This is a genomic window from Pseudarthrobacter sp. SORGH_AS 212 (assembly GCF_030818145.1).
Lineage (GTDB): Bacteria > Actinomycetota > Actinomycetes > Actinomycetales > Micrococcaceae > Arthrobacter.
In genome coordinates this window covers 4,123,833-4,239,175 of the sequence record NZ_JAUTAA010000001.1, presented here as the reverse complement: position 1 = coordinate 4,239,175, position 115,343 = coordinate 4,123,833, and the positions used below count along the sequence as shown (strand labels likewise).

Genomic DNA, 115,343 nt, shown 5'->3' with positions numbered 1-115,343 from the left:
GAAGGTGACGGCCAGTGCCTCGGGAATCAGCCCGGTGCCCGAACAGCGCCGGCAGGGACCTGACTCCATGAATGCCAGGACCCGGTCCCGCATGGAGGCGCTTTGCGAGTCGGCCAGCGTATGGAGCACGTAACTCCGTGCACTCCAGAACCGGCCTTTGTATGGCTTGGCAACCCGGTCACGCTGCGGGGTTACCTCCACCACCGGTTGTTCCTCCGTAAAGAGAATCCAATCGCGGTGCTTCCTGGGCAGTTTGCGCCACGGGACGTCGACGTCGTAACCCAGGTGGGTCAGGATGTCCCGCAGGTTCTTTCCCTGCCACGCTCCGGGCCAGGCGGCAATGGCCCCCTCCCGGATGGTGAGGGACGGATCGGGGACCAGTGACTGTTCGGACACCGTGTGGGCAACTCCGAGGCCCTGGCATTCCCTGCAGGCACCTGCGGCCGTGTTGGGGGAGAAGGAGTCCGAGTCGAGCTGGCTGCTTCCCTCGGGGTAGGTGCCTGCCCGGGAAAAGAGCATGCGCACCGAGTTGGAAAGGGTGGTGACGGTTCCTACCGTGGAGCGGCTGCTCGCTGTGCCCCGGCGCTGTTGAAGGGCGACGGCGGGCGGCAGCCCGCTGATCAGCTCCACCTTCGGATTGTGGCCCTGTTGGATGAGGCGCCTGGCGTAGGGGGCCACGGACTCGAAGTAGCGGCGTTGGGCCTCGGCATAGATCGTGCCGAAGGCCAAAGACGACTTACCGGAGCCCGAGACGCCGGTGAAAGCAACGATGGCATCCCGCGGAACGTCCACGCTGACGTTGCGGAGGTTGTTTTCCCGGGCACCGCGGACACGGACAAAGCCGTCGGACTGGTGCGCCGGGGTGGTCAACTGAGAATCATCAGTGTGCTGTTCGTTCGGCATTGTTTTGACTCTAGTGGTGAAGCTGCGTGCGGGACTATTTGTCAGTGGGAAGCTGATGGGGTCTGCAAGGTCCGCTCCTTGGCCGCAGAAGTGGTTGGTGACGTGCTGGTCTGGTTACCCTCGGTTGTTGCCCGGACGTAGTCCGTCACAGTCCCGGCCGGGGGATTCCACCGCGGGCGGGCCGGGCGCCTCTTGGAGAGCCAGGATTTAATATGACAGAACTCACAGCCAAAGCGGCAGCGTGAACTGGGTGCGCCAAAAATCCAGGGCACCAAAAAAGCCCCGGAAAATCACTGATTTTCCGGGGCTTTCCCTTGTGCGCGGAGGGGGACTTGAACCCCCACCCCCTTTCGAGGACTAGCACCTCAAGCTAGCGCGTCTGCCATTCCGCCACCCGCGCAGGTGGTAATCCGGGAAGCGTCTTCCGTCTTTCAACGTTTCGCGCCTCTCCGAAGCAGCGAGAAAAACTCTAACATGACTTTCCGGGAACAACGAATCGGGCCAACTGGGTAGGCTGAGGGCATCGCTATCGCGTGTGCAAACCAGCCGATTAACCCAGCGAGGAGCCCCTATGCCTGACGTCCTGCCCGAGGATGAAGTTGTCCGGATCTGCCAGGAACTCATCCGCATTGACACGTCCAACTACGGGGACGGCTCAGGCCCCGGCGAACGGGCGGCGGCAGAGTACGTTGCAGGGCTCATTGAAGAAGTCGGGCTGGATGCCGAACTCTTCGAATCCGAGCCGGGCCGGGCCAACGTGGTCACGCGGATGGCCGGTGAGGACCCGTCAGCCAGCGCCCTCGTGGTCCACGGCCACCTCGACGTGGTGCCCGCCCTGCGCGACCAGTGGTCCGTGGACCCGTTCGGCGCCGAACTGAAGGACGGATTGATCTGGGGCCGCGGCGCCGTCGACATGAAGGACATGGACGCCATGATCCTCTCCGTCCTGCGCAGTTTTGCCCGTACAGGCACGAAGCCCAAGCGGGACATTATCTTCGCCTTCTTTGCGGACGAGGAGGCCGGCGGCGCACTCGGCGCACGGTACGCCGTGGAGAACCGTCCTGAACTTTTCGAAGGTGCCACGGAGGCCATCTCCGAAGTGGGCGGGTTCTCGGCAACCATCGGCGGCCAGCGCACATACCTCCTGCAGACTGCCGAAAAGGGAATCTCCTGGCTCCGGCTCGTTGCCCACGGCCGGGCCGGGCACGGTTCGCAGATCAACACGGACAACGCGGTGACCCGCCTGGCCGCCGCGGTAACCCGCATCGGCGAATACAAGTGGCCCATCGAACTGACGCCCACCACCCGCCAGTTCCTCGACGGCGTCACCGAACTCACGGGCGTCGATTTCGACGCCGACAATCCGGACCGGCTCCTGGACCAGTTGGGCACTGTGGCCCGCTTCGTGGGGGCGACCCTCCAGAACACCACAAACCCCACGCTCCTCAAGGGCGGCTACAAGCACAACGTCATTCCCGAGTCCGCCGAGGCCCTCATTGACTGCCGGACCCTGCCGGGCCAGGAGCAGCAGGTCCTGGAGATCGTCCGGGAACTTGCGGGCAACGGCGTGGACGTCAGCTACGTCCACAACGACGTGTCCCTGGAAGTCCCGTTCGCGGGCAACCTCGTGGACTCCATGATCGATGCACTCCACTCGGAGGATCCAGGCGCCAAGGTGCTTCCCTACACGCTTTCCGGCGGCACCGACAACAAGTCCCTCAGCAGGCTCGGCATCACCGGCTACGGCTTCGCGCCCCTGATGCTTCCGGACGACCTCGACTTCACCGGCATGTTCCACGGCGTCGACGAACGCGTCCCGGCGGATTCGCTGAAGTTTGGTGCCCGCGTCCTGAACACCCTGCTCACCAATTACTGACAGGAAATCCCATGACCCCCGAGGACGTGCTGCCGGATCCGCTCCTGGAAAAGATCCGCGGGCGTGCCGCGGACTATGACAGGAACAACGGTTTCTTCCACGAGGACCTGCGGGACCTCGCGGACGCCGGGTACCTCAAGCTGTTCGTGCCGGCGGACGACGGCGGCCTGGGCCTTGGCCTCGCGGCTGCGGCGCAGTGCCAGCGCAGGCTGGCGACGGCAGCGCCGGCCACCGCCCTGGCCATAAATATGCACCTGGTGTGGACCGGCGTCGCGCACGTCCTGAAAGCCCGCGGTGACAACTCCCTGGATTTCGTCCTGGAAGAGGCAGCCCAGGGCGAGGTCTTCGCGTTCGGGAACTCCGAAGCCGGCAATGACTCGGTGCTGTTCGACTCCCGCACCGTGGCTGCTCCCTTGCCCGGCGGGGGCTACTCGTTCACCGGCACCAAGATCTTCACCAGCCTTTCGCCCGCCTGGACACGGCTGGGAATCTTCGGCAAGGACGCAGCTGCCCGGGACGGCGCGGGAGAGCTGGTCCACGGCTTCATCACCCGCCAGGCGGAGGGGTACCGCATCCTTGACGACTGGGACACGCTGGGCATGCGGGCCAGCCAGTCCGCCACCACCGTCCTGGAGGGTGTGGAAGCCCCGGCGGACCGAATCTTCCGGAAGCTGCCTGTTGGCCCCAACGCCGACCCGCTTATCTTCGCCATCTTCGCCTGCTTCGAGACACTGCTGGCAGCCGTCTACACCGGCCTGGGGGAGCGGGCGCTGATCCTCGGCGTGGAAAACGCCAAACGCCGCACGTCATTCAAGAACAGCGGCCGCAGCTACGCGCAGGATCCGGACATCCGCTGGAAGGTGGCGGACGCCGCCATGGCGATGGATAACCTGTATCCGCAGTTGGCATCCGTCGCGGAGGATGTTGATGCGCTGGCCGAGCACGGACCGCAGTGGTTCCCTAAGCTGGTGGGGCTGAAGGTGAACGCCACGGAAACCGCCCGGCGCGTCGTGGACCTGGCCATCAGGGTCAGTGGCGGGTCCAGCTACTTCCGCGGGTCCGAGCTGGAGCGCCTCTACCGCGACGTGCTGGCCGGGATGTTCCATCCGTCCGACGACGAATCCGCCCATAACACGGTGGCAAACGCCTGGTTGGGTCCGCTGGACGGCTAACCCGTGCGGAGCCGTGCCTTAGACGGTCCTCTGGACCTGCATGACCCGGCGGCGGAGCCAGAAACGACGGCCTCCGCCCATGTAGAGCTTGCTGCGCTCCAGTTCCCACTTGCCGTATTCGGAGTGTTCCACCAGGCGGCGGCGCGCCTCAGGCAGGGACTCGTTCGGACTTACCGTCAGCACGAGGTACTCGTACTGCCTCAAATAGTCCCGTTCCCGCTGGACCGAGCTGGTGAGAAATTGTTCCTTCATTGCTCTCCATTTTCGTCCTTTTCCCGCTAACGTGAAGTCATGAGCATCGATCCGCGTGTCGCGCTTTCGTCCCTGACCACCGCTTTGGAAGAACACCTTATAGCAGCATCGAACCGCCGCGGAGACGGTGACCCCTCCGTGGAGGCAGCCTTTTTTGCAGTGGCAGATGCATTCGAAGTTTATGAAGACGCCCTCTACGAGGCCTACAACGAAGTGACCCCGCTTCAGGTCTTCGACGACGAGGACGACGAAGACGAAGACAGCGACGTGGACGACGAGGATCTGGAGATCGTCGAAGAGTAGCCGGGGCCGCCGGCCCCAACTTATGCCGCGGCGGACACGTCTTCCAGCGCCCGCGCAATCTCGGGCGGCAGCGGAGACAGCTGGGCTTCGAGGATTTCCTTGAGCTGGACAGGCGTCCGGGGACCCACAACGGCGGTGGCAACCCCATGTTGCGCCAGCAGCCATCCCAGCGCCACGTCCTGTGGCGTCCGGCCAAGGCCCTTCGCTGCGGTGCACACTGCTTCCACGGTGCGGGACGGTTTTTCCGCCAGGAACGGCTCAACGGAAGCCGACCCCCTTGCGGACGCGCCGCGTGAACCCGACGGAATGCTGCCCCGGTATTTTCCGGTGAGTACGCCCCGGCCAAGGGGTGCGCAGGCCATCAGGCCCATCCCTGCATCCTCCACGGCCGGTATGAGTTCAGCCTCGGGACTGCGGTGCAGAAAGGAGTATTCAGCCTGCGCCGCCACGAGGGGGAAGCCCGCCAGGACTGCTGCCTTCGCCGCCTGCCATCCGGTGTAGTTCGAGATGCCGGCATACCGGGCGCGGCCGCTGCGGACAGCAAACTCCAGGGCGGAAAGGGTTTCGTCCAGCGGAACGTTGCCGTCCCAGGCCTCGGCGAACCAGATGTCCACGTAGTCGGTTCCCAACCGGGCAAGGCTCGCGTCAAGGCCGGTGAGCATCGCATTCCTGGACGTGTCGACGCCGCGCCGGCCATCCGGCGTCGTCATCCCCGCCTTCGTGGAGATGGTCAGCCCGGTGCGGGAGACGACGTCGCCCAGCAGCGAACCCAGCATCGCTTCGGACCGGCCATCGGCATATGACGCCGCCGTGTCCACGTGCCGGCCGCCGGAATTAAGGAAGGTCCTCAGCAGCTCCGAGGCGTCCTGTTCGTCGGTTTCCCCGCCCCACGTCATGGTGCCGAGCGATAAGGCTGAAACCCGCAATCCACTGTTGCCGACGTAACGCTGCTGCATAGCAGCAAGCTTACGGGCAGATGCACCCATGCCCATGCCGTAGGGTCTTAGCGTGAACTGGTTTGAGGTGGCCCTGCTGGGCCTTGTGCAGGGACTGACCGAATTTCTACCGATTTCATCAAGCGCGCACCTGCGGATCGTGGGGCAGTTCCTGCCCAACGCAGAGGACCCCGGAGCAGCCTTCACGGCCATCACCCAGCTGGGCACTGAAACGGCCGTCGTTGTCTACTTCTGGCGGGACATCGTCCGCATCGTCAAGGCGTGGGCGGGTTCCCTCGCCGGAAAGGTGTCCCGGCAGGACCCGGATGCCCGGATGGGCTGGCTGGTCATCCTGGGAAGCCTTCCCATCATCGTCCTCGGGCTGCTGTTCCAGGACCAGATCGAATCGGTGCTGCGCAGCATGTGGATCGTAGCCACCATGCTGATCGTCTTCGGCCTGATCCTCGCCGTCGCCGACGCCGTCGGAAAGCAGGAACGGGACCTCACCCAGCTGACCTACAAGCACGGCATCCTTTACGGCTTTGCCCAGGCAATGGCGCTTATTCCCGGCGTTTCCCGCTCCGGCGGCACCATCACAGCCGGCCTCCTGATGGGCTACACACGCGAAGCGGCCGCCCGGTACTCCTTCCTCCTGGCCATCCCTGCTGTCTTTGGCAGCGGCCTGTACCAGCTCTACAAGGTGGTATCCAAGGACGGCATCACGGGCCCTTACGGATTGCCCGAAACGGCGTTGGCCACAGTCATCGCGTTCGTGGTGGGTTACGTCATCATTGGCTGGTTCCTGAAGTTCGTGTCCACCCGCAGCTACCGGCTGTTCGTCTGGTACCGGATCTTCCTGGGCCTGGCCCTCTACCTGCTCCTCGGTTTCGGCGTCATCAGCGCCTAGCACTAGGCTTGGTCTGTGAAATCCTGGACTTCCCGCCCCGTTCCAACCCTGCCCGGCACCATGCCTGCCATCCGCTTGTTCGACACAGCAGCAGGCCATGAGGTGGTGCTGGAGTCCGGGGACCGGCCTTCCATGTACGTCTGCGGCATCACGCCGTATGACGCCACCCATATGGGCCATGCAGCCAGCTATGTCGCCTTCGACCTGCTGAACCGCGCCTGGCGGGACGCCGGCAAGGACGTGGACTATGTCCAGAATGTTACGGACGTCGATGATCCGCTCCTGGAGCGCGCAACGGCCACCAACGTGGACTGGCGTGAGCTTGCGCAAAGCCAGATCGACCTGTTCCAGACCGACATGGAAGCACTGAACGTCCTGTCACCGGACCACTATGTTGGCGCGGTGGAGTCCATCAGCCTCATCGTTCCCGAGGTGGAACGGCTGGTCAGCCAGGGCCTTGCGTACACAGTTCCGGGAACCAACGGCGAGCCTGACGGGGACGTCTATTACGACGTCGAAGCGGCCGGAAAGCAGTCAGTGGCCCCCGAAGCGTGGAGCCTTGGTTCCATCTCGGGACTGTCCGAAAGCGAGATGCTTGAACTCTTTGCCGAACGTGGCGGGGACCCCGGCCGGTCCGGCAAGCGGCAGGCGCTGGATCCCTTGCTGTGGCGGGTGGCGCGGGACGGCGAACCCAGTTGGCCCGGTGCCAGCCTGGGTGACGGCCGCCCCGGGTGGCACATTGAGTGCACCGTGATTGCGCAGAAATACCTGCCCGCACCTTTCACCGTCCAGGGAGGCGGCTCCGACCTGATCTTCCCGCACCATGAAATGGGTGCAGGGCACGCCTACTCGCTGGCCGGGGTACCCCTCGCGAGGCATTACGCGCACGCCGGCATGGTGGGGCTGGACGGCGAAAAGATGAGCAAGTCCAAGGGCAACCTGGTACTCGTCTCCAAGCTCCGTGCAGCGGGGGAGGAACCCGCGGCCATCCGCCTGGCGATCCTGGCCCATCATTACCGGTCGGACTGGTCCTGGACGGACGAGGGATTCGCCGCAGCCAAGGCAGACCTGGCCGCCTGGCGCCGGGCACTGGATCATGCCCCGCGCGGGTCCGCGGGCCCTTTGGTGGAAGAGATGCGCGCAGCGTTGGCAGCCGATCTGGACGCTCCGGCGGCCGTCGCGGCGGTGTCGCGCTGGGCACGGCAGGCGAACGACGGCGGCGCCCCGGCCAGCGCTTCGGACCAGGCCTTGGTGAGGGACGCCGTCGACGCCCTCCTGGGCGTTCAGCTGTAGGCTTCGCGCGCCACAATTAACGGCAAAGGGGCCCGGCCTGGAGTATTCCCGCCCGGGCCCCTTTGCCGTTAATGGTCAGGGTCTGTCCTGGCCCCGCCGCTTTAGGTAACGCTCGAATTCCCTGGCGATCGACTCGCCGGTGGCCTCCGGAAGGTCGGCCGTGTCCTTGGCCTCTTCCAGTTGGCGGACGTACGCCGCGATTTCCGGGTCCTCGGTGGCCAGCTCGTCCACCCCGCGTTCCCAGGCGTCCGCTTCCTCGGCCAGCTCGTGGGTGTCCAGCGGCACCTGGAGCAGCTCCTCGATGCGGTGCAGAAGTGCCAGCTGGGCTTTGGGGGACGGCGCCTGGGCCACATAGTGCGGAACGGCGGCCCACAGCGACACGGTGGGAAGCCCGGCCAGGAGGGCCACTTCAGACAGGACGCCGACGATGCCCACAGGGCCCTCGTACTGCGACGCTTCCAGGTTCATGCGCTCCCGCAGCGGAGCATCATCCGATGACGTGCTCACCGGTATGGGCCGGCTGTGCGGAACATCGGCCAGCAATGCACCCACCAGCACCACGTAGTCCACGTTCAGGGCTTCGGCATGCACCAGCAGTTCGGCCGTGTAGGCCCGCCACTTGTAGGAGGGCTCGGTGCCCTGGACAAAGATGACGTCCACATTGGAGTTGGGCGCACTGGCCTTGTAGATCCGGGTGGAAGGCCATTTGATTTTCCGTTCCCCCGCCGCGTTCCTGCGCACCGTGGGCCGGGTGAACTGGAAGTCGTAATATTCGTCGGCGTCGATTGAGGCAACCTTCTTGCCGCCCCACAGCTTGTTGAGGTAGCGCAACGAGTCGCTTGCGGCCTCGCCGGCGTCGTTCCAGCCTTCAAAGGCGGCCAGCATCACCGTGACTCGCTGCCCCCCGGCAACTGGCTGCAGGAACCGTTCCCGCTCGGGTCCGGCACCCGTATCGGCGGTGTCTTCCTCGAAGCTATTCATTTCATCACCCTACGTCCAAGGAGTGCGGGCGTGCAGGGAATGAAGCGCCGCAACATCGGCAAACACCGGCCACAACGGGCCTTATCAGCCGGGTATTCGCCAAGGGCGTAGCCTCAGGGACCGTCCAGCATGTCCCCGTAGACTTGGGGCATGCAACTTCATGGCTCCGAATCACCGCTCAAAGCCGTCCTCTGGGACATGGACGGAACCATCGTGGACACGGAGCCATACTGGATTGCCGCCGAGCATGCGCTGGTGGAAGCCCACGGCGGCACCTGGTCCCATGAACAGGCCATGCAGTTGGTGGGGCAGTCCCTGACATTTTCCGCCGGCCTCCTGCAGAAGGCGGGGGTTGCCCTCAGCATCCGGGACATCATCGACCACCTCACCGCCGAGGTCGTCAGCAGCGTACGGCAGGAAGTGCCGTGGCGGCCCGGGGCGCGTGAACTGCTCGAAGACCTTCACCTCGCCGGCATCCGGTGCGCCCTGGTCACCATGTCCGAGGGGCCGCTGGCCCGCCAGGTGGTGGACAGCCTTCCCCGCCCATATTTCGAGGTCCTCGTAACCGGCGATACCGTCAGCCGTGGCAAGCCACACCCGGAGGCGTACCTGACCGCCGTCGAACGGCTTCGGGAAACCGACCCGCACCTGCATCCCGGACACTGCGTAGCGCTGGAGGACTCGGCACCAGGCGTGGCCGCGGCGGTTGCGTCCGGGGTCACCACAGTGGCCATTCCACACATTGTCCCGTTGCCCGAGCACTCCCATTACACGCTGTGGGACACGCTGGCCGGTCGTTCCCGCACAGACCTCGAGGAACTCCTCGCCGCCGCGGGCAAGGCAAGCCCTGCTGCCGGGTCCGCCACCGCCGTCGGGACAACGCCGTGACGGCGCCGGCGCCCGGAGAACCCGGCATGCGGGAACCGGCAACCCCTGGGGCTGCTGTACCGGGGCGCCGTGAAGGGATCCCCCTGGGCCGGATCGCCGGCGTGCCGGTGGTCCTCGCGTACTCCTGGTTCATCATCGCGGCGTTTACTGTCATCGTGTACGGGCCGGTGCTGCACCGCAACAATCCGGCCCTGGGTACGAGCGCTTACATCGTCGCATTCGCTTACGCAGTTCTCCTGCTCATATCCGTACTTGTGCATGAACTCGCTCACGCCCTGACCGCAAAGGTCTACGGCTGGCCCACACAGAAGATAGTCCTGAACCTGTGGGGTGGCCATACGCAGTTTGAGAGTTTCACCGCATCCCCGGGCCGATCGGTCCTGGTGGCACTGGCGGGACCGGCCGCCAACTTCATTCTTGCTGCCGGGGCCTGGCTGGTACTCACTGCCATGCCCATGGGCAGTGTTGCGGAAATCCTGACCAATATCTTCATGTGGGCGAACTTCCTCATCGGCGTTTTCAACGTCCTTCCGGGCCTCCCTCTGGACGGCGGCCGCCTGGTCGAGTCGGCCGTTTGGAAAGCAACCGGCAGCCAAGCGAAGGGCACGGTGGCGGCCGGTTGGGCCGGGCGAATCATCGTGGTGGCGCTGGTGGGATGGTTCATCCTCCTGCCGTTCCTTTCCGGGAGCGATCCGGATTTCAGCCTCGTGATGATCACTGTCCTTGTTTGTGGATTCCTGTGGATGGGAGCCTCGGCCTCGATCCAGCAAGGCACCCTCCGGGCGCGGCTGCCGCTGGTGACGGCCGCGGGACTTTCCACGCCGGCCATCGCGGTGCCCGCCACGGCTTCAGTCCGGGACCTCCTGGGCTACGGTGCGGCCGCCCATAAGTCGGTGGTTGTCTGCGGCCCCGACGGCCGGCCGCAGGGGGTTGTTGACCCGGCCGCCCTGGCATCCGTTCCCGAAGCAGCGGCAGGATCCACTCCGGTCACCGCCGTGTCCTTCGCACTGGCCCCTGGCGCCTACGTCCCGGAATGGTCGAAGGGGCAGGAACTTATCCAGTTCCTCGCCCAGGTTGAGGGCAAACACTACGCCGTCGTTGACCACAACGGGGCGGTGACCGGACTGCTGTCGCAGGACGCGGTCCTCGCCGCCATTACCGGGAAGAACCGCCGCACCCGCCAGGCATAAGAACCCCGGGCAGCCCTCCCGGGAGCAGCGGAGGGGCCGGAACCGGTAGAGTTACCTGCCGGTGTGCCATGCCGCCGACGCAATCACCCGGCAGCCATGCGCAGGCACCACAGGTTTACAGGAGTGAGGAACATCATGAGCAGCGAAACTGCCGTCAACGACGCCACAGCAGCAGCCGGGGCCGGTGGCGCAGCCAGCGGTTCTCAGCCCGTCGGAGCCGCGCGGCGCCGCGGACCCTTCCGTGAAGGCGAACGCGTCCAGCTGACCGACGAGCGGGGCCGGATGAACACCGTAACCCTTGAACGCGGCGGGGCCTTCCACACCCACCGGGGCTTCCTGAACCACGACGAAATCATTGGCAAGGTGGACGGTTCAGTTGTGGTGAACAACGTGGGCCAGCAGTACCAGACGCTGCGCCCCCTGCTCTCAGACTTCGTCCTGTCGATGCCGCGCGGCGCCGCCGTCGTCTACCCCAAGGACGCGGGGCAGATCGTCACCATGGCGGATATCTTCCCCGGGGCACGCGTCGTTGAGGCCGGCGTCGGCTCGGGTGCCCTCTCCATCTCCCTGCTGCGCGCCGTGGGGGACCAGGGCTACCTGCACTCCTTCGAACGCCGGGAAGAGTTTGCGGACATCGCCCGCGGCAACGTGGAGACAATCTTCGGCGGCCCGCACCCGGCCTGGCAGATCTCCCTCGGCGACTTCCAGGAAGAGGTGGTCCGCAGCGAAGCCCCCGGCTCCGTGGACCGTGTTGTCCTGGACATGCTTGCACCCTGGGAATGCCTCGACGCCGTCGCTACCGTGCTTGCCCCCGGCGGCGTCTGGATCAATTACGTCGCCACCGTCACCCAGCTCTCCCGCACGGCTGAAGCCATCCGCGCAGACGGCCGGTTCACCGAACCGGACGCCTGGGAATCAATGGTCCGCGGCTGGCACCTCGAAGGCCTTGCCGTCCGCCCGGACCACCGCATGGTGGCCCACACCGGGTTCCTGCTGGTCACCCGGCGGCTCGCCGACGGCGTGACCGGCATCTCCGTCAAACGCCGGCCGTCGAAGACTGAATTCAACGAAGAAGACGTCAACGCCTGGACCCCCGGGGCCGTGGGGGAGCGGGCCGTGTCGGACAAGAAACTCCGCCGCGCCGCCCGCGATGCGATTGCCGGGACCAACGTCAAGGACACGCCCGAGGTCACGAACTAGTCCACATTTCGGGAGTCTCCATCCCTAGCTGCCCTCTTGGGACTAATGTCTTAAGAGAAGAGCAGGAAGGGGCTGATGCATCATGGAGACACCGAACCAGGACTCCGGACGTACACCGGCAGAGCAATTTGCCGCCAATGACCTCTCGGTTGCCGACCGCCAGGTCAACATCCTCCGGGACAAACTCAGGCACATCGACCGCCAGTTGGCTGCGGCAACGCAGAACAACACCAAGCTGGTCAGCATGCTTGAAACCGCGAAGGCGGAGATCCTCCGCCTCAAGAACGCGCTGGACCAGGAGGGGCAGCCACCGTACAGCTTTGGCACCATCCTGCAGCTGAACCCGCGTCGGCAACCGGCCCCGGGCAGCAGCGGACAGGCAGCAACGGAGGAGTCTGCGGACATCTTCAACGCGGGCCGGAAGATGCGCGTCGGCCTCAGCCCCCTGGTGAACATCAACCAGCTCGCCGTGGGCCAGGAGGTCCTGCTGAACGAGGCCCTGCTCATAGTGGCGGGCCTGGGCTACGAACGTGCCGGAGAGCTGGCCACGCTCAAGGAAATGCTCGGGGCCGACCGGGCACTCGTCGTGGGCCGGGCCGACGAAGAACGCGTGGTCCGGCTCTCGGGTGTCCTGCTCGCACAAAAGCTCCGCGTGGGCGACGCCCTGTCCATCGATTCACGGACAGGGTACGCACTCGAGAAGGTGCCCCGCTCCGAGGTCGAGAACCTGGTTCTCGAAGAAGTTCCGGACATCACTTACGAGGACATTGGTGGCCTTGGCCCGCAGATCGAACAAATCCGCGACGCCGTGGAGCTGCCGTTCCTCCACCCCGACCTCTACCGTGAGCACGGGCTGAAGGCCCCCAAGGGAATCCTCCTGTACGGCCCTCCAGGCTGCGGCAAGACCCTGATCGCCAAGGCGGTGGCCAACTCGCTGGCCGCCCGCGCCGCAGAACGCTCCGGCAACGTGGACCTGAAAAGCTACTTCCTGAACATCAAGGGCCCGGAACTTCTCGACAAGTACGTGGGCGAAACCGAGCGGCACATCCGGTTGATCTTCGCCCGTGCCCGTGAGAAGGCGTCAGACGGCAGCCCGGTGGTCGTCTTCTTCGACGAGATGGATTCGCTGTTCCGGACCAGGGGCACCGGCATCTCATCCGACGTCGAGACCACCATCGTCCCGCAGCTGCTCAGCGAGATCGACGGCGTGGAACGGCTGGACAACGTGATCGTGATCGGCGCCTCCAACCGCGAGGACATGATCGATCCCGCCATCCTCAGGCCCGGCCGCCTGGACGTCAAAGTCAAGATCCACCGCCCCGACGCCGAAGCGGCTGCGGACATCTTCAACAAGTACATCACTCCGGACCTGCCGTTCCACGAGTCCGACCTTGCCGAGCACAACGGCGACGTGCAGGCCACGGTGGACGCCATGGTGCAGCGGACCGTGGAGGCCATGTACTCCACTGACAAGTCCAACGAGTTCCTCGAAGTGACCTATGCCAACGGGGACACCGAGATGCTGTACTTCAAGGACTTCAACTCCGGCGCCGTCGTCCAGAACGTGGTGGACCGTGCCAAGAAGTACGCCATCAAGGACCTGCTCACCAGCCAGCAGAAGGGGCTTCGGATCGAGCACCTGCTGCGTGCCGTGGTGGATGAGTTCCGGGAGCATGAGGACATGCCGAACACCACTAACCCTGATGACTGGGCAAGGATCTCGGGCAAGAAGGGCGAACGGATCACCTACATCCGGACGATTGTCCAGGGCAAGGCCGGGCAGGAACCCGGCAAGTCCATCGAAACCACGCCGACCACCGGACAGTATCTGTGACGGCTGCACCGGACCCGGCGGGCGGGGGAGGCCTTCCCGCCGGCGGTGCCATGCGGGTCATGGGCGCAGAAACCGAATATGGGATCCACGCTCCGACAGCGCCCACGGCCAATGCCACCATGATGAGTGCCCGGGTGGTCCAGGCGTACGCCCAGGTCACCCGGCAGCGCGCAGCGGGCGGAGCGGAAACCCGCTGGGATTACACGGACGAGGAACCGCTGCATGACGCCCGCGGGTGGACCGTGGACCGGGAGTCGGCCCATCCCAGCCAGCTCACTGACCAGCCGCCCGTTCTTGACGCCGAAGCGGTGGCGTTGGCCTACGGACGGGAAGACCTGGACCTCGACGGCCAGGACGAGTCAGGGTCCCTCCTGATGAACATGGTCCTCGGGAACGGGGCACGCCTCTACGTGGACCATGCCCATCCCGAGTATTCCAGCCCAGAGGTCACGAACCCCCGGGACGCCGTGGCCTGGGACGCTGCGGGGGACCTCGTGGCCTTGGCCGCGGTCCGCCGGCTCGCGGCAGACCCGGACCTGCCTCCCGTGAATCTTTACAAGAACAACACTGACAACAAGTCAGTGTCCTACGGTTCCCACGAGAACTACCTCATGCCACGTTCGGTTCCCTTCTCCGACATTGTCCGCGGACTGACGCCCTTCTTCGTCAGCCGCCAGGCCGTGTGCGGCGCCGGACGCCTGGGCATTGGCCAGGACAGTTCGACGGCGGGTTACCAGATCAGCCAGCGCGCGGACTTCTTCGAAGCCGAAGTAGGGCTGGAGACAACCATCCGCAGGCCGATCATCAACACCCGGGATGAACCGCACGCCACGGCGGACAAGTACCGCCGGCTCCACGTGATCATTGGCGACGCCAACCTCAGCCAGGTCTCCAACTATCTCAAGTTCGGAACCACTGCCATGGTGCTGAGCCTCATCGAGGCCGGGCTGGCACCGAAGGTCGAAGTCCACGAACCCGTGCGGGCCCTGCAGGCAGTCAGCCATGACACCTCCCTGACTGCCACGGTGCGCCTGGTGGACGGCCGGCGGGTCACCGCCCTCGACCTGCAGTGGATGTACCACGAGGCGGCGGCCAAGCTGGCCCAGGACACCGGTGTCGGCGACGCCGTGGACGGTGACGGCCATACCCACGAGGTCCTTGAACGCTGGGCTGAAGTCCTCACTCAGCTGGACAGCAACCGGGCGGCCGCGGCGTCCTCGGTGGAATGGCTTGCCAAGCTGTCGCTCCTGGACGGCTACCGTCAGCGTGATGGCCTGGACTGGGATGACGCCCGGCTGGGATTGGTGGATCTCCAGTGGGCCGACATCCGCCCGGAGAAGGGCCTCTACTACCGGGTCCTGGCACGAAACCGGATGCAACGCGTGGTGGAGGACGCCGCAATCTCGGCAGCTGTGGGGCAACCGCCCGCTGACACCCGGGCGTTCTTCCGCGGCAAATGCATCAGCAGCTTCGGCAAAGACGTAGTGGGCGCCAGCTGGGACTCCGTCATCTTCGATGTTCCTGGCTACGGACGGCTGCAGCGGGTGCCCACCCGCGAGCCCCTTCGCGGTACAAAGGCCCTGACGGGGGCCCTGTTTGAGCGCTACCGCGAGGCCGGTCCGTTCCTCGGTGAACTGCTGGGACACAACACCGCTCCGCCTGCGGCGTAAACCGCACGGGACGCCCCGGGGCGTGGCAGGATGGGCATATATTGGTGGATCGGCCGGATCCGCCGGCAACAAAAGGGAAGGGATAGCAATGGCAGGCCAGGAGCAGCAGCAGCCGCAATCACGCGACAGCCAGGTCGACGAAGACATTCCCGAGGCACCGCCCGCACCCCCGGAGGCGCAGGCCTCGGCATCGACCGAAGGCGTGGACGACCTGCTCGACGAAATCGACGGCGTCCTTGAATCGAACGCCGAGGAATTCGTCCGGGCTTTCGTCCAAAAGGGCGGCCAGTAACCCGGACCCGGATGATGGCGGAAGCCGCGGACGGCCGGAATCTGTACCGACGTTGAACACCACGTTTTAGGAGTGCATGAGTGCAGGAATCAACCGCCAACAAGGTAGCCGCGAACGCCACCTCGTCATTCACCGAACACCTTCAGCGCGACCGGCCGGAGCTTCTGCCGTTCAACCGCTCAGGGCAGGGCGGCGCAACGGCCGCCGCCCCGCTCCAGGTGCCCCATGCCACCACCATCGTGGCCATGAGCTACAACGGCGGCGTGTTGATGGCAGGGGACCGGCGGGCCACCATGGGCAACGTCATTGCCAGCAGGCACATCGAGAAAGTGTTTCCGGCTGACCGGTACTCCGTCCTGGGCATCGCCGGCACCGCGGGCATCGCCATTGACCTGACGCGGCTGTTCCAGGTGGAACTGGAACATTACGAAAAAATCGAAGGGACCCTCCTCAGCCTTGAAGGCAAGGCAAACAGGCTGGGGGCGATGATCCGCGGGAACCTTCCCCTGGCCCTTCAGGGTTTGGCTGTAGTACCCCTTTTCGCCGGCTTCGATACCAGCGCCGGTGTCGGCAGGCTGTTCTCGTACGACGTGACCGGCGGCCGGTACGAAGAACACGAACATCACACGGTGGGTTCCGGGTCGGTCTTCGCCCGTGGAGCCCTCAAAAAACTTTGGCGCCCCAACCTCTCCGCAGAGGAAGCCGTCTCCGTTGCCATCGAGGCGCTGTTTGACGCCGCAGATGACGACTCCGCCACAGGAGGCCCGGATACCGTGCGCAGGCTCTGGCCTGTGGTGTACACGGTGGACAACACCGGCACCCGCCGCGTGGCGGATGAACAACTCGCCGCTGCCTCACTGAGCGTCATCGAGGCCCGCACCATTGCCGGACGGGAGGCCTGATATGACGCAGCAGTTCTATGTCTCTCCCGAACAGCTGATGAAGGACCGTGCGGACTTCGCACGGAAGGGCATCGCGCGGGGAAAGTCAGTGGTGGTGATCAGCTGCGAAGACGGTATCGCCCTGGTAGCTGAAAACCCCTCTCCCTCACTCCACAAAATCGGTGAGATCTACGACAAGATCGCCTTCGCCGCCGTCGGCAAATACAACGAGTTCGAAAGCCTGCGCCAGGCCGGAGTGCGCTATGCGGATGTCCGCGGCTACTCGTACGACCGCGAGGATGTCACCGCCCGCGGACTTGCCAGCGTGTACGCCCAAAGCCTTGGCGCCGTGTTTACGGCCGAACAGAAGCCGTTCGAAGTGGAACTGGCCGTGGCCGAGGTAGGTGCCACGCAGGCTGAGGACCACCTTTACCGCCTGACGTTCGACGGCTCCATCGCCGACGAACACAGCTTCGTGGTGATGGGCGGCCAGGCAGACCGCGTCGCCTCAGCCATTGACCAGGGCTGGCGGGCGTCACTGGGGTTCCCGGACGCCGTCCGCCTCGCCCTCAACGGCCTCGCTCCCGCACCCGAGGCCGAAGAAACCGCCAAGCCCGTCCCGGCACGCGCGATTGAAGTGGCGGTCCTTGACCGGCACTCGGAGGAAGTCCGCGGCGCCCGCCGTGCCTTCCGCAGGCTCAACGACGCAGACATCACTGCATTGCTGGCGTAGGAGGAGAGATGGACAAGAGAATCTTCGGCATCGAAACAGAATTCGGAATCTCGTATTCAAGCCCCGATTCGAGGCCTCTTGCCCCGGAGGAGGTAGCCCGCTACCTGTTCCGCAAGGTTGTGAGCTGGGGCCGTTCGTCCAACGTATTCCTCACGAACGGTTCCCGGCTCTACCTGGACGTCGGATCCCACCCCGAGTACGCCACTGCCGAGTGCGACGATCTTGCCCAGCTCATCGCACACGACCGGGCCGGCGAACTCATTTTGGACGACCTCGTAGACGAAGCCCAGGCACGCCTCGCCGCCGAGGGCTTCAATGGCACTGTCTACCTGTTCAAGAACAACACCGACTCCGCCGGAAATTCCTACGGCAGCCACGAGAACTACCTGATTCCGAGGCGGGGTGAGTTCTCCCGGCTCGCCGAAATCCTGATCCCGTTCCTCGTCACCCGCCAGCTCATCGCCGGGGCCGGCAAGATCCTCAAGACACCGCACGGGGCAACCTACGCTTTTTCCCAGCGGGCGGACCACATCTGGGAAGGCGTATCCTCCGCCACCACCAGGTCGCGCCCCATCATCAACACCCGGGACGAGCCGCACGCCGATGCCGAGTTCTACCGCCGGTTGCACGTCATCGTGGGCGATTCCAACATGTCGGAGACCACCGCCCTGATGAAGGTGGGCACTGTCGACCTGGTCCTGCGGATGATCGAGGCCGGCGTCATCATGCGGGACATGCGGATGGAAAACCCCATCCGCAGCATCCGCGAAATCTCCCACGACCTCAGTGGCCGCGCGCTGGTCAGGCTGGCCAACGGCCGTCAACTGACTGCACTGGAAATCCAGCAGGAGTATCTGACGAAGGTCACCGCCTTCGTGCGGGAACATGGTGCCCACAACCCCCACGTACCGCTGATCCTCGACTTGTGGGAACGCACCCTCAAGGCCATCGAAAGCGGAGACACACGCAGCATCGACACCGAAATTGACTGGGCCATCAAGAAAAAGCTCATGGACAGCTACCGCGAACGCCACGGGCTGGGCCTGGATGCGCCGCGAATTGCCCAGCTGGACCTCACCTACCACGACATCTCGCGGAGCCGGGGCCTGTACTATTTGCTGCAGTCCCGCGGAGCCGTCCGCCGCCTGGTGGACGACACCGTCATCAAGGACGCCGTGGACGCACCGCCGCAGACCACCCGGGCCAAACTCCGCGGCGACTTTGTCCGCCGGGCCCAGGAACTGGGACGTGACTACACGGTGGACTGGGTCCATCTGAAGCTCAACGACCGTGCCCACCAGACCATCCTGTGCAAGGACCCGTTCAGGAGCGTGGACGACCGGGTTGATGCCCTCCTGGACTCTATGGGCTGACACCCAGCTTCACGGGCTATTCTGGATAAGGCCCTTTTAACGGGCCCGCAGCGATGCTGTCCGCTGCCATGCGGAACATCGCGTCCACCCTGCCCCGACGAAAGTTCTTTACGTGCGCCGTCTACTAGCAATCCTCCTGCCCGGCCTGCTGCTGCTCACCGCCTGCGGAGGCTCGACCGCCGAGCCGGAACCCACCAGCCAGTCCGCTGGCGACACTGCCAAGTTCGACACCCTTAAGCTGACCGACAACGGGGACAAAAAAGCCCCGGGCGTGGACTTCCCCAAACCGTTCGAAGTGGCTGAGCCCACGGTCAAGGTTGTCGCTGAGGGAACCGGTGACACCGTGAAGGCAAACCAGATCGCCAACATCTCGGTCCTCGCCCTCAACGGTGCAGACGGCTCCACACTGGAAGACACCTTCCCCAGCGAGCCCGAACCCCTCGAACTCAACGACGACCTCAAAACCAACAGCGCCGTCATTTACAACGCGTTCGTGGGCGCGAAGGTCGGCTCCAGCATTGCACTGGCCGTGCCGGGACAGAAGAGTGCCCCCGCGGCCAGCCCCAGCCCGTCAACCGGAGCCACCCCGGCGCCGAGCACCCCGGCCAGCCCCACCCAGCTGCTGATCATCAAGGTGCTCTCCGCCGCTGACGCGACTCCCGCACTGGACAAGCCCCAGGGCGAAACCGTCACCCCGCCGGCAGGCCTGCCCACCGTGACGGAAAAAGACGGCAAACCGGAAATCAACGTTGAAGGCGCAACAGCCCCCACCGCACTGGTCTCCCAGGACCTCATCAAGGGCACCGGGGCGACCGTCAAGGAGACTGACACCCTGACCGTCAACTACGTGGGCGTCAACCTGGTGGGCGGCACCAAGTTCGACTCCAGCTTCGACCGCGGCGAACCGGCCAGCTTTGGGCTGAACCAGGTCATTGAAGGCTGGACCCAGGGCCTCGCCGGCAAGACGGTGGGCTCCCGGGTCCTCCTGGTGATCCCCAAGGACCTGGCCTACGGTGACGCCGGACAAGGCGAAGCCAAGGGCGATCTTGTCTTCGTAGTGGACATCCTCGGCGCCAAGTAGCCACACTTACAGACGGGCCGCGGCCAGTCCGCGGAATTAACACCAGCATCTTCACAGCACAGATCAAAGGAGCAAGCATGTCATTTGGACAGCGGGAGTTCGACCGCACTAAGCCTGAAATCGACTTCCCCCAGGGCGATGTCCCCACCGAACTCGTGATCACCGACCTCATCGAGGGTGACGGCCGCGAAGCCAAAGCCGGCGACACCGTCTCCACCCATTACGTGGGCGTTGCCTGGTCCACCGGCGAAGAGTTTGACGCCTCCTGGGGCCGCGGCGCGCCGCTGGACTTCCGCGTCGGCGTCGGCCAGGTCATCCAGGGATGGGACCAGGGCCTGCTGGGCATGAAAGTGGGCGGCCGCCGCCGCCTCGAAATCCCCTCGGAACTGGCCTATGGCTCCCGTGGCGCCGGTGGGGCGATTGCCCCCAACGAGGCCCTGATCTTCGTCGTGGACCTGGTCGGAGTCCGCTAGACCGGGCCGGAGACGCACGGCGCAGCTCCGCCGTCTGAAGCGCGGCAGCACGCAGGACATCAGTCCCGCGGGCTGCCGCGCTTTCTGCGTTCGGGCACGGACTTTAGTAACGTACACAGGGTGTCCCTATCCCGAACTGAGCGCCTCCTGAACCTCCTGATCGCCTTGCTCAACACCCGTTACGGGCTTCGCCGCAGCGAACTGAGGCAGAAGGTCTACCACGACGAGTCCGGTAACGACGTCGCATTTGGCCGGATGTTCGAACGGGACAAGAATGATTTGCGCCAGTTCGGCTTCGACGTTGAAACCCTGACGGACCTTGGCTGGAGCGAGGACGACCCCGCCACCACCCGCTACCGGATCGGTAAGGAATCCAACCGGCTTCCCGACGTCGAGCTCGGTCCGGAAGAGTGGACAGTCCTGCTGCTGGCATCCCAGCTCTGGGAACGCGCAGCCCTCGGCACCGCTGCCCAGAGCGCGCTCCGCAAGCTCCAGGCGTCCGGGCGGATGGCCGACGTCGAACTTCCCTCGGGCGTCCAGCCCCGCATCAGGCCGGCAGGCCAGGCATTCGACGACCTCGTGGCGGCCATGCACTCCCGGCACGCCGTGACCTTCCCCTACCTGGCCGGCACCACCGGCAGGGAAGAAGTCCGCACCGTTGAACCGTGGGGCCTGGGGAGCCGCTTCGGGCAGTGGTACCTGATGGGGTATGACCGGGCACGGCAGGAGCCCCGGCACTTCCGCCTATCGCGTTTCACGGGTCCCGTCACGACGCTCCCGAAAGAGTCCTTCGAGCCGCCTGCCGACTTCAACATCCGGCTGGAGCTTGCCCGCCTGCCGGAACTGCCGCTCCGCACCGCCGTCGTGGATGTCCGGAAAGGACGCCTGCTGGCGCTGAGGGGCCGGGCAAAGGACGCCGGAGCCGAACAGGAGCCCGCCGCCCGGGCAGCTGCCGAAGGCCACGAACGCCTTAGCCTTGACTTCCGCGACCCGGAAGTCCTGGCCGAGGAGCTTGCGTCCTACGGTCCCGACGCGCTGCCGGTCGCCCCCGCTGAACTGGTCCGGGCCGTGGAGCGCAGGTTGCGAGCCGCAGCCGCGTTCAGTGCCGCACCTGCCCCTGAGTATGCTTTCCCGGCCGCCCCCGTACGCAAGGTGCGCAAAGGCACCTCGGAGGACCAGCTCAAACGCATGCTCCAGCTGGTCCCGTTCCTGGTCCACAACCAGGGCCTGCACATCCAGGACGTCGCTGAGCACTTCGGGGTGAGCCGCGGTGAACTCGAGGATGACCTGCGGATCCTCATCTGTTCGGGCCTGCCCGAGGGCTACCCCGATGACCTGCTGGACATCCAGTGGGAAGACGACCATGTCTTCATCACCCAGGACCTGGACCTGAAGAAGCCGGTTCGCTTCACCGTGGAGGAAGCTTGCGCGCTCCTCACCGGCCTCGAAACGCTGAACGGGCTGCCGGACGTCGCCGAAGGGGGTGCCCTGGAATCGGTGACGCTGAAGCTGCTGGCGGCGGCAGGGGAGGAGGGCCTGCGCGCCGCTTCCCTGTCCGGCCCGGAAGTTGCACCCGGCGACGCAACAACCCACGCAACGGTGAGGGAGGCCATCGCCTCGCGTGCACAACTCCATCTCACGTACCTGTCGCCGCAGCGGGACGCCGTGTCCGAGCGCGACGTCGACCCGCTCCGGCTCTATTCGCTGGATAACACCTGGTATTTCGAGGCGTTCTGCCACCGGGTCAACGGGTTGCGGAACTTCCGGCTGGACCGGGTGCAGGATGTCCACCCGAACGGGAACCGCGTGGCAGGGAACAGGACGCCCGCGGAGGGTGTACCGGCCAAGCTCTTTACGCCGAACGACGACGACACAACGGTCACCGTGCAGCTCACCAGGCAGGGCCGGGGCCTGGCGGAGGATTACTACGCGGACCGCACGGCGGACCTTCCCGACGGCGGACTCGTGGCGGAGATACGGTTCGGAAGCACCGGCTGGCTGCCAATGTTCGTGGCCCAGCACGGGGGAGCGGTCCGGATCCTCGAACCTTCCGGGCTTGCTGACACGGCCCGGGACTGGCTGGAAGCCGCCCTGGCAAGGTACGGCGGCTAGACTTCTCAGCATGCCTTGGTGGTTCTGGATCCTGTTATGGGTGGCGTTGGTTGCCGTGTCACTCCTCTTCTATTTTGTGCTGGGCGTTCGCCTGTTCCGTAAGTTCATGGCCACGGTCAAGGACCTGGGTGCCGCCGGCGACAAGTTGGGCCACGTTGGCCCGCTCCACGGGGCTGATCTCCAGGATCGACAGGACAGCATGGGCCGTCCGGCCGCGGGCTCTGCCGTTTTTGCCTCGCCAGCCGACATGCGACATGATTACGAGGCATCCAAGTCCTCCCGCCGGGAAGAACGCCGCCTTCGGCGAGTGCAGCGCAAGAAGGACCGGGGCCAGCCGCAGGCTCTCACAGATCTCGACTTCACATAGAAGTAGGATGTTTTTAGAGGAAAGGATTTCCCATGGGAAGACTCTTTGATGGCCCCTGGCCCATCGTCATTATCATCGTCGTTGCACTGCTTCTCTTTGCCGCGCCCAAGCTCCCTGCCATGGCGCGCAGCCTTGGCCAGTCCATGCGGATCATCAAGTCCGAGGTCAAGGAAATGAAGAACGACGGCAAAACCGAGTCCACCGACGCCTCCGGCCCGGTGGAGGGAACCATCGTGAACCACCCCAAGGCGAAGCCGGGAGAGCCGACCGACGGCACTGACGTTCCGCCGTCGAACCGCGCCTAAACCCCAGTGGCACTGAAGCGGGCCCGTAAAGCCAACCCCGAGGGGCGGATGTCCCTCTGGGACCACCTCAAGGAGCTGAAGAACCGGCTCATCAAGTCGGCGATCGGTGTCGTCATCGGGGGCATCGGCGGCTGGATACTTTACGATCCGCTGCTGAAGGCCCTGGCAGAGCCCGTCAACCGCATTTCCGATCAGACCGGCGGGCTCGCCGCCATCAACTTCGGCAGCATCGCGTCGCCGTTCGACTTCAAGCTCCAGATGTCGCTCCTCATCGGCGTGGTCATCTCCAGCCCCATCTGGATCTACCAGCTGTGGGCTTTCATCACCCCGGGCCTGACGTCGAAGGAGCGCCGCTACACGCTGGGCTACATGGCTGCGGCGGTTCCGCTGTTCCTTGCCGGGATCTGGGCCGGTTGGCTGGTGGTACCCCAGGTGGTCCATGCGCTGACACAGTTCACACCCGAAGGCTCATCCAGCGTCATTGACGCGCGGACCTACATCGAGTTCGTTACGCGCATGGTCCTGGTCCTGGGTATAGCTTTCCTGGTGCCCGTCGTACTGGTGGGCGTCAACATGGCCGGCATCCTGTCCGGACGCACCATCCTCAAAGCCTGGCGCATCACAGTCTTCCTGGTCTTCGTGCTGGCGGCCATCGCGGCGCCCGGCGCCGATGCCATTTCCATGTTCATGCTCGCGGGGCCATTGCTGGTGCTGTTCTTCGCAGCGATCGGCGTCTGCCTCATGAACGACAAACGCCGTGCGCGCCGCGAGTCGAAGGCAGCTGCCGAAACGGAAGCCACCGCAGACGTCGCAACCCCCAGCAGTGAACTGGGGAACCTCTAAGCTCCCATTAGGCTTGGTGTATGTCCTCCAATACCGGGCCGTTCTCCACAGGCCCAACCACCAGCGGACCGTTCTCGCCGGGGCCGGGTGACGATGTCGAAGAACCCTCACCCGCCGAAAGGTACCGGGCCAGCGCGGAGCGGCGCGCGGAGGCCGCCACGGACCTCGGTGCCTTCATCCAGACCCTCGACTTCGAACTCGACGACTTCCAGCGGCAGGCGTGCCGGTCCCTTGAAGGGGGCAAGGGCGTCCTGGTGGCCGCTCCGACGGGTGCAGGTAAGACCATCGTCGGGGAATTCGCCATCTACCTGGCACTCAAGCGTGGCCTCAAGGCCTTTTACACCACCCCCATCAAAGCGCTCAGCAACCAGAAATTCAGCGAACTCGGCGAGAAGTACGGGGCCGAAAATGTCGGCCTGCTGACCGGCGACACCAGCATCAACGGCGAGGCTCCCGTGGTGGTCATGACCACCGAAGTCCTCCGCAACATGCTCTACGCCGATTCCGCCACCCTGGACGACCTGGGGTACGTCGTCATGGACGAAGTGCACTACCTGGCCGACAGGTTCCGCGGCGCCGTGTGGGAAGAAGTCATCATCCACCTGCCAAGCGAGGTGCAAGTGGTATCCCTCAGCGCCACGGTCTCCAACGCTGAGGAGTTCGGGGCCTGGCTGGACACTGTCCGCGGTGACACGGACATCATCGTCTCGGAACACCGGCCGGTTCCCCTCTGGCAACACGTCATGGTGGGCCGGCGGATCATGGACCTGTTCGCCGGGGAAACCACCTTCGACGAAATCGCCCCTGCGGTCGATGCTGCTGAGGATGAACAGCCCCAAGACGTCAGCGGCAAAAACCGGAACAAAGACACGAACCGCGGCTTCGACGTCAACCCGGAACTCCTGACCGTGGCCCGCAACGAAGGTCAACAGGGTTTCCGGAGCCGGCCCGGCCGCGTGCAGCGCGGCCGGCGGGGCAACGACCGGCCGGCGCGCCCTGCCGAACAAACGGGCGTGCGGCGGGCCAGCCGTCCCCAGGTCATCGCCAGCCTGGACCGGATGGACCTGCTGCCCGCCATCACGTTCATCTTTTCCAGGGCCGGCTGCGACGCCGCAGTGGCCCAGTGTGTTGCTTCCGGTTTGTGGCTGACCACCGAAAAGGAACAGCGGATCATCGCCGAACGCGTCGATGAGGCCGGCCACGACATTCCGCCGGATGACCTCGACGTCCTCGGTTTCTGGAGCTGGCGCGACGGGTTGCTCCGCGGATTCGCCGCCCATCACGCCGGGATGCTGCCCACCTTCAAGGAAGTGGTGGAGAAGCTCTTCGCCGACGGAATGGTCAAGGCCGTCTTCGCCACGGAGACCCTTGCCTTGGGCGTGAACATGCCGGCCCGGTCGGTGGTGCTGGAAAAGCTCGACAAGTTCAACGGCGAAGCCCACGTGGACATCACCGCCGGCGAGTACACGCAGCTCACTGGACGCGCGGGCCGGCGCGGCATCGACGTCGAGGGCCACGCCGTGGTCCTGTGGCAGCCGGGTGGGGACCCGACAGCGGTGGCCGGCCTGGCCTCCAGGCGCACTTACCCGCTCAATTCCAGTTTCCGTCCCACGTACAACATGAGCATCAACCTCCTGGCCCAGTTCGGCCGCGCCCGGGCCCGGGAAATCCTCGAGTCCTCATTCGCACAGTTCCAGGCGGACCGGTCCGTGGTGGGCCTGGCCAGGCAGGTGCGCAGCCGTGAGGAGTCCCTTGCGGGCTTCGCCAAATCCATGACCTGCCACCTGGGTGACTTCACTGAATACGCACGGCTGCGCCGCGAACTATCGGACGTGGAAAACGCTGCGTCGCGCACCACAACCCGCGCACGCAAGTCCATGAGCGACGACTCCCTGGCCCGCCTCATGCCCGGTGATGTGGTCGATGTTCCCGGCGGCCGGGCACCCGGACCGGCCATCGTGCTCAGCTCGGACCACAGCAGCAGGGAACCGAGGCCCGCTGTGCTGACCCTCGATAACCAGCTGCGCAGGATCGGCACGGACGACCTGGAGGGCCCCATCGCGCCCGTTACCCGGATCCGCATCCCCAAGTCCTTCAATGCCAAGGTCCCCAAGTCGCGCCGCGATCTTGCGTCCTCGGCCAGGAACGCCTTGCGCGAGAACCGGCCGCCCGCGCCGGGCCACAACCGCAACAACGATTTTGGGCTTGCCACTGCGCTGCCGGACCAGGAGAAGCGCATTGCCGATCTCCGGCGTGCCCTGCGCGCCCACCCGTGCCACGGGTGCAGCGAACGGGAAGACCACGCCCGCTGGTCCGAGCGCTGGTGGAAGCTGCGTCGCGAAACGGACAACCTGGTACGCCAGATCCAGGGGCGGACCAATACCATTGCCAAGACTTTTGACCGGGTGTGCGACGTCCTGTCCGCCTACGGCTACCTCGACGCCTCAACTGACGGGCGGCTGGCCATCAGTCCGGACGGGCAGCGGCTCCGGCGGATCTATGGAGAGAAGGACCTCCTGATTTCCCAGTCGCTCCGCCTTGGCGCCTTCGGCGACCTCGACGCCGTCGAGGTTGCCGCCCTGGCCAGCGTGCTCGTGTACCAGGCAAAGCGCGAGGACCGCGGATTGCGCCCCCGGATGCCCAGCGTCTCCCTGGAAACGTCAGTGGACATCGTAGTCCGGGAATGGTCCGCGCTTGAGGACGTCGAAGAAGCGAACAAGCTGCCGCTTACTGGTGAGCCCGAACTCGGCCTGGTGTGGCCCGTCTACAAGTGGGCCCGTGGGCGCCACCTGCAGGATGTGCTGAGCGGCACCGACCTCGCCGCCGGAGACTTCGTCCGCTGGGTCAAGCAGGTGGTGGACCTGCTGGACCAGATCGCCAAGATTCCAGGCCTCGAACCACGGCTCGCCCGGCTGTGCGGCGAGGCAATCAACCTGATCCGCCGCGGCGTCGTGGCCTATTCATCTGTCCAGTAAACGTACCGCCTGCCCCATGGTGCCGGGACTGTTCCGGCACGCCCCTATGCGAGGAGCCTTTCGCCAATGACCACGTCCGGTCCAGAGTCCAATTCCCGTTCCAAGGCAGTGCTCTACCGCAACGGATCCGTCTACACCGCGGCCGATCCGTTCGCCACGGCCATGTTGGTGGACGGCGATACCGTGGCTTGGGTGGGGTCCGAGCAGGCGGCGTCCTCCATTGCTGATTCAACGATGGACATCATCGACCTGCGGGGCGCCCTTGTCACGCCGGGGTTTGTGGATTCACATGCGCACCTTACGGAAACCGGCATAGCCCTCGGCTCCCTGAAGCTTGCATCCGTGAACTCCGCCCGGGAACTGCTGGACGCCGTTGCTTCGGCCAGCGGCAGCGGGCCCGTCCTGGGTCATGGCTGGGACGAGACGCAATGGACCGACGCGACGTTGCCCACCGCTGACGAACTGGACCGGGCGGCCGGCGGCCGGTCCGTTTACCTGTCGCGCGTGGACGTCCACTCTGCGCTGGTCTCGGGTGCCCTGGCACGGGAGCCTGGCCTGCAGGACGCAGAGGGGTACGACGGCGGTGCGAGAGTCTCGCGCGCGGCCCATGCGGCTGCCAGGCGGTCCGCGCGCCGCTTACCCGCCGACGTCCTTCGCGGATACCAGGCGAAGGCCCTGGCAGAGGCGGCAGCGAATGGCTACGTGGCCCTGGCCGAGATGGGCGCCCCGCACATTGGTGGCGCGGATGACTTGCGTCTTGCGGCCGCGTGGAACACCGAGGGTTCCGGAAGGCCTGCACAACCGGAAATCCTGCCCTACTGGGGCGAGTTGGCCGCAACCGAGGAACAGGCACGCAGCCTTGTTTCGCAGTTTGGCTTCGATATCCGCGGCTTGGCAGGTGACCTGAACATTGATGGTTCGATCGGTTCACGCACCGCAGCCCTGCGCACCGGCTACAGTGACGCCCCCGAGGAGCGTGGCAGCCTGTACCTGGGCGTTCAGGAAGCTGCGGCGCACCTGGCAGCCTGCTCGCTGGCCGGCATCCAGGGCGGGTTCCATGTCATAGGCGACGCAGGCCTGGATACGGCACTCGCTGCGCTGGACCTGGCGGCGGAACAGGTAGGGGAGCAGCGCGTGCGCGCGGCAGGCCACCGCTTTGAACATGTGGAAATGACGGACGCCGATGCGGTAGCCCGGCTTGCCAAATATTCGGTGACCGTCAGCGCCCAGCCGGCATTCGATGCAGCGTGGGGCGGATCAGGCGGCCTGTATGGCCAGCGCCTGGGGGACCGGAGCGGGTCCATGAACCAGTTCGCTGCCCTGTACTCCGCAGGTGTGCCCGTATGCTTCGGCAGTGACAGCCCGGTGACTCCGCTCCGCCCCTGGTCGAGCGTGCGTGCATGCCTGGAACACCACAACGACGGTCAGCGCATCTCCGCCCGGGCCGCGTTCCTGGGGCATACCCGAGCCGGCTGGCGGGCCGCCAAGTACTCCGACCCCATGGCCGGACAGCTGGTACCGGGAGCGCCGGCAAGCTTTGCCGTGTGGGAGGTCGAAGAGCTGATGGTCCAGGTGGCCGACGGCCGCGTCCAGTCCTGGAGCACCGATCCCCGGGCGCGCACACCGCTGCTGCCCGCCCTGGACACCGGATCCGACCCCGCCTGCCTGCAGACGGTGCGGAACGGCGTCGAACTGTTCGCAAGCCCGGCCTTGCGATCCTGACCCAGCCACCCGTCCTATACTTGGTAGTTGCGCCAACAGGCAGCTTGCTTGCCGGCCGGTGCACCGACCGCTCCCACCAGGAAAGGCCCTCTGTGCGCGTCCTTACGATCATCCCCACCTACAACGAACTGGAATCGCTGCCCAAGACGCTCCAGCGCCTTCGGACCGCCGTGCCGGCGTCGGATGTGCTGGTAGTGGATGACAACAGCCCCGATGGCACCGGCCAGCTGGCCGACGCCAAAGCGGCCGAAGATTCCCAGGTCCACGTCCTGCACCGAAAGGGCAAGGAAGGACTCGGCGCCGCCTACATCGCCGGGTTCAAGTGGGGACTCGACGCCGGCTACGACGTGCTTGTGGAGATGGACGCCGACGGCTCCCACCAGCCCGAACAGCTTCCCCAGCTGCTTGAGGCCGTGGAGCAGGGCGCAGACCTGGCCATGGGGTCGCGCTGGGTTCCCGGCGGGAGCGTGGTCAACTGGCCGCTGTACCGCCAGGCCATTTCACGGGTGGGCAGCACGTACGCCCGCCTGATGCTGGGCCTGAAGATCAAGGACGTCACCGGCGGCTACCGCGCCTTCCGCAGGTCCACCCTCGAGAAGCTCAACCTGGACCAGGTGGATTCCGTGGGCTACGGTTTCCAGGTGGACCTGGCCTGGCGCGTGGCGCGGATGGGCCTGCGCATCGAGGAACGCCCCATCACGTTCGTGGAACGTGAACTGGGCGCTTCGAAGATGAGCGGCAATATCGTTGTCGAGGCCATGATCAACGTCACCAAATGGGGCCTGGCCGCCCGCTGGAACACCCTCACCCGCAAGGCCACGGCGAAGCGGTAGATTCCGGCCACCTGCAACAGAAAAGGAACTGCCCCGGCACCATGTGCCGGGGCAGTTCCTTTACGTTGTGGCTGGCGGAGCCTAGGCCGAGCGGCGCTCTCCGCGGCGTTCGCGCAGGATGGTCAGCCGGTCTTCCAGGATCTGTTCCAGCTCCGGCAGGGAGCGGCGTTCCAGGAGCATGTCCCAGTGCGTGCGCACTGCTTTGTCATTGCTGGTATCGGGGCGTTCGCCGTCGACCAGCAGCGCTTCCTTGCCGGTCTTGGAAACCCACACCGGCGGGATCTCTGCTTCGGAGGAGAAAGTGACGAAGACCTGCTCGCCGTCCTCGCAACGGTATTCGACACGCTGGCGCGGAGCCGGCTCGACGCCTGACTCTGTCTCCATGCTCTGCGCGCCAAGGCGCATACCCCGCAGGCTGCGATCGCTCATGATTTCTCCCTCTGGTCGGTTCGCGGAATGGAAACCCGCGCTAGCCGGCAGCGTCGAGACGCCGCCGGACTACTGTGTGCTCTGTGCTGCATCATAAGATTCAACGCATTCCGAAGCTTTGTTGTTCCAGCGGAACAATACCTGCCGGACAAATACCCCATTATACGGGCTGCAGACACATGGGTCCAAAACAAGGGAAGGAACCCGCGAAGGCTCCTCCCCTTGCCGATAGGGCTGTGATGCCCCTGAACTGATCAGGGCTCAGATGTCTTGGCCGCTGTTTGGTCGAACAGGCCGCCCGCCGTTGCGGGGTCCGGGTTGGTTCCGCCCAAGGCGCTCCCGATGCCCTTGAGCGCCTCGCCAACTTCACTGGGGATGATCCACAGCTTGTTGGACGTGCCTTCTGCCAGCTTCGGCAGGGTCTGGAGGTACTGGTAAGCCAGAAGCTTCTGGTCCGGGTTGCCCTTATGGATTGCATCGAAGACCTTCTGGATGGCCTGGGACTCACCATCCGCCCGGAGGATGGCCGCCTTGGCCTCACCTTCGGCCTTGAGGATGGCGGCCTGACGCTGCCCTTCAGCGGTCAGGATTGCTGACTGCTTGGTGCCTTCAGCCGTGAGGATGGCCGCCCGGCGGTCGCGCTCGGCGCGCATCTGCTTTTCCATGGAGTCCTGGATGGAGTGCGGCGGATCGATGGCCTTGAGTTCCACCCGGGAAACCCTGATGCCCCAACGGCCGGTGGCCTCGTCCAGCACGCCCCGGAGCTGTCCGTTGATCTGGTCGCGGGAGGTCAGCGCCTCCTCCAGGTTGAGTCCGCCCACGACGTTACGCAGGGTGGTGGTGGTGAGCTGTTCCACAGCCTGGATGTAGTTGGCGATCTCGTAGGTGGCAGCCCGTGCGTCCGTGACCTGGAAGTAGACCACTGTGTCGATGCTGACCACGAGGTTGTCCTCGGTGATAACCGGCTGGGGAGGGAACGAGACGACCTGTTCGCGGAGGTCCAGCAGGGGCAGGAGGCGGTCCACGAACGGAATGAGGATGGTGAGCCCCGGGTTGAGCGTCCGCTGGTACTTGCCCAGGCGCTCCACGACACCCGCCCGGGCCTGCGGAACGATGCGGACCGACCGCACCAGGACGATGATCACAAAGATGATCAGTACTACCAGCACGACGGCCAAGGCGGCACTGCCTGCGTTATCCATACATTTCCTTCTTCCCCAATTGATAAAGCTGTGTCAGGTACGGTCTTCGGCCGGAGGCGGCGCCGACACTACGGCGGTGGCGCCGTCAATGGCTGCGACGACCACCATCTGCCCGGCAGAGAGGATGCCGGCCGCGGAGCGTGCGCTCCAGATGTCGCCGCCAATCTTCACCAGGCCGCCATCCGATGTCACCGCCTCCATGACTACGGCATGCTCACCGATGAGGCGGTCCACATTTGTCCGCTGCTCGGCGGGGCCCTTCTTCAGGTGGGACAGGGCAACGGGCCGGACGAAGGCGACCATGAGCAAGGAGACAATGCAGAAGATGACGATCTGCAGCCACGGGTCTGCGCCGGCGAAATCGGACACCAGGGCAGCCAGTGCACCGCCGCCCAGCATGATGAAGAACAGGTCGAGGGTGATCATTTCGACCACCGCGAACGCTAGGAATGCGGTCAGCCACACGGCCCACCAGTTTTCACCCAACCACTCGAACACTGTGTTCCCCCTTCGTTACAAGGTCCTGACGCGGACCTTTGAGTAACTGTGACTTCCATCCTAGTCGGGCACCACAGGCGGGGTGCTGGCCCGGAGCGGAAGACCGGGGATAGTGGCCAAGTCGTTACAGGCGGCTCTTTGGCCGGTACACCAGCACCCTGAACTTCGCGTCAGCTGCCAAGGGCTCGGGGCTGCTGTCCAAGCGGTCTGCGATGGCGTCGCGGCCCTGGTGGTGCCCGGCGGGTCCCATGAAGGCCAGGTCGGCGGCTTCCCGGCGGGTGAGGGACAGCGGAATATCGACGTCGGTAGCCGACTCTGCGTCAAAGTGCTCCGCCATGGCGGAGGCCAGGCGGGAGTCCTTGCCTTCCTCGATCCCCAGCATGCCCGTCAGCGCGGCAAGGGTGGACAGGTGCCCGGCCCGTGGTGTGACAACCACAAGGCGGCCGTGCGGCCGGAGGACGCGGGCGAACTCCGCCGGGTTCCTCGGGGCGAAAATGACCGTCACCGCGTCCACCGACCCATCGGCCAGGGGAATGCGCTTCCACACGTCCCAGACGAGGTTGACGGCCTCCGGGTTGAGCCGCGCCGCCCGCCGCAGGGCAAACTTCGAGATGTCGAGCCCCACAGCGTTCACCGTCCGGCCCTGCGCCGCTGCAGCGTCCAGGACCGCCCTCAGATAGTGGCCGGTACCTGTACCGGCATCCAGGACGGCTGCATGTTCGCTGGACAGGCAAGGTACGACGGCGGCTGCCACCTCGCGTGCCAGCGGTGCGTAGTGTCCCGTTCCAAGGAAGGTGCAACGGGCGTCGGCCATCGCAGCCGTGTCCGCCTCAAAGGATGTGCCCTTGCCCACCAGCATGTTGAAGTATCCCTGCCGTGCCGCGTCGAAGCTGTGCCCGGAACCGCACGCCATTCGGGCAGGTCCCGAGGCGCGGGTATCGGCCGCCGCCAACGGCTTCAAACAGAGGGGGCATAGCAGCGGCAGGTCATTGGGAAGGGGCATGGCCTCTATCTTAAGCGGCTAGGGCACACTGATTCCGGCAGGGCCGTCATCGAAGCCCAGTCCCTCCCTTGCCTTGCCGGTCCCCGGCTCGGCCCAGTGGGCAGCGTACTCGGCGTTGCTGCACAGCGATCGGAGCTGCGCCCGGTCCACGTAGAGGATCCCGTTCAGGTGGTCCGTCTCATGCTGGACAATGCGTGCCTGCCAGCCGGAGAACTCACGCCGCTCCGCGCCGCCGTCGGGCCTGACGAAGTCCAGCAGCACCGCCTGGGGGCGTGAAACCACCGCCTGCAGGCCATTGAGGGAAAGGCAGCCCTCGTAGAAGGCGGCGCGGTCCGGACCCGCGGGGGTGTAGGCGGGGTTCAGGATGGCCAGGAATTCGAGCGGCGCACGCTTGCGGATGGCAGCGGCCTCGTGGTCAACGTCGTACTGGTCCTCCAGGACGGCCAGTTGCAGGGGAATACCGAGCTGCGGCGCTGCCAGTCCCACACCCGGAGCCTCATGCATGACCTGCCGCATGAGCTCAACAAGCCTGGCCAACTGGTCGGGGGATATTTGGCCGTCGAAGGGAGCCGCCTTCTGCCGCAGCGCCGGGTGGCCAGCCTGCACGATCGGCGGGAGGGTTCCGGCAGACAGGATGCGCTCCACAGTCTCGCGGATCTGCTCGGCGGTGAGTGCCGTGGCTGGTGCGGAGAGGGTCATGGTGAAAGCCTAACGGCCGGTCCGGGGGACTCCGGTCCTCCGCTAAGGTCTATTCCATGGCTGACGAAACCATTGTGCCTGGCGCGCCCGCTGCACCTGTTGAACCCGCTGCACCTGTTGAGCCTGTTGAACCCGCGGCGTCCTCCGGCCCGGTGGACCGCGTCCTCGAGTTCATCCGGATCCTGGAAGCCGGCGGGGGAGCGGCCGAGATCAGGCCCTACCTGGCTGATACGTTCACGCTCGTGGAGGCACCCCACCTGCTGGCGCCCGGGGGTTCTACCCGCAACCTCGCGGACGTGTTGGCAGGCGCCGACCAAAGTTCGCAGGTGGTGGCCAACCAGGAGTTCATCATCAGGAGGACAACCTGCGAAGGCGGACGCGTGGCTGTCGAAGCTGACTGGTCCGCAACCGTGCTGATGGACATCCGCTACTGGGACCGCGGTGAGACTATCCGGGCGCGGACCTCGTCGGTCTTCGAAGTCCGTGACGGGCTGATCGTCAGCCAGGACAGCTACGACTGCTACTTCCGCTGAGACCGGTTGCGTCGAACTCCTGCTGCATGGTGAACCGCCCGGCCACCCACTGGTTGATGGCAGGGGATGCAGCGGCCGCGCCGATCACGGTGTTCCGCAATGCAAGGACCCGGGCGGGCAGCGGCCGGCCCAGCAGCATATTGATTTCGGCCTGCCGCCGCGCCCGCAGGGCTGCCCGGCTGCGGCCCCGCTCGTAATCGCGGAAGGCCTCCGGGGCGTGCCTGCCCGTGACTGTCTGGACGATCAGCGGGGCCAGGGCGTGGGCGTCGAGCCATCCCAGGTTCATCCCTTGCCCACCGATGGGGCTGATTTCGTGGGCGGCGTCCCCCACCAGGATCACGCGTCCGGCCACGGTCCTGCGGGCCACCGATGATCTGACGCTGAAGGCGCTGAGCATCGTATTGGTGGCGGGCACCGGGTGGATGCCGGTCCGGTCCGCTACGAGCCGGGCCAGTTCTTCCGGGGTTGCCCCTCCGGCGGGTTGTCCCAGCCGGACCACCCAGCGCCGGGCGGCGCCCGGCAGCGGAAACGACTCGACGATGCCTGCGCTCTCGAGGAAGAGCACGGCCCGGTCACCAAATTCCGGGTGGTCCGCGAAGTCACCCATCAGATAGTGGTCGGGGTAGGTTTTCCGCCGGACCGGGACGCCGAGCAGGTCCCTGACCGTGGACCGTGGACCGTCCGCGCCGACCACTATCGACGCCCGGAATGTACTGCTCCCTTGCGCGGCACCCCCGGCGGGCGTTGCCGACACACTGGCGCTGCCGCCGTCGTACGCTACCTCTCGTACCTCCATCCCACTGACCAGCGCGCAGCTGTCGAGGGCGTGCACCTGTTCTTCCAGCAGCTGCTCGGTCCGGTACTGCGGCAGCGAAAGGACGAACGGAAATGCTTCCGATACTCCGGCGAACGGCATGCGGCCCACGGTCCGGCCACGGCTGACCGCCATCCCGGAATGGATGGGGACGCCCTCGGCCACCATCCGGCGGGCGATGCCCAGCTGGTCCAGTGCGGCGAGGGCCGGCGGGTGGATGCCAATGGCCCGGGAATGATGGTTCCTGGCGGATCTCTGTTCCAGGACACGGACGGTAATTCCTTGCCGGAGGAGGACGGCGGCCAGGTACAGGCCCACCGGCCCGCCCCCGACGATGACCACATCAGCATTCATGGCCGCCTGCGCAGTGCCAGCACCTGGTGGAAGGCTGCACCGGGTTCCACGGTCCAGCCCGGGGGAGCGAGGGCGGACAGCTCCGCGGCCGTATAGCTGCGCCGAATCGAGGTCAGCCCGTCTTCCCGGATGAAGGAGTTCTGAAGGGGGAGGGTGGCTACCCCGAAAAGGGCGAAGGCCACCGGACTGCGGCGCAGGTCGTTGTGCAGGGCTTTCTTCCGGGCAAGCACGTCCGAGTGGGCCAGCAGGTCGGTGAATTCTTCCGTTCCGAGATGGTGCAGGACGTGGTTGGAGATAACGACGTCGAACACGGCACCTTCGCTGACCAGCTCGGCACTGTGCGCCTGCCGGAAGTCCACGCCGCTGGTCGGCGGCCGGTTGCGGGCGAAGGCAGCCGCGCGCGGATCCGGGTCGATGCCCGTGATCCTGACGGCAAGCCCATCCAGGGCGGCCCAGCGGGCGAGCATGACGGCGAGGTCGCCGCCGCCGGACCCGATGTCAAGGATGCTGGCCGGTCCGGCTGACAGGACAGGACGCAGTTCTGCGACGTACAGCCGCCTCCAGCCGGACACGATCCTGTTGACCAGGCCGAACTGGCGGTAGGTGTTCTCCAGCTTCCGCGCATCGCAGTCCGGCAGGTCCATCTGTTCCAGCTCGCCTGCCGCACGCTCGGGCCAGATGCGCACCGGCTCAGGCCACCGGGATTTCCTGCAGCAGCTCTTCCTGCCTCGTCCCAGCCGGGTCCCCGGCCGCTGCCGGCACCTGCCGCAGCTTGGTCAGGAGGGCTGTTTCCACTGTCAGGCCGGGGCCGAATGCCATGGAACAGATCCGTTCGTCTCCCGGTTCGCTGTCCTGTTCGAGGATGTGCCGGAGGACAAAGAGTACTGTGGCGCTGCTCATGTTCCCGTAGTTGCGCAGGACTTCCCGGGCCGGGACCAGCTGTTCGTCGGTGAGGCCTAACCGGGACTGGACCTTGTCCAGGATGCTGCGGCCGCCAGGGTGGATAGCCCAGTGCCTGATGCCGGTGTAGGGGAGTGCTTCGAGGTGGGGCTCGCGGGCCAGCAGCGGCTGCAGAGCGCCGACGATGTGATCGTCGATGATGTGCGGGACGTAGTTGCCGAGCACCATTTCGAAGCCGTGGTCGCCGATGTTCCAGGCCATGGAGTCCTCGCCAACCGGCGTCAGCACCGTTTCGAAGTGGTCGAGCTGTAGCAGGGCGGTTTCCTCCGCTGCCGGGTTGGCCGTAACGACGGCGGCCGCGGCACCGTCGGCAAACAGGGCCGATCCCATGATGGTGTCCGGGTCATTGGACGTCCGGACGTGCAGTGAGCACAGTTCGGCACAGACGACGAGGACGACGGCGTTCGGGTCGGCTTCGCAGAACAGCTTGGCCGCGCGGAGGGCCGGAAAGGCCGCGTAACAGCCCATGAAGCCAAGGTGGTAGCGCTGCACCGACGGGTCCAGGCCGAGCTCGCGGACGATCTTGTAGTCAGGGCCGGGGTTGAAAAAGCCGGTACAGGAGACTGTTATGAGATGAGTTATGTCAAGTAAATCGAGGTCCGGGCAGGCTTTGACGGCGGCAGCGGAGGCCTCGACAAACAGCTTGGTGGCCTCACGGGCGAAGATGTCGTTGCGGACCTTGGTGCTGGGATTCAGGAGAAGTCCCGAGTCCGGGTCGTAGAACTGTGGATCTTCGGAGCGGAATGCGTTGGTCAGCTCGTTGACGGCCGTGAACCTGGTCTCAATGGCAGCCGAGTCGAAGCACGTGCCCACCAGCCGTGAACCGAGCCTGCTGAGTCCGGGTTGCGCGGCGAAAACGTCACGCGCCTCTGCCTGGATCAGCTTTGTTGCCGGAACTGCAGTTTCAAGTGAACGCACGTAGACCGTCATTGACCCATTCTTAACGAGCCCATCCACAAAGACAATGGTTCACCGGTTTGACCTGCGGAATTGCCTCGGCTGCCCCTATCCGCGCATGCTCCCGGAACGCCGATAATCAACATTATGTCAAGTAACTGGAAACTGCCGCTCCGGAAGGGGCGGTCAGCCTCTCCCCTCGTTCTGTGTGCGAGGCCTTCAGATCGGCCCATCAGGCAGCGTCCTGTGGAAGCACCAGGAGGTATCCGGCCGGCAGCTGCGAACTCCATCGCCGGGGTTCCCTGACAACAAACTGGGTGGCGAGTTCCTCAGGCGTCAGCAGGCTGTTGGGTACAGGTGACGGCCCCCATTGTTGGCTGCCGTAGGGGTACAACGGATCCATGACATGGATTCCGGTGACACGGAAGTCCTGGAACTTCGCCGGATCACCAACCGACTCGAAGCCGCTCATCACCCATGCATGCCGGCCGCTCCACATCACCAGGCCCACCGGCCGGCCCGTCTCGGCGATTGCACGCGCCGCCGTCTGCAGGGCCACCCCATAGTCAGCGACGCTGACCACGCTGTAGGGACCCATCCCGGAAGCGGTGAGCACGTGCGCCCAGCCAAACGGGTTGGCACCGTTGAAGGAGTCGGATGACCGTGCGCGGGCCAAGTCCCACAGCTCCCCCTGCTGGACGCTGTCCGACCACGTTCCCCCACCTGTGTCATCGATCAGGTTGTGGGCCATTTGGACGCTCGCCGCAACGCACCAGTCGAAGGTGTACTGCGGAACGAAGTCACCCTCGCGGTAGAGATTGATGGCATACGGTCCGGGTGCCGGCGGCGGAGTGACAGTGGGAAGGGGTGCCGGCGTGGCGGCGGCAGCAGCGGGTTGCGGGGAAGACCCGGCAGTCCCGACCGCCGGTTGTACGGTCGCTGTGGGCGACGCGCCGCCGGCAGCTGCATCTGTGCCGTTGACCGGCGTGCATGCCACAAGCAGGCTGGCCAATGCTGCCAGCCATACGCTGTGACGGGGACGCGCGCCGTTCATGACCGTTCCAGTCTAGCGCCGGACGCCCATGCCGGCCCCGACCACCGCCCCCAAGCCAAGTCCAAGTGCGAAGCCCAGGAAGGGACTGTCAAAGAATGCCAACCCGATGGCGATGCCCAAGGCCGCACCGAGCAGGCAGCAGATCCACAGCGGCTTGTTCACGGTTCCTCCAACGCAGTCAATCATCCAGCGGGTAGGCGTAGGACTGAATCTACTTCATCCAGCCAGACCTCCCCCACCGCGTTAGGACAGGTAGCCCGCGGCCGGCAAGTCGGGTACAGCCTACGGATGCCAAACGTCTTCCCGGCCGAATATCGTCGTTCCCCTAAGGCGCCATCGATCCGGGCCCGCCATTTGGCAGAACGGGTTCCCGGCGTCTCCACAAGCCGCCTGCGCCTATGAAGATGGTGCCGGTGCAACTCCTTAGCGCCAGGATGCCCGATGCCGCAGTCCCCGTATCTCGAAGACCAGAGCACATCATTGTTTGTACTCCCCCAGTCCCCCGGCCGCCGGACGCCGAGTGCACTGCGGGAAGAGGCACTCACGCATGCGCCGGGAAGGCCTGTGCTGATGCGCCGGCCAGCGCCGGTGAAAGTGCGCGCCGTGATTGGCTCTGCCATCGCGTACACGGTCACGCACATCCTGGTTGAACAGGACGGCAACGGCCCCTATTCAGTGCGGTGGGAACCTGGCTGGCTGGTGCACCGCCTCTGAGCCTGCTTCAGCGGCAGGTGCCGATGCGGTAGCTTCGCGGCCGACGGATAGGCTCGAAACCATGAGTCTTTCGAAATCCGGGCCTGCCTCCAGCCCCTTGGTTGTCGTCGCTGCCGTGGCGGACGTTGTCCTGATCCTGGTGTTCGCGGCGATCGGCCGCGACGCACATGCCCGGGACGGCATCATTACCGGCGTCTTCCTCACGGCCTGGCCTTTCCTCGCCGGGGCGGCCGCGGGCTGGCTCGCAACCCGTGCATGGCGCGACCCCATGTCCCTGCGCCGGGCCGGCGCCGGTGTATGGCTTGGGAGCCTCATTGGCGGCATGCTGCTCAGGGCCCTTACGGGGCAGACCGTCGTGGTGCCTTTCGTCGTCGTCGCCCTCCTGAGCCTGGGCGTGCTGCTCATGGGGTACCGCGCCCTGTACCGCATCATCCGGCGCCGTCGAAGCTGAGCGCCGGCGCTCCGCCGGGCCCAACATGTTGGATCAGGCCGGGCAGGCACTGATGTAATAGGCTGGCAGGACCAAGAAACGCGCCGGTCAATGCCGCGGCGCAACAGATCCGGAGGGTTTCAACGTGATCACCGCATTCGTCCTGATCAAAACGGACGCTTCCCGCATTCCCGAGACGGCCGAGGAGATCTCAGCGATCGAAGGCATCAGCGAGGTGTACTCCGTCACCGGCGAGTGGGACCTGATCGCCGTCGCCAGGGTTACCCGGCATGAAGACCTTGCGGATGTCATTGCCGACCGGCTCTCGAAAGTTCCGGCCGTGGTCCACACCACCACCCACATAGCGTTCCGGGCCTACTCCCAGCACGACCTTGACGCGGCCTTTTCGCTGGGGTTCGAGCAGTAGGCGAGGCATCTGCCTCTATGAGGCAGTGAGCGAGACCCACTTAGCAAGCACTGCGGCCGCGGCACCGCTTTCGATGGACGCGGCCGCGCGGGCGTAGGCACCGTGCATCCTGTCCAGGAATGTTCCCTCGGCTGAAAGATCGAAGGCCACCAGGCCGGCGGCAGCATTCAGCAGGACGGCGTCCCGCGCCGGCCCCTTCTTTCCCGCCAGGACCTCGCGGACAACCACCGCGTTCGCCCTCGCATCGCCGCCACGAAGCTCTTCCACGGTGGCCGGGCTGATGCCCAGGTCACGGGGCGAGAACTCCAAAGCTTCGACGCTGCCGTTACGGATCTCCCACACCGTGGAGGGGCCGGTGGTGGTGAGCTCATCAAGGCCGTCATTACCGCGGAACACCAGGCCCCTGCTCCCCCGTCGCGCCAGGACTCCCGCCACCAGGGGTGCCATCCTGGCGTTTGCGACGCCAACGGCAGATGCCTGCACCTTGGCGGGGTTGGTCAGCGGACCCAGGAAGTTGAAGGCAGTGGGGATCGCCAGTTCTTTCCTCGGCACGGCGGTATGGCGGAACGAAGGATGGAATACCTGGGCGAAGCAAAAGGTGATTCCCGCCTCTTCCGCGTTCCTGGCCACGCGGTCGATCGCCAGGTCCAGCCGCACCCCGAGGGCCTCAAGCACGTCGGCAGAGCCGGACGACGACGACGCGGCCCGGTTGCCGTGCTTCACCACCCGCGCGCCGGCGCCGGCTGCGACCAGCGCCGCCATCGTGGAAATGTTGACGGTATTCAGCTGGTCACCGCCTGTACCGACGATGTCGAGCTTTTCCCCTGAGATGCTGATGGGTTTGGCGTGCGCGAGCATGGCGTCCACGAGTCCCGACAGTTCCTCGACCGTCTCCCCCTTGCCGCTGAGGGCCACCAGGAAGCCGGCGATCTGCGCAGGCGTGGCTTCCCCGGACATGATCGTGTCCATGGCCCAGGAAGTGTTGTCCGCGGTGAGGTCACGCCCGCTGATCAGCGCTGAGATCAGTCGGGGCCAGGTGTTGCCGGACGCTGGGGAAGCCTGTGAAGTCACCTGCTGATGCTATCGAGGGATGGCGGCGGCTGACCAATATGAACCGGTGCGGGAACTTTTCAGCGCGATTTCGCGTCTTTGTAGAAAAAGTCTCCCCAAAAGGCGGTTTGCGTTGGGCAGCACGGACTTTTACAGACATAATGTCTATGTGACATCTGCGACCCATGCCCCCAGTACCCCGGCGCACCCCACGCTGAACCGCCCCAATATGGTTTCCGTAGGAACCGTTGTGTGGCTGTCCAGCGAGTTGATGTTCTTCGCCGGTCTCTTCGCCATGTACTTCACACTGCGCTCCACGAGCGCTCAGATGTGGGCGGACGAGACAGCCAAGCTCAACTTCCCCTTTGCGCTCGTTAACACCATCGTCCTCGTGGCAAGTTCCTTTACTTGCCAGATGGGCGTCTTCGCCGCCGAACGGCTCCAGCCGCGCCGCACCGGAGGGGTGTTCTCGTTCTCCCGTTGGGGCATGAACGAATGGTTCACCCTGACGTTCATCATGGGCGCCTTCTTTGTCGCGGGCCAGACCACCGAGTACGCGATGCTGGTTTCCGAGCACGTCTCGCTCTCCTCGAACGCCTACGGCTCCGCCTTCTACATGACCACCGGCTTCCACGGTCTTCACGTCATCGGCGGCCTCGTTGCCTTCCTGCTCATCATGGGCCGGTCGTTCGCCGCCAAGAAGTTCGGTCACTTCGAAGCCACCTCGGCGATTGTCACCTCTTACTACTGGCACTTCGTTGACGTCGTGTGGATCGGCCTCTTCCTGGTCATCTACGTACTCAAGTAACCAGTTTTGAAACTTTTTCTACACGAGGCAGAATTTCAGGTCGCGGCTCCACAAGCCGTCGCAGGAACGAATAAAGGAACCACCACGTGAAGGCACTCTCACAAAAGCGGCGTCACCCACTGGCAGCAATAGCGCTGCTCCTGATGGGGCTACTCCTTACGGGTGGGCTGTACGCTGTGGCCACGACCGTCAACGAGGCAAAGGCTTCCACCACCACCTACAGTGCCAACGACACTGAAGAGGGCGGCAAGCTCTTCGCGGCGAACTGCGCAACGTGCCACGGCATGGGTGCCAGCGGTACCGCTGATGGCCCGTCACTGGTGGGCGTCGGCGCCGCTGCTGTTGACTTCCAGGTGGGCACCGGCCGCATGCCGATGCAGATGAACGGACCGCAGGCCCTCAAGAAGCCCGCCCAGTTCAACGACGAGCAGACCCATCAGCTTTCAGCCTATGTCGCTTCCCTGGGTGCCGGCCCGGCAATCCCTGAAGAAGACCTGGTGAACGGCGGCGGTGACGCTGCCGCCGGCGGTGAGCTGTTCCGCACCAACTGCGCCATGTGCCACAACGCCGCCGCTGCCGGTGGCGCCCTGACCCGCGGCAAGTTCGCTCCGGCCCTCGCCGACGTATCGGGTAAGCACATCTACGAAGCAATGGCGACCGGTCCGCAGAACATGCCGGTCTTCAGCGATTCGAACATCACCCCTGAAGGCAAGAAGGACATCATCACGTTCCTGAAGCAGATCGAAAGCACCGGTTCCCCGGGTGGCGCCGACCTCGGTTCGCTGGGTCCTGTTGCTGAAGGCCTCTTCGTTTGGGTTGCCGGCCTGGGTGTCATCATTGCCTTCACCATCTGGCTGACGTCCCGCACATCCTGACGCGGTCCCGCACCAAACTTTCTGCTGCAAAGTCCAGCAGGTTGATATTAGAAACTAACCCGGCAGCCGCCGGGACGAGAGAAGGATGAGGCGAATTATGGGCAACCATAGTGACGGCAGTCCGAACCACTCGGGCACCGTAGCTACGGCTGGTCAGAATGAGGTGGAGAAGTTCCAGGATCCTGGAATTCCCCCGCATCGTTTGCGCCTGGCTGACACGGATCCGAAAGCCGCAAAGCGGGCAGAACGGCAGGTCGCCTTACTATTTGGCATCTCTGTCGTTGGAACCCTGATCTTCCTGGTGGCGTACTTCGCCATCGACCTGGGCGAGGATTCCAACATCGCAACCATCCGGTTGCAGAATGCCCTCCTTGGTGTTGGCACGGCATTCGCCATGCTCGGCATCGGTACCGGCATTGTCCACTGGGCCAAGGCCCTGATGCCGGATCACGAAGTATCGGAAGAGCGCCACGCCATCCGCTACGAAGAGGACCGCCAGGCTGCAGTCCGCATCGTTGATGACATTGTGGAAGAGACCGGCATCAAGCGCCGCCCCCTGATCCGCAACACCCTTCTCGGCGCTGTGGCCCTCGCTCCCCTGCCCGCAGTGGCTATTTTCGGCGATCTGGGTCCCCGGCCCGATAACAAGCTTGCCCACACCATGTGGGCGCCGCAGGACGGCAAGCTCAAGCGCCTGGCCCGCGACCCTGACGGTACGCCGATCAAGGCCGCAGATGTCACCATCGGTTCGGCCTTCCACGTCATTCCGGAAGGCCTGAACGAGCTCCACGAGGGCAAGCTCAACGAGAAGGCCAAGGCTGTTGTGCTGCTCATGCGCCTGGACCCGGCGTCCCTGCATCCCTCTGAAGGCCGCGAGGACTGGGGATACAACGGCATCGTTGCGTACTCCAAGATCTGCACCCACGTTGGCTGCCCTGTTGCTCTGTACGAGCAGCAGACGCACCACCTGCTGTGCCCGTGCCACCAGTCCACCTTTGACCTCACTCAAGAGTGCAAGGTGATCTTCGGACCGGCCAGCCGCCCTCTCCCCCAGCTGCCCATCGCAGTTGATGACGAAGGCTACCTCGTCGCCACCAGCGACTTTCATGAACCTGTAGGACCGAGTTACTGGGAGCGTGATATGCATGAGCGCAGCATCAACAGCTGAGCCCGCTTTCGTCGCCAAAACCAAGGCAGGCCGGGTTACCGACTTCGTCGATTCTCGAGTTGGCGGGTCCGGAATCCTCCGGGAATTCGGCCGCAAAGTGTTCCCCGACCATTGGTCCTTCATGTTCGGCGAGGTCGCGCTCTACTCGTTCGTGATCCTGCTGCTTTCGGGTACGTTCCTGACGTTCTTCTTCGACCCGTCCATGGCGGAGACCCACTACGACGGATCGTATGTGCCCCTTAAGGGCGTCGAAATGTCGGTCGCCTACAGCTCGTCGCTGGACATCTCCTTTGATATCCGTGGCGGCCTGTTCATGCGCCAGGTCCACCACTGGGCAGCCCTGCTGTTCGTGGCTTCCATCGCCGTACACATGCTTCGGGTGTTCTTCACCGGCGCATTCCGCCGTCCTCGTGAAATGAACTGGGTTGTGGGCTGCGTCCTGCTCATCCTGGCCATGGCTGCCGGCTTCACCGGCTACTCACTTCCTGATGACCTGCTCTCGGGTAACGGCCTCCGCATCATCGACGGCGTCATCAAGTCCATCCCGGTGGTTGGTACCTACATCTCCTTCTTCCTGTTCGGCGGAGAATTCCCGGGAACGGCGATCATCAGCCGCCTCTACATGCTGCACATCCTGCTGGTGCCGGCACTGATCCTCCTCATGATCGTGCTCCACCTGTTCATGGTTGTGGTCCACAAGCACACCCAGTACCCCGGCCCGGGACGCAACGACAACAACGTTGTCGGTTACCCGCTTGGCCCCGTGTACGCAGCCAAGGCCGGCGGCTTCTTCTTCATCGTCTTCGGTGTCCTGGCACTGATGGCAGCGTTCTTCACCATCAACCCGATCTGGAACTACGGTCCCTACGACCCCTCCCCCGTTTCCGCCGGTACACAGCCTGACTGGTACATCGGATTCGTGGACGGTGCGCTGCGCCTGATGCCCGGCACCTTTGGTGACTGGCACGTAGAGCAGACCTGGCTGGGCTTCGTCTTCACATTCAACGTGTTGCTTCCAGCCCTGGTACCCGCCGGCATTCTGTTCACGGTGATGTTCACCTACCCGTGGATCGAGCGCTGGATCACGAAGGACAACCGCGAACACCACGTTCTGGACCGTCCCCGCAACGCCCCCACCCGTACGGGTATCGGTGTTGCAGGTTTCATCTGGTACTGCGTTATGTGGGCGGCTGCCGGCTCTGACCTCATTGCCACGCACTTCCACGTGTCCCTCAACGACGTCACCTACTGGCTCCGTGCCCTGTTCTTCATCGGACCGATCATCGGATTCATCGTTGCCAAGCGCGTCGCCCTTGCGCTCCAGCGCAAGGACCGCGAGATTGCACTGCACGGCCGGGAAACCGGACGCATCGTTCGCCTGCCCCACGGTGAGTTCATCGAGGTTCACGCTCCGCTCGACGAGTACAAGCGGTACAAGCTGGTCGGATTCGAATCGCCTGAGGTACTCCCCGCGGTACCGAACGAGCACGGTGTGGTGACTGGCAACGAGAAGCGCCGCGCCTTCCTCTCCAAGTGGTTCTTCGAGGACCGTGTAGCTCCGGCTACACCTGCAGAGCTTGAAGCAGCCCACGGCCACGGCCACGCGGCAGTGGAAACCTCCGAGGAAGCCAAGAGCCTCTCCCACTAGGTTCACCCAGGCACCAAACAGAGCAGGGCCCGGTCCAAAAGGACCGGGCCCTGCTCTGTTTGTATCTCGCGTCCAGGCGGCCGCAGCGCCAGGATTCGCTGGAGCCGCTCCCCTTCGCAGCCCGCTTAGAGGTTCCGCGCCCGGCGCGCCCCCGGACGCTGCAGGGGCACCCAAAGCTTGTAGCGGTCTGCCCGGTAGTAGGAAACGGAGTAGTCCACCATGGCGCGGGCCACAAAGGCATGCCGTTGGATCTTCAAGAGCGGTGAACCCACTTCCACGTTGAGGAGGCGCGCCGTGGACGGAGAGGAAGCCGTTGCCTCGATCATGTCCTCCCCCCACTCCATGACCAGGCCGAACTGTTCGCTCAGGACGTTGTACAGGGATGTGGGAGGCTCGCCGTCGAGCAGGCCCGGAACGCGGTGGGCGGGGATAAAGTTCTCATCCACGCTCATGGGCTCTCCGTCCGCCAGGAGGAGCCTGCGGAAACGCACCAGCGGAGTGCCTTCGTCCAGCTGCAGTTCGCGGGCGAGGAAGGCGCTGGCACCGATCTGTTCAAAGCTGAGGACCTTTGCGGCCGGGACCATGCCACGGCGCTGCATTTCCTCGCTGTACGAGGTGAGCTTTACCTGGAGGTCAAGCTTAGGCCGGCGGACAAAGGTACCAAGGCCAACAACGCGTTCAATGACTTCCTCGCCCACCAGGGCATCGATGGCCTGGCGGACTGTCATCCGGGCGAGACCAAATCGTTCGGCCAAGTCACGCTCTGAAGGCAGTGCCGAGCCGGGCGGGCACGCCTCCGCGATGTAGGCGCGCAAAATCTCCCGCAATTGAATGTAAATGGCGACACCGCTGGTGCGGTCTATGTCGCCCTTGATGGTCTTGCCTGCAGCCGCCATGAGTCCGCCTTTTCCTGCTTGGTACCGCTTCTAATCGTAGGTCAGGTCTAGACCAGCTGTGTTCCTTCGAGGGCTCCATGGCGGCAGCGACTGGAAGCCGGATATATATTTGGGCTGGAAGATTTACGCGACAGACGGACGGGTCCGTCGAGACGAAGGAGTCCCCTTTGCCATCACACAAGGCCGTGGTCACGGCTTCTGTCGGCCTTCATGCAAGGCCTGCGGCCGATTTTGTCCGGGCCGTCATGGACACGGGCCTTCCCGTGGTCATTGCCAAGGACGGCAGCCCGGCCGTCGATGCGAGGTCGCTGCTTCAGGTGATGGCTGCCGACTTCCAGCACGGCTGTGAAGTGCAGCTCACGGTCAGCGAGACAGCCTTGGACGGGCCTGTGAGCGCGGAAAATGCCGTGGGAGCCCTCCAATCCCTCGGAGACCTCCTCGAGGCGCAGGGAGCCCTGCAGCCCGCTCTCCGGCACTAGCTCGGCAGCAGCTGGCCGAGAATCAACGACGCCGGCCCCCACCAAATGGCGGGGGCCGGCGTCGTTGTTAAGTGTGTTGCCTAGTGGGCGTGGTCCCCACGGCTGTATTCGTAAACCCAGCCGACAAGCGCTACGACCGCAAGGCCGGCAGCAATGAAGACAATCCAGAACCCGACGGCCAATCCAAGGAACCCGGTGGCGCAGGCCAGTCCGAGGACCAGGGGCCACCAGCTCCAGGGGCTGAAGTGCCCCTGCTCGCCGGCACCTTCGTGGATCTCAGCGTCGCTGCGGTCCTCGGGGCGCATCCCCACGCGTTTGGCGGTAAAACCAAGGTACGCGCCGATCATGCCGGCCAGTCCGCCTACGAGCAGGACACCCAGGGTGCCGACCCACTCGTTCCAGTGCGTCAGGAACCCGTACACGATGGAGACAGGGATGAAGAAGAATACTCCCGATCCAAAGATCCAAGATTCGATTTTCACTGTGCGGTGTCCTTCTGGTCGGCGTTGCCGAGAACGCTGGCCGCAGGTGCCGGCGACTCGACGGTGTGGACCTGGCGCAGCTCAGGGTGGTGCAGGTCCAGGGCGGGGCGCTCCGAACGGATCCGGGGCAGCGAGGTGAAGTTGTGGCGCGGCGGCGGGCAGGACGTGGCCCATTCGAGCGAGGCACCGAAGCCCCAAGGATCATCAACCTGGACCTTTTCGGCCTTCCGCCAAGTGATGTAGACGTTCCAGAAGAACGGAATCAGCGAGGCACCGAGGACGAAGGACGCCACCGTGGAGAACTGGTTCATCCAGGTGAAGTTGTCTTCCACCAGGTAGTCGGCGTAGCGGCGGGGCATGCCTTCGACGCCAAGCCAGTGCTGGATGAGGAACGTGCCGTGGAAGCCCAGGAACAGGAGCCAGAAGTGGATCTTGCCGAGGCGCTCGTTGAGCATTTTTCCAGTCCACTTGGGCCACCAGAAGTAGAAGCCGGCGAACATGGCGAACACCACTGTTCCGAAGACCACGTAGTGGAAGTGCGCCACCACGAAGTAGGAGTCCGAGACGTGGAAGTCGAGCGGAGGCGAAGCCAGGATGATGCCGGTCAGGCCGCCGAAGAGGAACGTGACGAGGAATCCGATGCTCCAGAGCATGGGGGTTTCGAACGTAATGGAGCCGCGCCACATGGTGCCGATCCAGTTGAAGAACTTCACGCCGGTCGGAACCGCAATGAGCATCGTCATGAAGGCGAAGAACGGCAGGAGGACCGAGCCGGTGACGTACATGTGGTGGGCCCACACGGTGACGGAGAGCGCAGCGATGGCGATCGTGGCGTAAACGAGGCCCTTGTAGCCGAAGATCGGCTTGCGGCTGAACACCGGGAAGATCTCAGACACGATGCCGAAGAACGGCAGCGCGATGATGTAGACCTCAGGGTGGCCGAAGAACCAGAACAGGTGCTGCCAGAGGACCGCACCGCCGTTTTCGGGATCGAAGATGTGTGCACCAAACCGGCGGTCGGCGCCCAGCGCGAACAGTGCGGCGGCCAGCGGCGGGAACGCCATGAGGACCAGGATGGACGTGATCAGGGCGTTCCAGGTGAAGATCGGCATGCGCCACATGGTCATGCCCGGGGCGCGCATGCAGATGATGGTGGTGATGAAGTTCACCGCACCGAGGATGGTGCCGAAGCCGGAGAGCGCCAGGCCGAAGACCCAAAGGTCACCGCCGATGCCGGGGCTGAACGTTGTGTTCGACAGTGGTGCGTAGGCGAACCAGCCGAAGGATGCTGCACCCTGCGGGGTGATGAAGCCGGAGACCGCAATGGTGGAGCCAAAGAGGAAGAACCAGAAGGCCAGGGCGTTCAGACGCGGGAACGCAACGTCAGGCGCGCCGATCTGCAGCGGCATGATCACGTTGGTGAAGCCGGCGAAGAGCGGGGTGGCGAACATCAGCAGCATGACCGTGCCGTGCATGGTGAACAGCTGGTTGTACTGTTCCTTCGTCTGCAGGATCTGCATGCCGGGCTCGAAGAGCTCGGCACGAATGAGCAGCGCCATGACGCCGCCGAGGCAGAAGAAGACGAACGAGGCGATCAGGTACATGTACCCGATGGTCTTGTGGTCAGTGGAGGTGATCCAGTTGACGACGATGCGTCCCTTGGACTTCGGTACCACCGGAGCCTGCAGGGCTCCTGTGGGTGCGGATTGAGTGTACGTAGCCACGTCGCTCCCCTTACTTAATTTCGTTCAGGTTAGGGTTGCGGTCGTACTCCACGCCCAGCAGCCCGGTGTTGCCGGCTGCTTTCAGCCCGTCCATGTGGGCCTGGAATTCAGATTCCGACACCACCTTGACGCGGAACAGCATTTCGGAGTGGTACTCGCCGCAGAGTTCGGCACACTTGCCGTCGTAGGTGCCCTCTTTAGTGGGGGTGAACCTGATGTAGTTGGTCTTTCCGGGGATCATGTCGCGCTTCTGCAGGAAGGCGGGAACCCAGAACGAGTGGATGACGTCGCGGGCGTTGAGCTCGAGGTCAACAGACTTATTCACCGGCAAGTACAGCGTGGGGAGCTGTTCCTTGTCGATGGTGTTGCCGGTCAGGTGCGCCTGGACACCGGCTTCGTGGAGGTCTTCCTGGATGACGTCGCCGGACTTGTAGTTGAAGTCCCAGGCCCACTGCTTGCCGCGGACGTCAACTACGACGTCGGCCGGCTGGGAGCGGTCATCTATGGCCTGCTGGTCACGGTCGGTGAAGTAGAAGAACACCAGGACCATGAAGATCGGGATGGTCAGGTAAAAGACCTCAAGCGGAAGGTTGAAACTGGTCTGCCGCGGGAACCCAACAGTCCCCTTGCGGCGGCGGTACGCCACCAGGCACCAGATGATGAGGCCCCAGGTAATGGTGCCCACCACCAGCGCGGCAATCCATGAGTTGACCCAGAGGTCCATGATGCGGTCGGTGTTGCTGGTGGTGCCGCGTTCAGTCGGCAGCCACCCCTTCTCTACCTCTGGCGAACATCCGGTCAAAACCAACGCGCCGGCAATTGCCAAGCCAGTGATCGTTGTGATCGTTTTGCGTCGGCTGCCGGTTCGGTTCTGCGAACTCACAGACGGCCCTTCCTACTTGTTGCTGTTGTCCGGGCAGCCATCGGCGGCCCCGGGCACACTAAAAGTTTTACTACTCGGTGTAGAGCTTACCGCTCCCCCGGACGTTTCGCCCACATGTCGGCGCCGCGCCTCCCAGCCAATCTGGTTGGCAGGAGACACGGCGCAGGCATACGGCAAAATGACCGGCTTAGTGGAAGGAATCTCCACAGGCACAGGAGCCACCGGCATTGGGGTTGTCGATGGTGAATCCCTGCTTGGAAATGGTGTCTTCGAAGTCGATGCTGGCGCCGCTGAGGTACGGGACGCTCATCTTGTCCACCACGACCTCGACACCGTCGTAATCACGTACGGCGTCGCCGTCGAGAATCCGCTCGTCGAAGTACAGCTGATAGATCAGGCCGGAGCAGCCGCCGGGCTGCACGGCAACCCGAAGGCGCAGGTCCGTGCGGCCTTCCTGTTCGAGAAGGCTGCGTACCTTGCCTGCGGCGACATCGGTCAGGTTGACCTCGTGGACCGGCAGTTCGCCGGATTCGCTGGTGGTTGCGGTGCTGTTCTCATTGGTTGCGGTGCTCATTGGCCTACCTTCTTGGGACGGGTCCTGGCGGCTCCGCTTCTGCGGTGCCTGCCCCTACGGATTGGGTATGGGCTATAGCTACATGCTACGTCGGACAGCCTTGTAGCTCTAACTCCTGACGTAACCATGAAAGGCTCGCCGTTGTTCCTTAGCCGGCTTGGCGGGGAACGCCCTGCCCACCTGTCAGCCGAATCAGCCGGGCTGCACGTCCAGGCCTCCGCTGTTGAGCCGGGCAAGCATGAGCGCCTCGGCCAGGATTGCTTGCCGGAAGTCGCCCAGGTGCAGGGATTCGTTGGCGCTGTGCGCCCTCGAGTCCGGGTCTTCAACGCCCGTGACAAGGATCTGCACGTCAGGGTACAGCTCCAGCAGGTCCGCAATAAAGGGAATGGAACCGCCTATCCCTGTTTCGACGGCCGGGACGCCCCAGGCCTCCCCCAGCGCCCACATTGCCAGGCGGGCCGCCGGTGATGCGGTGTCCGTCTGGAAGGGATTGCCGCTCTCCCCCGGCGTGAAGATGACCTTCGCGCCGAACGGTGCCTTGGCTTCCACGTGGCGGCGCACAGCGTCCATAGCCGCGGCGGGATCCTGGCCCGGCGCGAGTCGGAGGCTGAACTTGGCCCGGGCCCGCGGCAGCAGGGTGTTCGAGGCGACGTCCACGGCGGGGGCGTCAAAGCCGATGATGGACAGCGCAGGCTTGGTCCACAGGCGGGAGGCGATGCTGCCCGTTCCGGCGAGCCGGACGCCGTCGAGCACTGAAGCATCGGCGCGGTAGTCGGCTTCCGGGAGGTCCACGGCAGCGTTGTCCGTGGCCACGAGCCCGTTGATCGCGACGTTGCCGTCGTCGTCATGGAGTGTGGCGATCAGCCGCGAGAGGAGCGTGGGGGCGTCCAGCACCGGGCCGCCGTACATGCCGGAGTGCACGGCGTGGTCGAGCACCTGCACTTCAATGGTGCCGTCAACGAGGCCACGCAGGCTGGTGGTGAGGGCAGGGACGCCAACTTTCCAGTTGCTGGAGTCTGCAACGACGATGACGTCGGCCTGCAGCAGTTCGCGGTTGGCCTCCAGGAAGGGGCGGAAGGTGGGCGATCCGGCTTCCTCTTCGCCTTCGAAGAAGAACGTCACGCCCAGTCCCAGTTCGCCGACCACCTCCGAGACGGCGGCGTAGGCGGCAATGTGGGCCATGATGCCGGCTTTGTCGTCAGCGGCGCCGCGGCCATAGAGACGGCCATCTTTTTCCACCGCGGTGAACGGCCGTGTTTCCCACAGGGCTTCGTCGCCGGGAGGCTGGACGTCATGGTGGGCGTACAGCAGGATGGTTGGCTTGCCTGGAGCTGCGGGACGGCGTGCGACGACGGCGGGACCGCCGGGCGTGCCGTCCGGCTTGGGGCAGGTGAGGGTCTGCACTTCGTCCAGTCCGGCGTCGCGGAGCAGTTCCGCCACCGCTTCGGCACTGCGTTCCAGCGGTGCCCGGTCGAAGCTGGGCCAGGCGATCCCGGGAATCGCCACCAGATCCTTGAGGCGGCGCAGCGTTTGGTCAAAGGAACGGTCGACGGCGGCCCGGAGTTGGTCCGTCTGGCCTGTTGTCTCAGGGCCCGGGGATGAGGGGCCTTGCGGATCATGCGGGGTTGCCGTTGGCGAGGGAGTCATGGCCAAAACATTACTCCCGTCACATCTGTTGCTTCGGCAACAGCCGCAGCCAAGGAATCCCGACACGTCCCGCAAGGTATTCTGGTCAGGTGTTCGGACGTAAAAAAGAAGCGCCCTCGGCGCAGGAGACAGTAGACCAGCAGGCGGCGGAAGCGGCGGCGCGCCAGGCGGGTGTCATCGGCAAGGGTGCCCCCACTCCAACACGGAGGGCCCAGGAAGCCGCCCGGAAGCGTCCGCTGGTGCCGGAGGACCGTAAGGCCTCCAAGGCTGCTGAGCGCCAGGTCATCCAGGACCAGCGGCAGAAGATGCGCCAGGCCCTTGACACCGGGGACGAAAAGTTCCTGCCCTTGCGGGACAAGGGACCGCAGAAGCGGTTTGCCCGCGACTTCGTCGATGCCCGGTTCAGCCTGGGCGAGTTCCTCATGTTCGGCGCCCTTGTTTTCGTTCTGGTTTCCCTGGTGGTGCCGGCATCCAGCGATTATATGATTTACGTCCTGGGTGCTTTCTGGGTCATGTTCCTGGCAGTTTTCGTGGACGTGTTCCTGCTGTCCCGCAAACTGCGCAAGCGGCTGGCGGAGAAGTTCGGCGAGGTTGAGCGCGGCACCGTTTGGTACGGTTCCATGCGCTCCCTCCAGTTCCGCAAGTTGAGGCTGCCCAAGCCGCAGGTCAGCCGCGGCCAGTTTCCCTCCTGAGTCAGAGTTCCGTTAAACAGCAGTCCCCGGCGGGTCACCTGCCGGGGACTGCTGTTTAACGGGGCAGGACCCGCAGTGTTTCAGGACCGCCGTGTGCGGGCCAGTTGCCGGTTGATGCGGGCCGCCCAGAAGGGGCCTTCGTACAGGAATGCCGTGTAACCCTGGACCAGGGTCGCCCCCGCGTCGAGCCGGTCCTGCACGTCCTCGGCTGTTTCCACGCCCCCGACGGCGACGAGGGTCAGGGCGTCTCCGGTTGCCTGCTTGAGCCGGCGGAGCACCGCCAGGGAACGCTGCTTCAGCGGTGCGCCGGACAGCCCGCCCGCCCCGCACTGTTCGACTGTTTCGTCCGGGGAAGCCAGCCCCGTCCTGGCGATGGTGGTATTGGTGGCAATAATGCCGTCCAGCTTCAGGTCCAGGGCGAGCTGTGCAACGTCGTCGATGTCTTCGTCGCTGAGGTCCGGAGCAATCTTCACCAGCAGCGGCACGTGCCGGCCCGCAGCACGGTCGGCTTCCTCGCCAACGGCGGTGAGGAGGGGGCGCAACGTTTCGACATCCTGCAGCAGCCGCAGTCCCGGCGTGTTGGGGGAACTGACATTGACCACGAGGTAGTCGGCGGCAGGTGCAAGGGTGCGTGCGCTGATGCGGTAGTCATCCACCGCATCGGCAAGCTCAACAGCTTTGGTCTTGCCGATGTTGACCCCGATGACCGGCCGCACCGCGGGGTGCGTCCGCTGCAGGGCGGCCCGGGCGGACTTGAGGCGGGGAGCCACGGCAGCGGCGCCGTCGTTGTTGAAGCCCATCCTGTTGATGACCGCACGGTCCTGGACCAGGCGGAACAGCCGCGGCTGCTCGTTGCCCGGCTGCGCCTGGCCGGTAATGGTGCCCACTTCAACGTGGCCGAAGCCAAGCTCGGTGAGGGCTTCGATGCCGTGCCCTTCCTTGTCGAACCCCGCTGCAAGTCCGAACGGTGACGGGAAGGTGACGCCGAAGGCAGTGGTCTGCAGGGATGGGGCCGGTGCGGTCAGCCTGCGGAGCACCTTCCCCGCCCCGGACGAATGCGCCAGCCGGATCCCCTTGAAGCCGAGGGTATGGGCGCGCTCGGCGTCCATCCAGGAGAAAGCCAACTTGAAGAATGTGGGGTAAACGCGCATGCAACCAGTTTTCCGCCTCACGGGCCGTGGACCAAAACGGTGACGCCCAAACAGGGGCGCGGCTGCTGGGTCCGCGCCACCCGCTGCCGGATTAGCATGGGTCCATGGCATGGGAAGAGGACATCCTGGGCGCCGGATTCCAGTCCTTTGCGTTCGAGGCCAAGGGAGCCGACGGCGTGCAACGGACCGCCACGCTGGTGCGCTTCCGGCCGGCGCCGGGCGGCACCGCCCCGCCACAACAAACGCGCCGGCCCGTCCTCTTCCTGCACGGCTGGAGTGACTACTTTTTCAACGTGGACCTGGCCATGTTCTGGAACTCGGCAGGCTATGACTTCTACGCCCTGGACATGCATAACCACGGCAGGAGCCTGCGCCCGGACGCACCGGGGGGCTTTGTGTCGCATCTGGCTGACTACGATGCCGAGATCGAGGCGGCCCGGGTCATCATCGGAGGCGGGGACCCGCCCGGGCCCATCACCCTGATGGGACATTCGACCGGGGGCCTCGTTGCAGCACTGTGGGCCGCGGGACACCCGGGTTCCGTGTCACGGCTGGTGCTCAACAGCCCATGGCTGGAAATGCACGGCAGCTCACTGGTCCGGCGCGCCGCTTCGGGTCTCATGGCGCCGATGGCGAGGCTGCGGCCCACGGCCGTCCTTCGGCTGCCTGAACGGGGATTCTACTGGCGGACCATCAGCAGCGCGGCCGAGGGAGAGTGGACCATCGACGACCGGTACCGGCCACCGATGGCCTTCCCGGTGCGGGCAGGCTGGCTGAGCGCAGTGCTGGCAGGCCATGCGCGCGTTGCCCGGGGGCTGAACATCCAGGTGCCTATCCTGGTGCTGCTCTCCGCCGGGAGTGCGACCGGACTGCTGTGGTCCGAAGCCATGCGCCGCACTGACGCCGTGCTGGATGTGAATATCATCGGGGCCAGGGCCCTGGCATTGGGCCGGAGCGTCACGGTGGAGCGGATTGAAGGTGCCCTGCACGATGTTTTCCTCTCCCCTGCCGAGGTGCGTGCCGACGCCTACGCCCGCCTCGCGCGATGGCTGAGTGCCTACGGCGCCGAGGAGCCACCGGGCCGGGCCGCTGCGTCCACTGCGCCGCCGTAGCGCCGGTCACGCCGCGCATATTCCTCTACCGCCGCCCACAGTGTCCGCCGGTCCACGTCCGGCCACAGCGTGTCCATGAATACGAACTCGGCATACGCCGATTGCCAGAGCAGGAAGTTCGACAACCTCTGTTCCCCTGAGCTGCGAAGGAAAAGGTCCACGTCGGGAAGGTCCGGTTCATCAAGGTACTTCTGGATGGTGCGCTCCGTAATCGCACCGGGCTTCAGCCGTCCTGCGGCGACCTCTGCAGCTATGGCAGACACAGCGTCGGTGATCTCCGCCCGTCCGCCGTAATTAACACACATGGTCAACGTGCAGGTGGTGTTGCCGGCCGTGTAGTCCTCTGCCTCCTCCAGCTCCCGGATTACCGAGCCCCAGAGCTTCGGCCGTCGGCCCGACCAGCGGACCCGGACGCCCCATTCGTCCAGCTGGTTGCGCTGGCGACGTAGCACGTCCTTGTTAAAACCCATGAGGAAGCGGACCTCTTCAGGGGACCTGCGCCAGTTTTCCGTGGAGAATGCGTAGACACTGACATACTCGATGCCGAGTTGGATGGCGCCAGCCATGACATCGAGCAGTGCGGGTTCGCCTGCCTTATGTCCTTCGATCCGGGGAAGTCCCCGCTGGTTTGCCCAGCGGCCGTTGCCGTCCATGACAATGGCCACGTGGCGGGGAATGAATTCAGCCGGGATGGACGGCGGAACGGCCCCCGAGGGGTGCGGGGAGGGCGGGACCACCGGTTGGGTACGCCTGCGGGCGGGGTTCGTCTTTTTTCCCAAGGCCACTGTCAGCTACGCTCCACATGTTTGAGGGATTTCAGCACCCGTTCGAGGTGCCATTGCAGGTATGCGGCCACCAGGCCGGCGGCTTCCTTGCGGTGCAGCGGTAAGGAAGCATCAGCCGTTGGCCAGTCTCCGGTGAGCAGTGCCGCCAGCAGGATGACAGTTTCGGCGGCCGGAGCGGGCGAGCCCGGTGGCCTGCAGTCCGGGCACACCATGCCGCCCAGGGCAGTGGCGAATGCCGTGTGCGGGCCCGGCATACCGCACCGGGCGCAGTCGGTGAAGCTCGGGGCCCAGCCTCCGGTGGCCAGTGCCCGCAGGAGGTAGGAGTCGAGGATAAGGCCGGCAGAGTGCTCGTTCCGACTCAGGGCGGCCAATGCACCTACCAGGAGGTTGTATTGGGCCGTGGCAGCCTCACCGTCCACGTCGGTGAGCTTCTCGGCTGTTTCGGTCATGGCTGCGGCGACGGTGTAGCGGCCGTAATCGGCGGCGATGCTGCCGCCGTAGGCGCCTTTGGCCACAGCCTGGGTCACGATGTCCAGGGTCCGGCCTGAGATCAGCTGGAGATCAGCCACCATGAACGGCTCGAGCCGCGCACCGAAACGGCTGCTGGTGCGGCGTACGCCTTTGGCAACTGCCCGGACCTGCCCGTGGTGCTTCGTCAGTAGCGTGATGATCCTGTCGGCTTCGCCCAGCTTGTGGGTACGAAGAACCACGGCGTCGTCGCGGTATGCCCGGGAGGCGAAGGATTGTTGGGCCACGCTCTATCTTCCCATCCCTGAACGGTCCGGCAGCCCCTGCGCCGCCGCGCGGCCCCGAAACAAGGGCAACGCGGCGGCCTGCGGATCAGGACTGGGCGTCGCGGATGGCGCGGTTGACGGCGGAGATAACGGCCTTCAGCGAGGACATGCTGGTGTTTGCATCAATGCCCACGCCCCACAGGACCCGCTCGCCCACTGCGCATTCGACATACGCTGCGGCCATAGCGTTGCCGCCTTCGGACAGGGCGTGCTCGCTGTAGTCCAGCACGCGCACGTCCACACCATCTTGGGTGAGGATGTTCAGCAGCGCGGCGATGGGACCGTTTCCGGTACCGGTACGGCTGACCTGTGCACCGTCGACGGTGAGGGACGCGTGCAGCGTCATGCCGCCGTCGTTATCGGTCTCGGTCTTGACCGAGCCCAGGGAGTAGCGTCCCCACTGGCCGTCGGTCCTGCCGGAGGGCAGGTACTCGTCCTGGAAGATCTGCCAGAGCTGGGCGCCGCTGACTTCGCCGCCCACGGTGTCCGTGCGCCGCTGGATGACACCGGAGAACTCGATCTGGGCCCGGCGGGGCAGGTCCAGGCTGTGCTCGTTCTTGAGCAGGTAGGCCACGCCACCCTTGCCGGACTGGGAGTTGACGCGGATGACGGCCTCGTAGCTGCGGCCCAGGTCCTTGGGATCAACCGGCAGGTAGGGCACCTGCCAGGTGGCGTCCGCAAGGTCTTTGCCGGCGGCGGCGGCGTCGCGTTCCAAGGCCTCGAAGCCCTTTTTGATGGCGTCCTGGTGTGAGCCGGAGAAGGCGGTGAACACCAGGTCGCCGCCGTAAGGGGACCGCTCGGGGACGGGCAGCTGGTTGCAGTATTCAACGGTCCGCCGGACGTCATCGATGTCGGAGAAGTCGATCATCGGGTCGATGCCCTGCACGAACAGGTTCAGTCCCAGGGTCACCAGGTCCACGTTGCCGGTACGCTCGCCGTTGCCGAACAGGCAGCCTTCGATCCTGTCTGCGCCGGCCATGTAGCCCAGCTCGGCGGCGGCCACGCCGGTGCCGCGGTCGTTGTGCGGGTGCAGCGAGAGGATGATGCCTTCGCGGGGGTGCAGGTGCCGGCTCATCCATTCAATTGAATCGGCGTACACGTTGGGGGTGGCCATTTCCACGGTGGCAGGCAGGTTGATGATGACCTGCCGGTCTGCCGAGGCTTCAAAGACATCGGCGACGGCGTTGCAGACGCGGACGGCGTACTCCAGCTCCGTTCCGGTGAAGGACTCCGGTGAGTATTCGTAGGTGATGTGTGTGTCGGCCAGCGTTTCCTCGTACTTCCGGCACAGCCGCGCACCCTGGAGTGCGATGTCCAGGATGCCGTCCTCGTCCTGGTTGAAGACGACGCGCCGCTGCAGCACGGACGTGGAGTTGTACAGGTGGACGATGGCCTGCCTCGCACCTACGAGGGATTCGTACGTCCGCTCAATCAGGTGCTCTCGGGCCTGGGTGAGGACCTGGATGGTGACATCATCCGGGATGTGGTTGCCCTCGATCAGCTGGCGGACGAAGTCGAAGTCAGTCTGCGACGCGGACGGAAAGCCGACCTCGATTTCCTTGTAACCCATGCGCACCAGCAGGTCGAACATCTTCATTTTCCGTGCCGGGCTCATGGGATCGATCAGCGCCTGGTTGCCGTCCCGCAGGTCCACTGCACACCAGCGCGGGGCCTTGGTGATCACCTTGTCCGGCCATGTACGGTCCGGCATCTCGACGGTGATCTGGTCCTGGAACGGCGTGTAGCGGTGGAAGGGCATTCCTGAGGACTTCTGTGCGTTTCGCATTACTTGGGGCCTTTTCTATGGATCTTCAGTGAAAGGGTGGCCGGGCAACACAAACTCCGCAGCGAGGGTGGGCCTTGCGCTAGATAGCGTCTGTAGCCTCGCCGCGGCAGCTAAGGAGGAGGAACTCTGCACGCACCTTTTGAGGGTAACACGGGTGCGTAAGATGAAAGGGCACTACCGTCCGTAAAGTCCATCATGCAGACGCACCGGGCATTTTGTGCCGGCAGCGGCGTCGCAGCAAAAGGAGTTTCAGTGCCCATTTCGGGGATCGACCTTTCCACCATTGATCACACGGTCCGGCCGCAGGACGACCTTTACCAGCACGTCAACGGTGCCTGGCTGAAGGCCACCGAGATTCCGGACGACCGGCCGCTGGAAGGGACCTTCACCGCTTTGCGGGACGGCTCGGAACTCGCCGTGCGGGACATCATCGAGGAAGCCGCCGCCAAGGGTGAATCGGCGAGCGGCATAGAACGCAAGATCGGCGGGCTGTATAACAGCTTCATGGATGAGGCCGCAGCTGAAGCGAAAGGTCTCGAACCGATCCGTCAGCGGCTCGCGGATGTCTACGCAGCAGCCTCGGCCACTGACCTCATTGCATTGGCCGGACGGCTCTTCCGCTCGGACGTGGGCGGGCTCTTCTACATCTACCCGGCCCCTGATGCCGGAAACCCGGACCGTGTCCTGCTGTACACCGGACAGGGCGGCCTTGGCCTTCCCGATGAGTCCTACTACCGCGACGAAAAGTTTGCGCCAACGGTCGCCGCGTACCGCACCCACGTAGCAACGATGCTGGCGCTGGCGGGGCGGGAGGACGCAAAGGCTGCCGCGGAACGTGTGGTGGACCTGGAAACCAAGCTGGCCTCGCACCACTGGGACAACGTCACCCTGCGGGATCCGCAAAAGACCTACAACCTCAAGACAGCAGAGCAAGCCGGGGAACTGTTCCCACTTCTTGCCACCTGGTTCGAGGCCGCGGACATTGCCGGAGAGAAGCGGCAGGAAATCGTGGTGAGCACCCCCGACTTCTTCTCGGGCGCGGCCGCCCTCCTGGAAACCGAACCGCTGGACGCGTGGCGGGACTGGCTGGCAATGCGCGTTGTCAGCGCCGCGGCACCCTACCTGTCGCAGGCCATCGTCGATGCGAACTTTGCGTTCTACGGCACCACGATCAGTGGCACCCCGCGAAACAAGGACCGCTGGAAGCGCGGCGTCGCTGTAGTGGAGGCGGCCCTCGGTGAGGCTGTCGGGCAGATCTACGTGGCACGGCATTTCCCGGAATCCCACAAAGCAAGGATGCAGACCCTCGTGGGCAACCTAATCGAGGCGTACCGGAGCAGCATCACCGAAGTGGGCTGGATGGGTTCGGACACCAAAGCCGAAGCCCTGCGCAAACTGGACGGGTTCCGCGCCAAGATCGGATTCCCCGACGAATGGATCGACTACTCTGCCGTGGAGATAGACCCCAGTGACCTCCTCGGGAACGTGGAGCGCGCCCATAACGCCGACGTCGACCGGCACCTCGATGAGGTGGGCAAGCCGGTAGACCGCAACAAGTGGCTCATGACACCGCAGACGGTCAACGCCTACTACCACCCCATGATGAACGAGATTGTTTTCCCTGCCGCCATCCTTCAGCCGCCGTTCTTCACGGCCGACGCCGATGACGCCGTTAACTATGGCGGTATCGGGGCTGTAATCGGTCATGAAATCGGCCACGGCTTTGACGACCAGGGTTCCCAGTTCGACGGCGGCGGCGCCCTCCGCAACTGGTGGACGGACGCGGACCGGCAGGCGTTCGAGAAGCTCACCGCCCGCCTCGTGGCGCAGTACGATGCCCTCTCCCCCGCGGCCGCTCCGGGACACCACGTCAACGGCCGGCTGACCCTCGGCGAGAACATCGGCGACCTTGCGGGTCTGGCCATTGCCCACAAGGCCTACCGGATCAGCCTGGAAGGCCGGGAACCGGAGGTCCTCGACGGCCTGACCGGCCACCAGCGGTTTTTCGCTTCGTGGGCGGCCGGCTGGCGCCAGGTCATCCGGCAGGAGGAGGCAATCCGCCGCCTGGCAACTGACCCGCACTCCCCCAACGAGTTCAGGACCAACGCCATCGCCCGCAACCTCGACGCTTTCCACGAAGCCTTCGAGGTGACCGAGCAGGACGGGATGTGGATGCCGTCCGCCGAGCGGGTCAGCATCTGGTAATCCATCCGAAGAACAGCAGCGGCCGCGGAGCCAGCCTGATGGGCTGGCACCGCGGCCGTTGCTGTAATGGCTCCGATGCCGCAGCGCGGCTGGTGAGCTACCGGACGATCAATTCGGGGTTGGCCTGCTGGCAGCGGGCATCCCCGGCAGTCTGGTTGACGATGTCGTCCGGGAGGGCCGCACCGGATCCGCTCCCGTAGGTGGCCCCCGACGTGAAATCGCTGCCGAGGTAGACCTGGACACCCGACACCCCGGGCGCCGGGATCACCTGTGAGGCGGGAATCCCCAGGAGCGCGGCCACGTCCGCTGCGACGTCAGCATAGTTGGCACCGTAGTAGACGCCTGACTGGGCTATGGCCTGCGCTTCGAACTGGGCAGCCTGGGTAAAGCCGCCGGAGACCAGTGCCTGGACGATTTCCTGGGAACGGCCGGGAACGCCGGAGCCGTTTGCCACTGACACAGGTTGGAGGGCCTTGTTGTACGGCGGGAGGGGTGCTTCAGTTTCCGTCGGAGTCGCTGACGGGGAAGGGCTTTCAGTGGGCGACGGCGTGGTGGGTGCAGTGGGGTCCGTCAGGTCGACGTCCTTCTGAAGCGCGGTGAAAAGCTGGGAACCCGCGGGTTCGGCAATTTCGAGGCGGTTGGGATCTGACACGGCAGGCGTGGTGGGCACGGATACAAACGCCACCTTCCCGAGGTCGATGTCCTTGAGCCGGTTACCGATGGTCAGCAGGGTGGGCACCGAGGCCAGCCCTTCGTCCACCGTGAGGTTCTGGGTGACGACGTCGGCGATCTTCAGCATCCGGGCCGGATCCGACAACGTTCCCTCGTCCTTGATTTTCCGGGTCAGCGAAGACAGGAAGCCCTGCTGTGCCTGGATACGCCCCAGGTCCCCGCCGTCGGCGAACGCGTGCCGGGTGCGAAGGAAGGCGAGTGCCTGCTCGCCCTGCACGGCAGAGGTTCCTGCCGGCAGCCGGAGCCGGGAATCCGGATCATAGATGGCGTCGCTGACGCAGACGTCCACGCCACCCACCGCGTTGGACAGCTCTTTAACGGCGTTGAAGTCGGCCATCATGAAATGGTCCACTTCCAGTCCGGTCAGTTTGTTGACGGTATCCACGGCACAACCGATTCCGGCCTCACCCATGGCTTCGTTGATCATCACTCCACTGCGCGCAGGATATTCACGGCCCGTCTTGGAGTCCTTGCAAGCGGGGATGTTGACCAGCAGGTCACGCGGGAAGCTGATGACGCTGACACGTTTGTTGTCCTCCGAGATGTCCATCAGCATCATGACGTCAGACTTGCCATAGCCCGTTGAGTCATCGGATGAGCCGTATTCCGAGTTCTTGCCGTCGCGGGTGTCAGACCCGAGGATCAGGATCTGCATCCGCCCGGTGGCGTCATTCACCGGCCCCTCGGTGCCCGATCCGCCGGCGTTCAGTGGCGCCTTCGAGATGTTGTTCTGGAGGCGGATGAACCAGAATCCGGCAAAGGCCAGGCCGCCCACCAACGCCACCGCGACGATGGCGGTGATGATCTTCAACCAGACGGGCATCCCCCGGATGGGCCCAAAGTGCCGGGCAGCGCCCAGGCCGGCCTGGTCGGCGTGCCTGGAAACGGGGCCAGAGCCGGGTGGCGGCTCAGCGCCGAACTCGTTTTTGCCACGGCCTCGCGCCACGTGTTGAACCTTCCTCTAAATACAAAATCCGGTCCATTTTAGTGGCCGAGTCTGGGAAAACGCCGGGCGGTGACCTGCGACACCCCGCCAAAGACGTCAGAAACCGAGCTTGACCAGCTGTTTTGGATCCCGCTGCCAGTCCTTTGCCACCTTCACATGGAGATCCAGGTAGATGCGTGTGCCGAGCAGCGCCTCGATGCCCTTGCGCGCATTGGTCCCCACCTCCCGCAGCCTGCTTCCGCCCTTGCCGATGATGATGGCTTTCTGGGACGGACGTTCCACGTAGAGGTTTACCCGCACGTCGAGGAGTGGATTGTCTTCCGGCCGGTCCTCACGGGGAACGATCTCTTCCACCACCACGGCGAGTGAATGCGGAAGTTCATCCCGGACGCCTTCCAGCGCCGCCTCGCGGATCAGTTCGGCCACCATGACAGCCTCAGGCTCGTCGGTCAGTTCACCGTCCGGGTACAGAGGGGGCGACGGCGGCATGTGGCTGATCAGGACATCGGCCACAGTATCCACCTGGAATCCATCGTTCGCGGACACGGGGACGATGTCCCGCCACCCGTCTTCGCCCAATACTTCACGGCCGAGGGCGTCGACGGCCAGCAGCTGTTCGGTCAGCGCCTGCTTGTCCACAAGGTCAGCCTTCGTCACGATGGCGATCACAGGCTTCCCGCCCGCGGCGGCAAGCTGGGCCGCGATGAACTTGTCGCCGGGACCGATCTTTTCGTTGGCGGGCAGGCAGAAGCCGATGGCGTCCACCTCTGCGAGGGTGTCGGCCACCAGGTCGTTCAGGCGCTTGCCGAGCAGGGTCCGCGGCCGGTGCAGCCCCGGTGTGTCCACCAGGATCAGCTGGGCGTCCTCCCGGTGAACGATCCCCCGGATGGTGTGCCGGGTGGTCTGGGGTTTGGCAGACGTGATGGCTACTTTCTTACCCACCAGGGCGTTGGTCAAAGTGGACTTGCCCGCGTTGGGACGCCCGACGAGGACCGAGAACCCCGCCCGGAATCCGCCGAAATCGTCCTCTGCCTGGGCCTTACTTTTCTTGCTCACGTGGAACTCCCTGCTGGGTTGCTTCCGCCTCATGGAAGAGGTCTTCAAGGTCAGTGTCTACTGTTGGCACGGGCGCCGCAATGATGTGGCTGACGCGGTTGCGGCGGCCCTCAAGCCGGTCGGCCCGCAGCGATACGCCTTGGACTTCCACCCGGCTGCCCACGATGGGAACGCGTCCCAACGCTTTGGCGAGGAGTCCGCCCGCGGTGTCCACCTCGTCGTCGTCAAGCTCGATATCAAAGAGCTCTCCGAGGTCATCGATGCTCATCCTGGAGCTGACGCGGTAGGAACCGTCACCGAGCTCGACGGCCTCGGCGCTTTCGGTGTCGTATTCGTCAACGATCTCGCCAACGATTTCCTCGATCAGGTCCTCCAGCGTGACCAGGCCGGCCGTGCCGCCGTACTCGTCGATGACGATGGCCACATGCGTCGATTCCTTCTGCAGTTCGCGCAGCAGGTCGCTCACCGGTTTTGATTCCGGCACGTAGCGGACCTCGCGGGCCATGGAGTCAACCGTGGGCGGTTCGACGCCGGCGTCCAGTTCGTGTACGACGGCGGCCACGTCCTTGAGGTAGACGATCCCCAGGATGTGGTCGGTGTCCTCGCCGATGACCGGGACCCGGGAGTAGCCGGACCGGAGGAACAGGGACATGGCCTCGTGCAGGCTCGAACCGGAGTCGATGCCGACAATGTCCGTCCTGGGCACCATGACGGCACGGACCAGGGTGTCCCCGAAATCAAACACCGACTGGATCATCTCAGCTTCGGTGTCCTCGATCATGTCGGATTCGCTGGCGCGGTCCACCAGTTCACGGAATTCCTGCTCGCTGAAGAAGGCTTCATCCCCTCCGGGTGCGCCCGGGGCTGCAGCGCTTCCCAACGCGACGAGCCATCCCGGGATGGGTCCGAGGACCCACGTCAGGAAACGGATCATCGGCGCCGTGAAACGCACCACTGCAGCCGAGTGGAGCCTGCCCAACTGGCGGGGTGAGACACCCACGATCACGAACCCGAGCAGCGCCATGATGCCGGTCGCTGCAAGGCCGGCCAGCCAGATGTTGTCCAGGAGACTGTAGAGCAGTACCGAGACGGCAACCGCGGAGGCCATTTCGAACCAGACACGCCAGAACCGCAGGGCCCGGATATGCGCAACGGGCTCGCGGAGGATGTTGCGCATTGCAGTTCCGCGGCTGCGGAGCAGTGCTTCTTCCGCATCGTGGCGGGGGAGGAAATTGAAGGCGGCCTCGGCCGCGGTCAGTACGGCGGCGATGGCCAGGAAGACCAGGGCCATCGCCACCAGGAGCAGGGGCGTCACTGGGTGGTCTCGGCGGGCGCTTCCTTGCCGGTGAAGCCGGTCAGGAGTTCGCGCTGGAGCCCGAACATCTCTTCCTTCTCTTCGGGCTCGGCATGGTCATAGCCCAAAAGGTGCAGGATGCCGTGCGTGGTCAGCAGCAGCATCTCATCCTGGAGGGCGTGGCCGGCGTTTTTGGCCTGGACTTGTGCCACCTGGGGGCAGATGGCGATGTCGCCGAGCATCCCCTGCGGGGTGGGACGGTCCGGAGTTCCGGGCGTGAGTTCATCCATGGGCACCGACAACACGTCGGTTGCCCCGGGCTCGTCCATGAGTTCGACGTGAAGCTTCTCCATGGCTGGCTCATCCACCAGGAGAATGGACAGTTCGGCCTGCGGATGGATGTAAAGCTGTTCAAAAATGTACCGGGACAGGGCTACCAGCCCCGCCTCGTCCACCTGGACGCCGGATTCGTTGTTCACCTCGATGCTCATGCGTGCTCCCCCCGCTTTTCCCTGCCGGCCGTTTGCCGGGCACGGTTCCTTTGCCTGTCGTCCCAGATGCTGTAGGCATTGACGATGTCTCCCACGAGGCGGTGCCGTACCACGTCCGCCGCATCAAGGACGGAGAAGTTCACGCCTTCGATGCCGTGCAGGATCTCCTCCACGATCCGCAGCCCGGACCGTTTCCCGAAGGGCAGGTCCACCTGGGTGACGTCACCGGTGACCACCATCTTGGAACCGAAGCCCAGCCGGGTGAGGAACATCTTCATCTGTTCCGGGGTGGTGTTCTGGGCCTCATCCAGGATGATGAATGCGTCATTGAGCGTCCGGCCGCGCATGTAGGCCAGTGGAGCCACCTCAATGGTTCCGGCTGCCATGAGCCGTGGAATGGATTCGGGGTCCATCATGTCGTGGAGCGCATCGTAGAGCGGCCTCAGGTAGGGGTCGATCTTGTCGCTCAGGGTTCCGGGCAGGAATCCGAGGCGTTCGCCTGCTTCGACGGCCGGGCGGGTAAGGATGATGCGGCTGACTTCCTTCTGCTGAAGGGCCTGGACAGCCTTGGCCATGGCCAGGTACGTCTTGCCGGTTCCGGCGGGGCCGATGCCGAAAATGACGGTGTTGTCATCGATGGCGTCGACGTAGTTCTTCTGGTTCAGCGTCTTGGGCCGGATGGTCCTGCCCCGGCTGGAGAGGATGTCGTGCGTCAGCACATCCACGGGGTTCTGGAGCGACTGGCTCCGGAGCAGTGCCACCAGCTGCTGCAGGACCGCGGGGGTGATGACGGTGCCGCGTGCCACCAGGCCGCGGACTTCCTGGAGGAGCCGCATGATCCGGGGGACGTCGCCGGCCGGGCCGCTGAGGGAAAGTTCGTTGCCGCGGACGTGGAAGTTGACCTCCGGGAACTGCTCCTCGATGTACCGCAGCGCCTCATCGTGGCTGCCGAGTGACTGGACCATCTGATCGGAATTGTCGAAAAGGACTACCTCGGTCCGGACGCCGGGAAGGGTGTGGGGAAATTCCCCGGCAGTGCCCTCTCCCGTGTTGAGCCGGCGCTTTCCGTTGGCTGATTCAGTCATGGTGCTGGCCCGCAGGCCTGTGGTCCCCTCGAGGTAGTTTCTGCTGTCGTCCCGGTCCGGGAAACCAGTGCCAGGTTTCTGCGCTCCGTGATCCTTTTATCTTACGCCAGCGCACCCTGCCCTCCGGCAAAGCGGAACAGAGGGAGACCGTAGGCGGCCACACGCACGAGGGGACAGGGAACAGCTGCGCCCACGCAGTATCGGTCATTAGGTATCAACTTCATATCGTCCTCATATCGTTCCCGTTGCAGTTGTGCCCCATGGCCGGAACCGGGCAAATCGCTTCGCCGGGCTGTGCAATGCTGGAAATCCAGCCACGGCTGTGACATTGGGCCGACCGGGGAACGGCCCTCACGACAGGAAAGGAAAGGCACAAGTGCCGGATACCGTTGCGCCCCGCCGGGCAGGTCGACACGTGGGCCGCGCCCGCGCGTTCGTGCTGGCAGGTGTCCTGACGGCCGTGCCGATCCTTGCCGGTTGCGTAGCAGAACCTGGCCCCTCCCCCACGGGCACCCTCATGACCGGGCCTGCGACCACGGGAAGCCAGGAGCCGCCTTCCACCAGCGCCCCGCTGGAAACCACGCAGTCGTCCAACAAGGCGCCCGTTTACTGGATAGGCCGCAGCAGCAGCAACGTCTTCCTGTACAGGGAGTTCCGGGACGTGCCTGAACAGGAGAACCCGGTGACGCGCGCACTGCGCGCCATGATGTCCGATAAGCCCCTTGACCCTGACTTCTTCACCCCGTGGCAGAACCCCGGCAAGCTGGCCACCTCGATTTCCGGCAAGGACGTCATCACCGTCGATGTCTCCGAGGACGCCTTCAACAGCAACCTGGATGCGGACATGGCCGCCCGGGCAGTCCAGCAGCTCGTCTACACGGCCACTGCTGCCGCAGCCAGTTCCGGGTTGATCGACTCCGGCCAGCAGATCCGGGTACGGATCCTTGTGGACGGCCACACCGACTACATGGCTTTCGGGCAGGTTCAGCTGGGCGCCCTGATGACCAGGACGGCGGGCTTGGTGGCTCCTGTCTGGATCATCGATCCCCAGGAAAGCTCCGAAGTGGCGGACGGCAGTGTCAAAATCACCGGACGCAGCACATCGGCGGGCGGCAAGCTTCGCTGGCAGATCCTGCGGACCGGGGACAACGGCGCCAAGGCGCCCTTCCTCACCGGCGAAACCACGGCGTCGTCGGAACAGGGGCAGGCAGGAGTGTTCACGCTGGCCCTGACCCTCCCCGCCGGGGACTACGAACTGAGGGTCGCCCAGGCCGGGTCCGACGGCGGGCCGGACCAGTTCGAGGACAACCGGTCCTTCAAGGTCAGGTAGCGTCCCAGCGCCCCAGGATGTCGCTGGAGAGCACGACGGCGGCAGGACCGGCCGTGGATGAGCGCAGCACGTGGTGGCCCAGAAGGGCCGTGACGGCTCCGCGATCGCAGAGGCGCGTCACCTCCCGTGGGCTGATTCCACCCTCCGGGCCCACGATGAGGAGCACTTCACTGGTTCCGGTGCCGCTGGCACCGTCCCAGCCTTCCAGGACAGAACGGAGGGGCCGCACTGCGTCTTCGTGCAGGATGACTGCAAGGTCCGCGGCTTCCACGGCGGCAGCAAGTGCAGCGGTGTCGACGGCGGGACGCACCTCAGGGACCCATGCCCGCCGTGCCTGCTTGGCGGCAGCGCCCACCACGGACTGCCATTTGGCGTGCGCCTTGGCGGCCCGGTCACCTTTCCACCGGACGATGGAACGTTCGGACTGCCAGGGAATGACGGCGTCGATGCCCAGTTCAGTGGCGGTCTCGATGGCGAGCTCATCGCGGTCGCCCTTGGCGAGGGCCTGCACCAGGACCAGTCGGACACTGGGGCGGGCCTCCTCCACCAGGGCACCGCACCGCACCGTGAGGCGGGTGCCTGCGGCCTCAGCCACAGTCCCGCTCATGCGGGTACCCGCGCCGTCGACGATGTCCACGGCTTCGCCCGCCGCGAGGCGCTTTACGGCGACCGCGTGGCGCGCCTCCGGGCCCTCCAGGACAAACTCCATGCCCTCCTCCAGCCCGTCAAGGGATCCGGCGGAGGCAAAAAAGACGGGGTTGCTCACCGCTACAGGTTACCCAGCCGGTCCCGCAGCTTCGCGAACATCCCGCCGCTGGCAGCGAGCTTGCCTTCGGTGATCTGTTCTCCGCGGAGCTTGGCGAGCTGCCGGAGGAGCTCCTCCTGCGCTGCGTCGAGCTTAGCCGGCGTTTCCACCTGCAGGTGCACCTTCAGGTCGCCGCGGCCGTATCCGCGCAGGTGGGTGACGCCAAGGCCGCGGAGGGTGATGATTTCACCGGACTGGGTGCCTGGCTTCACGTCGATGTCCTGGGTTCCGTCGAAGGTCTCCAGGCTGACGTCGGTGCCCAGCGCTGCCGCCGTCATGGGAATGTTCAGGGTTGCGTGCAGGTCGTCGCCGTCCCGCACATAGGTGGCGTCGTTGTTGACGCGGACCTCTACGTAGAGGTCGCCGGAGGGGCCGCCCGCCGGGCCGGCCTCGCCCTGTCCGGTCAGCTGGATGCGTGTTCCGGTTGCGACGCCGGCAGGAACCTTGATGGTCAGGGAACGGCGGCTTCGGATGCGGCCCTGGCCGCTGCATTCATTGCAGGGGTCCTTGATAACCGTGCCGAAACCCTCGCAGGTACCGCACGGTGCAGCGGTCATGACCTGGCCGAGGATCGAACGGACAGCGCGCTGGACCTGGCCACTGCCCCCGCAGATGTCGCAGCGTTCGGGGTGCGTCCCCGGACGGCAGCATGACCCCTCACAGGTGGGGCAGGTGACTGCAGTGTCCACCTCAAGCTTTTTGTTGACGCCGAAGACAGCGTCCCGCAGTTCGATACGGACGCTGATGAGTGCATCCTGGCCGCGGCGGACCCGTGAGGCGGGTCCGGAGGATCCCCCGGCGCCGAAGAACGTGTCGAAGATGTCCTGGAAGGCAAAGCCCTGGCCGGCGTAGCTTCCGCCACCAAATCCGTTGTCGGTGCCGTTCTCGTTGCCGGTGGTGTCGTAAACCCGGCGTTTCTGCGGATCGGAGAGGACTTCGTAGGCGTGCGTCACCGCCTTGAAGCGGTCCGCCGCATCTTCGCCCGGGTTGACGTCAGGGTGGAGTGTCCGGGCCAGCTTGCGGTAGGCCTTCTTGATTTCTTCTCCGGTGGCTTCCGGTGAAACTCCAAGGACGTCATAGTGGCTGCTCAAAGTTCGTATCTCTTCCTTGTTGTACTGCCTGCGGTGGGGCTGCCGTGCGGGCCCGGCGGCTGTGGTGCCGGGCCGGGCCGGTCAGGGACCCAGGATGCGGGAAAGGTAACGGGCAACTGCCCTGACGGCCGCCATGGTGTTGGGATAGTCCATCCGGGTGGGACCCAGGATGCCGATCTTGGCCACGCTGTCCGGACCGTAGCCGGTGGCCACGACCGACGCTTCGGCCAAGCCGTCGTAAGGGTTTTCGCGGCCGATGCTGACGGCCACGCCACGGTGGTCCTGCGCCATGTCGCTCAGCAGCCGCAGCATCACCACCTGTTCTTCCAAAGCTTCCAGCACGGGGCCGATGCTCAGCGGAAAGTCGACATTGGACCGGGCCAGGTTGGCCGTGCCGGCCATGACCATCCGGTCCTCGCGGCTGCTGTGCGCAAGTATTTCCAGGGCGTGGGCCAGCGACTGCGCCGCCTGCCGCTCCCCCGGACTGACAGAGGAGACGACGGCGGGAAGGGCCTGCGCCAGCCGGGCCAGCGGTGTTCCGGCCAGGGTTCCCAGGAAACGGCTACGCAGCGCGGACAGCGCTTCGTCCGCGAGGTCCTGCCCGGCGTCGATGACGCGCTGCTCCACGTTGCCGCTGTTCGCGATCAGGACCACCAGGACCTTGCGCGGCGCCAGCAGGACGAACTCGATGTGCCGGATCAGCGCCCGGCTGAGGTGGGGGTACTGGACCACTGCCACCTGGTTGGTCAGCTGGGACAACAGCCGCACGGTGCGGTCGAGGACGTCGTCAAGGTCGTCGGATCCCTCCAGAAGGGACTGGATGGCGCGCCGTTCGGCTTGCGAGAGCGGCTTCACGGCCGAAATCTGGTCCACGAACAATCGGTAACCCTTGTCCGTGGGAATCCGGCCGGCGCTGGTGTGCGGCGCCGTGATGAGGCCCTCGTCCTCAAGCGCCGCCATATCGTTCCGGATGGTGGCACTGGAAACGCCCAGGTGATGCCTTTCCACCAGGGCCTTGGAACCTACCGGCTCGCGGGAGTGGACGTAGTCCTCCACGATGGCCCGCAGTACTTCAAGCTTGCGCGGCTCACTCACACTCCACCTCCATCCAGTCGGGGTGGATCAGCCACCCGTTCCTTCCTGCCAGTCTGCACGCACTCGAACATGCACTCGAACTGTTAGCACTCGACATGCCTAAGTGCTAACAGTCTATTATGCCTTGGCCCGTTGTTAGCATTGGTACCGCTCCGGGCGAAATTCCGGGACAAGACCTACGGCGAGGCGGAGTGACCATGGATTACCAGAACTGGGGCCCGAGGGACATGTCGGCTCCCGCCCGTACACAACTGCCGGAAGTGCCTGTGGAACGGGGCATGGTGCTCGAAGACGTACAGTCCGGATGGGTAGGGGCCGTCACCCGGGTGGAAAAGTCCGGCGGCATGCACGTGGTGGCCCTCGAAGACCGGCGCGGAAAGTCGCGGACCTTCCGGCTGGGATTTGGGTTCCTCCTCGAGGGCCGTGCCATCAGGCTGATGCCACCGGCACCCCGGCCCGCAGCGGGCAGCCCGGCAGCCGGGCGCACCGCCTCAGGTTCCGTACGTGTCGCAGGCCAGCGCGCGCAGGTGGCCAAGGCGAGCCGCATCTGGGTGGAAGGCAAGCACGACGCCGAACTCGTCGAGAAGGTATGGGGAGACGACCTCCGGGTGGAGGGCATCGTCGTCGAACCCCTGCATGGCATCGACGACCTCGCCGGGGCGGTAAAGGAATTCAGGCCCGGCCCGGGCCGTCGGCTGGGCGTGCTGGTGGACCATCTGGTCCCGGACTCCAAGGAGTCCCGCATTGCTGACGCTGTCATGGCCGGCCCTGGCGCTGCTGGCAACGTCCTGATTGTCGGCCACCCCTATGTGGATGTGTGGCAGGCCATCCGGCCTTCCGTGCTGGGCATTCCGCAGTGGCCGTCCGTACCGCGGGGCCAGGACTGGAAAACCGGGATCCTCAAGGCGTTCGGCTGGCCGCACTCCACGAAGGAGGACGTCGGGCTGGGATGGCAGAAACTGCTCGGCGCCGTCCATACCTACGCAGACCTGGAGGCCTCACTGCTGGGCCGGGTGGAGGAAGTCATCGACTTCCTTACAGCACCCTGACGGACGCCGGACCGGCAAACACCAGTATTCTTGATACTGCGGTGCCCCGCGATCCGCAGCGGCGCCGAAGCACCAACTGCATCCCCAGCATCAATTTGCACTTTTCGAAGGAACAGACTGTGGCAGAAAACGCACGCGAGCACAGGGACGGCCAAAGCAGCACCGGCCGTTCCGAATACCACGGCGTCCCCGCGAATGCGCTGCCGCTCACGGCCAGCGAAGACCGGCAATGGGCCACCCTGGCACACTTCGGCGGGATCCTGGGCTGCGTCCCCGCCCTGCTGATCTTCCTCATCTTCCGCGACCGGGGGCCCTTCACGGCCCAGGAGTCGAAGGAGGCCCTGAACTTCAGCTTGCCGCCCACCATCGCAGCGGTAGTGGCGAACATCCTGGTGTTCATTCCCGTGGTCGGAAACATCTTTGCCGTGATCGCCACGTTGATCTGGATTGCCCTGACGTGCTTTTCGGTGGCGGCCGGCATCCACGTCAACCGCGGCCAACCGCACCGGTACCAGTTCAACCTGCGCTGGATCAAGTAGTCCCGCCGGCTCCCTGCCGCCGCAAGCCGGTCCGGGGACCTCTTCGGCCCTGAGCCCACCCGCAGCATCCCAGCCCTAGTCGGGCAGGATCCGGCGTACCACCGCGTCGGCCAGGAGCCGGCCCTTCAGCGTCAGGACCAGCGTCCCCCGGAATGCTGCGCCCGGATCCACCAGCCCCTCAGCAATGAGCCCGGCGATCTGGTGCCGCCCCACTGTATCCAGGCTTGCCACTTCCAGCCCGGACTGGAGGCGGGCCTCAAGCATGACCCGCTCCACGTTCCGGGTCTCTGCGTCCAGGGTTTCGCGTCCGGCGGCCGGAGAGTTCCCCTGCGCCAGCCGGCCGGCATACGCGGCAGGATGCTTCACGTTCCACCAGCGCACGCCGCCCACATGCGAGTGCGCGCCCGGCCCGATTCCCCACCAGTCGTCGCCGCGCCAGTAAGCGAGGTTGTGCCGGCAGGCCTGTTCCGGCGTGCGTGCCCAGTTGCTGACCTCGTACCACTCCAGGCCTGCAGAGGTGATCAGGCGGTCAGCGAGCTCGTACTTGTCTGCGTGATCGTCGTCGTCGATGCCCGGGACCTCGCCGCGCCGGATCTGCGCCGCCAACTTGGTGCCGTCCTCAACGATCAGCGCATAGGCGCTGATGTGATCCGGTCGATAGGACAACGCAGTTTCAAGGGAGAACTGCCAATCGGCCAACGACTCCCCCGGCGTCCCATAGATCAGGTCGAGGCTCACTGCCAGGCCGGCGTCGCGTGCCCACTGCACCACCAGGGGAACCCTGCTCGGTGTGTGGGTGCGGTCCAAAACCTTCAGGACGTGCGGAACGGCGGACTGCATCCCGAACGAGACCCGTGTAAAGCCGGCATCCCTGAGCACAGCCAGGGACTCCGGGGTCACCGAATCGGGATTCGCCTCAGTGGTGACCTCGGCGCCTTCCTCGATCCCCCATTGGTCGATAGCCGTCCGAAGAATCGAAGCCAGGTCTTCGGCGGGCAACAGCGTGGGTGTGCCGCCGCCGAAAAAGACGGTGCTGAGCTTGCGGTCCGGTACACCGGATGCCTTGAGCACCGTAGCCGCAAACGCCACCTCGGACGCTGCCGTACCGGCATAGGCATCCTGCGAGGCACCGCCGCCGAGTTCGGTGGCTGTGTAGGTGTTGAAGTCGCAGTAACCGCAGCGCACGGCGCAGAAGGGGATGTGGACATACAGCCCGAACGCGCGGTCTCCCGCGCCGACGGCCGCCTGCGGAGGCAGGATGCCGTCCGACGGCGCCGGGTCACCAAGGGGAAGTACGCTGGGCATCAGCGGGTACCCCGCTGCGCGGTGGTCACTTCTTTTTGGCCTTGTCCTTCGATTCGTCGGTGGTGAGGGCGGCGATGAACGCTTCCTGCGGCACCTCCACGGTGCCCACCATCTTCATGCGCTTCTTGCCTTCTTTTTGCTTCTCCAGCAGCTTGCGCTTACGCGAGATGTCACCGCCGTAGCACTTCGCCAGGACGTCCTTGCGGATGGCCCGGATGCTTTCGCGCGCGATGATCCTGGAACCGATGGCCGCCTGGATGGGAACCTCGAATTGCTGCCGCGGGATCAGTTCGCGGAGCTTTCCGGTCATCATCACGCCGTAGGCGTACGCCTTCTCCCTGTGCGTGATGGCACTGAAGGCATCCACCTGTTCGCCCTGGAGCATGATGTCCACCTTCACCAGGTCGGCCACCTGCTCGCCGTCGGCTTTCCAGTCCAGTGAGCCGTAGCCACGGGTCTTGGACTTGAGGATGTCGAAGAAATCGAACACGATTTCCGCCAGCGGAAGGCGGTAGCGGATTTCCACCCGGTCCTCGGAAAGGTAGTCCATGCCGCCCATGACGCCGCGGCGTGACTGGCACAGTTCCATGATGGCACCGACGAACTCGTTGGGGGCCAGGATGGTGGCGGAGACCATGGGTTCGCGGACCTCGGCGATCTTGCCGGTGGGATACTCGCTGGGGTTGGTCACGCGGACCACCTTCTTGTCCTCCAGGGTCACCTCGTACTCCACGTTCGGAGCGGTGGAAATGAGGTCGAGGTTGTATTCGCGCTCCAGGCGTTCGCGCGTGATCTCGAGGTGGAGGAGGCCCAGGAAGCCCACGCGGAAGCCGAAGCCCAGCGCTGCAGAGGTTTCGGGTTCATACACCAGCGCAGCGTCATTGAGCATGAGCTTCTCAAGGGCGTCGCGCAGTACCGGGTAGTCGGCACCGTCCAGCGGGTAGAGGCCGGAGAACACCATGGGCTTCGCATCGGCGTAGCCAGGGAGCGACTGGGCGGCCGGCTTGGCCAGGTTGGTGACGGTGTCGCCCACCTTGGACTGGCGGACGTCCTTCACGCCGGTAATCAGGTAGCCCACTTCGCCGACGCCCAGGCCCTTGGAGGGTGTGGGTTCCGGGGAACTGACGCCGATTTCCAGGAGCTCGTGGGAGGCCCTGGTGGACATCATCTGGATGCGTTCACGCGGGTGGAGCATGCCGTCCACCACGCGCACATACGTCACCACGCCGCGGTAGGTGTCGTAGACCGAGTCGAAGATCATGGCACGGGCAGGGGCGTCGGGGTTGCCCTCGGGGGCCGGCAGGTCGCGGACAATCTTGTCCAGGAGCGCCTCCACGCCAACGCCCGTCTTGCCGGACACGCGCAGCACGTCCTCGGGATCGCCGCCAATGAGGCTGGCAAGCTCCGCTGCGTACTTTTCCGGCTGCGCTGCCGGAAGATCGATCTTGTTCAGCACCGGGATGATGGCGAGGTTGTTTTCCATCGCCAGGTACAGGTTGGCGAGGGTCTGGGCCTCGATACCCTGGGCCGCGTCCACCAGCAGGATTGCGCCCTCGCAGGCGGCAAGGGACCGTGACACCTCATAGGTGAAGTCCACGTGGCCCGGGGTGTCGATCATGTTCAGCGCATAACTGACGCCTTCCACTTCCCAGGGCATGCGCACGGCCTGCGACTTGATGGTGATGCCGCGTTCGCGCTCAATATCCATCCGGTCCAGGTACTGCGCCTTCATGTCACGCGCCTGGACTACTCCGGTGGACTGAAGCATCCGGTCAGCCAGGGTGGACTTGCCGTGGTCAATGTGCGCGATGATGCAAAAGTTCCGAATAATAGCCGGATCTGTCGCGGCGGGCACCGGTGCGGTGCGGGCCATGGGAGACACGCAGGGTCCTTACTGTTGGCTTTTCCGCGGCCGTCCGGCAGGCACACCACATGCTGCCCGCGGATTAGCCGCACTTCTTCAGCCACCAGTCTCCCACGTCCTGGCCACTCGCACCGCATTACCTGCACCGGACCCACCCCGCCTGCAGGCCCGGGCTATAGGGTGGCGGCATGGCTATCAACCTCCGCACGCTGGGTAACGCTGTCCGGGCAGGCCTGAGGCTGCTTCGGAACGCGGACAAACCCACGGCACATCGGCGTCCGGCCCCGCGACCTGCCCGTCAGGACGCCCAAGGCACCATGGACGGCGTTGCTGCTGCAGGCTATCCCGGGGATTTCACCGGCCGGGCTGAAATCCGCTATGCGCCACAGCCAGACGGCGAGCCCGATCCGGGCGAGGTTGTGTGGACGTGGGTCCCCTTTGAAGAGGACTATTCCCGGGGCAAGGACCGGCCCGTCCTGATAGTGGGCCGCCATGGAAAATACCTGCTGGGGCTGATGCTCACAAGCAAGGACCGGGTACCGGCAGCGTCCGCTTCCCGGGACTATGTAGACGTGGGGGCCGGCGGCTGGGACAGCCAGGGCCGGCCCAGCGAAGCGAAGCTGGACCGGGTGCTGCAAATCCGTCCGGACAGCATCCGCAGGGAGGGCGCCGTGCTGGACCGGCCCCGGTTTGACGCCGTCGCCGCCGGACTGCGCGCGCGACACGGCTGGCGGTAGGACGGAAAATGGCCAGTCACGCCGCTGGCCTGCTATTCTTTATAGCTGTGTGTCCGTGCAGGTCGACGGTCACTGATGGCTGGCCGCCATAGGTATCCCCACGCCGCTCAGTCAAGGCCAGCTTGAAAGCCCTCTAGACCATTTCCGCATTACAATAGAGAGTTCACACGTGGCGAATATCAAGTCCCAGAAGAAGCGCATCCTGACCAACGAAAAGGCCCGTCTGCGTAACAACGCAGTCAAGTCTGAGCTGAGGACGGCCATCCGCGCTGTCAACACGGCCGTTGAGTCCTCCGACAAGGACGCTGCTGCTACTGCGCTCGTTTCTGCCAGCCGCAAGCTGGACAAGGCTGTCAGCAAGGGTGTTCTGCACAAGAACAACGCAGCGAACCGCAAGTCGGCGATCTCCAAGAAGGTCAACGCACTGTAAGGTTTCCAGTTCCATGAACTGATGGATGTGGCCGGTACCCTCGGGTACCGGCCACACGCCTTTAACCTCCGGATGCCTATCCGGTGCGCCCATGGAGGGCTGGCACTGCCGGAAGAAGCGCACTGTTGCCTGTCCTGTCCTGTCCGGTGCTGTGCTCCTGCCCTTGCCGCTACCTGCCCTGGACGGACATGGAAATCACGGTCACCGCATGTTCCACGGCGTAAACGGGGTCGCGTGACAACCCCTTCACCTGTGCGTCGGCTTCAGCCGTGGCCTGGATCGACCGCACCAGTCCGTCAGGGGTCCACCGGCGGACGTCCCGCTGGGCCTGTTCCACCAGCCAGGGCTGCATTCCCAGCTCGGCCGCAATCTGGGCCGCGGATCCGGACGCCCCGGCAACCCGGGCCACGGTCCTGAGCTTCGCAGCCAGCGCTGCGACCAGCGGCACGGGGTCTGCCCCGGTGGCCAGTGCATGGCGCAGGGTGGAGAGGGCGAGCGGACCGTTTCCGGCCATTGCGGCGTCAGCCACCTTGAACGCCGTGGCTTCCACCCGTCCGCCGTAATAGCGGTCCACGACATCCGGCGTGACGGTCCCTGTTGAGTCTGCAATGAGCTGGCTGCACGCTGCCGCCAGCTCGGAGAGGTTGGCGCCCACCGCATTGACGAGGGCCAGCACGGCCTCCTGGTCGATGCGGTGCCCGGCCTCCTTGAATTCGGCGGACACGAACGCCATCTTGTCCGCGTCCTTCTTCAGCGGCTGGCAGTCCACAACAGGCCAGCCGCCCTTTCGGACAGCGTCCAGGAGCTTCTTGCCACGCGCGCCCCCGCCATGGCGGAGGACGAGGACGGCATCATCGGCTGGCCGGCCGAGGTAGGACAGGGCGTCGGTGAGGAAGGCCTCATTCATGGCCTCCACTGCTTCAACCTCGATCAGCTTGCTCTCACCGAACAGCGACGGGCTGACCTGCATCAGGAGCGAGCCTGGTTCGTAGGCCGCAGCGTTGATCCGGCTCACTTCAACGTCCGGTGCTGCCTGGCGGACCTGGGAGCGGACGCTGTCCATGGCCCTGATGCCCAGGTAATCCTCCGGCCCGCTCACCAGGACGATGGCCGCGGGAGTCACGTCCCGCCAGGCTGCCGGATTCGACGCCGGCGGGCGGGTTCCGCGCTTTTGCGCAGCAGCCATGATGGGTTCCTTCCGGAAAGGTGTGAGGGGAATTCAAGCCTGCCACGTCTGCGCCGAACAGCAAAGCCGTTGGCGAAGGGGCCGTTGTTGGAAGCAGCCCGGCAATGCGCGTGCCTGGCGGCCTCGGGGCTTCTTTCCACCAACCACAGAAGCCTGACCACCCGGCCATGGCACCGGAGAACGAGGGCTCTGACGCTGCGGGGCCGTGCAGCTGCCCAGGCCGCCGCGAGAGTGAGGGCTGACAGAACCGCCATCGTCAGCAGTCCCGGAACCCCCTCGGGCCATGGCAACGAGGAACCCGGAAGCCGGGCAAAGAACCAGGCCGTCGCGGCAACACCGGCGCTGAAGGTGCCCGCCACGGCGATCAACGCCACGGCCAGCCACGGGGCAGCCGCCAGCAGCGGAACGGCGGCGGTTCCCAGCAGGGTGACCGGAGCAACCAGCGGTGCTGCAGCTATATTGGCCAGCAGTGAGTAGGTGGAGAACTGCGGCTGCAGGAGGACGATGACGGGGCCGCACAGCATCTGGGCCGACAACGGCACCGCAACAGCCGCGGCGGCCCAGCGGGGCACGGCCGCAGGAGTCCAGTCCATGATGCGCCGGCCCAGCAGGATAATGCCCAGGGTGGCCAGGACGGAAAGCAGGAACCCGAAACTGCCGCCCAGCGCCGGGTCCAGGAGCAGCAGGCCAATGACTGCCAGGCAAAGAAAGCTCAGCCCGCGGCCGGTCCGGCCACCGGCGAGGGCAGCAATTCCGACAGCCCCCATCAGGGCCGCGCGAAGCACGCTGGCGTCAGGGCCCACCAGCACCACGAACAGACCCAGTCCGGCCAACGCGGTCCCGGCGGCCGGAACCCGCGACAGCCGGAGCCTGCGGCAGCCCGCCAGCAACGCACCGAGGACCAGGCTGCAATTGGCCCCGCTGACAGCTGTCAGGTGTGTCATGCCGACGGTTTTCATGGCATTGGCCAGGCCCTCATCCAGGGCGCTGGTGTCCCCCGTGACCATGCCTGGCAACAGCCCTGCAGCATCGGATGGCAAGAATGCGGAAGCAGCCACAAAGCGTGCACGCAGGTCCTTGGCAGCCGCTTCCAACCCCCGTCCGCTGCCCCGCAGGTCAGGGGCGGTGGCTGCAGACATTCCACCCGCCTCCGGCCGGCCCGGATCCGGCGGCCGAAGCTTGCCGGCGGCACGCACCGTCTGCCCCGGGACCAACCGTTCCCACTCCTTGCCGCCGGTCACCACGAGCTGCGCCCGCGTCCGCAGCATCACGCCGCCGGTGCTCACTTCCCGCGTCCACACGGCGACGGACCACCTGGCGGAATCCCCGGACTGGCCAGGCGTGGGAAGCGGCCGCGGCGCACCGGCGACCTCCAGCACCGCCACCACTGACTTTCCCGCCGCCACCGCCTCGGCAAAGGGACCCTCAAACCGCTGGCTGGAGGCTACCGAGGAGTGCGCCGCCGCAGCCACCGCGAGCAGCAGGCCAACCGCAGTAGTCGCCAGGAAACTCCTCCTTTCCGGAGGGCGCCCCGTCCAGGAACCTGCGCCTGCAGGCTTGTTCCGGCCCATCACGGTGCCCCGTAAAAGCACCAGGAGTGAGGCTGCCAGGACAAGCAGGGCGATGCAGAGTCCCAGCAATACGGCCGGCGCCAGCCAGAGCCCGGCGACGGCGGCGCCCCAGACCAGGACGGCAGGCAAGGCGAGCCGGACATCGGTGCGCTTCCGGGGTCCGGTGCCTTCGCCGGATGGCCCGCTCTCCCCCGCTGGAGCACCGCCCCGGTCTTGAATTCCCAGTCGGCGCCGGGCATCACCGACTGCCCGTACCCGGGCAGCCTGCAAGGCGCCCCTGCTCCTGCCGGCACGGGTGGAAGTCTTCCTGCTTGCCGGTGCCGGGCTGTTCCCGCCACCGGAAACGAATTGGCCGGCAACCGCGGTCCGGCCTGCGTCCGTGGAAGATGGCCCTTCCGTTGCACCCCGGACCGCGGACTCGACAAAGCGGTTCCAGGGGCTTGGGGACACCTGCCCGGGACCCGGGGCCCGGCCTTTCCCGTTGTCCGCAACCGGCATGTCAGACCGTCACCAGGGGCAGCAGCGTTTCAAGCATCTTGGGACCAACGCCGTCCACAGCGTCCAGATCCTCGACCGCGTTGAAGAGCCCGTGCTCTTTTCGCCAGTCGACGATCCGCTGGGCCAGGACGGGACCGACTTTCGGCAGGGAGTCCAACTCAGCAACGCCGGCAGTGTTGATGTTGATCTTGGCGCCCGCTCCGGCCGCCCCGGGAGGAGTGGCAATTCCCTGGCCCTGGGATACGCCGGTGTCCCCGGCTGGCTGTTCCCCGTGGCGGGGAATGTGGACCTTCTGCCCGTCTTCCGCCACGGCGGCGAGGTTGAGAACGTCCAGGTCGGCGTCGGCAGCAGCACCGCCGGCCGCCGAAATGGCCTCATGGACACGGCTCCCGGCCGGCAGGTTCACCACGCCCGGGGCCAGTACGGCTCCTGATACGTGGACCACCATGACATCCCCTGACGCCTTGGAGGGCTCGTCCGCCCCGGCACCTTCCCCCGCCTGTCCGCCCGGGGTGGCCTGACTATCCGGTGACGGGGCGCTTTCGCGGCTGACTGTGTTCAACGGCAGGATCTCCGGCCGTCCACCGGCCGTCTGCCACCAGAACAGGACACCGGCTGCAACAACCAGCAGGCCGACCGCAACGGCGACGCGCAGGCCCAGCCGCCAGCGCAGCGAAGGTCCCGTGCCGGCCGGGGACTGCGTGTTCGGGCCGAGCTCCGCCGGCTGCAGGTCTCCGGCGACCAAACCACCTGCCCCGGCGTCGCGGTACTCGAAGCCCCCGCCGTCGTCGTCCCGGGCATGGTCAACGGCCAGCATTCCGCCGGACCCGCCACCCAGGGTTGCCTGCAGCCGGGCCCGGGCATGGCGAGCCCGCTGGCCTGCTGCTGCAGCATCCCGGCGTGACATAACTCAACGCTATGGAGGGTGCCGGCCCGGCAACAGCCATGCCCGGGCCTATGTGGAAAGGCTCGCCGGGGCGGTGTCCTCCTGGCCTACGATCACCGCGAGGACGCCCAAGCCGGCATGGGCAGCCAGGACGGCGGGCAGCGAGCTGATCTGCGGGGGCGGGCATTGCGGCAACGCGGCAGAAAGCCGGACGGCAAGGCTCTCAGCCTCCGCCGGATTACCGAAGTGATGGACAGCCAACCGGACACTGCCGGCGGGGCGGGCCAGCGCATCGGCGGCCACGATTTCCTCCAACCGCGCCACCGCCTTGGCCGCCGACCGCACCTTTTCCAGCGGGATGATCTTGCCTCCGTCCACCGCGAGGAGGGGCTTGATGGCCAGCATCGTTCCCCACAGCGAAGCGGCGGCGCCGATGCGGCCGCCGCGGCGCAATTGTTCCAGGCTGGGAACGTAGAAGTACACCTTGGTGCGCTCCGCCTGGGCCTTAGCGGCCGCGGCAACGCCGGCCTGCCCGGCTCCCCCGGCCGCAGCCTCCACCGCTGCCTGCACGGCCATGCCCTGCGCCATACCCACGGTCCGTGAGTCGATGACCTGCACGGGGATGCCAACGCGTTGGGCGGCCAGCCGGGCCGAGTCTGCCGTTCCCGAGAGGTCACCCGAGATGTGCACAGACACCACCGACTCGTACCCCTGCTGCTGCAACGACCGGTAAGCCTGTTCAAACTGACCCGGCGAAGGGCGCGATGTTTTGACCTGGGTGCCCGCAGCCAACGCCAGGGCAATGGTTTCCAGGATGTCGTCCTCGCCCTCACCGTAAATCTCCGAACCCACCATGACGGGCATCGGAGTGATGGTGAGGAGGCTGTGCGCCGGCAGGCTGCGGTGATAGCCAACCGGCAGCGCGGCCGCGGAATCGGTGACGACGGCGGTCCGCGCCATCGGCACGCGCGCACCGGAAGCGGCTGCTCCGGGCCTGGCCGCCGGACGCAGCGCGGAAAGTCGGGCCCGGACCCATGGCCAGGGGGCGGCTTTACTGTCGGGCACATGGCCTCCTGGTGTCCTCGTGCAGAGTCCGGAAAAGCCGGAACCGGCCGCCCGGTTTGACGGGCGGCCGGTTCCGGCGGGGTTGCAGCGGCGGCTAGGCCGGAACGATGTTGACCAGTTTAGGGGCACGGACAATGACCGTGCGGATGCCGCGGCCGTCCAGTGCACGCTGCACATTCTCCGAGGCCAGCGCCAGTTCACGCAGGCTGTCCTCGGAAATGTCCGGAGAGATTTCCAGCCGGTCCCGGACCTTGCCCTGGACCTGGACCACCGCCGTGACGGTGTCCTGGACCAGCAGGGACGGGTCGTGCTCCGGCCAACCGGCGTTGGCCACGGACGCCGGGTGGCCCAGCACGTTCCACATGTCCTCCGCCGTGTACGGGGCGAACAGGCTGAGGATCACTGCCACTGCTTCGGCTGCTTCGCGGACTGCGGGGTCGGCCCCGCCGGCTCCGGAGTCGATGGCTTTGCGGGTGGCATTGACGAGTTCCATCAGCTTGGCCACCACGACGTTGAACTTGTTGGCGTCAAGCAGTTCGGCAGCGTCGGCGATGGTGCGGTGCGTGACGGAGCGCAGTCCACGATCGCCGGCTCCGGCCTCGGTACCGGGGGCACTGGTCACGTCCTGGGCCAGGCGCCATGCCCGGGCCAGGAACTTCGCGGATCCGGACGGGGAGACGTCTGCCCAGTCCACATCGTCCTCAGGCGGGGACGCGAAGACCATAGTCAGGCGGACGGCATCCACCCCGTACTTGTCCAGCTGCTCGCCGAGGTCCACCCCGTTGCCCAGGGACTTGCTCATGGCTTTGCCGCCATTGAGCACCTGCCCCTGGTTGAGGAGGGCGCTGAAGGGCTCATTGGCTTCAATCAGGCCAAGATCGTTGATGACCTTGGTGAAGAAGCGGGCGTACAGCAGGTGGAGGATGGCGTGCTCGACGCCGCCCACATATTGCCCCACCGGCATCCAGTCGTTGATCTTTGCCGGATCGAACGGCCCCCCGGTGTAGTCCGGTGAGACGAAGCGCAGGAAGTACCAGGACGAATCCACGAAGGTGTCCATGGTGTCCGTGTCGCGTTTGGCGGCACCGTGGCAGTTGGGGCATTCCACGTTGACCCAGTCCTCAGCTGCGGCCAGGGGGGAGGTGCCCTTGGGCGCCAGGTCCTCGCCGCGCAGGTCCGACGGGAGGGTGACGGGCAGCTGCTCGTCGGGCACCGGAACCTCTCCACAGGAGGGGCAGTGGATGATGGGGATGGGCGTGCCCCAGAACCGCTGGCGGCTGAGGAGCCAGTCACGAAGCCGGAAGTTCACGAACTTCTCGCCAGTGCCCTGGCGCTCCAGGATGGCGATGGCCGCCGGAATGGCTTCGGCCTTGGGCAGGCCGTCCAGTTCGCCCGAATTGATCAGGGTCCCCTCACCGGCGGTGGCGGTGCCCGTGGCGGCAGGGTCCTCCTCGCCGGTGTCCAGGACGGCACGGACCGGCAGGTCGAATGTTTTGGCGAAATCGAGGTCGCGCTGGTCGTGGGCCGGCACGGCCATGATGGCTCCGGTGCCGTAGTCCGCGAGGACGTAGTCTGCAGCCCACACGGGCAGCTTCTCGCCGTTCAGCGGGTTGACGGCATACCGGCCGGTGAACACACCGGTCTTCTCCCGCTCGGTGGACTGCCGTTCAATCTCGGAGAGTGCCTTGACCGTCTCCCGGTATTCGTCCAGCGCCGCGGAATGCTCATCGGTGACGAGCTCGACGGCGATCGGCGCGTCCGCGGCGACGACGAAGAACGTGGCGCCGTACAGGGTGTCCGGGCGCGTGGTGAAGACCGTGACGTCCTTGGCGGGCTTGCCGCCGTCGGCCTCAATGACGAAGTTGACGTGCGCACCTTCGGAGCGGCCGATCCAGTTCTTCTGCATCGCCAGGACCCGCTCGGGCCAGTGTCCACGGAGCTGTTCCATGTCGTCGAGCAGGCGGTCGGCGTAGTCAGTGATCTTGAAGTACCACTGGTTCAGTGACTTCTTGGTGACCACGGTGCCGCAGCGCTCGCAGGCGCCGTTGACAACCTGTTCGTTGGCCAGGACAGTCTGGTCCTTGGGGCACCAGTTAACCGGGGAGTTCTTGCGGTAGGCCAGGCCGCGCTCGTAGAAGCGCTTGAACAGCCACTGGGTCCAGCGGTAGTACTCAGGATCGGACGTGTGCAGGCGGCGGGACCAGTCGGCGGAAATGGCGTACCGCTTGAAGGACGCCGCCTGGGTGTCGATGTTGGTGTAGGTCCACTCGCTGGGGTGGGCGTTGCGCTTGATGGCGGCGTTTTCGGCCGGGAGGCCGAAGGAGTCCCAGCCGATCGGGTGCAGCACGTCAAACCCCTGCTGGCGCAGGTAGCGGGCCACCACGTCGCCCATGGCGAACGCTTCCGCGTGGCCCATGTGCAGGTCGCCGGAAGGGTAGGGGAACATGTCCAGCACGTAGCGCCGTTCCCGTGAGCCGTCATCGGCCGGGGTAAAGACCTTGAGGTCCTCCCACACCTGCGGCCATCTGGCCTCCATTGCGGCGAAACTGTAGGTGCCCTCTTCGGGCCCATCTGCCGCCACTGCTGCTGTTCCGGTGTCTGTCTCCGGCTGAACGCCCACTGCTGCCCTCTTCTGTTCTGTTACGGCACGTGTGCTGCCATAACGGCCTGATCCTCCTGCTGCCGGCCCGGTCTGACCCGGACATACAAAAGCCCCTCGACAAAGGAGGGGCTGCCGCTCAGCTATCCGTTGTTTCGGACACCTGGCGGCTGGCTAAGCAGAAGGATCGCACGCATAGACCTACTTTAGCGCACCCGGCCCGCCCCCTGTCCGGTATCTACCTTCCCTGCGCCCGCTCCTGCAGCCTCAGCTGCAGGAAAGGTGGCCCGGCGGCCGTTGCGTTGGCCAGGCCCAACGCCCGGTTCCCGCCTCACCGTGGACGGGCGCGTCATCCAGGGACTTGCCACCAGGGCCCTCCCGCCCCGGGTCACCAGCGGCGCCGTGAAACGACGGGGGCCACCCTGCCTGGCTGGCAAGGTGGCCCCTGATGGATAACTGTCCTACTGCACGTCTTCGTCCACCCAGTCCATGGACTTGGTGACCGCCTTGCGCCAGAGCCGCATCTGGCGGTCCTGCTCGGCCTGATCCAGCTGGGGTTCCCAGCGCTTGTCCTCGGACCAGTTGGACGAAAGCTCGCCGAGGTCCTTCCAGAACCCGACGGCCAGCCCGGCCGCGTACGCTGCACCCAGTGCCGTGGTCTCGATGACCTTCGGGCGGATCACGGGCACGCCAAGGATGTCCGCCTGGAACTGCATCAGCGCGTCATTGGCAACCATTCCGCCGTCGACCTTCAACTCGGTCAGCGGGACACCGGAGTCCGCGTTGACCGCGTCCAGCACCTCGCGGGTCTGGAACGCCGTCGCCTCCAGCGCCGCCCTGGCAATGTGGTTCTTGTTCACGAACCTGGTAAGGCCAACGATCGCGCCGCGTGCGTCCGGGCGCCAGTACGGAGCGAACAGGCCCGAGAACGCCGGAACAATGTACACACCGCCGTTGTCCTTGACGCTTGCCGCCAGTGTTTCGACCTCGGGAGCGCTGCTGATCATGCCCAGGTTGTCCCGCAACCACTGGATGAGCGAACCGGTGACAGCGATGGAGCCTTCCAGGGCGTAATGGGGCTTGGCGTCGCCGAGCTTGTAGCCCACCGTGGTGAGCAGCCCGTTCTTGGAGTGGACGATTTCCTCGCCCGTGTTGAAGATCAGGAAGCAGCCGGTGCCGTAGGTGTTCTTGGCTTCGCCGGTTTCGAAGGCCGCCTGGCCGAAGGTTGCCGCCTGCTGGTCGCCCAGGATGCCCGCCACCGGGGTTTCACGCAGCAGCTGCGAGGTGTGGACGGTGCCGTACACCTCCGAGGACGACTTGATCTCGGGCATCATGCTGCGCGGAACACCGAAGACGCCGAGGATCCCGTCATCCCACTGCAGGGTTTCCAGGTCCATGAACAGCGTCCGGGATGCGTTGGTGACGTCGGTGACGTGCACTCCGCCGTCCACGCCGCCGGTCAGGTTCCACAGAACCCAGCAGTCGGTGTTGCCGAAGACCAGGTTGCCGGCCTCGGCCTTTTCCCGGGCCCCGTCCACGTTGTCCAGGATCCATTTGATCTTGGTGCCGGAGAAGTAGGTGGCCAGCGGCAGGCCGACTTTCTGTTTGAACCGGTCACCGCCGCCGTCCTTGGACAGCTCGTCCACGATGTCCTGCGTCCGGGTGTCCTGCCACACGATGGCGTTATACACGGGCTCGCCGGTGGTCTTGTCCCACACCACAGCGGTTTCGCGCTGGTTGGTGATGCCCACGGCGGCGATATCGTGCCGTGTCAGGTTCGCCTTGGACAGTGCCGAGGCGATGACCTCGCGGGTGTTGTTCCAGATTTCCGCGGCATTGTGTTCCACCCATCCTGCTTTGGGGAAGATCTGCTCGTGTTCCATCTGGCCCGAGGAGACAATGGCGCCGCTGTGGTCAAAGATGATGGCGCGCGTACTGGTGGTGCCCTGGTCGATGGCGATTACGTACTGGTTCATGGTGACGTCCTTGTCTGGTTGGTGGATGGGTTGGATCAACTGTTCAGGAAGCGGCAGTGATGATGATGGGGGCGATCCGTGCAACGATGCCGCCGAGGGCACCGCCTACCAGGGGACCGACCACCGGAATCCAGGAGTAGCCCCAGTCGCTGGAACCCTTGCCCCGGATGGGAAGCAGGGCGTGGGCGATGCGGGGACCAAGGTCACGGGCGGGGTTGATGGCGTAGCCGGTGGGGCCGCCCAGCGAGACGCCGATGCCTACGACGAGCAGTGCGACAGCCAGCGGCCCGAGGCCCGAGGGGGTGCCACCCAGTGTGAGGATGACGAACACCAGAACGAACGTGCCGATGATCTCGGTGACCAGGTTCCAGGGGGTGGAGCGGATGGCGGGGCCGGTGGAGAAGACGCCGAGCTTGCTGGCAGCAGCCTCTTCCGTGTCGAAGTGCTGCTTATAGGCGAGCCAGCAGACCACAGCGCCGAGGAAGGCGCCCAGCATTTCACCGGCGAAGTAGGTCAGTGTCGACGCTACGTCCACGGCGACGCCGGGGGCGTACTCGGCCTTCCCGTTGAGGAGCAGGCCCACGGTCACGGCCGGGTTCAGGTGCGCGCCCGACTTTGCGGCGACGAACACGCCGCAGAACACGGCGATACCCCATCCCCAGGTGACCATCAGGAACCCGCCGCTGTTGCCTTTCGTTCCCCGCAGGGCGACGTTGGCAACAACGCCGCAGCCCAGCAGGGTGAGCATCGCCGTTCCGAACACCTCGGATAAGAAAACAATTCCAAGAGACATCTTTGACTCCTCTATATTTTGTTGTTGGCCCTTCGCGGGTTGAGGGGCCGTCGGGCCGGGACGGTTTTTCGTCCCGGCTGGCAGCCCGGCCTAAGCGACCAGGCTGTGTGTTTCCACTCTGTGCAGCCGTTGCAGGACTTCCTGGGCGTGGCTGATCTCGGCGCTTCGGGCTGCAGCGTCCCACTTCAGCGGATCGGACAGGATGTCGGCCACCTCGTTCAGGAGTTCGCCGGTCACGAGTCCCCGGAAGGCCAGGGAGGTGCGCCGGATCAGCACATCCACCAAGTGCCCCACCTGTTCGTGCGCTGCCATGAACTCCAGCTCGCGGACGCTCAGTTCGCGCGTTGAATGCAGGAGACGGTCCGGACCGGCGTCGAGGTATTCGATCACCGCTTCTGCGCGCGTGCCGTACCGGGTCAGGAGCCCTGCGGTGCGGTCAGCGTCCCGGCCGTGGCCCATGTGTGCCTTGAGCCACCGCTGCACTCCGGCGTCGTCCGCCGGGAACCCGGCGCCGCCTCCGATGGGCAGCTGCGCTGTCGAGACTTTGCGGTGCATGCCGAGCTCCGCCAGGACATCGTTGGTGAGGTGTTCGGCAAGGGCACGGAAGGTGGTCCATTTCCCGCCTACCAGGCTGAGTACGACGGCGCCGGTCCCCGCAGGTGCCGGGCGGCGGGTTTCGATGCGGTAGTCACGGGAGACGAAGCCCGGCTGGGTGGCATCGTGCCGGGGCAGCGGACGCACTCCCGAGAAGGTGTAGACAATCTGGTTGCGCGTGACCGGGATGTTCGGGAACACGTGCCCCACCAGATCGAAGAAGTAGTCAATTTCCTCGTCGGTGCAGACGGCGTCCCGGGACATGTCGGCGTCGACGTCGGTGGTGCCGACCAGGACCCGGTCCCCCATCGGGTAGATAAGGACGATCCGGCCGTCAGTGTGTTCGAAGAAGATTTCCCGCCCCCGGCATGCAGCGAGCAGTTCGGGAGAGTCGAGCACAATGTGGGAGCCCTTGGTGCCGCCCATGAATGACGACGTGGTACCCATGGCTTCGTTGGTCAGGTCCACCCAGGCACCGGTGGTGTTCACGATGACGTCGGCGGTGAAGTCGAACTCCTCCCCCGTCAGCTCGTCGCGCAGCCGGACGGTGCCGCCCTTGCCCGTGCCGGGATTGGGGCGGCCGGTCATGGACTGCAGGGAAAGGTAGTTGCTGGCGCGCGCTGTGCTTCCCTGGCCGGCAGCTGCCCCCGGGTTCGCCTGGCCTGCCTTCTCGCCGTCCTGCAGGACATCCAGCGTGAGTCGCTCGGGGTTGTGCACCGAAGCGTCAAAGTAGGTGGCCGCGTATTTGATGTCGGGCCGAAGGTCCGGCAGCTCCGCGAGGGCGCGCTTGTGTCCACGGAACTGGTGCCGCGGAACACTGCCGCCGTCCCTGGAGAAGGAATCGTAGAGGCTGAGTCCCAGCTTGATGAGGAAGGCGCCGCGCTCCTTCGGCCGGCCCTGCTGCTTGTGCGTCAGGAACCGCAACGGCGCCGAAAGGATGCCGGAGAATGTGCTGAAAATGGGAATGGTGGTCTGCAGCGGCTTGACGTAGTGGGGTGCGATCCGCAGCAGCCTGTTGCGTTCCACCACTGATTCGCGGACCAGCCGGAATTCGCCGTTTTCCAGGTACCGGATGCCGCCGTGGATCATGTGGGACGACGCTCCGCTGGCGCCCTGGCAGTAGTCGCCGCGCTCTACGAGGGCCACGTCAACGCCCTGCAGGGCGAGGTCCCGGAAGGTTCCGACGCCGTTGATGCCTCCGCCGACTACCAGCACTTTTGCGTGCGGACGGAGCCTGAGGTTGTGGACGGACGTGCGTTCCGCCGCCGGCTTTGGCGCGGGTGCTGCGGATGGTTGGACAGTTGGATCCTTGGGTCCCAAAACGACTCCCTTGGGCTTTGCGTGCATGGTGCGTCCGCGCCGTGGATGCGGCGCTGTATGCACCATTCTTTGGAGTAATGGAAAATGGAGTCAAGCACTATGCACAAATGTGCAGATCGGACCCGAAATGGCCGCCTCACGGCACGCAGACGCGCTCCGCGCTGCACAAATGTATTACCTGCAGGACCTCACCATGGATGCGATAGCGCGCGAACTCCGGACGTCCCGTTCCACGGTGTCGCGGCTGCTGTCGGCTGCGCGCGACTCCGGCCTGGTGCAGGTTCAGATACGCAACCCGCTCGACACCGGCCCTGAGCTCGAGGGCATGATCCGCAGGCGTTTCAACGTCGACGTTCATGTGGTCCCTGTCCTGGAGACCCTCAACGAGGCGGAAACCCTTGACCGGGTGGCCATGCAGGCTGCACGCACCATCGGCCCGCTGGTGGACTCCAACGCCATCATCGGGGTGGCCTGGGGCTCCACCCTCAGCGCCGTGAGCCGGCACCTGACCAGGAAGATCACCCACGACAGCGTCATCGTGCAACTGAACGGCGCGGGCAACATGCACACCACCGGCATTACCTACGCCAGCGACATCATGCGCAGGTTCGGCAGCGCCTATGGTGCCCGCGTCGAACAGTTTCCGGTACCTGCGTTCTTCGACCATGCCGCCACCAAGACCGCCATGTGGAATGAACGCAGCGTGCAGCGCATCCTTGAGCTCCAGGCGAAGATGAGCATCGCCATCTTCGGTGTGGGCTCCGTTAACGCCGACTACCCCAGCCACGTCTATGCAGGCGGCTACCTCGATGAAACCGACCTCAACATCCTGGCCACCTCCGATGTGGTGGGCGACGTGGCCACGGTGTTCTTCCGCAGCGACGGCTCCTCCGACGGGATCATCCTGAACGAACGCTCCACCGGCCCTGCCCTGGCCGAGCTCAGGCAGGTCCGCCGAAGGATCTGCGTGGTCTCAGGCGTGTCCAAGATCAACGGACTGCGCGGCGCCCTGGCAGCCAACCTGGCCACAGACCTGATCCTGGATGAGGCCACCGCGCGCCGCTTGGTGGATTTCGAAAGCCTTGCCCCACGCAATGGGTAGAGTCGGGACCATGAAAACCTCACCGCGGCTGAGCCTGAACAACGGCGTGCTGATCAACCAGCTCGGGTTCGGGCTTTACAAGGTGCCGCCCGCCGGCGCCGCAGGGCTGGTGCAGACCGCGCTCGCCGCCGGCTACCGCCACTTTGACACAGCTGCCATGTACGGCAACGAAACCGGCGTGGCACGGGGTATCAGCGCCCAGCTCGGCTCACCGTCCACGGGGATCAGCGGAGGATCGGGAGAGCTGTTCCCGGGGATCTCCCGGGAAGACCTCTTCGTCACCACGAAACTCTGGAACGATCACCACGGCTACGACGCAGCCCTGCGCGCCTTCGACGACTCCATGGTCAACCTGGGGCTGGACTACGTTGACCTGTACCTGATCCACTGGCCCTGCCCGCGCAAGGGTCTGTTCCCGGAAACCTACCGTGCCCTCGAAACGCTGTACCGGGAGGGCAGGGTGCGGGCCATCGGCGTCAGCAACTTCCAGCCGGCCCACCTGGACCGGCTCCTGCAGACGGCCGAAGTGGTGCCAGCCGTCAACCAGATCGAACTCCACCCCTGGCTCCAGCAGGAGGAGCTCCGCCACAAGCACAAAGAGCTCGCCATCCTGACTGAGGCATGGAGTCCCCTGGGGCGCGGCCAGGTCCTGGCCGACCCCGTCATCCAGGCGTGCGCTGCCGAACACCGGCGGACTCCCGCGCAGGTCATTCTCCGCTGGCACATGCAGCTGGGCCACGTTGCCATCCCGAAGGCCAGCTCAGAAGCACGCATCCGGGAGAACCTTGACGTCTTCGGGTTTGAGCTGTCGCCGCGGGACATGGCGGCGCTCGCAGGCCTGGACCGCGGGCACCGCACCGGCTCCCACCCGGACAACGTCAACCAGGACCACCCATGAACACAACACACCCGGCCGGCTCCGGCACGGCCAGCTACATCAGCGCGGACCTGGCGGCCCGCACCACCGCTTCGACACTGCACCTCGACGGCGCCCCCGTCGCCTACTGGACCTACGAGCCTGTGCAGGTGCAGCCCGGAACGCGGACCATCCTGGTCATCCACGGATTCCGCGGTGACCACCACGGACTCCTGCGCGTTGCCGACCACCTCCCCGACATGAGGATCATCATGCCGGACCTGCCCGGCTTCGGAAGTTCCGCGGCCTTCCCGTCCGGTGCCCACTCGGTGGAACAGTACGGCCGGTTCATCACAGCGTTCATGGAGGCCCTGTCCCTCGGGCCGGACACGGTTTTGCTGGGGCATTCGTTCGGCTCCATCGTCGCCTCCCACTTTGCGGCCAGCAACCCGGGGGCCGTGAACCCGCTGATCCTGGTCAATCCCATCGCCGCCCCGGCCCTTGAGGGTCCTAAGGGAATCATGACCAGGCTGGCGGTGCTCTACTACCGCCTCGCCGCCCGGCTCCCCAGCAAAGCGGGCCAGGCACTGCTCCGCAACCCGCTGATTGTCCGGGTCATGAGTGAAGCCATGGCCAAGACCGGAGACAGGGAGCTCCGCGCCTTCATCCATGGCCAGCACCACGCCTACTTCAGTTCCTTTGCGGACAGGGACAGCCTGCTGGAGTCCTTCACGGCCTCGGTCAGCCACCATGTCAGCGAAGTGGCCACCGGCCTCAAACTTCCCGTGCTGCTGATTGCCGGGGAAAAAGACGAAATCGCCGCCCTGCCGGACCAGCACAAGCTCCTGGCGCTCCTGCCTGACGCCGAACTCAAGGTGATCCCCGGCGTCGGACACCTGATCCACTACGAGACGCCGGAACCGGCTGCCCGCCATATCCGAACCTTCCTGAAGGACCACCCCGCGTGAAGATCGTCATCGACGCCCGTTTTACCCGGACCGACCATCACGACGGCATCAGCCGCTACGGCGCCAGCCTGATCGCGGCCACGGCGAAGATCGCGGACGTCAGCATGCTGGTTTCGGACAAAAGGCAACTGGCCCTGCTGCCTGACGTCCCCTACACCCTCATCAACAGTCCGCTCTCACCGCTGGAACTGTTCGTTGCGCGCAAGGTGAACCCCCTGAACGCCGATGTGGTGGTCTGTCCCATGCAGACCATGGGAACCTGGGGACGCAAGTACGGTCTGGTGCTGACGCTGCACGACCTGATCTACTACGAACACCCCGCCCCGCCCGGGTTCCTCCCCGCGCCGGTGCGGCTGCTTTGGCGGCTGTACCACAAGGCCTACTGGCCCCAGCGGCTGCTCCTCAACCGGGCCGACACCGTGGCCACCATCAGCCGGACCACGGAAGCCCTGATCGCCAAGTACCGCCTCACCCGGCGTCCGGTGCGGATCATCAGCAACGCGCCCCAGCCCGCGCAGGAACCGCGCCGCCCAGGCGACGGCGCCGACAAGACCATCGTCTACATGGGCTCGTTCATGCCCTACAAGAACGTGGAAACGATGCTGGCGGGAATGGCCGGGCTGCCCGGCTACACCCTGCACCTGCTGAGCCGGATCACGCCCGGGCGGCGCGCAGAGCTGGAACTGCTGGTCCCGGCCGGAGCCTCCGTGGTCTTCCACAACGGGGTGACGGATGCGGAGTACGACTCGTACCTCCGTACGGCCACTGCCCTGGTGAGCCTGTCCCGCGCCGAAGGCTATGGCCTTCCGCTCGTGGAAGCCATGGCTTTGGGGACACCCGTGATTGCCAGCGACATTCCGATCTTCCGGGAAGTGGGCGGGGACGCCGCAACCTACGTCGACCCGGCGTCGCCCTCCCAGTTCTCGGAGGCCGTGTCCCGCTTGCAGGATGACGAACACTGGCAGACAATCTCCCGGCTGTCCGTTATCCGCGCCAACGAATTCACCTGGGATGAATCAGCGCGCCAGCTGATGGAAACGGCCCGGGAAATCGTGGCGAAACGGCGCCGGTAGCAACCTCCTGCTGCGGAGCCGCCTCCATTAGAGGACGTCCACGCCGTCCAGGCGGAGCTGGAAAGGATCGACGGCCCGTTTGGCAGCCACCGCAGAACGGGTAGCGCGCAGGACGCGGACGACGACGGCGGCCTGGCCGTAGGGGAAGAACAGCAGGGTCCGGACGTCCTCGCCGGAGCGGCCGGGTGCCGGAGGTCCGGCCAGCAGCACCGGGGCAGGGCCGGCCAGGCGCAGGTGGATGCCGGAGCCGGCCAAGTCTGCAGAGACTGCCCCGGTGAAGTGCTCGACGGCGGCACGCGGGCCTGTAACGGAAGCAATCCGGACAGCTGGGGGAAGCTGGAGTTCTACCCGCAGCGACAATTCCCGCTGGGCGTAGCCTGCCGGATCCCAGCGCAGCAACGCACCCACCGCAGCTGTGTCCCCCGCAGTGATGACGGCCAGTCCGCCCTCGGAAGCGGGACGCACCAGGGCTGCAGCGTTAAACCACCGCCGGACGGTGTCCTCGCCGGCGCGGAGGGTTTCGCGGCGCAGCAACGAATCGCCGTCCAGCAGAAGGGCAGCGGCGTACCCTCCCTCGGCCACCGGTTCAGCTCCCACCGTCGCCACCACCAGTGCCTTGCCAGGGCCTACCGAGGCCTTCACGTGATCGCCGGACGATGTCACCACAGTGGTGCCGGGAAACGCGCGTCCCAACTCCTCCGCCGTCCGCAGCACGCCCGTGGCGCCCTTGCGAAGCCGCCGCCCGGTGCAATGCACGCACCGCCAGTCCGGTGCCGGCGTCGAACACCAGCGGCATTGGGGTATGGCTGAGCTTCCGCCCAGGGCCAGCGGCCCCTGGCAGTTGCCGCACCGGGCAGGTTCGCGGCAAGAGTCGCACACCAGTGACGGCGCGTAGCCTGCCCGTGCCACCTGGATCAGGACAGGCCCGCGTTCGAGCCCCTCCTTGGCGGCCCGCCACGCGGCACCGGGCAGGCGTGCGATGCGGGCGAGGGGGTCGCGTTCCTGTTCGAAGCTGTCCGCGGTATTGAGGACCCGCGGTACCGTGCGCCTGGTGGTCTGCCGATCCGGTTCGACGGGCAGGGCCCAGCCGGCGTCAACCAGCCTCTGCACCTCGGTACTCCGGGCATGTCCGGCGAGGAGGCAGGCCGAGCCCTCCTGTTCGGCGCGCAGGAGCAGGACCTCGCGGGTGTGGGCGTAGGGGGCGCGCTGGTCAATATGGAGATCGTCACCATCGTCCCAGGAAGCCACCAGGCCGAGGTTGGCCACGGGCGCGAACGCGGCCGACCGGGTGCCGATGGCAACCCGGGCGGAGCCGGCCAGGAGCCGCAGGAAGCTGCGGTACCGCGGTGTGGGCCCGTCGTCGGCGGTGAGCCTGGCCACCGCCTCTACCGGTATCAGTGCCGTAAGCGCCTGCTCCAGCCGGTCAAGGTCGCGGTAGTCCGGAACCACCACCACGGCTCCGCGCCCCGCGGCGTAGGTGGCGGCGACGGCCTCAGCCAGCAGTTGAGGCCAGCCGGACGGGCCATAGCCTTGCAGCGGGCTGATGACGGCGCGGGGGGATCCGCCGGCGGAAAGGTGGCGGAGGAAGGCCACGCCGTTGCGGTAGCCTCCCCACGCGCCGCCGGACGGGCTGCCTTCGCCTTCACGGCCAGCCGGCACAGGTGCGGCTTCTTCGGGACCGGCAAGGTAGTCCTTTTCCAGCCTGGCCATGCGTGGCGGCACAGCGAGCCGAAGGACGTCGCTGACGGTTCCGGCATACCGGGCTGCCACGGCGTTGGCGAGCTCTGCCACGGCCGGGGTGAGGACAGGCACCGGGGAGACCACCTTCGCCAGCGGCACAAGCGTATGGCCGGCGTCGGAAAGGGAAATCCTGTCCATCAGGAAGCCGTTGAGCTGTTGGCCGTTGAAGGGAACCTTGACGCGCACGCCAGGCTTGGCGTCCGCGTCCATGGCAGCGGGGACGGCGTAGTCGAAAGGGCGGTCGAGGTGCGGCAAGGAGGATTCCACCAGGACCCGTGCCACCGGCAGGTGTTCTGCCAAAGGTACGCCGACCGGTTGGGTGCTGGCAGGGAAGCCCTGCAGCAGCGTGGGCTGGACCGGCCCGCCGCCCGGTACAGGAAGATCCAGGGCGGGCTGTGCGGAGTCCTTGGCCATGGCGGCTACCTCCGTTCAGCTCCCGGGCGGAAAAGGCCAGCCAACCACGGGGCACCGACATCCGCGCGGCTCGTGCACGGCGGCGCGGCCCCCCGCAGCCTCGAGGCTAGGCGTTGAAGTAGGCCTTCAGGTCGTCAACGCGGTCCAGGCGTTCCCAGGTGAAGTCGGGGTCGTCCCGGCCGAAGTGCCCGTGCGCTGCCGTCTTGGCGTAGATGGGGCGCTTCAGGTCCAGAGCGTCGATGATGGCCCGCGGGCGGAGATCAAAGATCTCAGCGATGGCGGCACTGATCTGTGCAGGGTCAACGGTCTCGGTGCCGAATGTTTCAACGTAGGTGCCTACCGGGCGGGCCTGGCCGATCGCGTACGCGATCTGGATCTCGGCGCGCTTGGCCAGCCCGGCGGCCACGACGTTCTTGGCGACCCACCGCATGGCGTATGCGGCGGAACGGTCCACCTTTGACGGGTCCTTGCCGGAGAACGCTCCGCCGCCGTGGCGGGCCATGCCGCCGTAGGTGTCGACGATGATCTTGCGGCCGGTCAGCCCGGCGTCACCCACGGGACCGCCGATGACGAATTCGCCGGCGGGGTTGAGGATGTTGGCCGCCCGGGAGACATCAAGGTTTGCGGCGGCGAGGACCGGTTTGATGACAATGGAGGCGAGGTCGGACCGGAGCTGTTCCAGGCTGGCGCCCTCAGCGTGCTGGCTCGAGATCACCACAGTTTCGACGGACACAGGCCTGTCGTGGTCGTAACCTACCGTGACCTGGGTCTTGCCGTCGGGGCGCAGGTAGGCAAGTTCGCCGGATTTGCGGACTTCCGTGAGGCGTTCAGACAGGCGGTGCGCCAGCCAGATGGGGGTGGGCATGTAGGACGGCGTTTCGTCGCTGGCATACCCGAACATCAGGCCCTGGTCGCCGGCGCCCTGGAGGTCGTAGTCGTCCTCCTGGCGTCCTTCGCGGGCCTCAAGGGAGTTGAACACTCCCCCGGCGATGTCATTGGACTGCTGCCCGATGGACACCGACACTCCACAGCGTGCGCCGTCGAAGCCGTTGGCGGATGAGTCGTAGCCGATGCCGAGGATGGTCTCCCGGACAATCTGCGGGATCTCCACGTAGGCGTCGGTGGTGACTTCGCCGGCAACGTGCACCAGCCCGGTGGTGGCCATGGTTTCCACGGCCACCCGGGACTCCGGATCGGCCGCAAGGAGGGCGTCCAGGATGGCGTCACTGATCTGGTCGCAGATCTTGTCCGGGTGGCCTTCGGTGACGGACTCCGAGGTGAAGAGCCGAAGGGACGAGGGCGTAGCCCCGGAGGTCTGGTGAAGGTGCAGCGGTAAAGTCACTCAACTACCTTACTGGTTGGATCACGCGCGGCCGTCAGGAGACGTCGCGGGATGTCACGGTACTAAGCAAACGTGGTACTAAACACGTCACGCCCGGGGCGACACCTGGTTCAGTTCGAAACCGATGCGGCTGATGATGGCCGCGGAAACGTCTGCCTTGGTGCCGGACGCCTCTTGGGGTTCGGAGCCGGAACGGGCCAGGATGACCACTGAATTGGTGTCCTTGCCGAAGACCTTGTCCGAGCCGACATGGTTGACCACCAGCAGGTCGCAGCCCTTGCGCTGGAGTTTGGCCTCCGCGTAGGCCAGGACATCCCCGTGCTGGTCACCCGTTTCAGCAGCAAAGCCCACAATGAGCTGGCCGCCCGCTGCTGGACCGGCGATGCCTTGGTTGCGGCGCTCGACGAGCTCCTGCAGGATGTCCGGGTTGCGGACCAGGGTGATGACGGGATCTGCAGTGTCGTCGCGTTTCTTGATTTTTGTGTCCGAGATGTCCGCGGGGCGGAAGTCTGCCACAGCGGCGGACATGATGACGACGTCGGAATCAACGGCGGCAGCAAGCGCAGCCTCGCGCAACTGCAGGGCAGTTTCGACGTTGACCACGTCGACGCCCGGGGGCGGCGGAACTTCCATGTGGGCTGCGAGCAGCCGGACGGTTGCACCGGCGTTCCGTGCGGCGACGGCCAGGGCTACGCCCTGCTTGCCGGAGGACCGGTTGCCCAGGAAGCGGACGGGGTCCAGTGGTTCGCGTGTTCCGCCGGCGCTGATGGTGACGGTCTTGCCGGCCAGCGGAAGCTGGAAATCAGTTTGTCCGTGGACCAGCGCCATGGCGGCGTCGAAGATGGCATCAGGTTCGGGCAGCCGTCCCGGCCCGGAGTCCGAGCCCGTCAGCCTGCCGGAAGCCGGCTCCAGTACCGCCGCACCGCGCCCGCGGAGTGTTTCCACGTTGGCCCGGGTTGCGGGGTGCTGCCACATCTCGGTGTGCATGGCGGGCGCGAAAAGGACGGGGCCGTGGGCCATCAGCAGCGTGTTGGTGAGGAGGTCGCCCGCCTGGCCCGTGGCCGCTTTGGCCAGGAGGTCGGCCGTGGCCGGGGCGATGACCACGAGGTCCGCCTCGTGGCCCAGCCTGACGTGGTTGACCTGGTGGACGTCGTCGAAGACGCTGTTGCTCACGGGGTTGCCGGAGAGGGCCTCCCAGGTGGCAGTCCCGACGAAGCGGGTTGCCGCCTCCGTGGGGATCACCGTGACATGGTGGCCGGCTTCAGTAAAAAGCCGGAGGAGCGATGCCACCTTGTAGGCGGCTATCCCTCCCCCGACTCCGAGGACTATGCGCACGTGACCTCCGTCAGCAGCACGTCATGCGGCAGATGTTATTCTGCGGCTTCGATCGGTGTGGATACCAGCTTGCCCTCGTTGATCTCGCGCAGGGCGATGGAGAGGGACTTCTCGTTCAGCTTGGTGTCTACCAGGGGGCCGACGTACTCGAAGAGTCCCTCGTGCAGCTGGGCGTAGTAGGCGTTGATCTGACGAGCGCGCTTGGCACCGAAGATCACCAGGCCATACTTGGAGTCTGCCGCTTCGAGCAGCGAGTCGATCGGCGGGTTGATGATGCCTTCAAGGTTCGTGGACACGAATTCTCCAAAAATTCTAGCGGGCTGACGGTTCCTGCAGGTGTGCATGAGGAGTCAGCCCCATGAGTGAAACAAGCTCGTCCGCTGCCCGGCGGACGTCGTCATTGATGACGGTATGGTCGAACTCCGGTTCAGCAGCAAGTTCCAGTTTAGCGGTTTCCAGCCGGCGCTGCTGTTCTTCCGGGGTTTCTGTGCCGCGGCCCACCAGGCGGCGCACCATTTCGTCCCAGGTGGGCGGGGCGAGGAACACGAACTTGGCGTCCGGAACGGCCTCCTTGACCTGGCGCGCACCCTGGAGGTCGATTTCCAGAAGGACGGAACGCCCTTCCTTAATGGCCTCGTTGACGGTGCTCTTCAACGTGCCGTAGGTGTTTTGGCCATGCACTACTGCCCACTCCAGGAGATCACCCTCCGCAATGAGCCGTTCAAACTCCTCCGTGGACTTGAAGAAGTAGTGCACGCCATCCACTTCGCCCGGGCGGGGGGCACGGGTGGTGGCTGAGACGGACAGCCAGACCTCGGGGTAGTTGTCGCGGATATAGGTGGATACGGTGCCTTTGCCAACAGCTGTCGGACCTGCGAGGACTGTCAGTCCGGGTTTCTTGCTCACGTATTCCTTTGCCGAGGTTTCGGGGTTGGGGCGGGCCGGCGCCGGCCGGCCCTAATGTTCGTCTATAAAATCTACCAGCGCCCGACGCTGGTGGACGCCGAGGCCCCGGACGCGGCGGGACGCGGCAATGCCCAGTTGTTCCATGATGGCAGCTGCCCGCACCTTGCCGATGCCCGGCAGCGCTTCGAGGAGTTCGGACACCCGCATCCTCGCCAGGGCGTCGTCGGCGGCAGCCGAGTCGATAATGTCGGCTGCGGACCGTTTGCCGTTCTTGAGGCTTTCCTTCGCGGCAGCCCGGGCAGCGCGTGCGGCCGCCGCCTTGCCCAGGGCCTCGGCCCGTTCCGACGCGGATAACGGTCGCAGTACCATGACGCATACCCCCGGAATCGGCGGAATTTATCCAAGGGCGGCCGCCCTTGGACCTGTCCTGAAACTACCCTCTGGTGCTGGATGAATCAATGGATGGGCGCAAACCGGGAACTATTCCCGGCTCAGCCCTGGCGCAGGCCCGCCAGGGTCCGCTGGGCGGCTTCCCACAATCCGCGGGGTTCCGGTCCCGCAGCCAGGATGTCCCGACTGGATGTGCCCAGGACCAGCGGGTAGGCATCCCCGAAGGTGGCCCGCAGGTCGGCCGGCGTTGCGCCCTGGGCGCCCAGCCCGGGGGCCAGGATGGGGCCCCGGACGGCTGCGAGGTCAAGGTCAAGGTCCGCCAGGGCGCTGCCGACGGTGGCCCCCACCACCAGGCCCACCGAGCCCAGGCCGCTTTGGTACCGTTCGTTCTCGCGGGCGGCTGCGGAGGTGATCCGGCGTGCCACCGAGTCCGCTCCCCCGACGTGCTGCACGGATGCACCCTCCGGGTTGGAGGTCAGCGCCAGGACGAAGACGCCGCGCCCGGTCTCGGCCGCGAGGTCCAGCGCCGGGCGCAGGGATTCGAAGCCGAGGTAGGGGCTGAGGGTGACAGAGTCTGCCGCCAGCGGGGATCCGTCGCGCAGCCAGGCGTCGGCGTAGGCGGCCATGGTGGAGCCGATGTCGCCTCGCTTGGCGTCTGCGATGGTCAGGACCGAGTGGTCCCGCGACTCAGCCAGGACTTCCTCCAGTACCGCCATGCCGGCGGAGCCGTGGCGCTCGAAGAGCGCCACCTGGGGCTTGACCGCGGCAGCGAGCGACGCCACCGCCTCGACTACGGTGAGCGAGAAGCGGCGCAGGCCCGCGACGTCGTCGGCCAATCCCCAGCTCTTCAGCAGTGCCGGGTGCGGGTCGATGCCCACGCACAGCGGGCCGCGGGAGGACATGGCGGCGCCGAGCCGGGAGCCAAAGGACTCCCGGCCCTGCACGTCAGCTGACGCTGGTACCTGCTCAGGCATGCTGCAGGTCTGCCTTCCCGGCTGCGGCCTTCTGGGCTTCGCCCAGCGCTGCGGCGTGCTCCTGGAGGCTGGTGACGGACCATTCGTACGTGCGCATGGCCTCGATCGCCTGGACGGCGGCGTTGAACTCGGCCACCGTGGTGATGCAGGGAATGCCGATGGACGTTGCTGCCGCGCGGAGTTCGTAGCCGTCGCTGCGGGCTTCTCCGCCCGAAGGCGTGTTGAAGACCATGTCGATCTCGCCGGCGACGACCAGGTCCGCAATGGTGCCTTCGCCCTCGGCGCTGCTGCCCTCTGCCACCTTGCGGACTGGGGTGGCCTGGATGCCGTTGCGGCGCAGGACGTCCGCGGTGCCGCCGGTGGACACGATTTCGAAGCCCAGGTCCGAGAGCCGCTTGACGCCCATGATCACGGACCGCTTGTCGCGGTTGGCCACGGAGACAAAGATCTTGCCTTCGGTGGGCAGCGCGTTGTTGGCGGCCGCCTGGCTCTTGGCGAACGCGGTGTCGAAGTGCTTGTCGATGCCCATCACCTCGCCGGTGGAGCGCATCTCCGGGCCAAGCAGGGAATCCACCACTTTTCCTTCAACGGTGCGGAACCGGCTGAACGGCAGCACTGCTTCCTTGACGGCCACGGGCGCATCCAGGGGCAGGGTGGACCCGTCACCGGTCTCGGGCAGCATTTTGTAGGCGGTGCGGAGCTGGTTGATGGTCACGCCGGTCCCAATGAGGGCCGCCGCCTTGGCCATCTGGACGCCTGTGGCCTTGGAGACGAACGGCACGGTGCGGGAGGCCCGCGGGTTGGCTTCGAGGACGTACAGAACGTCGGAGGCCAGCGCGAACTGGATGTTGATCAGGCCGCGGACGCCCACGCCTTCGGCGATGGCGCGGGTAGCGGTACGGACCCGCTCGATGACGTTGCTCCCCAGCGTGATGGGCGGCAGGACACAGGCGGAGTCGCCGGAGTGGATACCGGCTTCCTCGATGTGCTCCATGATGCCGCCCAGGTACATGTCAGTGCCGTCGAAGAGGGCGTCGACGTCGATTTCGACGGCGTCTTCCAGGAACCGGTCGATCAGGACCGGATGGTCCGGGGTGATCTCTGTGGCGTTGGCGATGTAGCGGGAGAGGTTCGGCTCGTCGTAGACGATCTCCATGCCGCGGCCGCCCAGCACGTAGGAGGGGCGGACCAGGACCGGATAGCCGATTTCGTCAGCGATCTTCTTGGCGTCCTCGAAGGATACGGCGGTGCCGTTCTTCGGGGAGATCAGGCCCGCCTTGTCCAGGACGCGGGAGAAGGCGCCGCGGTGCTCGGCCAAGTCGATCGCCTCGGGCGAGGTTCCCAGGATGGGGACACCGGCGTCGGCCAGCTGCTGGGCCAGCTTCAGCGGGGTCTGGCCGCCGAGCTGGACAAACACGCCCATGACGCCGCCGGTGCGTTCTTCGGCTGCGATGACCTCAAGGACGTCCTCAAGGGTCAGAGGCTCAAAGTACAGGCGCGTGGACACGTCGTAGTCGGTGGAGACGGTCTCCGGGTTGCAGTTGACCATCACAGTCTCGTACCCGGCCTTGCGCAGGGCCATGGAAGCGTGGACGCAGGAGTAGTCGAACTCAATCCCCTGGCCGATGCGGTTGGGGCCTGAACCGAGGATCAGGATGGACGGCTTGGAGTGCAGCGCCACCTCGTCCTCCTCGTCGTAGGACGAGTAGTGGTACGGCGTGTAGGCGGCGAACTCGGCGGCGCAGGTGTCAACGGTCTTGTAGACGGGGCGGATGCCCAGGGCCTGGCGGACACCGCGGACCACTGCCTCGGAGTTGTGCGTCAGGGCACCGATCTGCTCGTCGGAGAACCCGTGGCGCTTGGCACGCTGCAGCATGTCCGTGGTGAGGGCGCCGGCCTGGCGGATCTCCCGGGAAACCTCGTTGAGCAGTTCGAGCTGGTCCAGGAACCAGGGATCGATTTTGGTGGCCTCGAAAAGCTGTTCCACGGTGGCGCCGCCCAGCAGGGCGCGCTGGACCTGGTACAGCCGGTCCGTGGTGGGGCGCTTGGCCTTTTCGATGAGCTCGGCGACCTCATACTCCGGGACGGAGCTGAAGTCCAGCTGCGAGCCCTTCTGCTCCAGGGAACGGAGGGCCTTCTGCAGGGCTTCGGTGAAGTTGCGGCCCATGGCCATGGCTTCGCCCACCGACTTCATGGTGGTGGTGAGGGTGTTGTCCGCGGCCGGGAACTTCTCGAACGCGAAGCGGGGAACCTTGACCACCACGTAGTCGAGCGTCGGCTCGAAGGATGCCGGGGTCTTCTGGGTGATGTCGTTGGGGATCTCGTCCAGCGTGTAGCCCAGGGAGAGCTTGGTGGCGATCTTGGCGATCGCGAATCCGGTGGCCTTGGACGCCAGGGCCGAGGAGCGGGAGACGCGGGGGTTCATTTCGATGACCACCACGCGGCCAGTGGCGGGATCGATGGCGAACTGGATGTTGCAGCCGCCGGTGTCCACGCCCACTTCGCGGATCACGGCGATGGAGACGTCACGGAGCTTCTGGTACTCGCGGTCCGTCAGGGTCAGGGCCGGCGCCACGGTGATGGAGTCGCCGGTGTGCACGCCCACGGGGTCGAAGTTCTCGATGGAGCAGACGACAACCACGTTGTCGTTCTTGTCCCGCATCATCTCGAGCTCGTATTCCTTCCAGCCGAGGATGCTCTCCTCGAGCAGGACCTCGCTGGTGGGGCTGTACTGAAGGCCCTGGCCCACGATGCGGCGGAGGTCGTCCTCGTTGTAGGCCAGGCCGGAGCCCAGGCCGCCCATGGTGAAGGAGGGGCGGACCACCATGGGGTAGCCCAGGTCGTCGGCAGCCTTCAGGGCCTCGTCCATGCTGTGGATGATGTGGCTGCGGGCGGATTCGGCACCGCAGCGCTCCACCACGCCTTTAAACTTTTCGCGGTCTTCGCCAAGCTCAATGGCGGCAATGTTCGCGCCGATCAGTTCCACGTTGTACTTCTCGAGCACACCGTTCTTGTCCAGCGCGATGGCGGTGTTGAGCGCCGTCTGGCCGCCCAGGGTGGGCAGCACAGCGTCCGGGCGCTCTTTGGCGATGATCTTCTCCACCACCTCAGGGGTGATGGGCTCGATGTAGGTGGCGTCGGCGAACTCGGGATCGGTCATGATGGTGGCCGGGTTGGAGTTCACGAGGATGACGCGGAGGCCTTCCTCCTTGAGGACACGCAGTGCCTGGGTACCGGAGTAGTCGAATTCGGCGGCCTGGCCGATGACGATCGGCCCGGAACCAATGACGAGGACGCTCTTGAGATCTGTACGTTTCGGCATTACTTCTTGTCCTCAGTCTTGTTGTCGGAATTCTTAGGCATTGCCGATTCAGCGCCTGCCGGGTGGGCGGAGTCCACGGGATCCTTGGACTCGTTGGCGGTCTTCCCGTCCCGCGTCCCCTCCATCAGGTCGATGAAGCGGTCGAACAGGTACGCGGCGTCGTGCGGGCCGGCCGCGGCCTCGGGGTGGTACTGAACCGAGAAAGCCGGAATGTCGAGGCAGGCGAGGCCTTCCACGACGTCATCGTTCAGGCTGACGTGGCTGACCTCCACCCGGCCGTAGCGCTCCTCCGGGGCCCGGGTGGCGCCGTCGAGCGGTGCGTCCACGGCAAAGCCGTGGTTCTGGGAGGTGATTTCCACCTTGCCGGTGCGGCGGTCCATGACGGGCTGGTTGATGCCGCGGTGGCCGTAGCGGAGCTTGTAGGTGCCGAATCCGAGGGCGCGGCCCAGGATCTGGTTGCCGAAGCAGATGCCGAAGTACGGCAGCTTCTCGTCCAGGACGGAGCGGAGCAGCTTGACCTGGGCGTCGGCCGTGGCCGGGTCGCCGGGTCCGTTGGACATGAAGAAGCCGTCGGGGTTTACCGCCTTGACGTCCGCGAGGGTGGCAGTGGCGGGCAGGACGTGGACGCGCACGCCGCGCTCAGCGAACCGGACAGGGGTCATGGCCTTGATGCCGAGGTCGATGGCGGCGATGCTGAACCGGGGTTCGGCGTCCCAGCCGTGGTCCTTGGGCTCCACTACGTAGGCTACGTCTACGCTGACTTCCTCGGCGAGGCGGGCTCCCTCCATGGGGGCACTGGCGAGGACGGCGTCCACCAGCTCCTTGTCCGATGCCCGGGCCGCGTCACCGGAGAAGATGCCGGCGCGCATGGTCTTGTGTTCGCGGAGGTGGCGGGTGATGGCACGGGTGTCCACGCCCTGGATACCGACAATGCCCTGCTCGACGAGTTCTTCGTCCAGGGACCGTTCGGAGCGCCAGTTCGAGGGACGGCGGGCGGCGTCGCGGACAATGTAGCCGGCCACCCAGATGCGGCGCGATTCGGCGTCTTCACTGTTGACGCCGGTGTTGCCGATGTGCGGTGCGGTCTGGACCACCAGCTGCCGGGCGTAGGAGGGATCGGTGATGGTTTCCTGGTAGCCGGTCATGCCCGTGGCGAAGACAGCTTCGCCCATGGCGGTTCCTGTGGCGCCGTAGCTGGTGCCGCGGAAGATGCGTCCGTCTTCGAGGACGAGCGCAGCGGGGGCTGCCGGGGTGGCGGTGGTTGAAGTCACTGTATTCGCTTTCACTGTCTTACTTTCCACTGGTGGCGTCAGCCGCCGGGGCTGAAGAGATCAATTCCTGGAGTGCTGTGTACAGGGTGTCCTTGTCCGCCGCGCGGCGGGTCCGGAAGCCGGTGTCCAGCTCGTGGGAGCCGTGCAGCCAGGTCAGGACGAGCAGGCCGTCCTTCTCCACGAACTTGCCGGCCATGCCGCTTTCCTGCCGTACGCCGGTGAGCGATGCAGCGGGGATGTAGAGGGCGGGGGCGCCGGCCCGGTCGAACAGCACACCGTCCGGGTACACGGCCAGGGTTGCGTTGGTGCGGATGCCGAGGCTGTGGACGGCCACCCGGTCAAGCCAGTCGCCGCCGGTGGTGGTGGCAACGTACTGTCCCTCGGCTTCGGTGGACAGCTCGCCCGGTTCCGCGGGCGCCTGGGGCAGGGGCCCGACGTCGGACTGGCGCTTCAGGCGGTTGCGCCAGCCAATGCCGAGGAGGACAAAGACGACGGCGATGATCGCCAGCATCGCCAGTCCCGGAAGGATTTTTTCCATCAGGCGGCGCCTGCCTCGACTGCGGCGTGGGGGTAGGGAGTGTTGAGCTCGCCGTCCAGGACGGTGGGGTGGCCCTTGAAGAACGTGGCCACCACCTTGCCGGGGAGCTCGCGTCCCTTGAAGGGTGAGTTCCGGCCCATGGTAGCCATCCGGAACGGGTCCACCGTCCAGCGGGCGGCGGGGTCCACCAGGATGACGTTGGCCGGTTCGCCGGCTTCGAGCGGCCGGCCCTGGTCTTCCAGCCGGCCGATCTGCGCAGCCGCCGCGGATGTGACGCGGGCGAAGTCGGCCCAGGTCATCAGGCCGGTCTCGATCATGGTGTGCTGGACCACGGACAACGCGGTCTCCAGGCCGGTCATGCCCATGGCCGCCTGTGCCCATTCGCATTCCTTGTGCTCGCTGGGGTGCGGCGCATGGTCGGTCCCCACAACGTCGATGGTGCCGTCCGCCAGCCCGGCGCGCAATGCCTGGACGTCGGCGTCGGTACGCAGCGGCGGGTTGACCTTGAAGACGGGGTCATAGCTGCGGACCAGGTCGTCGGTGAGGAGCAGGTGGTGCGGAGTGACCTCGGCGGTGACGTTGATGCCGCGTTCCTTGGCCCAGCGGATGATTTCCACCGAACCGGCGGTGGACACGTGGCAGACGTGCAGCCGGGAGCCGACGTGCTGGGCGAGCAGCACGTCCCGGGCGATGATGCTTTCTTCCGCAACGGCGGGCCAGCCGGCCAGGCCCAGGACGGCGGACACCTCGCCTTCGTTCATCTGTGCGCCGGCGGTCAGGCGCGGTTCCTGCGCGTGCTGGGCCACCACGCCGTCGAACGCCTTGACGTACTCCAGCGCCCGGCGCATCAGGACGGGGTCGTGGACGCAGATGCCGTCGTCGGAGAACATCCTGACCCGGGCCCGGGAATCGGCCATGGCACCCAGTTCTGCCAGCTGCTCCCCCGCAAGGCCCCACCGTGACGGCGCCCACCGGGCGGACATCAACCCAGCCTGCGGTGCGTCCCAGGGTGTAGACCTGCTCCACCACACCGGCCGTATCGGCAACCGGGGTGCTGTTGGCCATGGCGTGGACGGCCGTATAACCGCCGAGGGCAGCTGCGCGGGTTCCGGTCTCCACGGTTTCCGCGTCCTCCCTCCCGGGCTCACGGAGGTGGGTGTGGACATCCACCATGCCGGGCAGCGCCACGAGGCCCGCGGCGTCAATGACCGTGACGTCCCCGTCCTGCCCTTCCGGCGAGAGCCCTGTGCCGACTTCGGCGATGATGCCGTCGCGGATCAGCAGGTCTGCCGGCTCGCCGCCCAGGATGGAGGCGCCTTGGATCAAGTAGGTTCCGGTGTTGCCGGCCATCAGATGCTCTCCTTGGTGGAATGGGCGGTTCCGGCGGTGGCCAGGACCGGGGTTGCGGCCGCTTCCCGGGAGTCCCCGGAGAGCAGCAGGTACAGCGCAGCCATCCGCACGGACACACCGTTGCGGACCTGCGCGAGGACCGTGGAACGGGGTGAGTCGGCTGCGGCTGCGCTGATTTCGAGCCCCCGGTTCATGGGGCCCGGGTGCATGATGATGGTGTCTTTCATGCCCAGGGTGTCGAGGGCGCGCAGGCGGTTGTCATCGAAGCCCCAGCGGCGTGAGTATTCGCGGGTGCTGGGGAAGAACGAAGCGTTCATTCGTTCGCCCTGGACGCGGAGCATCATGACGGCGTCTACGCCCCGGGCGAGTGTCTCGTCGAGGTCGTAGCTGACGCTGCAGGGCCACTTTTCGACGCCGATGGGCAGCAGGGTGGGCGGCGCAACCAGGGTGACTTCCGCACCCAGGGTGCGCAGGAGCCAGACATTGGAACGGGCCACCCGGGAGTGCAGGACATCGCCGGCGATCGCCACGCGCATCCCTTTCAAATCGGCGCCTTCAGAGGGGGTACCCGACAGTTTCGCCCAGTGCCGGCGCATGGTGAAGGCGTCCAGCAGTGCCTGTGTGGGGTGCTCGTGGGTGCCGTCGCCGGCGTTGATGACCCCGGCATCGATCCAGTCCGTCGCGGCGAGACGGTGCGGTGCGCCGGAGGCCCAGTGGCGGATGACGACGGCGTCGGCACCCATCGCAGACAGCGTCTGGGCGGTGTCCTTGAGGGATTCACCCTTGGAGACCGATGATCCTTTGGCGGCGAAGTTGATGACGTCCGCGGACAACCGCTTGGCTGCCGCTTCGAAGGAAATCCTGGTGCGGGTGGAATCTTCGAAGAAGAGGTTTACCACGGTGCGGCCGCGCAGGGCGGGAAGCTTCTTCACTTCACGGTCGCCCACTGCCGACATCTCCTCGGCGGTGTCGAGGATGCGGATGGCGTTGTGGAGGCTGAGGTCCTGGGTGGAGAGCAGGTGCTTCACAGTCCGCCCTCGATCACGACTTCGTTGACGGGGGTTCCGCCGGCCGGGGTGTCGGTCTCTTCGAGCCGGACCCGGACCTTTTCCACGGAGGATGTGGGCAGGTTCTTCCCTACATGGTCGGCCCGGATGGGCAACTCACGGTGTCCGCGGTCGATCAGGACGGCGAGGCGGACGATGCGCGGGCGGCCCAGGTCCACGAGGGCGTCCAGTGCTGCCCGGATGGTCCGGCCGGAGTACAGGACGTCATCGATCAGGACCACGACTTTGTTGTCGATGCCGGTACGGGGCAGTTTGGTGGGGTGCGGCGGGCGGGTTCCCTGGTGCGAAAGGTCATCCCGGAACATGGTGACGTCCAGTTGGCCGACGATGGCGGTGGCGTCAACGGTGCTGTCCGCGGCGGCGATTTTCTGGGCCAGCCGGACTGCCAGCGGATATCCGCGGCGGGGAATGCCCAGCAGGACGAGGTCCCGGGATCCCTTGTTGGCTTCGAGGATCTCATGGGCGATACGAGTGAGGGCACGGTCTATGTCAGCCTGGCTGAGTACTACCCTGGCTGGAACCGGTGCGCTGGTGACAGAAGTCAACGCTCGTCTCCCCTTTCCCCGCCTCACAGGACGGAATTAAAAAAGGATCATGTGCGTTTCAAAATTACCATAGGCCCGCCCCCCGGCGGCGCCGGATCAACGCGTTGATCGTCACATTGAAACGCGGCGTGCGGACGGTCCTTGGACCGGACCACCCCGCCACCTAGGCTTGCGGATATGTCGACGCATCCCCGCCAGCCGCCGTCGGGCCCGCCCTTCGGTCCCCACCCTGGCGCTTCCGGCCCCCTGCCCGGCCCAGCGAATCCCAGCTGGATGGGCCAGGTCGCACCGCAGCATTACCTGGCTGCCCCGGACCACCGCGGCCGCCCCGTCAGCAGCGTCCTGCCTCCCCCGGACCAGGAAGCGGCACGCAACCCGGGCAGGCTCAACGGCGGACTGGTTGGCCTCACGGTGGCGGGCGGAATCCTCGCCTTCCTCAGCCTGTTCCTGGTGGTGCCGTTCCTGCTGGCTAACACGGGAACGGCCGGGTTCGTGGGGGGCTTCGTCGCGTCCCTGATACCGCTGTCCCTGGTACTGCTGGCCGTTGCCATCATCGACAAGTGGGAGCCGGAGCCAAAGCGGCTGCTGTTGTTCGCCTTCACGTGGGGCGCGGCGGTGTCGATTGCCGTCACCCTGCTGGTCCAGCCGCTGTTTGTGCTGACGTTCCAGTTCTCGGATGAACCCGACCTGCGGACATACATGGCAACGGTGCAGGCACCCATCGTTGAAGAGTTCGCGAAGTCCCTTGGCCTGCTGGTCCTCCTCCTGCTGGCCAGGAAGCATTTCGACGGGCCGGTGGACGGCGTGGTTTTCGCCTTCACGATTGCCGGCGGCTTCGCGTTCACCGAAAACATCCTCTACTTTGGCCGCGCCATCTCCGAGGCGCCGGGCCCGGGCGGCGATTTCGCGCAGGTGTTCTTCCTCCGTGGCGTGATGTCTCCGTTCGCCCACGCCATTTTCACCGGGACCACCGGGCTGATCATGGGCTTCGCGGCCCGGCGATGGCACACCGGAGTTTCCATCCTGGCCTTCTTCGTGGGACTGCTGCCGGCGATGTTACTGCACAACCGGTGGAACAGCATGGGCAACGGCTTCCTGGTGGACTACATCGTGGTGCAGGTGCCCATCTTCTGCCTCGCGGTTGCCGGGATTGTTGTGCTGCGGGTGGCGGAAAAGCGGCTGACCAGGCAGCGGCTGCTTGAGTATTCCGCCGCGGGCTGGTTTACGCCGGCGGAGGTCGAATTGCTGGGTACCATTGGCGGGCGGCGGACCGTGCTGAACTGGGCCGCCGGATACGGCAAGAAACAACAGATGAAGGACTTCCTCAGGGCAGCCACGCTGCTGGCCAATATCCGGCAGCGGATCCTCAGCGGCCGCGATGTGCAGCTCCACCAGGCTGAGGAGCGCAAGCAGCTCCAGCGGGTATTGGCACTCCGGGCAGCAATTGTCGCCTAGCCCGTACCGGGGTGCGCCGGGTTCCTTGGTCCCGTCCCGGGCTTGGTCGCGGAACCGGACCTTGCAGGTTCTGACCCGCGAACAGGACAGCGCGGTTTCTCACGAACGTCGCAACAGTCTGTTTTGAAGTTAGCACTCCGGGGCATGGCGGCCCCTGCTTCGGGGCCGCTTGATCACCCAAATGGGCTGACAATTCGATGACAGATTCGACCTGAGGCGCGGAGAGCTCTCGATTGAAGGACGGCGTTGGCCGCCGCCCTTTCCCTGCCTGCCGGGCGCTCAGAGCGGCAGCGGCCGGTTTTCGACGACGTTCTTCATGACCAGGGTGGAACTCAGCCGTTGCACGCCGGGGAGAGAGGAGAGTTGCTCGTCGTAGAGTCGTTGGAACTCCCGTATGTCGCGGGCGACGACTTGGAGGATGTAGTCGGGGTCACCGAAGAGGCGTTGCACGCGCAGGGCGTTGGGCACGCCGGTGACGGCGTCTTCGAAGGCAGCCACCGTGTCGCGGTCCCCGTCCCGCATCGTGACGAAAACCAGGGCTTCAAAAGTGAGGCCCAGTGCCTCGGCGTCCAGCTGTGCCCGGTAGCCGCTGATGGCCCCCGACTGCTCAAGAGCCCGCAGCCGGCGGTGGCAGGGCGACAGGCTCAGCCCCACGCGCTCAGCCAGATCGGTCAGTGAAAGGCGGCCGTCCATCTGCAGCTCAGCAAGAATTCCTGTCTGACTTGTCCATAGGGAAAATTCTCCCCCAAACCGGACGCCAGCCCAAAAAACTTGGAAGCACATTTCGGCCGCACTTCCCTAAGCTTTTTTAGGGCCCGGACACTCTGGGCTTCTGCAGGGCGAAGGAAAGACTTATGCCGTCCGGGACCGTGGCCGCATTTTGGGCGGTGTCTTTCCTGTTCGTGCTCACACCGGGCGCGGACTGGGCCTACGCGATTTCGGCAGGGCTCCGCCACCGGACAGTGTTTCCGGCCGTGGCGGGCCTGCTGACCGGACACCTGCTGGCCACCGCGGTCGTCGCGGCGGGCGTGGGCGCCCTGGTGGCCAGTTCGCCCATGGTGCTGACCGTGCTGACAATCGTGGGGTGCGCGTACCTGGTATGGCTGGGGCTGGGAATGTTCAGGAACCCTTCGGTCCCGCAGGCCGGCGTGGTCCACATGGAGGGCGGCTGGGCCCGGCAGGCTCTGAAGGGCGCCGGGATCAGCGGCCTGAACCCCAAGGTCTTCCTGCTCTTCCTGGCGCTGCTGCCGCAATTCACCGACCCCAACGGTTCCTGGCCCGTCGCCGGGCAGATCGTGGCACTGGGGCTGGTCCACGTTGCCAGCTGCGCTGTCATCTACACCGGCGTGGGCTTCGGCGCCCGTGCCGTGTTGGGCACCCGGCCCGCGGCTGCCCGGACCGTGACCCGGTTTTCCGGTGCGGCCATGATTCTCATTGGCGTGTTCCTGCTGGTCGAGCGGCTGCTGCATTAGAGGACACACGTTCCACGCGCCGCTGCGGAACGACCGCAGCGGCAACCATCCCCCAACCCCTCGAGGAGAACAATTCCTGATGGAATCAGAACAGCTTCACCGGACCTATCTGGACCTCACCACCCCGCACGTCGCAGACGCGTGCATGCGCCTGGGCGTAGCCGTCCGCTGCGCGCCGGCGGGAACCGTGCCGCTGTGGAACGGCACGCACCTGGTCGGCCGTGCCCGCCCGGCCCGGCACTTTGGCAGCGTCGACGTCTTTCTCGAGGCCATCGACCGCGCCGAACCCGGAGAGGTCCTGGTCGTAGACAACGCCGGCCGTCAGGACGAAGCCTGCGTCGGCGATCTGGTCACCCTCGAAGCCAGCCGGGCCGGCCTGGCCGGCATCCTGATCTGGGGACTGCATCGTGACACCGCCGAGCTGCGGACCATTCGCCTGCCGATATTCAGCCTGGGCGCCCTGCCCGTGGGACCGCAGCGCCTCGACCCGCGGGACCCGGCGGCCCTCGAGTCTGCGATGTCCGGGCCCCACAGCGTCACCGCCGATGACTTTGTCCTGGGAGATGACGACGGAGTTCTGTTTGTTCCTGTCGACCGTGCCGCGGATGTAGCGCAGGTGGCGACGACCATCCGCGACACAGAACGCGCGCAGGCGGCACGTATGCAGCTCGGCAACACGCTCAGGAACCAGGCCGACGTGGCGGGGTACATCGCTGCCCGGGCAGCTAACCCGGAAACGACATTCCGGCAGCACCTCCGCTATAACGGCGGAGAAATCGAAGAATAGCGCTTACCGCGGGTCCAGCGCCGCGGCCTCGTGTGAGGCGAACACGGCCGCGGCGCTGGCCCAACCCAGAACCGCCTGCGGACGACTGTTCTATCCCATCGGCTGCGAACCGAACCTCCCCTTCTGCAAGGGCGCCCAGGTCGGCGCCCTTATGGAAGTACTGACGGAGCAAGCCATTGGCATTCTCGTTCGGTGCACGCTGCCACGGGCTGGCCGGGTCGCAGAAGTAGACAAGAGCTCCCGTCGCTGCCGTAACCTCGGCGTGCTTGGCCATCTCAGAGCCCCGGTCCCAGGCCAATGTCCTCCGCAGCGTAGCCGGCAGGACCTCGATGAGCTGGTCACGCGTGACTTCTGACCGGTTCCCCGCCGGAAGCGCGAAAGCGATGAGGAACCGTGAAGACCGCTCCACCAGGGTGACTATCGCGGTTTTGTTCGCCTTCCCCATGACGAGATCACCCTCCCAATGGCCTGCCTCCGCCCGGGTGGCGATATGGGCCGGCCGGTCGCCGATCTTGAGGGCGTCGGTGATGTACTGGCGCGGCTTCACCTTGGTCCGCGACCGCGGCCGCCTGCTGTATTCTCCGGAACGCAACAGCCGGGCAGAGCCCGACGGAACGGGACGAATACTCAGGCCGTAAAGCGCGCGGTAGATCGTTTCGTGCACCAAATGCCTGTGGAACTCACCGGGAAACCCATGTCACAACGAACTGCCGCAGTTCGTCGTCGCCGGCCAGCTTGGATAGTCGCGGTCTCAGGCGCCTTCTCTGTGCCAGTTTCTGGGCACGGAACTGATGATAGCGGCGGGAGTCAGGACGGTTACGCGCCAACTCCCGGCTGATAGTAGATGCGGAGCGTCCAAGATCCCGGCGGTGGACCGAAGGCTTGATCCTGCCAGCAAACGGTCTGCAATGAACACGCGCTCGTCTTCCGACAGGTAGCGGCTGGACCCGTCTACTGCAGGAACATCGATGCGGGGCCGCGGATCCAAACCCTGCTGGTGTAAGCCTTCCACGCCAGTGCGTCCATGCAACCACCGGTTGCCCGTGTTCCGGTGTACGCCGAGGACCCTGCATGCCTCGGAATTGGAATACCCCTGCTTCATCAGCTGAACATACAGGGGCAGCTTCTCAACCAACCCCGAGGTCCCATTTTCCGCAAACGGCGCGCCGAACGTCCCATAAATCAACACCACTTTCAGTCGGTGTTGCGACGTTGGTGAGAAACCGCCCAGAGTTCGACGGCGGCCGGCCGCCGTAACGCATGAAGGCCGCACCCCTCAGGGTGCGGCCTTCATGGCTGGTTCGTGGGTCAGGCCAGCAGCGACGGCTTCAGCTGCTGCAGGCGGCCCAGGAGCCCGTTGATGAACTGGGGCGACTCGTCCGTGGACAGGGTCTTGGCCAGGGTCACGGCCTCGCTGACGGCGACGCCATCGGGGACGTCGTCGTTGTAGAGGAGCTCCCAGGTGCCGATGCGCAGGATGATCCGGTCTACCGAAGGCATGCGCTCCAGGCTCCAGCCCTGCGAATAGGTCTCCAGGAACTCGTCAATGGCTGACTGGCGGGACACCACGCCCTCGACGATTTCCAAGGTGTAGGGGTTGACGATCTGGTCGGTCTTTTCGCGCCGTGCACGGAGGACGTCAAAGGCGGAAACGGAGCGCTGCTCGGCTTCAAAAAGAACGTCCAGTGCCCTGCTGCGGGCTTTACCGCGTGCGCTCACTACTCAGAGACCCGGCCGAGGTAGCTGCCGTCGCGGGTGTCCACCTTGACCTTGGTGTTGTTTTCGACGAACAGCGGAACCTGGATCTCGTAGCCGGTTTCCAGCGTGGCCGGCTTGGTGCCCGCGGAGGAGCGGTCGCCCTGCAGGCCGGGCTCGGTGTAGGTGATTTCAAGGACAACGCTCGGCGGCAGTTCGATGTACAGCGGGTTGCCCTCGTGGATGGCGATGTTGACCATCTGGTTCTCGAGCATGAAGTTGGTGGCGTCGCCCACGGTGGCGCCGGAGACGGTGATCTGGTCGTAATCCGAGGTGTCCATGAACACGAAGTCGGCGCCGTCCTGGTACAGGTACTGGTAGTCCCGGCGGTCAACCGTGGCGGTTTCGATCTTGAGGCCGGCGTTGAACGTCTTGTCCACAACCTTGCCGGACATCACGTTGCGCATTTTCGTTCGCACGAAAGCGCCACCCTTGCCGGGCTTGACGTGCTGGAATTCGATGATGTTCCAGAGCTGGCCCTCGAGCTTCAGGACCGTTCCGTTCTTAATGTCGTTCGTGGTTGCCACTGGGTTTCCTTAGGTTTCTCAGTCTGGCGCGTGGTCAGACGTTCTATGCCGGGCAGTCCGCCGCATGGCGTGCCTGCACGTTTTTGTCAAAGATCCGGGGAGCTGGGAAAAAATTCAAAAACCATTCTACCGGCAATTGGACGCGGACTTCCCCGGCGGCCCAAAGCGGGGTCTCAGCAGGCCAGGTCCAGTACGTCCCGCGCGCGCTGCAGGGCAACGGTCGACGAGTAGATCAGCGCCGCATCAGCGGACTGTGCCACGCGCAGGTCCAATGCCCGGGCGAAGGATTCCACGGCAGCGGAGGTCTGCCCGGCCGTGTACTGGGTCTTGCCGAGGAACTGCAGTGCCAGGGCTTCCTTGGGGGTGCCCTGGACCTCGTGCAGCAGCTGGCGGAAAAGCTCCACAGCCCGGTCCAACCGGTTCGAAACCCGCAGGACCTCTGCCTCGAAGGCACGCAGCCGGAAGGATTCAGGGTCCTTGAACCTGGCTTCGGCCAGCAGTTCGGCAGCTTCTGCCCCGTGGCCCTCGACCAGCAGTACAAAAACGTGGTCGGCAGGATCCGTGGAGGCCGCAAGCGCTTCCCGGCACGCATCATCGTTGACGATTTGCGGGAGCAGGGTTTCAGGGTTGATCCGGATTCCCGGGAAGCCTGCTTCGGGCCATTCGGCGGTGCCTTCCATGTCGCCCTGCATCAGGAAGCGACTTCCTGGTAGGCAGCGAACAGGAGGGACGTGTCGGGCACATCCAGGATGCCCGGCTTGGCCACACCATCCAGCACGACGAACCGCAGCAAGTCGCCGCGGGACTTCTTGTCCCGCCGCATACCGTCCAGCAAGCCCTGCCACCGGTCCCGCCGGTAGGTGACCGGAAGCCCAAGGCCTTCGAGGATGCTTCGGTGCCTGTCGGCGTCGGCATCGCCCAGGCGGCCCACGCTGCGGGCGAGTTCCGCGGCGAACATCATGCCGACGGAAACGGCGGCGCCGTGCCGCCACGAGTAGCGTTCCACCAGTTCGATGGCGTGGCCCAGGGTGTGGCCGTAGTTGAGGATTTCGCGGAGCCCGGATTCCTTGAGGTCTTCGGAGACCACCTTGGCTTTGACAGCGATGGCACGTTCAATGAGCTCGCGGAGCGTCTCGGACCGCGGATCGGTGACCGCGGCAAAGTCCTTCTCCACCAGTTCGAGGATGGCGGGGTCCGCGATGAAGCCGCACTTGACTACTTCGGCCATGCCGGAAATGAGTTCGTTTCTGGGCAGCGTGTCCAGGGTGTCCAGGTCGGCCAGGACAGCTGCGGGCGGGTGGAAGGCGCCCACCAGGTTCTTGCCTTCGGCAGTGTTGATGCCGGTCTTGCCGCCGACGGAGGCGTCCACCATCCCCAGCAGGCTGGTGGGCATGTGGATGACTTTGACGCCGCGTAGCCAGGTGGCTGCCACGAAGCCGGCCAGGTCGGTGACCGCTCCCCCGCCGACGGCGACGATGGCGTCTGACCTGGTGAAGTCGTTCTGGCCCAGGACCTGCCAGCAGAAGGCGGCAACCTGGATGTGCTTGCCCTCTTCGGCGTCAGGGATTTCCGCGGTCAGTGCGGTGAAGCCTGCGGATTCAAGGTCATCGCGGACGGTGTCGCCGGTGAGGCGCAGGGCCCGGGGGTGGA

General features: G+C 65.5%; 107 protein-coding genes, 1 tRNA gene and 1 pseudogene (2 of these 109 cut by a window edge). 47 read left to right on the top strand and 62 right to left on the bottom strand.

The genetic code is table 11. The features are described 5' to 3' along the window. Both uvrA and QE394_RS19485 read right to left on the bottom strand, forming a co-directional pair. Positions 1-903, bottom strand: partial view of an excinuclease ABC subunit UvrA gene (gene uvrA / locus QE394_RS19490; RefSeq protein ID WP_349035301.1) — the start only. Its footprint begins 1,629 nt before the window's first position; 903 of the gene's 2,532 nt are visible here — the first part of the coding sequence; it begins with the start codon at positions 901-903; its stop codon lies off the left edge, out of view. A gap of 317 nt (positions 904-1,220) precedes the next feature. Then, positions 1,221-1,303, bottom strand: a tRNA-Leu gene (locus tag QE394_RS19485). A gap of 171 nt (positions 1,304-1,474) precedes the next feature. Between QE394_RS19485 and QE394_RS19480 the strand changes: the two genes are divergently transcribed. Both QE394_RS19480 and QE394_RS19475 read left to right on the top strand, forming a co-directional pair. Next, positions 1,475-2,779, top strand: coding sequence for a M20/M25/M40 family metallo-hydrolase (locus QE394_RS19480; protein ID WP_349035300.1), 1,305 nt, complete (start codon positions 1,475-1,477; stop codon positions 2,777-2,779). Between the two features lie 11 nt (positions 2,780-2,790). Next, positions 2,791-3,951 (top strand): acyl-CoA dehydrogenase family protein, encoded by a 1,161-nt coding sequence (locus tag QE394_RS19475; RefSeq protein WP_261620346.1) that lies wholly within the window; start codon positions 2,791-2,793, stop codon positions 3,949-3,951. An 18-nt stretch (positions 3,952-3,969) separates the two neighbouring features. Here the strand turns inward: QE394_RS19475 and QE394_RS19470 are convergent, their stop codons facing one another. Continuing rightward, positions 3,970-4,203, bottom strand: a complete 234-nt coding sequence (locus tag QE394_RS19470; RefSeq protein WP_015937102.1) for a DUF5703 family protein — start codon at positions 4,201-4,203, stop codon at positions 3,970-3,972. 39 nt (positions 4,204-4,242) lie between these two features. Here QE394_RS19470 and QE394_RS19465 point away from each other — a divergent pair, with 39 nt between their 5' ends. Beyond that, entirely contained in the window at positions 4,243-4,506 is a 264-nt protein-coding gene (locus QE394_RS19465; RefSeq protein WP_015937103.1) for a hypothetical protein, read from the top strand. 20 nt (positions 4,507-4,526) lie between these two features. On the opposite strand, the gene QE394_RS19460 is transcribed toward QE394_RS19465, so the two are convergent. After that, the gene (locus QE394_RS19460; protein ID WP_268157627.1) at positions 4,527-5,462 is read right to left on the bottom strand and encodes an aldo/keto reductase; all 936 of its coding nucleotides are present in this window, start codon (positions 5,460-5,462) and stop codon (positions 4,527-4,529) included. 52 nt (positions 5,463-5,514) lie between these two features. Here QE394_RS19460 and QE394_RS19455 point away from each other — a divergent pair, with 52 nt between their 5' ends. Beyond that, the gene (locus QE394_RS19455) at positions 5,515-6,348 is read left to right on the top strand and encodes an undecaprenyl-diphosphate phosphatase (RefSeq protein WP_015937105.1); all 834 of its coding nucleotides are present in this window, start codon (positions 5,515-5,517) and stop codon (positions 6,346-6,348) included. Positions 6,349-6,363: 15 nt separating this feature from the next. After that, positions 6,364-7,641, top strand: coding sequence for a cysteine--1-D-myo-inosityl 2-amino-2-deoxy-alpha-D-glucopyranoside ligase (gene mshC / locus QE394_RS19450; RefSeq protein WP_268157626.1), 1,278 nt, complete (start codon positions 6,364-6,366; stop codon positions 7,639-7,641). Between the two features lie 75 nt (positions 7,642-7,716). Here mshC and QE394_RS19445 read toward each other — a convergent pair whose 3' ends face one another. Then, positions 7,717-8,622, bottom strand: coding sequence for a PAC2 family protein (locus tag QE394_RS19445; RefSeq protein WP_056079185.1), 906 nt, complete (start codon positions 8,620-8,622; stop codon positions 7,717-7,719). 150 nt (positions 8,623-8,772) lie between these two features. On the opposite strand from QE394_RS19445, the gene QE394_RS19440 reads away from it, so the two are divergent. The 18 genes from QE394_RS19440 (at position 8,773) to QE394_RS19355 (ending at position 29,394) form a co-directional block, all read left to right on the top strand. Beyond that, positions 8,773-9,510 (top strand): HAD family phosphatase, encoded by a 738-nt coding sequence (locus tag QE394_RS19440; RefSeq protein ID WP_349035299.1) that lies wholly within the window; start codon positions 8,773-8,775, stop codon positions 9,508-9,510. Between the two features lie 26 nt (positions 9,511-9,536). Beyond that, positions 9,537-10,700, top strand: a complete 1,164-nt coding sequence (locus QE394_RS19435; protein ID WP_261620343.1) for a site-2 protease family protein — start codon at positions 9,537-9,539, stop codon at positions 10,698-10,700. A 135-nt stretch (positions 10,701-10,835) separates the two neighbouring features. Next, complete coding sequence (locus QE394_RS19430) at positions 10,836-11,900, top strand: tRNA (adenine-N1)-methyltransferase (protein WP_056079195.1); 1,065 nt, start codon at positions 10,836-10,838, stop codon at positions 11,898-11,900. 82 nt (positions 11,901-11,982) lie between these two features. Next, on the top strand, positions 11,983-13,734 hold the full coding sequence (arc, locus tag QE394_RS19425) for a proteasome ATPase (RefSeq protein ID WP_056079198.1): 1,752 nt from the start codon (positions 11,983-11,985) through the stop codon (positions 13,732-13,734). Positions 13,735-13,784: 50 nt separating this feature from the next. Beyond that, entirely contained in the window at positions 13,785-15,404 is a 1,620-nt protein-coding gene (gene dop, locus QE394_RS19420) for a depupylase/deamidase Dop (RefSeq protein ID WP_261620372.1), read from the top strand. Positions 15,405-15,492: 88 nt separating this feature from the next. Next, positions 15,493-15,696, top strand: coding sequence for a ubiquitin-like protein Pup (locus tag QE394_RS19415; protein ID WP_015937113.1), 204 nt, complete (start codon positions 15,493-15,495; stop codon positions 15,694-15,696). Between the two features lie 80 nt (positions 15,697-15,776). After that, complete coding sequence (gene prcB / locus QE394_RS19410; RefSeq protein ID WP_056079204.1) at positions 15,777-16,598, top strand: proteasome subunit beta; 822 nt, start codon at positions 15,777-15,779, stop codon at positions 16,596-16,598. A 1-nt stretch (position 16,599) separates the two neighbouring features. Beyond that, positions 16,600-17,310 (top strand): proteasome subunit alpha, encoded by a 711-nt coding sequence (prcA, locus tag QE394_RS19405; protein ID WP_091720267.1) that lies wholly within the window; start codon positions 16,600-16,602, stop codon positions 17,308-17,310. Positions 17,311-17,318: 8 nt separating this feature from the next. Beyond that, positions 17,319-18,683 carry a Pup--protein ligase gene (pafA, locus tag QE394_RS19400; protein WP_056079210.1) on the top strand — a complete coding sequence of 455 codons (1,365 nt, stop codon included), beginning with the start codon at positions 17,319-17,321 and terminating at the stop codon, positions 18,681-18,683. Between the two features lie 112 nt (positions 18,684-18,795). After that, positions 18,796-19,764, top strand: coding sequence for an FKBP-type peptidyl-prolyl cis-trans isomerase (locus tag QE394_RS19395; RefSeq protein WP_349035298.1), 969 nt, complete (start codon positions 18,796-18,798; stop codon positions 19,762-19,764). 77 nt (positions 19,765-19,841) lie between these two features. Further along, positions 19,842-20,237, top strand: coding sequence for an FKBP-type peptidyl-prolyl cis-trans isomerase (locus QE394_RS19390; RefSeq protein WP_056079214.1), 396 nt, complete (start codon positions 19,842-19,844; stop codon positions 20,235-20,237). A 120-nt stretch (positions 20,238-20,357) separates the two neighbouring features. Further along, the gene (locus QE394_RS19385) at positions 20,358-22,349 is read left to right on the top strand and encodes a WYL domain-containing protein (RefSeq protein WP_056079217.1); all 1,992 of its coding nucleotides are present in this window, start codon (positions 20,358-20,360) and stop codon (positions 22,347-22,349) included. A 10-nt stretch (positions 22,350-22,359) separates the two neighbouring features. Further along, entirely contained in the window at positions 22,360-22,716 is a 357-nt protein-coding gene (locus tag QE394_RS19380) for a hypothetical protein (RefSeq protein ID WP_056079220.1), read from the top strand. Between the two features lie 32 nt (positions 22,717-22,748). Then, the gene (gene tatA, locus QE394_RS19375; protein ID WP_045731378.1) at positions 22,749-23,021 is read left to right on the top strand and encodes a Sec-independent protein translocase subunit TatA; all 273 of its coding nucleotides are present in this window, start codon (positions 22,749-22,751) and stop codon (positions 23,019-23,021) included. Between the two features lie 48 nt (positions 23,022-23,069). After that, positions 23,070-23,864 (top strand): twin-arginine translocase subunit TatC, encoded by a 795-nt coding sequence (gene tatC, locus QE394_RS19370; RefSeq protein ID WP_056079223.1) that lies wholly within the window; start codon positions 23,070-23,072, stop codon positions 23,862-23,864. Positions 23,865-23,884: 20 nt separating this feature from the next. Then, positions 23,885-26,839 carry a DEAD/DEAH box helicase gene (locus QE394_RS19365; RefSeq protein ID WP_349035297.1) on the top strand — a complete coding sequence of 985 codons (2,955 nt, stop codon included), beginning with the start codon at positions 23,885-23,887 and terminating at the stop codon, positions 26,837-26,839. Between the two features lie 66 nt (positions 26,840-26,905). Then, the gene (locus QE394_RS19360) at positions 26,906-28,561 is read left to right on the top strand and encodes an amidohydrolase family protein (RefSeq protein WP_349035296.1); all 1,656 of its coding nucleotides are present in this window, start codon (positions 26,906-26,908) and stop codon (positions 28,559-28,561) included. A 92-nt stretch (positions 28,562-28,653) separates the two neighbouring features. Further along, positions 28,654-29,394: a polyprenol monophosphomannose synthase gene (locus QE394_RS19355; protein ID WP_349035295.1), complete on the top strand. Its 741-nt coding sequence runs from the start codon at positions 28,654-28,656 to the stop codon at positions 29,392-29,394. An 81-nt stretch (positions 29,395-29,475) separates the two neighbouring features. Here the strand turns inward: QE394_RS19355 and QE394_RS19350 are convergent, their stop codons facing one another. From QE394_RS19350 to QE394_RS19330, 5 genes are all read right to left on the bottom strand, one after another. Beyond that, positions 29,476-29,823, bottom strand: coding sequence for an RNA polymerase-binding protein RbpA (locus tag QE394_RS19350; protein ID WP_013600997.1), 348 nt, complete (start codon positions 29,821-29,823; stop codon positions 29,476-29,478). A 254-nt stretch (positions 29,824-30,077) separates the two neighbouring features. Further along, positions 30,078-31,025, bottom strand: coding sequence for an SPFH domain-containing protein (locus QE394_RS19345; protein ID WP_261621180.1), 948 nt, complete (start codon positions 31,023-31,025; stop codon positions 30,078-30,080). A 33-nt stretch (positions 31,026-31,058) separates the two neighbouring features. After that, complete coding sequence (locus tag QE394_RS19340) at positions 31,059-31,523, bottom strand: NfeD family protein (protein ID WP_056079241.1); 465 nt, start codon at positions 31,521-31,523, stop codon at positions 31,059-31,061. A gap of 124 nt (positions 31,524-31,647) precedes the next feature. Then, positions 31,648-32,526 (bottom strand): methyltransferase domain-containing protein, encoded by an 879-nt coding sequence (locus QE394_RS19335; protein WP_349035294.1) that lies wholly within the window; start codon positions 32,524-32,526, stop codon positions 31,648-31,650. Between the two features lie 18 nt (positions 32,527-32,544). Further along, entirely contained in the window at positions 32,545-33,225 is a 681-nt protein-coding gene (locus tag QE394_RS19330; RefSeq protein ID WP_349035293.1) for a peptide deformylase, read from the bottom strand. A gap of 56 nt (positions 33,226-33,281) precedes the next feature. Between QE394_RS19330 and QE394_RS19325 the strand changes: the two genes are divergently transcribed. After that, positions 33,282-33,758: a nuclear transport factor 2 family protein gene (locus tag QE394_RS19325; protein WP_349035292.1), complete on the top strand. Its 477-nt coding sequence runs from the start codon at positions 33,282-33,284 to the stop codon at positions 33,756-33,758. On the opposite strand, the gene QE394_RS19320 is transcribed toward QE394_RS19325, so the two are convergent. The 5 genes from QE394_RS19320 to QE394_RS19300 form a co-directional block, all read right to left on the bottom strand. Further along, positions 33,724-34,926, bottom strand: coding sequence for an NAD(P)/FAD-dependent oxidoreductase (locus tag QE394_RS19320; protein ID WP_349035291.1), 1,203 nt, complete (start codon positions 34,924-34,926; stop codon positions 33,724-33,726). The two genes, QE394_RS19325 and QE394_RS19320, sit on opposite strands and share 35 nt — an antisense overlap. Continuing rightward, on the bottom strand, positions 34,923-35,612 hold the full coding sequence (locus QE394_RS19315) for a class I SAM-dependent methyltransferase (RefSeq protein WP_082497377.1): 690 nt from the start codon (positions 35,610-35,612) through the stop codon (positions 34,923-34,925). The genes QE394_RS19320 and QE394_RS19315 overlap by 4 nt, the downstream gene beginning before the upstream one ends. A 4-nt stretch (positions 35,613-35,616) precedes the next feature. Then, on the bottom strand, positions 35,617-36,816 hold the full coding sequence (locus tag QE394_RS19310) for a type III polyketide synthase (protein WP_349035290.1): 1,200 nt from the start codon (positions 36,814-36,816) through the stop codon (positions 35,617-35,619). Positions 36,817-37,015: 199 nt separating this feature from the next. After that, positions 37,016-37,837 (bottom strand): hypothetical protein, encoded by an 822-nt coding sequence (locus tag QE394_RS19305; RefSeq protein WP_349035289.1) that lies wholly within the window; start codon positions 37,835-37,837, stop codon positions 37,016-37,018. A 12-nt stretch (positions 37,838-37,849) separates the two neighbouring features. Then, positions 37,850-37,999 carry a hypothetical protein gene (locus QE394_RS19300; protein WP_200937761.1) on the bottom strand — a complete coding sequence of 50 codons (150 nt, stop codon included), beginning with the start codon at positions 37,997-37,999 and terminating at the stop codon, positions 37,850-37,852. Between the two features lie 279 nt (positions 38,000-38,278). On the opposite strand from QE394_RS19300, the gene QE394_RS19295 reads away from it, so the two are divergent. From QE394_RS19295 to QE394_RS19285, 3 genes are all read left to right on the top strand, one after another. Further along, positions 38,279-38,551: a hypothetical protein gene (locus QE394_RS19295; RefSeq protein ID WP_261621188.1), complete on the top strand. Its 273-nt coding sequence runs from the start codon at positions 38,279-38,281 to the stop codon at positions 38,549-38,551. A gap of 61 nt (positions 38,552-38,612) precedes the next feature. Then, positions 38,613-39,002: a DUF3054 domain-containing protein gene (locus QE394_RS19290; protein ID WP_261621189.1), complete on the top strand. Its 390-nt coding sequence runs from the start codon at positions 38,613-38,615 to the stop codon at positions 39,000-39,002. 124 nt (positions 39,003-39,126) lie between these two features. After that, positions 39,127-39,408 (top strand): Lrp/AsnC ligand binding domain-containing protein, encoded by a 282-nt coding sequence (locus QE394_RS19285; protein ID WP_268157575.1) that lies wholly within the window; start codon positions 39,127-39,129, stop codon positions 39,406-39,408. A 15-nt stretch (positions 39,409-39,423) separates the two neighbouring features. Here the strand turns inward: QE394_RS19285 and trpD are convergent, their stop codons facing one another. Then, a complete protein-coding gene (gene trpD / locus QE394_RS19280) occupies positions 39,424-40,479 on the bottom strand; it encodes an anthranilate phosphoribosyltransferase (protein WP_349035288.1) in 1,056 nt (351 codons plus the stop codon). A 148-nt stretch (positions 40,480-40,627) separates the two neighbouring features. On the opposite strand from trpD, the gene QE394_RS19275 reads away from it, so the two are divergent. The 4 genes from QE394_RS19275 (at position 40,628) to QE394_RS19260 (ending at position 44,957) form a co-directional block, all read left to right on the top strand. Then, positions 40,628-41,266: a heme-copper oxidase subunit III gene (locus QE394_RS19275; RefSeq protein ID WP_172829962.1), complete on the top strand. Its 639-nt coding sequence runs from the start codon at positions 40,628-40,630 to the stop codon at positions 41,264-41,266. A gap of 86 nt (positions 41,267-41,352) precedes the next feature. Beyond that, positions 41,353-42,141, top strand: a complete 789-nt coding sequence (locus tag QE394_RS19270; protein WP_015937140.1) for a cytochrome c — start codon at positions 41,353-41,355, stop codon at positions 42,139-42,141. Positions 42,142-42,238: 97 nt separating this feature from the next. Continuing rightward, positions 42,239-43,309, top strand: a complete 1,071-nt coding sequence (locus tag QE394_RS19265) for a Rieske 2Fe-2S domain-containing protein (protein ID WP_056079264.1) — start codon at positions 42,239-42,241, stop codon at positions 43,307-43,309. Further along, positions 43,287-44,957 carry a cytochrome bc complex cytochrome b subunit gene (locus tag QE394_RS19260; protein ID WP_349035287.1) on the top strand — a complete coding sequence of 557 codons (1,671 nt, stop codon included), beginning with the start codon at positions 43,287-43,289 and terminating at the stop codon, positions 44,955-44,957. Before QE394_RS19265 ends, QE394_RS19260 begins: the two co-directional genes overlap by 23 nt. Before the next feature lie 125 nt (positions 44,958-45,082). Here the strand turns inward: QE394_RS19260 and QE394_RS19255 are convergent, their stop codons facing one another. Continuing rightward, positions 45,083-45,853 carry a GntR family transcriptional regulator gene (locus tag QE394_RS19255; RefSeq protein WP_349035286.1) on the bottom strand — a complete coding sequence of 257 codons (771 nt, stop codon included), beginning with the start codon at positions 45,851-45,853 and terminating at the stop codon, positions 45,083-45,085. A gap of 167 nt (positions 45,854-46,020) precedes the next feature. Here QE394_RS19255 and QE394_RS19250 point away from each other — a divergent pair, with 167 nt between their 5' ends. Then, positions 46,021-46,332: an HPr family phosphocarrier protein gene (locus QE394_RS19250; protein ID WP_349035285.1), complete on the top strand. Its 312-nt coding sequence runs from the start codon at positions 46,021-46,023 to the stop codon at positions 46,330-46,332. An 80-nt stretch (positions 46,333-46,412) separates the two neighbouring features. Here the strand turns inward: QE394_RS19250 and QE394_RS19245 are convergent, their stop codons facing one another. The 5 genes from QE394_RS19245 to QE394_RS19225 form a co-directional block, all read right to left on the bottom strand. Next, the gene (locus QE394_RS19245) at positions 46,413-46,814 is read right to left on the bottom strand and encodes a cytochrome c oxidase subunit 4 (protein WP_056079276.1); all 402 of its coding nucleotides are present in this window, start codon (positions 46,812-46,814) and stop codon (positions 46,413-46,415) included. Next, on the bottom strand, positions 46,811-48,538 hold the full coding sequence (gene ctaD / locus QE394_RS19240; RefSeq protein ID WP_349035284.1) for a cytochrome c oxidase subunit I: 1,728 nt from the start codon (positions 48,536-48,538) through the stop codon (positions 46,811-46,813). The genes QE394_RS19245 and ctaD overlap by 4 nt, the downstream gene beginning before the upstream one ends. A gap of 10 nt (positions 48,539-48,548) precedes the next feature. Beyond that, positions 48,549-49,421, bottom strand: coding sequence for a cytochrome c oxidase subunit II (gene coxB, locus QE394_RS19235; RefSeq protein ID WP_015937147.1), 873 nt, complete (start codon positions 49,419-49,421; stop codon positions 48,549-48,551). A 187-nt stretch (positions 49,422-49,608) separates the two neighbouring features. Next, positions 49,609-49,995: an iron-sulfur cluster assembly accessory protein gene (locus tag QE394_RS19230; protein WP_015937148.1), complete on the bottom strand. Its 387-nt coding sequence runs from the start codon at positions 49,993-49,995 to the stop codon at positions 49,609-49,611. Positions 49,996-50,187: 192 nt separating this feature from the next. After that, a complete protein-coding gene (locus tag QE394_RS19225) occupies positions 50,188-51,642 on the bottom strand; it encodes a dipeptidase (protein WP_349035283.1) in 1,455 nt (484 codons plus the stop codon). A gap of 89 nt (positions 51,643-51,731) precedes the next feature. Here QE394_RS19225 and QE394_RS19220 point away from each other — a divergent pair, with 89 nt between their 5' ends. Further along, the gene (locus tag QE394_RS19220) at positions 51,732-52,334 is read left to right on the top strand and encodes a DUF3043 domain-containing protein (RefSeq protein WP_056079287.1); all 603 of its coding nucleotides are present in this window, start codon (positions 51,732-51,734) and stop codon (positions 52,332-52,334) included. 80 nt (positions 52,335-52,414) lie between these two features. On the opposite strand, the gene QE394_RS19215 is transcribed toward QE394_RS19220, so the two are convergent. Continuing rightward, complete coding sequence (locus QE394_RS19215) at positions 52,415-53,485, bottom strand: quinone-dependent dihydroorotate dehydrogenase (protein ID WP_261619656.1); 1,071 nt, start codon at positions 53,483-53,485, stop codon at positions 52,415-52,417. Positions 53,486-53,589: 104 nt separating this feature from the next. On the opposite strand from QE394_RS19215, the gene QE394_RS19210 reads away from it, so the two are divergent. Further along, positions 53,590-54,597 carry an alpha/beta hydrolase gene (locus QE394_RS19210; RefSeq protein ID WP_056079292.1) on the top strand — a complete coding sequence of 336 codons (1,008 nt, stop codon included), beginning with the start codon at positions 53,590-53,592 and terminating at the stop codon, positions 54,595-54,597. On the opposite strand, the gene QE394_RS19205 is transcribed toward QE394_RS19210, so the two are convergent. The 3 genes from QE394_RS19205 to leuA form a co-directional block, all read right to left on the bottom strand. Beyond that, positions 54,543-55,382 carry an isoprenyl transferase gene (locus QE394_RS19205; protein WP_056079294.1) on the bottom strand — a complete coding sequence of 280 codons (840 nt, stop codon included), beginning with the start codon at positions 55,380-55,382 and terminating at the stop codon, positions 54,543-54,545. The genes QE394_RS19210 and QE394_RS19205 overlap by 55 nt on opposite strands. Before the next feature lie 2 nt (positions 55,383-55,384). Further along, positions 55,385-56,137, bottom strand: coding sequence for a DNA repair protein RecO (recO, locus tag QE394_RS19200; protein ID WP_349035282.1), 753 nt, complete (start codon positions 56,135-56,137; stop codon positions 55,385-55,387). Positions 56,138-56,222: 85 nt separating this feature from the next. After that, positions 56,223-57,962, bottom strand: a complete 1,740-nt coding sequence (gene leuA, locus QE394_RS19195; RefSeq protein WP_349035281.1) for a 2-isopropylmalate synthase — start codon at positions 57,960-57,962, stop codon at positions 56,223-56,225. Between the two features lie 252 nt (positions 57,963-58,214). Between leuA and QE394_RS19190 the strand changes: the two genes are divergently transcribed. Then, positions 58,215-60,167: a M13-type metalloendopeptidase gene (locus QE394_RS19190; RefSeq protein ID WP_349035280.1), complete on the top strand. Its 1,953-nt coding sequence runs from the start codon at positions 58,215-58,217 to the stop codon at positions 60,165-60,167. 97 nt (positions 60,168-60,264) lie between these two features. Here QE394_RS19190 and QE394_RS19185 read toward each other — a convergent pair whose 3' ends face one another. The 5 genes from QE394_RS19185 to QE394_RS19165 all read right to left on the bottom strand — a co-directional run bounded on the left by QE394_RS19185 (position 60,265) and on the right by QE394_RS19165 (position 65,771). After that, a complete protein-coding gene (locus tag QE394_RS19185) occupies positions 60,265-61,845 on the bottom strand; it encodes an LCP family protein (RefSeq protein WP_056079306.1) in 1,581 nt (526 codons plus the stop codon). A gap of 96 nt (positions 61,846-61,941) precedes the next feature. Then, positions 61,942-62,901 (bottom strand): GTPase Era, encoded by a 960-nt coding sequence (era, locus tag QE394_RS19180; RefSeq protein WP_056079309.1) that lies wholly within the window; start codon positions 62,899-62,901, stop codon positions 61,942-61,944. Then, positions 62,885-64,216, bottom strand: coding sequence for a hemolysin family protein (locus tag QE394_RS19175; protein WP_349035279.1), 1,332 nt, complete (start codon positions 64,214-64,216; stop codon positions 62,885-62,887). The genes era and QE394_RS19175 overlap by 17 nt, the downstream gene beginning before the upstream one ends. Next, positions 64,213-64,686, bottom strand: coding sequence for an rRNA maturation RNase YbeY (gene ybeY, locus QE394_RS19170; RefSeq protein ID WP_056079315.1), 474 nt, complete (start codon positions 64,684-64,686; stop codon positions 64,213-64,215). Before ybeY ends, QE394_RS19175 begins: the two co-directional genes overlap by 4 nt. Next, a complete protein-coding gene (locus QE394_RS19165; protein WP_349035278.1) occupies positions 64,683-65,771 on the bottom strand; it encodes a PhoH family protein in 1,089 nt (362 codons plus the stop codon). Before QE394_RS19165 ends, ybeY begins: the two co-directional genes overlap by 4 nt. A 376-nt stretch (positions 65,772-66,147) precedes the next feature. On the opposite strand from QE394_RS19165, the gene QE394_RS19160 reads away from it, so the two are divergent. Next, complete coding sequence (locus tag QE394_RS19160; protein WP_235501490.1) at positions 66,148-67,101, top strand: GerMN domain-containing protein; 954 nt, start codon at positions 66,148-66,150, stop codon at positions 67,099-67,101. Here the strand turns inward: QE394_RS19160 and QE394_RS19155 are convergent. From QE394_RS19155 to hrcA, 3 genes are all read right to left on the bottom strand, one after another. Further along, positions 67,094-67,867, bottom strand: a complete 774-nt coding sequence (locus QE394_RS19155) for a 16S rRNA (uracil(1498)-N(3))-methyltransferase (RefSeq protein WP_056079323.1) — start codon at positions 67,865-67,867, stop codon at positions 67,094-67,096. The two genes, QE394_RS19160 and QE394_RS19155, sit on opposite strands and share 8 nt — an antisense overlap. Before the next feature lie 2 nt (positions 67,868-67,869). Then, positions 67,870-68,997, bottom strand: coding sequence for a molecular chaperone DnaJ (dnaJ, locus tag QE394_RS19150; RefSeq protein WP_056079325.1), 1,128 nt, complete (start codon positions 68,995-68,997; stop codon positions 67,870-67,872). Between the two features lie 81 nt (positions 68,998-69,078). Beyond that, complete coding sequence (gene hrcA / locus QE394_RS19145; RefSeq protein WP_056079328.1) at positions 69,079-70,092, bottom strand: heat-inducible transcriptional repressor HrcA; 1,014 nt, start codon at positions 70,090-70,092, stop codon at positions 69,079-69,081. A 197-nt stretch (positions 70,093-70,289) separates the two neighbouring features. Here hrcA and QE394_RS19140 point away from each other — a divergent pair, with 197 nt between their 5' ends. Then, the gene (locus QE394_RS19140; RefSeq protein ID WP_349035277.1) at positions 70,290-71,141 is read left to right on the top strand and encodes a DUF3097 domain-containing protein; all 852 of its coding nucleotides are present in this window, start codon (positions 70,290-70,292) and stop codon (positions 71,139-71,141) included. A 119-nt stretch (positions 71,142-71,260) separates the two neighbouring features. Next, positions 71,261-71,680, top strand: a complete 420-nt coding sequence (locus QE394_RS19135; protein ID WP_045731418.1) for a DUF4870 domain-containing protein — start codon at positions 71,261-71,263, stop codon at positions 71,678-71,680. A 75-nt stretch (positions 71,681-71,755) separates the two neighbouring features. Here the strand turns inward: QE394_RS19135 and hemW are convergent, their stop codons facing one another. Together hemW and lepA are read right to left on the bottom strand one after the other, a co-directional pair. Further along, positions 71,756-72,985, bottom strand: coding sequence for a radical SAM family heme chaperone HemW (gene hemW / locus QE394_RS19130; RefSeq protein WP_056079332.1), 1,230 nt, complete (start codon positions 72,983-72,985; stop codon positions 71,756-71,758). A 25-nt stretch (positions 72,986-73,010) separates the two neighbouring features. After that, the gene (gene lepA, locus QE394_RS19125; RefSeq protein WP_200937764.1) at positions 73,011-74,867 is read right to left on the bottom strand and encodes a translation elongation factor 4; all 1,857 of its coding nucleotides are present in this window, start codon (positions 74,865-74,867) and stop codon (positions 73,011-73,013) included. A gap of 170 nt (positions 74,868-75,037) precedes the next feature. Here lepA and QE394_RS19120 point away from each other — a divergent pair, with 170 nt between their 5' ends. Both QE394_RS19120 and rpsT read left to right on the top strand, forming a co-directional pair. After that, a complete protein-coding gene (locus tag QE394_RS19120) occupies positions 75,038-75,586 on the top strand; it encodes a type II toxin-antitoxin system PemK/MazF family toxin (protein WP_349035276.1) in 549 nt (182 codons plus the stop codon). A 169-nt stretch (positions 75,587-75,755) separates the two neighbouring features. Next, complete coding sequence (gene rpsT, locus QE394_RS19115; protein WP_056079344.1) at positions 75,756-76,016, top strand: 30S ribosomal protein S20; 261 nt, start codon at positions 75,756-75,758, stop codon at positions 76,014-76,016. A 169-nt stretch (positions 76,017-76,185) separates the two neighbouring features. On the opposite strand, the gene holA is transcribed toward rpsT, so the two are convergent. From holA to QE394_RS19075, 8 genes are all read right to left on the bottom strand, one after another. After that, complete coding sequence (holA, locus tag QE394_RS19110) at positions 76,186-77,202, bottom strand: DNA polymerase III subunit delta (protein WP_349035275.1); 1,017 nt, start codon at positions 77,200-77,202, stop codon at positions 76,186-76,188. Beyond that, the gene (locus QE394_RS19105; protein WP_349035274.1) at positions 77,136-79,043 is read right to left on the bottom strand and encodes a ComEC/Rec2 family competence protein; all 1,908 of its coding nucleotides are present in this window, start codon (positions 79,041-79,043) and stop codon (positions 77,136-77,138) included. Before QE394_RS19105 ends, holA begins: the two co-directional genes overlap by 67 nt. A 229-nt stretch (positions 79,044-79,272) precedes the next feature. Beyond that, positions 79,273-80,178: a helix-hairpin-helix domain-containing protein gene (locus QE394_RS19100; protein WP_349035273.1), complete on the bottom strand. Its 906-nt coding sequence runs from the start codon at positions 80,176-80,178 to the stop codon at positions 79,273-79,275. A 48-nt stretch (positions 80,179-80,226) separates the two neighbouring features. After that, a complete protein-coding gene (locus QE394_RS19095; protein ID WP_349035272.1) occupies positions 80,227-81,222 on the bottom strand; it encodes a DegV family protein in 996 nt (331 codons plus the stop codon). A 94-nt stretch (positions 81,223-81,316) separates the two neighbouring features. Continuing rightward, complete coding sequence (gene leuS / locus QE394_RS19090) at positions 81,317-83,842, bottom strand: leucine--tRNA ligase (protein WP_349035271.1); 2,526 nt, start codon at positions 83,840-83,842, stop codon at positions 81,317-81,319. 440 nt (positions 83,843-84,282) lie between these two features. Beyond that, a complete protein-coding gene (glpK, locus tag QE394_RS19085; protein ID WP_056079365.1) occupies positions 84,283-85,797 on the bottom strand; it encodes a glycerol kinase GlpK in 1,515 nt (504 codons plus the stop codon). A 43-nt stretch (positions 85,798-85,840) separates the two neighbouring features. Next, positions 85,841-86,590, bottom strand: a complete 750-nt coding sequence (locus QE394_RS19080; protein ID WP_056079368.1) for an MIP/aquaporin family protein — start codon at positions 86,588-86,590, stop codon at positions 85,841-85,843. 90 nt (positions 86,591-86,680) lie between these two features. Beyond that, entirely contained in the window at positions 86,681-88,531 is a 1,851-nt protein-coding gene (locus tag QE394_RS19075; RefSeq protein WP_349035270.1) for a glycerol-3-phosphate dehydrogenase/oxidase, read from the bottom strand. A 100-nt stretch (positions 88,532-88,631) separates the two neighbouring features. Here QE394_RS19075 and QE394_RS19070 point away from each other — a divergent pair, with 100 nt between their 5' ends. The 4 genes from QE394_RS19070 to QE394_RS19055 are packed head-to-tail and all read left to right on the top strand — an operon-like array spanning position 88,632 to position 92,503. Continuing rightward, positions 88,632-89,606 (top strand): sugar-binding domain-containing protein, encoded by a 975-nt coding sequence (locus QE394_RS19070; RefSeq protein ID WP_056079935.1) that lies wholly within the window; start codon positions 88,632-88,634, stop codon positions 89,604-89,606. A 10-nt stretch (positions 89,607-89,616) separates the two neighbouring features. Further along, a complete protein-coding gene (locus tag QE394_RS19065; RefSeq protein ID WP_349035269.1) occupies positions 89,617-90,504 on the top strand; it encodes an aldo/keto reductase in 888 nt (295 codons plus the stop codon). Continuing rightward, positions 90,501-91,430, top strand: a complete 930-nt coding sequence (locus QE394_RS19060; protein ID WP_349035268.1) for an alpha/beta hydrolase — start codon at positions 90,501-90,503, stop codon at positions 91,428-91,430. Before QE394_RS19065 ends, QE394_RS19060 begins: the two co-directional genes overlap by 4 nt. Further along, the gene (locus QE394_RS19055) at positions 91,427-92,503 is read left to right on the top strand and encodes a glycosyltransferase family 1 protein (protein WP_349035267.1); all 1,077 of its coding nucleotides are present in this window, start codon (positions 91,427-91,429) and stop codon (positions 92,501-92,503) included. The genes QE394_RS19060 and QE394_RS19055 overlap by 4 nt, the downstream gene beginning before the upstream one ends. A 27-nt stretch (positions 92,504-92,530) precedes the next feature. Here QE394_RS19055 and QE394_RS19050 read toward each other — a convergent pair whose 3' ends face one another. The 13 genes and pseudogenes from QE394_RS19050 to pyrR form a co-directional block, all read right to left on the bottom strand. Next, positions 92,531-94,657: a primosomal protein N' gene (locus tag QE394_RS19050; RefSeq protein WP_349035266.1), complete on the bottom strand. Its 2,127-nt coding sequence runs from the start codon at positions 94,655-94,657 to the stop codon at positions 92,531-92,533. A gap of 106 nt (positions 94,658-94,763) precedes the next feature. Beyond that, on the bottom strand, positions 94,764-95,999 hold the full coding sequence (gene metK / locus QE394_RS19045) for a methionine adenosyltransferase (RefSeq protein ID WP_261619675.1): 1,236 nt from the start codon (positions 95,997-95,999) through the stop codon (positions 94,764-94,766). A gap of 87 nt (positions 96,000-96,086) precedes the next feature. After that, the gene (coaBC, locus tag QE394_RS19040) at positions 96,087-97,334 is read right to left on the bottom strand and encodes a bifunctional phosphopantothenoylcysteine decarboxylase/phosphopantothenate--cysteine ligase CoaBC (protein WP_261619676.1); all 1,248 of its coding nucleotides are present in this window, start codon (positions 97,332-97,334) and stop codon (positions 96,087-96,089) included. 35 nt (positions 97,335-97,369) lie between these two features. Then, positions 97,370-97,630, bottom strand: coding sequence for a DNA-directed RNA polymerase subunit omega (gene rpoZ / locus QE394_RS19035; RefSeq protein WP_003800778.1), 261 nt, complete (start codon positions 97,628-97,630; stop codon positions 97,370-97,372). A gap of 16 nt (positions 97,631-97,646) precedes the next feature. Next, a complete protein-coding gene (gene gmk, locus QE394_RS19030; protein ID WP_056079391.1) occupies positions 97,647-98,240 on the bottom strand; it encodes a guanylate kinase in 594 nt (197 codons plus the stop codon). A 51-nt stretch (positions 98,241-98,291) separates the two neighbouring features. Beyond that, on the bottom strand, positions 98,292-98,609 hold the full coding sequence (gene mihF, locus QE394_RS19025; RefSeq protein ID WP_015937189.1) for an integration host factor, actinobacterial type: 318 nt from the start codon (positions 98,607-98,609) through the stop codon (positions 98,292-98,294). A gap of 122 nt (positions 98,610-98,731) precedes the next feature. Further along, on the bottom strand, positions 98,732-99,604 hold the full coding sequence (gene pyrF / locus QE394_RS19020; protein ID WP_349035265.1) for an orotidine-5'-phosphate decarboxylase: 873 nt from the start codon (positions 99,602-99,604) through the stop codon (positions 98,732-98,734). Continuing rightward, positions 99,597-102,926, bottom strand: coding sequence for a carbamoyl-phosphate synthase large subunit (carB, locus tag QE394_RS19015; RefSeq protein ID WP_268157519.1), 3,330 nt, complete (start codon positions 102,924-102,926; stop codon positions 99,597-99,599). Before carB ends, pyrF begins: the two co-directional genes overlap by 8 nt. After that, on the bottom strand, positions 102,926-104,197 hold the full coding sequence (gene carA / locus QE394_RS19010; protein WP_349035264.1) for a glutamine-hydrolyzing carbamoyl-phosphate synthase small subunit: 1,272 nt from the start codon (positions 104,195-104,197) through the stop codon (positions 102,926-102,928). The genes carB and carA overlap by 1 nt, the downstream gene beginning before the upstream one ends. A 19-nt stretch (positions 104,198-104,216) precedes the next feature. Beyond that, positions 104,217-104,735: a hypothetical protein gene (locus QE394_RS19005; protein ID WP_349035263.1), complete on the bottom strand. Its 519-nt coding sequence runs from the start codon at positions 104,733-104,735 to the stop codon at positions 104,217-104,219. Continuing rightward, a pseudogene (locus tag QE394_RS19000) lies at positions 104,735-106,085 on the bottom strand (dihydroorotase). Before QE394_RS19000 ends, QE394_RS19005 begins: the two are co-directional and overlap by 1 nt. Next, complete coding sequence (locus QE394_RS18995) at positions 106,085-107,113, bottom strand: aspartate carbamoyltransferase catalytic subunit (RefSeq protein ID WP_268157514.1); 1,029 nt, start codon at positions 107,111-107,113, stop codon at positions 106,085-106,087. Before QE394_RS18995 ends, QE394_RS19000 begins: the two are co-directional and overlap by 1 nt. Further along, positions 107,110-107,697: a bifunctional pyr operon transcriptional regulator/uracil phosphoribosyltransferase PyrR gene (gene pyrR, locus QE394_RS18990; RefSeq protein ID WP_349035262.1), complete on the bottom strand. Its 588-nt coding sequence runs from the start codon at positions 107,695-107,697 to the stop codon at positions 107,110-107,112. The genes QE394_RS18995 and pyrR overlap by 4 nt, the downstream gene beginning before the upstream one ends. A gap of 177 nt (positions 107,698-107,874) precedes the next feature. Between pyrR and QE394_RS18985 the strand changes: the two genes are divergently transcribed. Further along, positions 107,875-109,152, top strand: coding sequence for a PrsW family intramembrane metalloprotease (locus QE394_RS18985; RefSeq protein ID WP_349035261.1), 1,278 nt, complete (start codon positions 107,875-107,877; stop codon positions 109,150-109,152). A gap of 279 nt (positions 109,153-109,431) precedes the next feature. On the opposite strand, the gene QE394_RS18980 is transcribed toward QE394_RS18985, so the two are convergent. After that, complete coding sequence (locus QE394_RS18980) at positions 109,432-109,863, bottom strand: Lrp/AsnC family transcriptional regulator (protein WP_349035441.1); 432 nt, start codon at positions 109,861-109,863, stop codon at positions 109,432-109,434. A gap of 143 nt (positions 109,864-110,006) precedes the next feature. Between QE394_RS18980 and QE394_RS18975 the strand changes: the two genes are divergently transcribed. Together QE394_RS18975 and QE394_RS18970 are read left to right on the top strand one after the other, a co-directional pair. Further along, positions 110,007-110,624: a LysE family translocator gene (locus QE394_RS18975; protein ID WP_349035260.1), complete on the top strand. Its 618-nt coding sequence runs from the start codon at positions 110,007-110,009 to the stop codon at positions 110,622-110,624. A gap of 79 nt (positions 110,625-110,703) precedes the next feature. Then, positions 110,704-111,411: an RraA family protein gene (locus QE394_RS18970; protein WP_349035259.1), complete on the top strand. Its 708-nt coding sequence runs from the start codon at positions 110,704-110,706 to the stop codon at positions 111,409-111,411. Positions 111,412-112,719: 1,308 nt separating this feature from the next. Here the strand turns inward: QE394_RS18970 and nusB are convergent. From nusB to aroB, 4 genes are all read right to left on the bottom strand, one after another. After that, positions 112,720-113,130, bottom strand: coding sequence for a transcription antitermination factor NusB (gene nusB / locus QE394_RS18965; RefSeq protein WP_056079416.1), 411 nt, complete (start codon positions 113,128-113,130; stop codon positions 112,720-112,722). Further along, a complete protein-coding gene (gene efp / locus QE394_RS18960; protein ID WP_056079419.1) occupies positions 113,130-113,693 on the bottom strand; it encodes an elongation factor P in 564 nt (187 codons plus the stop codon). The genes nusB and efp overlap by 1 nt, the downstream gene beginning before the upstream one ends. Before the next feature lie 173 nt (positions 113,694-113,866). Continuing rightward, positions 113,867-114,385 (bottom strand): tetratricopeptide repeat protein, encoded by a 519-nt coding sequence (locus QE394_RS18955; protein WP_056079424.1) that lies wholly within the window; start codon positions 114,383-114,385, stop codon positions 113,867-113,869. Continuing rightward, on the bottom strand, positions 114,385-115,343 hold the 3' portion of the coding sequence (gene aroB, locus QE394_RS18950) for a 3-dehydroquinate synthase (RefSeq protein WP_056079427.1). The gene runs 133 nt beyond the window's last position; 959 of the gene's 1,092 nt are visible here — the last part of the coding sequence; the start codon falls outside the window, past its right edge; its stop codon occupies positions 114,385-114,387. Before aroB ends, QE394_RS18955 begins: the two co-directional genes overlap by 1 nt.

Excerpts from the sequence above, each read along its gene's own strand:
- QE394_RS19480 (WP_349035300.1), top strand. The coding sequence starts at position 1,475 with ATGCCTGACGTCCTGCCCGAGGATGAAGTTGTCCGGATCTGCCAGGAA.
- QE394_RS19475 (WP_261620346.1), top strand. The coding sequence starts at position 2,791 with ATGACCCCCGAGGACGTGCTGCCGGATCCGCTCCTGGAAAAGATCCGC.
- QE394_RS19470 (WP_015937102.1), bottom strand. The coding sequence starts at position 4,203 with ATGAAGGAACAATTTCTCACCAGCTCGGTCCAGCGGGAACGGGACTAT.
- QE394_RS19465 (WP_015937103.1), top strand. The coding sequence starts at position 4,243 with ATGAGCATCGATCCGCGTGTCGCGCTTTCGTCCCTGACCACCGCTTTG.
- QE394_RS19460 (WP_268157627.1), bottom strand. The coding sequence starts at position 5,462 with ATGCAGCAGCGTTACGTCGGCAACAGTGGATTGCGGGTTTCAGCCTTA.
- QE394_RS19445 (WP_056079185.1), bottom strand. The coding sequence starts at position 8,622 with ATGAATAGCTTCGAGGAAGACACCGCCGATACGGGTGCCGGACCCGAG.
- QE394_RS19440 (WP_349035299.1), top strand. The coding sequence starts at position 8,773 with ATGCAACTTCATGGCTCCGAATCACCGCTCAAAGCCGTCCTCTGGGAC.
- QE394_RS19435 (WP_261620343.1), top strand. The coding sequence starts at position 9,537 with ATGCGGGAACCGGCAACCCCTGGGGCTGCTGTACCGGGGCGCCGTGAA.
- QE394_RS19430 (WP_056079195.1), top strand. The coding sequence starts at position 10,836 with ATGAGCAGCGAAACTGCCGTCAACGACGCCACAGCAGCAGCCGGGGCC.
- arc (WP_056079198.1), top strand. The coding sequence starts at position 11,983 with ATGGAGACACCGAACCAGGACTCCGGACGTACACCGGCAGAGCAATTT.
- dop (WP_261620372.1), top strand. The coding sequence starts at position 13,785 with ATGCGGGTCATGGGCGCAGAAACCGAATATGGGATCCACGCTCCGACA.
- QE394_RS19415 (WP_015937113.1), top strand. The coding sequence starts at position 15,493 with ATGGCAGGCCAGGAGCAGCAGCAGCCGCAATCACGCGACAGCCAGGTC.
- prcA (WP_091720267.1), top strand. The coding sequence starts at position 16,600 with ATGACGCAGCAGTTCTATGTCTCTCCCGAACAGCTGATGAAGGACCGT.
- pafA (WP_056079210.1), top strand. The coding sequence starts at position 17,319 with ATGGACAAGAGAATCTTCGGCATCGAAACAGAATTCGGAATCTCGTAT.
- QE394_RS19390 (WP_056079214.1), top strand. The coding sequence starts at position 19,842 with ATGTCATTTGGACAGCGGGAGTTCGACCGCACTAAGCCTGAAATCGAC.
- QE394_RS19380 (WP_056079220.1), top strand. The coding sequence starts at position 22,360 with ATGCCTTGGTGGTTCTGGATCCTGTTATGGGTGGCGTTGGTTGCCGTG.
- tatA (WP_045731378.1), top strand. The coding sequence starts at position 22,749 with ATGGGAAGACTCTTTGATGGCCCCTGGCCCATCGTCATTATCATCGTC.
- tatC (WP_056079223.1), top strand. The coding sequence starts at position 23,070 with ATGTCCCTCTGGGACCACCTCAAGGAGCTGAAGAACCGGCTCATCAAG.
- QE394_RS19365 (WP_349035297.1), top strand. The coding sequence starts at position 23,885 with ATGTCCTCCAATACCGGGCCGTTCTCCACAGGCCCAACCACCAGCGGA.
- QE394_RS19360 (WP_349035296.1), top strand. The coding sequence starts at position 26,906 with ATGACCACGTCCGGTCCAGAGTCCAATTCCCGTTCCAAGGCAGTGCTC.
- QE394_RS19350 (WP_013600997.1), bottom strand. The coding sequence starts at position 29,823 with ATGAGCGATCGCAGCCTGCGGGGTATGCGCCTTGGCGCGCAGAGCATG.
- QE394_RS19345 (WP_261621180.1), bottom strand. The coding sequence starts at position 31,025 with ATGGATAACGCAGGCAGTGCCGCCTTGGCCGTCGTGCTGGTAGTACTG.
- QE394_RS19335 (WP_349035294.1), bottom strand. The coding sequence starts at position 32,526 with ATGCCCCTTCCCAATGACCTGCCGCTGCTATGCCCCCTCTGTTTGAAG.
- QE394_RS19330 (WP_349035293.1), bottom strand. The coding sequence starts at position 33,225 with ATGACCCTCTCCGCACCAGCCACGGCACTCACCGCCGAGCAGATCCGC.
- QE394_RS19325 (WP_349035292.1), top strand. The coding sequence starts at position 33,282 with ATGGCTGACGAAACCATTGTGCCTGGCGCGCCCGCTGCACCTGTTGAA.
- QE394_RS19320 (WP_349035291.1), bottom strand. The coding sequence starts at position 34,926 with ATGAATGCTGATGTGGTCATCGTCGGGGGCGGGCCGGTGGGCCTGTAC.
- QE394_RS19310 (WP_349035290.1), bottom strand. The coding sequence starts at position 36,816 with ATGACGGTCTACGTGCGTTCACTTGAAACTGCAGTTCCGGCAACAAAG.
- QE394_RS19305 (WP_349035289.1), bottom strand. The coding sequence starts at position 37,837 with ATGAACGGCGCGCGTCCCCGTCACAGCGTATGGCTGGCAGCATTGGCC.
- QE394_RS19295 (WP_261621188.1), top strand. The coding sequence starts at position 38,279 with ATGCCGCAGTCCCCGTATCTCGAAGACCAGAGCACATCATTGTTTGTA.
- QE394_RS19290 (WP_261621189.1), top strand. The coding sequence starts at position 38,613 with ATGAGTCTTTCGAAATCCGGGCCTGCCTCCAGCCCCTTGGTTGTCGTC.
- QE394_RS19265 (WP_056079264.1), top strand. The coding sequence starts at position 42,239 with ATGGGCAACCATAGTGACGGCAGTCCGAACCACTCGGGCACCGTAGCT.
- QE394_RS19260 (WP_349035287.1), top strand. The coding sequence starts at position 43,287 with ATGAGCGCAGCATCAACAGCTGAGCCCGCTTTCGTCGCCAAAACCAAG.
- QE394_RS19255 (WP_349035286.1), bottom strand. The coding sequence starts at position 45,853 with ATGGCGGCTGCAGGCAAGACCATCAAGGGCGACATAGACCGCACCAGC.
- QE394_RS19230 (WP_015937148.1), bottom strand. The coding sequence starts at position 49,995 with ATGAGCACCGCAACCAATGAGAACAGCACCGCAACCACCAGCGAATCC.
- QE394_RS19225 (WP_349035283.1), bottom strand. The coding sequence starts at position 51,642 with ATGACTCCCTCGCCAACGGCAACCCCGCATGATCCGCAAGGCCCCTCA.
- QE394_RS19215 (WP_261619656.1), bottom strand. The coding sequence starts at position 53,485 with ATGCGCGTTTACCCCACATTCTTCAAGTTGGCTTTCTCCTGGATGGAC.
- QE394_RS19210 (WP_056079292.1), top strand. The coding sequence starts at position 53,590 with ATGGCATGGGAAGAGGACATCCTGGGCGCCGGATTCCAGTCCTTTGCG.
- leuA (WP_349035281.1), bottom strand. The coding sequence starts at position 57,962 with ATGCGAAACGCACAGAAGTCCTCAGGAATGCCCTTCCACCGCTACACG.
- ybeY (WP_056079315.1), bottom strand. The coding sequence starts at position 64,686 with ATGAGCATCGAGGTGAACAACGAATCCGGCGTCCAGGTGGACGAGGCG.
- QE394_RS19165 (WP_349035278.1), bottom strand. The coding sequence starts at position 65,771 with ATGACTGAATCAGCCAACGGAAAGCGCCGGCTCAACACGGGAGAGGGC.
- QE394_RS19140 (WP_349035277.1), top strand. The coding sequence starts at position 70,290 with ATGGATTACCAGAACTGGGGCCCGAGGGACATGTCGGCTCCCGCCCGT.
- hemW (WP_056079332.1), bottom strand. The coding sequence starts at position 72,985 with ATGCCCAGCGTACTTCCCCTTGGTGACCCGGCGCCGTCGGACGGCATC.
- QE394_RS19120 (WP_349035276.1), top strand. The coding sequence starts at position 75,038 with ATGGCTATCAACCTCCGCACGCTGGGTAACGCTGTCCGGGCAGGCCTG.
- holA (WP_349035275.1), bottom strand. The coding sequence starts at position 77,202 with ATGGCTGCTGCGCAAAAGCGCGGAACCCGCCCGCCGGCGTCGAATCCG.
- QE394_RS19100 (WP_349035273.1), bottom strand. The coding sequence starts at position 80,178 with ATGTCACGCCGGGATGCTGCAGCAGCAGGCCAGCGGGCTCGCCATGCC.
- glpK (WP_056079365.1), bottom strand. The coding sequence starts at position 85,797 with ATGAACCAGTACGTAATCGCCATCGACCAGGGCACCACCAGTACGCGC.
- QE394_RS19080 (WP_056079368.1), bottom strand. The coding sequence starts at position 86,590 with ATGTCTCTTGGAATTGTTTTCTTATCCGAGGTGTTCGGAACGGCGATG.
- QE394_RS19075 (WP_349035270.1), bottom strand. The coding sequence starts at position 88,531 with ATGCACGCAAAGCCCAAGGGAGTCGTTTTGGGACCCAAGGATCCAACT.
- QE394_RS19070 (WP_056079935.1), top strand. The coding sequence starts at position 88,632 with ATGGCCGCCTCACGGCACGCAGACGCGCTCCGCGCTGCACAAATGTAT.
- QE394_RS19065 (WP_349035269.1), top strand. The coding sequence starts at position 89,617 with ATGAAAACCTCACCGCGGCTGAGCCTGAACAACGGCGTGCTGATCAAC.
- QE394_RS19060 (WP_349035268.1), top strand. The coding sequence starts at position 90,501 with ATGAACACAACACACCCGGCCGGCTCCGGCACGGCCAGCTACATCAGC.
- QE394_RS19050 (WP_349035266.1), bottom strand. The coding sequence starts at position 94,657 with ATGGCCAAGGACTCCGCACAGCCCGCCCTGGATCTTCCTGTACCGGGC.
- mihF (WP_015937189.1), bottom strand. The coding sequence starts at position 98,609 with ATGGTACTGCGACCGTTATCCGCGTCGGAACGGGCCGAGGCCCTGGGC.
- pyrF (WP_349035265.1), bottom strand. The coding sequence starts at position 99,604 with ATGCCTGAGCAGGTACCAGCGTCAGCTGACGTGCAGGGCCGGGAGTCC.
- carB (WP_268157519.1), bottom strand. The coding sequence starts at position 102,926 with ATGCCGAAACGTACAGATCTCAAGAGCGTCCTCGTCATTGGTTCCGGG.
- QE394_RS19005 (WP_349035263.1), bottom strand. The coding sequence starts at position 104,735 with ATGGAAAAAATCCTTCCGGGACTGGCGATGCTGGCGATCATCGCCGTC.
- QE394_RS18985 (WP_349035261.1), top strand. The coding sequence starts at position 107,875 with ATGTCGACGCATCCCCGCCAGCCGCCGTCGGGCCCGCCCTTCGGTCCC.
- QE394_RS18975 (WP_349035260.1), top strand. The coding sequence starts at position 110,007 with ATGCCGTCCGGGACCGTGGCCGCATTTTGGGCGGTGTCTTTCCTGTTC.
- QE394_RS18970 (WP_349035259.1), top strand. The coding sequence starts at position 110,704 with ATGGAATCAGAACAGCTTCACCGGACCTATCTGGACCTCACCACCCCG.
- QE394_RS18955 (WP_056079424.1), bottom strand. The coding sequence starts at position 114,385 with ATGCAGGGCGACATGGAAGGCACCGCCGAATGGCCCGAAGCAGGCTTC.